We start from the raw sequence: 115,343 nt of genomic DNA, 5'->3' as shown, positions 1-115,343 counted from the left end.
CGACGTGGCGTACCAGGCGTCGCTCGTACGACTGGTGGCGCGCGACCAACTCGTGCGAGGCAACAGCGCGCTGGAAGGCAGCCGTAACGGTTCCCGCCCTCCTCGCGGTCGGGTTCATGTTCGGGCTCGGTGGCCAGTTGGTGAACGTCACGATCATGGCCGTACGGCAGGCCGTCACTCCGGACGGGCTGCAAGGACGCGCGGCGGCGACGATCACGTTCGCCGGCATGGGCCTGACCCCACTCGGCTCCCTGGCCGGTGGTTTCCTCGCGGAGGAGTGGGGACTGCGCACCGGCCTGCTGGTGACGGCCGCAGGCATGCTGCTGTCCCCCCGTGGTGATGGCCCTCTCCTCGCTCGCCCGCCTGGGGCGGGAGCTTCCGGCACCGCACGGCACGCCGCCGACGGCCGGTCGCACAGGGTCCCCGGACCTCAGCAGGGAGAACTGATTTTTCCGGGATGAATCGGGACGTATGGAAAGCTGGAAGGGTGAGGACCGACCCAGCACCCAGCGGGTACGGCGCGGGCCCCATGCCGGTGGCCCGGGGTCGTGAGGTTCGGCCGACGGCGCGACGTTCTCCCGGCGCGTCCCCTGGCCGAACGCGTGCCGCGTGCCGCATCGTGAACGGATTGCCGGCCTGCGAGGAGACCGCCGTATGCGGCTGCCGGGGCAGGCGGGTGCGCCGGTGAGGTCGACAGGCCTGAGGGGCGAATGTGATGAGCCGAGCGAATCAGCCTTCGGAGGGTGATCCGGTGGAGGCGGCATCCGGCCCTAGCGGGCTGATGGACCTCCTGGGCGTTGCCGCGGTGCTGGTGGAGGCCGACGGCCGGATCGACATGTGGAGCCCCCAGGCCGAGGAACTGTTCGGCTACACCTTCGACGAAGCGGTCGGGCAGCAAGCGGCCGCCCTGCTGCTCCATCCCGAGCACCGGGAGGCGGGGCTCGCGCTGTTCGCCGAGGTGATGGAGACCGGCCGAGGCTGGGCGGGGCCCTTCCCCGTGCGGCGCAAGGACGGCAGCACCCGGACGATCGAGTTCCGCAACATGCGGCTGACGGACAACCTCGGTGACCACTACGCGCTCGGGCTCGCCACCGACCGGGCCACCGTGCGGCAGGTGGAGCGCAAGGTGGCCCTGTCCAGCCAGCTGGTCACCCAGGCACCGATCGGCCTGTCCGTCCTGGACACCGAGTTGCGGTACGTGGCCGTCAACGGGGCCCTGGCCGCGATGCACGGCGTCCCGGAGGCCGACCACCTGGGCCGCCCCTTCCGGGAGATCCTGCCCGGCGCGCCCTTCACGACCGCGGAGAACCAGATGCGGGAGGTTCTGGAGACCGGCCTGCCCCTGGTCGACGAGCAGGTGGTGGGCCGTACCCGCGCCGACCCGGACCACGACCACGCCTGGGCCGTGTCGCTCTACCGGCTCGAAGACCAGACCGGGCAGGTGCTGGGCATCGCCAACGTCGTCGTGGACGTCACCGACCGGTACGAGGCGGCCAGGCAGGCCGACCGGGCCCAGCAGCGCCTGCGCCTCATGGCCGACGGCTCGGCCCGCATCGGCACCACCCTGGAAGTGGTGCGGACCGCCCAGGAGCTGGCGGACGTCCTGGTGCCCGACCTGGCCGACATGATCGCGGTGGACATCCTGGACTCCGTCCTGCGGACGGGCCGCCCGGACCGCGGCGAGGGACCGGCACTGTTCCGGGCCCTGGCGGTGAAGACCGCCTACCCCACCGGTGCCTCCGAGGCGATCATCGCGCCCGGCCACCTCACGGCCTATCACGCCGACCATCCGGCGGCCCACTGCCTCCGCACCCGCAAGCCCCTGCTGATCACCCACCTGGAGATCGGCGAGCTCAGCCGTATCGCGGCCGACGACGACGCCGCAGGCCTGCTCGCAGAAGCCGGGGTCCACACCGACATGGCCGTCCCCCTCATCGCCCGCGGAGAGATCATCGGCGTGCTGGGCCTGGCCCGCGCCCGCAACCCGCAGCCCTTCGACGAGGACGACCTCACCCTCGCCTGCGAGCTGGCCTCGTCCGCCGCGCTGAGCATCGACAACGCCGTCCTGCACCAGCACATCCGCAGCGCCGCGGAAACCCTTCAGCGCAGCCTGCTGCCCCGGCCCTCGCCCCGCCGCCCCGGCCTGGAGATCGCCACCCGGTACCGGCCCGCGCAGGCCTTCAACGAGGTCGGCGGCGACTGGTACGACATCATCCCCCTCAGCGGTGACCGCACCGCCCTTGCGGTCGGCGACGTGATGGGCAGCGGCATCCCCGCCGCCACCGCCATGGGCCGGCTGCGCACCGCCACCTCCACCCTCGCCGACCTCGACCTCGCACCGAGCCGGATCCTCACCCACCTCGACAGGATCACCCAGGGTCTGGATCCCTACATCGCCACGTGCGTGTACGCGGTCTACGACCCCCACGACCGCCGCTTGGACGTGGCCTGCGCCGGCCACCTGCCCCCGGTCCTGGTGCGGGCGGGCAAACCACCCGAACTGCTCGACCTGCCCACCGGCACCCCACTGGGCGTGGGCAGCGGACCCTTCGAAACCTCCGCCGTGGAGATGAACCCCGGCGATCAACTGATCCTCTACACCGACGGCCTGGTGGAGACCCGCGACGACCCCATCGACAAGCGCCTGGACCATCTCCTGCGCCTGCTGGACCCACCGCACCCGTCGGCGGAGAAGACCTGCGACCGGCTGCTCCAGCAACTCCGTCATCCCGCCGACCATGACGATGTCGCGCTGCTCATCGCGCACGCGCGGCCGCTGACCGCGCTCTGAGCGGTCCCGGCACCGGCATGTGCACCGTCCGCGTTCACCGAGCAATCGCTGGTGTGTGCGAAGCGGCCCCCGGTGTTATTCAATGAGGTGTGCGGTCAGGGACTCGGGGCCTCACCGCACGGGTCCGAAAACAACCCCGGCACCCGCGCCGGGGATTGCTGAGAGAGCCGCATGGACTCCACACCCTCGCCCTCGTCCTCCTCGGCGTTCGACCTGGTCAGCCGCGCTCTGGGGCGCTACATCCCGCGTGGCGGAGCAGCGGCGCCCGTCGGCACTGCCCAAGCGCAGGGCGACAGCACCCGCCTGCGGCCCCCGGAGAACCCGGCAGCCGGCCGTCAGGAGCAGATCCTCGGCGCGCTCAACCTGGACACGGACCTGATCATCACCCGGTGCAACCTGGATGCCCCTGTGTTCGCGGGCATGGACGCCGGAGCCGGGAAGCCGTTCGTCGATCTCCTTCCCCCCGGTGACGTGCCGACGGTCACACGACGCCTGCGGCAGGTCATCGAGAGCGGTGAGGCGCACGTGGCCCGGATCCAGCGGCTGCGGCGGGCCGACGGGTCGGAGCTGGTGGTCTCCATGAGCATCCTGCCCGCCGCGGCACCCGTGGACGGCCTGACCGTCTCGGTGATCGCCATGGCCAGGAGGCTGCACCTCTACGCCGCGGAGACCGCGATCGGCACCTCGCTGGACATCGGCGAGACGGCGCAGTCACTGGCGGAGTCCCTGCTGGCCTGGGGAGACGTGGCCGCCGTCGACCTCGACTTCGCCGTGTGGACGGGTGAGGGGGTCACCGGAAAGGCACAGGGGCGCATCCATCTGCGGCGGGCGGCCCTGGTGCCGGACCGGGTGTGGCCCGAGGGTTACATGACTCCGGGCGACGATCTTCCCGGTGACGCGAGTCGCCTGCTGGCACAGGCGGTGCTGCGCGACGATGCCCCGCAGACCATCGTCATACCCGACCGGGAGGCACTCGAGCGGGTCTTCGGCAGCCCACGCGTGGTGCGCGCCCTGGTGCCCGGCGACCGGTCGGCAGGACTGGCATGCATCCCCCTGGTCCTGGAGGGCGCACCGCCCGTCGTCCTGGGCGTGGCGGAGGTCTGGCGACGGGCGGACTGCCCCTTCCGCGACGGCGAGCTGTTCGACCTGCAGGAACTGGTCGCCAGGACCGCCCACCACGTCGACCTGGCCCGCCAGCACCAGCGTGAGCACACCCAGGTGCTGGCGTTGCAGCGCCGGCTCCTGCCCCGGGCCGGCGGCGACACCATCGAGATCGCCAGCGTCTACCAGCCGGCCACCCCCGACAGCGCGGGCGTCGGCGGCGACTGGGTGAACAGCTTCCCGCTGCCCGACGGCCGTACCGCACTGGTGGTCGGCGACGTGGTCGGGCACGGCCTGGGAGCCGCGGCCACCATGGGCCAGCTGAGTATGGAGGCCCGAGCGCTGCTGTCCGCGGGACTCGCGCCCGACCAGGTGCTGGAGCATCTGGACGAGACCGTGACACTGCTGGACGACGCGGATTCCGGGCTGGCGGCCGGGTACAGCGCCCTCGGATCGACGTGCTGCATCGCCCTCTACGACCCCGTCGGCCACCATGTGACGCTGTCCAGCGCCGGGCACCTTCCTCCGATCCTGGTCTCCGCGGAGGGTCGGGCGGCCCCGCTCTCGATCCGTCCTCACCCCGGCCTGGGAGCCGAGTTCGCGCTGCGGGAGCCGTTCGACGTGTACACCTTCGGCGTGCCCCCGGGATCCGTGCTGGCGCTCTACACCGACGGCCTGGTGGAGGACCGCGCCCTGTCGATCGACGAGGGCATCGACAGGCTGGCGGACGTCGTGTCCGCCGTGCACCCCTGGGACGCACTGCAGCAGTCCGCACGGCAGATCGTCTCCACGCTGGCGCCCGCGCCGCAGCGCGACGACGTGACGCTGCTGCTCGCGCGGATGATCGGCTACCGCAAGGAGGACACCGCGACCTGGCGGCTGCCCGCCCGCGGCGACGCCCCTGCCCGGGCCCGCGCGCAGGTCGCCGAGCTGCTGAGGCGGTGGGGCACCAGGGACGACACCCGGGACAACGCGCTGTTGCTGGTCAGCGAGCTGGTCACGAACGCGGTGCGGTTCGCCGAAGGGCCCATCACGGTGCGGCTGATCAGGGCCGGCCACGGCCTGCTGTGCGAGGTGGGCGACAGCGGCAACGGCAGACCGCGTCTGAGGCGGGGCGATCTGCTCGACAACGGCGGTCGTGGCCTGAGCATCGTGCACCGGCTCACCACCCGGTGGGGGGTGCGGTGGACGGACACCGGGAAGGTCGTCTGGGCGGAAGTCGCGAGATGACGCGGCCACGCGCCGGGGACGCGGCCGGTCCGGGGGAGCGCGGCGAGGATCTGGAGGGTCGGGGCGGCGTCGGCCGACGGTGCGGACAGCGCCCTCCGCCGTCCTACAGCCACTGCCCTTCCAGGGCGGTGGCGGTCAGTCCGGGTGCCGCCGCGTACAGCACGGCGCGGTTGCCGGGCTTCTGCTGCCCGGCGTCGTGCGCCCGCCGCAGGATGTCGAACACGGCGGCGCCTCCGCGGTTGCCGCTGGTGTAGCTGTCCCGGCTGTAGTCCAGCAGCCCCGAGGGCCATGCGTCGGGCATCGTCTGCTCCATGTACTCCAGCACGCGGGTCCCCCCTGGGTGCGCGAGCAGTACATCGGGGTGCCAGGAGTCGGGGTCGTCCTGGTACCGGGCGCGTAGCCACTCCCACATCGCGGTGACCGTCTCCTGTACGGCGCGCGGCCCACGCCGGTCCATCACGAAGTGGGTGCCGTCCGCCCGTGTTTCGAGGCGGTGCAGATCCTGGGTGCCGGGCAGGGTGTGATGCCAGGCCGCGTCCAGCCGCAGCACCGACTCGGGCCGCGGGCGGCCCGTGATCACCGCGGCGACGGCGGTGTCCGCGAACAGCAACCGGACGATCAGGGACTCGAGGGTGTCGTCCGCGGGCTGATAGGTCGTGCTCAGGGCCTCCGAGATGACCACCAGGACCACCCGGTCGGGGTCGGCGGCCACGAGATCCGCCGCCAGGGCCAGGGAGCGGGTCCCCGCTATGCAGGCCCACTGCGTGGCCGGCAGCAGCATCACGTCGTTGCGGAGCGAGAGCCGGTTGGCCAGGGACAGGTCGAGGCCCGGCAGTGCCGGGGTGGTGGAGTTGCTGGTGATCAGGCAGTCGATGTCCGCGGCGTCCAGACCGGCGATCTGGAGGGCCCCGCGCGCCGCGTGCTCGCCGTAGGACTGCACGGCCTCCCAGGCGGGCGCGGTGCGTTCCTGGACGGTCTGGGGCGCGGGCGCGGTCTCGAGGGCGGCGAGTACGCGGTCCACGTCCGGCTGGGTGAACCCGCCCCGGGTCAACGCCTCTTGGGCCCGTTCGACCCCGACCGCCGTCAGGCCGTTGCCCTTGCCGGGTGCGACGGCGGACTCAAGGGGCAGCATCCACCCGCGGGTGTCTATGCCGGTACTGGCCGCGATGGCGTCGATCCGTGGCGCCCACGGCGCATGCGGGTGCCGGTCGCTCACCTCCGCCACGATCTGGCTGGTCTTCACGGCATGCTCGCCGTGTATGACGGCGGGCGGGCAGAGGTATGCGGCCATGGTGGGGCACCTTCCGAGAGGGCGGGGGGAATGTCACGAGGGCTGTGTCATGGGTCACTTTGTACGTCGCGCCCAAGAGAATGCCGAGGGGCCCCACTTCGGGGCCGACGTCCGGTTCGAGCATGGACGCCAAATGGACATTTCCGCTGTGATGCAGACAACTTAGGCTGCTTTTCCTGGCTGTGACACGCCACACACCGCCACATCGGAAGGCATGCTGCCGCTTTCAGTCCGAGACCGGCTCCAGCTTGCAGCGAAAGTGGCGGAGAAGCGGCGGCTGTTCGACCAGGCGGTAACCGGGGATCCGCTCCTTGTTCTTCGCCGTGGCCGCGAGGACCTCGCCGGCGTGGTTCAGGTGGCCGAGGCCGTACGTTCTGCGGGGGAGCGCGAGCCGGACCAGTTCGTAGGGTGCTGCTGTGACAGGGGCGCCTGTAGGTGGGAAAGCCTTCCGTGGCGATGAGCAGCAGCTCGCACCGCTCGGCCAGGGGAACGGTCACGCAGGCCGAGGAAGCCGCCGATGTGGACGATGCCGTCCTTCTTCGCGCTCATCATGCAGCCGTCGGCCCTCCGGAACGCCTGCTCGGCGACCTGTCGAGGACTCATGTCCCGGTAGGCGGCCTCGTGCTGGGTGACCAGCCAGGTGTTCTCGGCGACCCTCGTACGCCAGGGCCGCACGGCTCTGGAGGAAGGCGCGGCGGCACGCGCGGCCCCGCTGCTGGGCGAGGCCCTGGGGCTGTGGCGCGGGGACCCGCTGTCGGACCTGCCCGCGCACCTCGTCCGGGGCGTGGTGGCCGCCCTGGACGAACAGAGCCTGGACGCACTGGAGTTGCGGATCGACGCGGACCTGGCCCTCGGCCGGGCCGCCGATGTCCTGCCGGAACTGCGGGGCCTCATCGCGGGGTACCCGCTGCGCGAACACTTCTGGGCGCAGCGGATGCCGGCGCTCTTCCACTGCAGACGGCAAGGCGAGGCGCTGGAAAGCCATCGCCAGGTCACCGCGCTGCTCGCCGACGAACGGGGCGTCGCGCCCGGGGCCGGGCTGAGGCAGGTCCGCCAACGGCTGCTGGCAGCAGCCCCGGACCTGATCGAGGTACGGGCGGCGAGGATGGTCCCACCGTCACGGGGCGGCGACCTGCCCGTGGAGATGACCACGTTCGTCGGCCGCGAGACACAGATGGCCGAGGTGCGGCGCCTGTTGGGGAGCGCCCGGCTCGTCACCCTCACCGGAGTGGGCGGTGTGGGCAGGACACGGCTCGCTCTGCGTGCCGCCGCCGAGGCCGCGCCCTCCTTCGCCGACGGGGTCCGGCTCGCCGACCTCGCCCCGCTGAGCGACGCGGACCTCCTCGACCGGGCCGTGTCGGAGGCGCTCGGCCTGCGCGACCAGTCCGCGCGCCCTGCCGCGGACGCGGTCGCCGACCATCTGCGCGACCGCCGCCTGCTGCTCGTCCTGGACAACTGCGAGCACTTGGTGGAGCACGTCGCCGGTCTCGTGCTGCGCCTGGCGCGTGCGGCACCGGGACTGCGCGTCCTGGCCACGAGCCGGCAGCGTCCGGGAACTCCCGGCGAGCACGTACTGACGGTGCCGTCGCTCACCCTGCCCGCCGTGGAGGGCACCACAGGCGGCGCCTCCGCCCGCCGGAATCCCGCGGTCGAGGCCTCAGATGACGTCGCGGCCACGACCGGAGTCTCGGCTGCCTCTGACGCCGACGACCCGTTGCTGTGCTCCGAAGCCGTGAGGCTCCTCCTGGACCGTGCCGCCGCCTCGGCCCCCCGCCTTCCGGCTCACCGCCCGCAACCGCCAGGCGGTGGCCCAACTGTGCGTGCGGCTGGACGGCATCCCCCTCGCCATCGAACTCGCCGCGGTACGCCTGAGCGCGATGACGGCCGAGGAGATCCTCGAGCGCCTCGACGACCGGTTCCGCCTGCTGTCCGTGCCGCGGCCGCGCACGTCCGCCCGCGGTCACCACACCCTTCGGGGCATCGTCGACTGGAGCTACGACCTGTGCACCGAAGGCGAACGGCTGCTCTGGAACCGGCTGTCCGTGTTCTCGGGCGGCTTCGACCTTCAAGCGGCGGAAGCGGTCTGCGCGGACGAGGGCGTGTCCCGGGAGGACGTGCTCGACCTGCTGGCGGGGCTGGTCGACAAGTCGATCGTGGCGGTCAACAGTTCCGGTGACCGTGCCAGGTACAGCCTGCTGGAGACCATTCGCCAGAAAGGCCGTGACTCCCCTGCAGCGGGCCCTGGCGCGGCAACAGGCGATCGGGGACAGCGGGGGACCGGTCTGGGGGCCTGGAGACACTGGCCTGGGCGGTGGCGGCCACCGGCGCATGCGGTGGGCGGCGTGGCTGCTGGGCGCCGCCCACCGCATGCGCCGGGACACCGGGGTGGCGCTGATCGGCCGGCGCCCGTTCCACGAGGCGCACCTCATCGCCGAGCGACGGGTGCGCGTGTCCCTGGGCACCGAGGAGTACGAGGCGGCCTGGCCCCGGGGTGCCTGCGCCGAGGACGCCCCGGGACCGGTACCGGAGGAAAGGACGTCACAGGTGCGGTCGACACGCACCCGGACGGGTGGTTCCCACACTCCGACAGCGTAGGAGAGCGCCTCCCGCGGGGTGGCCGGAGCGGGCTCGCCGGACACTCCATGGAGTCGCGTGTCGCCCGGCCCCGTCAGGAACCGGACTGCCTCCTTCAGGACCGCACCACCCCCACGGCCCGGAGCCGCTCATGTCCCGTACGACCCCTCCCCGTGTCAGCGTGATCATCCCCGCGTACAACGCGATGCCGGAACTGACGCGATGCGTCACCTCCGTCATGGAGCAGACGCTCGATCCGGACGAGATCGAGATCATCGCCGTCGACGACGGGTCGACCGACGGCACCGGACCCGAACTGGACCGCCTCGCGCAGAGCTGCTCCACCATGCGGGTCGTCCACCAGCCCAACAGCGGAGGGGCCGGAGGCCCGCGCAACACCGGCCTGGACAGGGCCGCAGGCGACTTTGTCTTCTTCCTCGACTCCGACGACTACCTCGGCCCGGACGCCCTGCGCCGCATGGTCGCCATGGCGGACGAGAACCGCACCGACGTGGTCCTCGGGAAGATGGTGTCGGTCGGCGGTCGTGCCGTACCGACCGCCGTCTTCTCCCACAACCAGCCCCGCACCGACGTCTTCTCCTCCGCCGCCTACCGCACCCTGGGCTGCTGGAAGCTGTTCCGACGCTCGCTGATCGAACGGCTGAACCTCAGGTTCCCGCCGTACCGCAATTGCGAGGACAAGCCGTTCACGGCTGCCGCCTTCCTCAACGCCGACGGCATCTCCGTGGTCGCCGACTACGACTGCTACTACTCGCGCAACCGCCGGAACGGCAACAACCTCACCCTCACCGCCGCCGACCTCGTCCACCGCATGGACGGCACCCGGCTGTGCTTCGAGACGGTCGCCCGCTACCTGGACCCCGGCCCGCGCCAGGACCGGATCATGCGCCGCCATGTGGAGTGGGAGCTGTGCGGGCCGCTGCGTGCCCTGCTGCCCCGGGAGAGCGAACAGCGGGCACGGGAGGTCTTCTACCCGCAGTTCCGGCACTGGGCGCAGACCTATGTGAGCGAGGGCGTCTTCCAGTCGATCGCCCCACAGGACCGGCTGATCGTCCACCTCCTGCGCGCCGACCGCTACGAGGACCTCATGACCGTGGCCCGGTGCGCGAAGGAGGACGCGGGGCGCGGCCACGTCGTGGACAAGGGCCGCGTCTACTGGTCCCACCCCTTCTTCCGTGACCCCGCGAAGGCGGTCCCGGACGCCTGCTTCGACGCCACGAGCCGCATCCCGGTCCACCACGAACTCACCGAAGCGGCCTGGACGGGCGACGGCGATGTGCTCCGACTCGTCGGCCACGCCCACATCGAGTCCCTCGGCCCCCTCCAGTCCGACACCCGGCTGGTCCTGCGTCCGAGCGGCTTCCGGCATCCGGACATCCCTGTGCCGACGACCGTCGGCACGGGCCCGCACGACGGCCAGGACGCCGCGACCGGCTTCACGGCCGACGTGGACCTGGACACCGTGGACTCGGGCGCCCCGCTCGGCAGCGGCCGGTGGGACCTCTACCTGGACGTCCGCGCCCAGGGAGTGAGCCGGACCGTGAGGCTCCGCCGAGTCCGGACGGACGCGAACGGCGAGCGGCACGCTCCACCGCAGCGGGAACTGGCCCCCGGCCACCGGCCCGGGCACGGCCCCACCACCGCACGCCCCTTCTTCACCCCCCACGGCGACTTCTCCCTGGACCTCCGGGAAGCCGAGGCCGATCCGATCTGCCGCGTGACCGGGATCGCCTGGGACACCTCCGCACCCGCCATCCTCGTCGTCAGCGGCCGCCCGACCGGCGATGCCGCTGTCCGCCCCGTCACCGCCCTGCGCGCCGAAGAGGACTCGGGTTCGGTGCGAGAGGTGCCCCTGCTGTACGCACGCGACGGCAGCTGCGCCTTCACCGCCGTCCTGCCCGTGGGGAAACTGCCGCCAGGACGCTGGACGCTGACCCTCCGCACGGACGACCCGGGGCGCCGCATCCCCGTTCCACCCGTGAGGGGACTGTCCGGCACCCGGTGGTTTCGCGCGTCCCGGCTCGGCCGCCCCTACTACGCCAAGCCGCTCCCGGGCGGTCCGAGAGGCGCCCTGGTGCTGCGCGTGGCGCCGGTCAGGCTGACGGCGGCGGCCCTCCGCCGCGTGAGGGGCATCAGCCGGTGGACGACCGGCTAGCGGATGTGCCGCCCGGCGCGGAGCCCGGTGTACTGGCGGACCGTCTGAAGGAGCGTATCTACGCGACGATCACGATGATCGCCGTGGTGGTCGGTCTCTCCTTCGGCGAGGTGGGCGCCCTCGGCGCCGTCGCCACGGTCCTGACGACCGCCCTGGGTCTCTGGCTCGCGGCGTTCGTCGCCGACCAGCAGGCGCACCGCACCGTCCACCGGAATCTCGCCACCGGCCGCGAGCTGCGCCGCATGCTGTACGTCAGCAGCCCACTGTTGTCCTGCGCCGCGGGCCCGTCCGTGCTGATCGCCCTGGCAGCGCTGGACGTCCTGACCCTGCACGCCGCGTTGCTGACGGCGGCGGGTGTGTGCGTGGTCTCCCTGTTCCTGTGGGGCTGTGTGGGCGGGCTGCGCATGGGAGGCGGCACCCTGGCCGCCCTGGTGGCGGGCCTCGCGGACGCCGCGATCGGTGTGGCGGTCGCTCTGGTGAAGGTGGCTGCCGGGCACTGACCGGCGGGATCAATCCCGTTGCGAGGCGAGCAGCTCCCCGAGTTTGCCCAGGCCCTGACTCCATCCTTCCTCGTGGAGGGCCCGTCGCCGCTCCGAGGCGAAGTCGCCCTGGTCGAGGATCAGTTCGGACCGGGCGGGGCCGATGTCGTGAAGGGACAGTGTCACCACCGTCTCCCGGTCCTCGGGGTCCGGATCCTCCCAGCGGAAGGTGTAGGCCAGGCGTTCCGGGGGCTCGACCCGGAGGAACTCGCCGACCAGGTGGAACGGATCGCCTTCCGGGGGCCGCATCGCGATGCGGTAGGCGCCGCCCGGGCGGAGGTCGCTCTCGGCACTCGGGATGGTGAACCCGTCCGGTCCCCACCAGCGGGCCAGTTCCCGGGGATCGGTCAGCGCCCGGAACACGGCCGGGCGCGATGCGTCCAGGACGCGCCGCATATGCACGCTCAGCTCGCTGCCGTGTGTCATCACGCCCGCCTCCCACTGAAGGCGCCGGGAAGGACCGTGATGCCCAGTCTATGGTCCCGAGCGGTGAAGAACCCCTGCTGGACGGGGCTACGACCAGTCGATGCCCAGCCGGTGCGCGACGGTGCCGAGGGCTGTGCCCAGCGGGAGGGAAACCCTGGTGAGAGCGTGCTGATCACCCCGGGTCCGATCCCGATTGACGATCAGGACCGGCTTGCCTTCCTTCGCGGCCTGACGGACGAAGCGAAGCCCGGACATCACCGTCAGCGAGGAGCCGAGGACCAGCACCGAGGTCGCCGCGCGCACCAGCTCACGGCAGTGCTCGACCCGCTGCGGCGGAACGGTCTCGCCGAAGAACACGACGTCCGGCTTGAGCGTGCCGCCGCAATCCGTACACGACACCACACGGAAGCCCTCGACCTGATCGTCCGTGAGGTCGGCGTCCCCGTCCGGATTGATTCCGGCGGCCACGGGTGCGAACGCCGGGTTGGCCTCCTCCAGCCGCAGGGCGAGTTCGCGGCGCGAGCTGAAAGCGCCGCAGGAGAGACAGAGGACCCGGGTCAGGGTTCCGTGGAGTTCCACGACGTCCTCGCTCCCGGCGGCCTGGTGCAGGCCGTCCACGTTCTGGGTGATGACACCCGAGAGCAGACCGTGCCGCCCGAAGGCGGCCACGGTCTGGTGGCCGGCGTTGGGGCGGGCCCGGCCGAAGGTGCGCCAGCCGAGGTGGCTGCGGGCCCAGTACCGTCGCCGGGCCTGGGCGTCGGCCGTGAAGTCCTGGTAGGTCATCGGCGTGTGCCGGCTCAGGCTCCCGCCCTCGCCCCGGTAGTCGGGAATGCCCGATTCCGTGGAGAGGCCCGCGCCGCTGAGCACCAGCACTCCACCGGTGCGCAGCGCATCGGCGACCGGCTCCAGATCCGTGGTACCCGGCATCAGGTCCCCGGCAGGGGTCCAGCTCAGGGTGGGACGCATGCGCATGCCGTCAGGGTACGGAACAGCGGTCCGTCGGCGGCTCCCGGTGCGGTCCGCAGAGCGTTCACCTGCATTTCATTGCAACGACATGGGGGGAGTTGTTGCGTTAGGCGGCAAGGTTATTGCAATGAAATATCGGCTCTGAGCTGTGACGACTGGCTTTGTGTGCAACGAAGTTGTTGCCAGCGTCGTGAATGCAACGTAGCTTTTCCATCGTTGGAAACAACGGAAGCGAAGCGGACCAAGGAGAGCAACGATGCAGAAGTTCGACAGCCCCGCCCCCGTCTCGGCCGTCCTGGACATCCCCGCCGGGCGCATCCGCCTCATCGCGGCCGACCGGACCGACATCACCGTCGAGGTGCTGCCCGCGGACCGCTCCAAGAGCCGTGACGTCAAGGCGGCGGAACAGATGGAGATCGCCCACGAGGGCGGTGTCCTGCGGATCGCGGCCCCCGCGGCGAAGAACCGCATCCTCGGCCACTCCGGATCGGTCGAGGTCACCGTCCAGCTGCCCGCAGGCTCCCGCGTCCAGGCCAAGGGCGCCGCCGCCGACCTGCGCGGTGTCGGACGGCTCGGCGACGTCGCCTTCGACGCGGTCCAGGGTGCGGTCAAGCTCGACGAGACCGGCAGCGCCCGCCTCACCCTGCTCGCCGGTGACATCTCCGTCGGCCGGCTGGGCGGCCCCGCCGAGATCAGCACCCAGAAGGGCGACCTGCACATCGCCGAGGCCGTGTCCGGCGCCGTCGCACTGCGCACCGAGCAGGGCGACATCACCGTCACCGCCACCCACGGTGTCTCCGCCGCCCTCGACGCCGGCACCGGCCACGGCCGGATCCACAACGCCCTCAAGAACACCGACGGCGCCGCCGTCGGCCTGACCATCCACGCCACCACCGCCCAGGGCGACATCACCGCCCGCAGCCTCTGACAGCCCACCGCCCGTCGAACGAGCCCGGCAACGCCTCGCACGAAAGGTTCAGGACATGACGAACAACAACACCTCCCCGCAGCATGAGCGTTGGACCGGCATGGTGCCGGTCGAGGACACGGCCCTGGCCGTCACCGACACGGGCGGCACCGGTACCCCCGTGGTCTACCTCAACGGTCAGTTCGCCACTCAGAGGTACTGGCGGCACACGCTCGCCGAACTGGGGCCGGGGTGGCGGCACATCACCTACGACGAGAGGGCCCGCGGCAAGTCGAAGCGCTCGGCGGACTATTCCTTCGAGGCGGCTGTCCGGGACGTCGACGCCGTTCTCGCGGCCCGAGGCGTGGACCGGGCGCTCCTGGTGGGCTGGTCCTACGGAGCGGTCGTCGCGGCGCACTGGGCCGGTCGGCATCCGGACCGCACCGTGGGCGCGATCCTCGTCGACGGCGCGTTCCCCTACGACTGGCTCGACGACGCCATGGAGCAGCGGATACGGAAGTTGTTCCGGCGGATGGGGTGGGTGCTGCCGCTGCTGCGCCCGACGGGCCTCGCCCCGCGGATGACCGCCGAGGAGCAGGCGAACAGCAACATCGAGCTCGGCAGGCTCTCCCGCGTGCACGAGCTGGGCCCCGTGCTGGACGGCATCACCGTCCCCGTGCGTTACGTCGTCGCTTCGGGAACGTCGTTCGGAAGCAGAGGTGATGAGCAGGAACGAATCCGCGCCGGCCTGGAGGCGGTGACCGCTCGCAACGCCAACATCGACAGCGTGAAGGTCGCCGCCAACCACGGTGCGATCTTGAGAAAGGACTCCCCGGCCATCGCGGCTGCCGTGCGCGAGGTCGCCGCCCTCGACGGTTCCCGGCGGACCACCCGTCAGCCGGCGTCGGAGGAGGGGCTGCAGAGCTGATATCGGACGGTGACGTTTGGCCGGGCCGGATCGGCGCACCCGATGACTTAACAGAATCCTTATACGACGAAGCGGAGACGCACCATGGGCATCATTGCTTGGATCATCATCGGGCTCCTCGCCGGCGCGATCGCCAAGGCACTGATGCCGGGCAAGGACCCGGGCGGCATCATCATCACGATGCTCATCGGCATCGTCGGGGGTCTGCTCGGCGGCTGGCTCGGCAAGGTCATCTTCGGTGTGGACTCCATCGACGGGTTCTTCGACCTGTCCACCTGGATCGCCGCGGTCGTCGGCTCTCTCATTCTGCTCGCCCTGTACCGCGTCGTCACCGGCAACCGCCGCTCGCACCGCCACGCCTGACCCGTCGCAGGCGGGCGCCCCCGAACACATCCGAACAGACCCTGAGGGCTCCCTTCCCGTACGTACGGGAAGGGAGCCCTCAGGGTCTGTTCAGTCGTTGGCCTCCCCGTACAACAGGCCTTCCTTCTGCGGGAGCAGGTATCCGATCCCGCGCTCCTGCGGCAACCTGCCCGCCAGAGTTGCCGCGTCGGTGCATCCGGAGACTTCCCAACCGATCACCCCGAGGCTGAAGGGTGCCCGCTCGAAGGTCGCGGTCCCCACGCCCGCGAGCCAGTCGTCCAGGACGGCGGATCTGTAGAACGGCCGGCCGTCCCAGTAGGGGATCCCTGCCTTGTCCAGTGCTCCGGCGGGGACATAGAAGTCCAGCCAGTCGCTGGTGTCGTCACCTCCGCGGATCGCCACGGCACCGCACACGGCCAGTTGGCCAGGCGGCAGGAGGACCTGACCGTGAAGATGCCCGTATGCGGTCAGAGAGGCGACCGTGCACGGCACGGGCTCCTGCTCCGCGGGTTCACGGTCCGTGAAGGCGAAAGATCCCCGCGCACCTGCCGCGGACCACACGGCGCTCAGGACCGCCTGGATCGCGGAGTCTTCCGTCGATCCGACCTCGATGGCCAGTTCGTAGAAGCCGCCCGACCAGTTGCTCTGATCGCGGAACGCGGCAGGATTCGACATGTCCCAGCCCTACTCGGCCCGGTACGCCCGCAGGAAGGTCCGCACTCCCTCGACGACGAGCGGCCGGACGCGGGTGTCCTCCGCGGCATTGGCGGAACCGAACCGGTTGAGCGCGACGCCGAAGGTCAGCGCGATGAACTGGTCGGCGGCGAGCCGGGCGTCGGGGACGTCGAGCAGCCCGGCCGCGGCGAAGGCGGCGAACCGCTCGGCGAGCGCCTCGTCGGGGGTGTCGGCCATGGAGTTCTCGCCCCCGTTCGGCAACTGGCCGAACTGCGTGCGGACCAGTCGCTGCAACGTCGCGTACTCCGCCGAGCCGAGCATGTCGGTCGCGATGCGCATCGAGAACGTGACCAGGACGTCCTCGAGGTCGATGGCTTCGGTGGGCTCGGTGAGGGTGTCGTCGAGGATGCGTCCGATCGTGGTGATCAGTGACTGGCCGACGCCGTCGACGACCGCTTGCAGGAGCGTCTGCTTGTCGCCGAAGTAGTCGTAGACCGTGCGCTTGGAGACCCCGGCCCGGGCGGCGACCGCGTCGACGCTGGTCCGGTCGAAGCCGTCGGAGAGGAACAGTTCCCGGGCCGCGGTGAGGATGGCGGCCCGCTTCTGCGTGGACCCCTCGCGCAGTGTCTTCGTGGTCGGCATGGCCGTATCCTAACCCGACTTTACTGCACCGTGTAGTGTAGTTTTGTGGGGTCGACGGAAAGGACGGTCATGACCACGACCCTTGCTCCCCCGGTCCGTGCCGGAAAGGCTGCTGTCGCGGCTCTCGGCCTGCTGGCGGCCGCCAGCGGGGCCCTGGAGTCGGTGGTGACACCGACACTCCCGCTGTTGCAACGCGAGTTATCGATAAGCCCTGCCCACGGGGCATTACTCAGCATCACGATGCTCATCACCGGTGCGCTCGTCACTCCTGTCGCGGGCAACCTCGGTGACCGCCACGGCGGCAAACGGGTCATGCTCCGGCTGATGGCGGTGGTCTCGGCCGGTGGTCTGATCTCCGCGCTGGCGCCGAACCTGCCGGTGCTGCTGCTCGGCCAGGTACTGGAGGGCGCGATGGTGGGAGCGATGCCACTGTCGTTCATCCTGGTGCGCAAGCACCTCCCCGCGGGCGAGTCCCAGGTGGCCATCGGAGTGGTCAGCGGCCTGTTCGTGGGCGGCGGGATGCTCGGCACCCTGATGGCCGGGCCCATCGCGGAACAGCTCTCCCGCCACTGGATGTTCGCGATACCGACGCTCGCGATCGTCGTGGCGACCCTGTTCGTCCACCGGGTGATGCCGGACGATCCGCCGGCCCGCTCGGACGCCAAGATCGACTGGCCCGGCCTTGCTCTCCTGAGCGGCATTCTGCTGACGCTCATGTCCGGGCTGGCGATGGCGCCCGAAGCCGGCAGTCGGCCACTCGCGATCGGCGCCCTGATCGTGCTCCTGGCCGTCCTCGTCGCCGGATGGATCTCCGTCGAGCGCCGGTCACCCTCTCCGATGGTCGATCTGCACCTGCTGGCGAAGCCCGGGATGTGGAGCTCCTACGTCATCACGTTCGCCGTCTGCATGGGTACCGCGGTATCGATGTATCTCGTTCCGCAGCTGTTCGCGGCGTCCGGCGACGGGTACGGCTTCGGGGCCGGCTCCACCGACATCGGGCGGTACCTGTTGCCCGGCACCGTGGCCGGGGCGATCAGCGGGCCGCTCGGCGGCCTCGCAGCGCGGCGTTTCGGCCCGACTGCCGTGGTCGGCGCCGGAATCGGTGTCATGGCGGCCACGCTGCTCGTCATGGCGTTCGTGCACACCGAGGTGTGGCACCTCGTCGTCGGCAAGGCGCTGGTCGCTCTGGCCAGCGGGGTCTGCATCACGGCGATGGTCGTCAGGACCGCCGCCTCCGTCGATCACACCGACACCGGCACCGCCACCGGCCTGGTCCTGGTCACACGCGTGATCGGCTTCGCCGCGGGCGTCCAGGTCAGCGGCGCCGTCCTCACCGCCGGGACCCGCCCGGGGACGGCCGACCCGGCCGGATCGGCCTTCGTCACCGGCTTCGTCATCGCAGGCGCCGTCACGGCACTGTCCATGCTCCTCGTCCCCGCCATGCGCAAAGGAGTCAAGAAGTGACCCCCACCCCTCGGTTGACGAGCAGCGGTACCAGAGCACCACGCAAGGTCTTGATATCGGGGGCGAGCATCGCGGGTCCCGCCCTCGCGTTCTGGCTGAACCGCCACGGATACGCGGTCACCGTGGTGGAGAAGGCAGCCACCGTGCGCAGCGGTGGCTACCCCGTCGACGTGCGCGGCACCGCACTGGAGGTCGTCCGGCGGATGGGGATCCTGCCTCGGCTGGAGGACGCACACGTCGACACGCGCCGGTTCACCTTCCTCGACGGGGACGGCGCCACGGTGGCCGCGATCGCCCCGCACACCATGGACGGCGGTGTCGCCGGACGGGACCTCGAGGTGCGTCGCGGGGATCTGACCGACGCTCTGTACACGGCGGTCCGGGACGACGTGGAGTTCATGTTCAACGACTCCATCGACGTCCTCGACCAGTCCGGCCACGGGGTCGACGTCACCTTCCGCGGGGGCGACAGGCGTACGTTCGACATGGTCTTCGGCGCGGACGGACTGCACTCGCGCACCCGGGAGTTCCTCTTCGGCCCTGAGAAGCGGTTCCACCGCTACCTCGGGTACTGCTTCGCAGGGTTCACCCTGCCCAACACCCTCGGTCTCTCCCACGAGATCATGATGTGGAACACCCCCGGCCGGGCCGTGGCTCTCTACGCCGTGGGGGACAGCGACGCCGTGCACGCCTTCTTCAACTTCGCCCGGCCGGAACCGCCGTCCGACGCCCTTCTGAACCCGGCGGCCCAACGGGACCTGTTCGCCTCGGTCTTCGCCGACGCCGGATGGGAGGTTCCGCGCCTGATCGCATCCCTGCGCGAGGCGGATGATCTGTTCGCCGACGTGGTCAGCCAGATCCGCATGCCCCGCTGGTCCCGGGGCAGGGTCGCCCTCGTCGGCGACGCCGCATACGCCCCCTCGTTCCTCACCGGGCAGGGCTCCAGCCTCGCACTCGTCGGTGCCTACATGCTCGCCGCCTCCCTGGCCGAGCGGGACGCCGCCGCCGGCTTCGCCGCGTACGAACACGGCACCCGCCAGTTCGTGACACTGAACCAGGACCAGATCGGGCGGAGTGGCGCCACACTCTTCCCCACCACCGCCCGGGCCCTGGAGCGGCGCAACGACATGCTGCGCACTCTCGACACCATTCCCGCCGCCGGACGACCGGCCCACTCGGCCCTCACCCTGCCCGACTCCACGCCCACCAGGTAGCGGGAGGCACCGGCCATGTCAGCAAGGGCTCCGCCACACCCCGAGTTCCGGCTCCTTGCGCATCGACGACAGCCTCAGCCGGCGGGACTCGGCACAGAAACGGCTCCGCGGCTCCTTGTACTCCACGTGGAACACCGCTTTGCCCGCCGCGATGAACGGGGAGAGCTCACCGCACTCGTCGTACTGGGCGCACTCCTCGTTGACCGCGAAGTCGAAGTGCCGTACGAGCTGGGGGATCTGGGGAAGGTCGTTCTTCAGCCCCACCGACAGCCCCCGCTCGTGGGCGATGGCCGCGATCATCCGGTTGTACCTGAGCTGGTCGCGTGCGGTGAGCGGAAAGCCGGTGTCATTGCCGTAGCCCTCCACCAGATCGGGCTCCACCGCGTCGAAGCCCTTGTCCCGGCACATGTCGAAGCGGCGTTCCATGATCGGCCGCAACACGGACAGCTGCCGGATGTCCAGCCACCGCTCGCCCGACCAGCCGTTGGGCTCGCCGAGAACCGAACGGGGGAAGGAGTCCCGGTCGGGCCGGAAGTCCTCCCACGCGCCCACGTTGACGTAACAGATGACCTTCCTCCCCGCGCGGTGCAGCCGGGCCACGTCCGCGGCGGAGTTCTCGAAGCCGTCGATGTCGTAGACCGGCACGTCGGCCGACGCGTCGACCCTGCCGTCGAGCTGCCACTGCCAGGCGAGCCCCGGACGGGGCTTCCACACGGCCCGCGAGGGCGACGCCGTACCCTGCGCGTCGGCGGGCGGCTCGGCGCTGCCGGAACAGCCCGTCAGCGCCGCGGCCGTCAGCGCGGTCAGCAGGGCCGCACGTGAAAGGACCCGCACGGTCATCGCCCGGCCCCGGTGAGGGCCGGCGTCAACTGAGCCCACGGGTTGGGTGGTTCACCCGTCACCGGGCCGCAGACCGCCGCTCCGCGCTCGTGCGCCGTGCGAACGGCCAGCGGAACGAGTGCCTCGGGCACGCCGTACACGAGATGGCACAGCCGCTCGGATGGGTGTCGCGCGGTCCACGTCGGCCGGCTGAAGGCGGAGACGTACGTCGACCAGTGCCCCTCGAAGGTGACGGTCAGGTCGGCGAGGCGGGCGTATCCCGGGGCCGGATGGACGCCGGGGTTGAGGACGACCGTCCCCACACCCAGCCGGCGCAGCGCCCGCACCAGCCGGCGGCAGGCCGGCAGCCCGTCCGCCGTCGCCGTCACCCGGTCCAGGAAGCAGCCGTCCGCCGCGTACCACTCGCGGTGGCGCCGCACGTCCTCGGTGATCTCCGCGGGGTCACGCACCCCGTAGTCGGTGTCGACATAGCCCAGCAGGCGCGCCCCCGCGGCCCGCAGCGCACCGGCCGCCGCGGTGAAAGCCGGGTCAGGGGCCTCGCCCGGACCGCTCGCCGGGTTGAGAACGACGCCGTAGGTGCGGGTCGCCGAGGTGATCAGCCGGTGCCAGGCACCCGGGTCCTCGGCCGGATGGACGTACAGCGGGATCAGCAGGCTCACGGTGTGCGGCCGCCTTCCCACAGGGCGGCCAACGCGTCGTCCAGGGAGTGCGCCGGACGCCAGCCCAGGGCCTCCTCGGCGGCGGAGATGTCCGAACACTGCCACGACACCTGCGCGGAGCGGGCCGAACCGGCCGGGCTCGCCGCGCCCTCCTCGATCCGGCCGCGGAAGCCGGCCAGGCCGGCCAGATTCCGCACCAGGTCGCGCACCGGGACGGCCCGGCCCCCGCCGAGGTTGAGGACGGGCGGCAGCGGGCCCGGAGCCGTGGCCGCGAGGACCACCGCCCGCGCCACGTCGCGTACGTCGACGAAGTCGCGGTGGGCGGACAGGTCGCCGAGCCGCAGCACCGCCTCCGGGTCGCGGCCGGCCTCGCGCAGCAGCGCGGCGATCCGGCCGGGCAGCCCGGTGGGCGGCGCTCCGGGCCCCACCGGATTGCCCACCCGCAGCACCACCGCGTCCAGGCCGGAGGAGGTCACCGCGACCGTGCCCGCGAGCTTGGTCGCACCGTAGGGGCCGACCGGGTGGGTGGCCGCCGATTCCGTCACCGGGGTGTCCGGCGTGCCCGGGCCGTACTCGGCGGCCGAGCCCAGGTGCACCAGACGGGCCGCGGGGGCCGCCTCGCGCAGCGCGGCGCACAGCACCGCGGGACCGCGGGCGTTGACCTCGGCGAGGGTGACGGCGTCACCGCCGGTCGCGCCCGCGCAGTTGACGACCGTATCGGGCGCGGCGGAGGCGAAGGCCTTCGCCAGTTGCTCCGGGCGGACGTGGGCGAGATCGGCGTCGACATCGGCGGCCGGCGACCGGCCGCCGACGAGGACCTGCGCGCCCGGCAGAGCGCGCAGCCGCTCCGCGACGTGAGCGCCCAGATAGCCGGTGGAGCCCAGGACGAGAATGCGCATGACGTGCTCAGGCTCCCTTGAGCAGAAGCGACTTGCGGGTGGTGAACTCGGCGTTGGCCCGGTCGTAGTCGTCCGGGCGGCCGATGTCCAGCCAGTACCCGTCGAAATCGTAGGCGTGCGGCTTGTTGTCGGTCTTGAGCAGGTCGAGCACCAACTCGTCGAAACCGAGCGGGAGTCCGGGCGTGTAGCCGTCGAGGGTGGTGCGGGACAGGCCGTAGACGCCCATGGAGACGCGGTAGTCCATGCTCGGCTTCTCGGTGAACGCGACGACCTTGCTGGAGTGGGTGGTCAGCACCCCGAAGTCGATGTGCACCTTGCGGGCGTACGTCGCGATGGTCAGCGGGGCCCCGGACGCGCGGTGCCGGCGCAGGACGTCGGCGTAGTCGAGGTCGGTGAGGACGTCGCCGTTCATCACCAGGAACGTCTCGGGCAGGCGGTCGCGCAGGTTGAGCAGCGGGCCCATGGTGCCCAGCGGGCTCTCCTCGGTGGCGTAGTCGACGGCCAGGCCCCACTGGGAGCCGTCGCCCACGTAGGCGCGGATGATCTCGCCGAGGTGGCCGATGGCGATGGTGCAGCTGGTGAAACCGGCCGTGGACAGCTGGCGCAGCACGATCTCCAGGATGGCGTGCTGGTCACCGATGGGCACGAGCGGCTTGGGCAGCGCGGTGGTGTACGGCCGCAGCCGGACGCCCTTGCCTCCCGCCAGGATCACTGCGTGCATGGGCTCCTCCTTCGTGAACGCTTCGTGGACGTGCGCGGACGAGACGGACGAGATCCGCTGGGCGGTGTCAGATGTTGTAGATGCCGGTCTTGTAGCGGGCGAGGTTGGCCGGGTCGCGGAAGAAGTCCACGGTGGCCGCCAGGCCTACCTCCAAGGTGTGCGCGGGCTGCCAGCCGGTGGCGGCGGTGAGCCGGCTCGCGTCCGCGACCAGCCGCATCACCTCCGAGTTGGCGGGACGGATGCGGGTGGTGTCCTCGCGGACGTCGAGCGCGGTGTCCATCACCTTGCCGATCAGCGCGACCAGGTCGCCGACCGAGATCTCCCCGCCGGTCCCGGCGTTGAAGGTACGGCCCACGACCTGCCCGGCGGGCGCGGTGCCGACGGCGAGGAAGGCCTGCGCGGTGTCCTTGACGAAGGTGAAGTCCCGGGTGGGACGCAGGTCGCCGAGGGTGATGGTGCGCTCTCCCGCCGCGACCTGCCCGATGACGGTGGGGATGACCGCGCGCATCGACTGGCGCGGCCCGAAGGTGTTGAAGGGCCGCAGGGTGACCACGGGCGTGTCGAAACTGGCGTGGTAGCTGTCGGCCAGCCGGTCCCCGCCCGCCTTCGAAGCGGCGTACGGGGACTGGGTGTTGATGGGGTGGTCCTCGGTGATGGGCACGGTCTGGGCGGTGCCGTATGTCTCGCTGGTGGAGGTGTGCACCAGCCGGGGCGTGCCGAGGGCGCGCACGGCCTCCAGCACGTTGAGGGTGCCGGTGACGTTGGTGTCCACGTAGCTGTGCGGGGCCTGGTAGGAGTACGGGATCGCGATCAGGGCGGCCAGGTGATAGGCGGTGTCGGCGCCTTCGAGGAGGCCGCGGACGGAGCCGGGGTCACGGACGTCGCCGAGAACGATCTCCACCTGGTCCAGGACGTCGGGGTGCAGGGTCTCCAGCCAGCCGTAGGAGGAGAAGGAGTTGTACTGGGCCATGGCCCTGACGCGGTGGCCCGAGGCGACCAGCGCCTCGGTGAGGTGCGAGCCGATGAAGCCCTCGGCTCCGGTGACGGCGGCGAGCGGTGCGGAGGTCAACTGCGGTGTCCCTTCGGTCGGGTGGGAAGCGAGCGGAGTGCGACATGCGGCTCAGGCGTGCGGGGCGGGCCGGCCGAGCAGCCACAGTGCGCACACCGACAGACACAGGGCGGCCGCGCCGCAGGCGAGTGGCAGGGCCAGGGCGTCGCCCGGTGGAAGCTGGAACAGGACGACCGCTCCGGCACCGCCGGCCGCCGCCAGGCAGATCCCGGCCGACGACCAGGCCGCCCCGAACGCCTGGAGCAGCAGCGCGGTCCACAGCACGGCGGCGAGCAGCAGCAGGGCGGCCGGGTCGGCGCCGGTGAGCAGGGCCGCGGGCAGCAGCGGCGCGAGGTAGGCGAGCAGACAGAGGCCGAGAATGCCGGCCGAGCGCAGCAGGAACCCGGCCGGTGTGGCGGTGGCCCGCAGCGCGGCGACCGACAGCCCCCGGTAGCGGTACAGCAGCCATTCCGCCGGTCCCATGCTCAGCGTCAGCACGATCACCGCGTACGGCTCCTCCCGCCCCTCCAACAGCACCAGCACCCCGGCGGCCAGCCCGAACAGGCCGTACGGCAGCGACCACAACAGCCGCGGCCGGGTCGCGCCGGTGACGGCCGGGACGGCGAGGGCGCCCCTCAGCACCCAGCCGGTGACGGCGAGCGTGGCGAGCAGCGCCAGCAGGGGCAGCCCGGCCCGGAGCGTGGGACCGGGCTCCCACCACGGCAGGACGGCGGCACCCGCGAGCAGCGGGCTGAGCGCCGCCAGCAGCAGCCGCTCCCGGCCCAGCACCAGCAGGACACCGGCGGCCGCCAGGTACGCGGACTGTGCGGCCGCCACCAGGGCCACCGGTCCGCCGTCGGCGGGCAGTGCGGCGACCGACGTGGCCACCACCGCCCCCACCGGGGCACCGGCCAGGAGGGTACGGGCCGCCTCCCGGCGTCCGGTCGCCATCCGCAGGTGCGCACGATGGCCGAGCGCCTGCCCCCACGCCCAGGAGACGAGCCCGGCCACGATGAGGGCGGGGGCGTACCCGCCGGCGTCCCACAGGGGAGCGGTCAGCAGGTAGGCGAGCCCGGGCAGGGCGAACAGCACGCCCCGCAGCAGGCAGCGCAGGGTGTCGGGATGCCAGGGGTCGGCCGCCGGGGCGGGCTCGGGAAAGGTGCGCGGCACCCGCTCGTAGAGGGCGGAGGCCAGGGAGAACAGGTTCGGGTGGCCGTACCGTTCGTTGATCAGGGAAGCGGACAGTCCCTCCGCCTCCAGCAGCGCCGCCACCTCGTAGGGGTGGACGGCGGGGCCTATGCGGTCGGCGAGTTCGGCGGCGAGCTCACTGACCGCCTCCTCGTCGGGGCCCTGCCGGGGCAGCCGGATGGCGAGCGTGGTGTCGTCCAGGGCCCAGCGCGGCCGGCGGCGCGGCGGACGGGTGCCGGCCAGCCGGAGGGCCAGCGTGTCCTGCTCCGCGCCCCCGGGTTCGAGGGATATCGGCCCGCTCACAGGGCGAGGCTTCCGGTGCCGTGGACGACCGGCGCGGACAACCCGAACGTCGGCGTGGCCGTCAACTCCTGCTTCGGATGGGCCAGGTCCAGATAGACGGACCGAAACGTGTCAATGGTCTGCCGCAGGGTGAACTGCTCGATGACCCGCAACCGGGCCGCCTCACCCATCGCCCTGCGCCGCCCCGGATCCCCCAGCAGCTCCAGCGCCGCCGCGGCCATCGCCGACGGATCGCGCGGAGGCACCACCAGCCCGGTGTCACCGACGGCCTCGCGGACACCGCCCACGTCCGTGGAGACGGTGGCCCGCCCGCAGGACATGGCCTCGATCAGGGTGAAGGGGAAACCCTCGCTGATGCTGGAGAGCATCACGACGTTCCCGGCGGCGTAGGCGTCCTTGATGTCGTCCACCCGCCCTTCGAAGGTGACGGCGTCGGCGTGCCCGAGCTCGGCGGCCAGGGCCTCGCAGCGCTCCCGGTAGGCCTCTCCGCCCCGCGGCGTGCCGCCGAACAGCCGCAGCCGCGCGTGCGGGAGCCGGTCGCGGACGAGCGCGAAGGCCCGGATGAGGGTCTCCAGGTCCTTGATGGGGTCGACGCGCCCGGCCCAGCTGAGGGTGGGGGAGTCCGGTTCGGGCCCGGCCGCCGGGAAGGCGGCGGGGTCCACGCCGTTGTAGACCGTGCGGATCGACTCCGGGTTCGCGCCGCCTTCCTCCTCCCACAGCCGGTTGTAGCGGTTGCCCGGTGTGATCAGGGCGGCCCGGCGGTAGCTCTCCTGCGCGAGCAGCCGGAAGAACCCGAGGATCACGGCCTTCACCGGCCAGCGGTAGGGCGCGGTGCGGTAGCCGAGGTAGCGCTCGCGCAGATAGACCCCGTGCTCGGTCAACAGCAGGGGAACGCCGTGCTGTTCGAGGGCGGCCAGGCCCGGCAGGACGGCGACGCCGCCGCTCACCGCGTGGGCGACCCCGCTCTCGGGGGCCGGGGCGGCCAGTGGACGCAGGGCGTGCTCCAGCAGGGCGGTCGCGGTGAGCGCGTCGTGCAGGGTCGGCCCCGCCTCGCGCACGGCGAGACCGGGGCGGTTCCACAGCGCGGTGAGGATCGCGATCGCCCGGTCCGCGCGCAGAAAGGGGCTCAGCGTCCCGTCCGACGCGGCCCGCGCCAGCGTGTACAGGGCGGGCGCGAAACCGTCCTCGGCACGCGGGTCGAGCAGCGCGGTCAGGAACCGCTCGTAGGCGGCGGCGAGTTGGTTGCGGGACCGGCCCCGGGGCGGGCGGCCCTCGGGCGGGGCACCCCACATGGGGACGGACAGCACGCCGGCGACGTGCGCGGGCAGGTCCCAGACGACCGGCTCACGTCCGGTGCCCGTGACGGCGATGACGTCGAAGGCCAGGTCGGGCATGCCCTGGACGAGTTGATCGCACCAGACGCTGACGCCTCCGTGGCTGTGCGGGTAGGTGCCTTCGGTGAGCAGGGTGACGCGCGTCGCTCCGGTACGTCGCGCGCCCTGGGGAACGGGCATCGATGTGCTCCACGGCCGAGGTGTGGGGTCGTTCGTTACGGTCCCGGCGGCCGTGGGGCGGCCAGGACCTTCGGGTCGTGCGCGCATGCGCCGTTCAGCCGTCTGTGGGACGGCCCACCGGGTCTGTGACGCCCGCGGGGACACGGGTGTCCGGCGCGGGCTCGGTGGCCGGGGCGTTCTCGGTGGCGGCGTCGGCGGGCGGTGCCGCGGCGGACGTCGGCAGGGTGAGGACGAGCGGGGCACCCGTGGAGGGTGTCCAGCCGGACACCGAGCCGGCGTAGGCCTCGCCGAACGCGGCACCGGCCAGCGTGCTGCCGGTGGGCAGGGTCGCGGTGACCGCCAGTCCGTCCGGGGCGTCCACGGTCACCGTCCCGCCGACGCGGTAGGCGGTGATCTGACCGGCCCCGAGTGCCGCACGCCACTCCGCCCGGCGCTCGAGTTCGGCGCCGATGTCACGCATCCGCAGGTTCACCACGGGGGTGCCCTCGGAGAACAGCGCCTTGTAACCGTCAAGAACGCCGTCGAGCACGGGGTAGGCGATGCGGTCCTCGGCCAGGTTGGACTGGTGGATGAAGTGCGGCTTGGGGTCGTTGGCCAGGACGTGGCCGAGGGCGATCTGTGTCTCCAGCGGCACGATGTGGCCGGCGTAGCCGGTCGCGGTGTCCAGGGGGGCCGGCAGACATGTGGTGGTGGCGGGGTTGTCCTCGCAGATGCCGCTGCCGCCCTGGGCGCGGCTGGTGTAGATCCAGTTGTACTCGTCGACCTGCTCGGCTGCCCGGCCGGCGTTGTAGAAGACGTTCATCGGGTAGCGGGGCACGGTCGTGGACGGACCCACCCGACGCTGGTCGGGCTCCCGGGAGTTGTCGGAGCCGAGCCAGGTGATGTGGTTGTCGCCGAGGGCGAGCGCCAGGTTCGGGTTGTCCTGGGGCTGCTGCGGAAGCACCTTCATGCCCGAGTGCTCACCGGTGACCAACTCGCTGTTCACGAGCGGCAGTCCGGCGCTCTCGCCCCAGACCCGGTTGGTGGCGATCTCGTCGGAGATGTCGTTGCGGCTCACCCACCGGGTGCTGCCGTCGGCGTTGGTCGCGCACTTCCAGGGCACCACGGTCGTGTCCTGCACACAGCCGAGGAAGGGGTGCGAGTAGGTGTGGTTGATCCACCGGAACTCACCCCGCCGTGCGATCAGCCGGTCGGCGAGCGGGTCGGCGCCGTTGTTGTCCTCCCGGTGGTCGGCGCTGCCGGCGCCGTTGTAGGCGAAGTCGAGGGTGAACTTCTTGTCGTCCTGCCAGTCGACGGCGTGATCGACGTCGGCGGGCGTCATCCGGATCGGGTCGGGCGTCGCGGTGGGGTCCGTGCAGTCGACGTCGCCGGGCGTGCAGTTGAGCCGGCTGTTCCAGCGGTCGTCCGCGGCGAACACGTCGTCGACGTGGACCGCGAAGTAGTTCCGCGAGGCGCCCAGGTGCACACCGCCGGTCATCCACTCCACGATGCCGCGGGCCAGGAGCCGGAACTGCTGCTGATACCGGTTGTAGACGAAGGTGACGACCAGCTCGCGCCGCCCGTCGTGCCGGTACTCGCCCACCAGCGTGCCCTTGGCCGACTGCCCGGGGATCGCCGCTTCGACGTACGGCGTGAAGTCGGCCCCCGCGACGGGCTTCGACAGATAGGCGTAACTCTCGCCGATCGCCGGGTCGTTGTCCTCGAAGGGCACCGCCCCGTCGAGATAGCCGAACGGGCCCGACTTGCCGGCGGCGGTCACCTCCGCCCGCTTGCCGTCGATGCTGCCGGAGTAGCCCCCGTGGACCGGGTACTGCAGTCCGGCTTCGGGACGCGCGTAGGTGTAGGCGTCGACCTGCGGCACGTCGTACTTCTGCTCGTACGCCGCCAGGGCCGCCATCTCGGACGAGCCGGCCGGGAACGGGTTGTCATCGGGCAGCACCACGGCCTGGAACCTGGCGCGCGGCCTGCCGTCCACGGTGTCCGCGAGGAAGCCGGCGTCGATCAGGGTCCGGCCGGACTGCGTGAGGTCGATCCGGGTGTACGGCGTGCCGGCCGCGGCCAGTTCGGCGGCTATCGCCTCGGTCGACGGGCCGCCGTCGCTCACCACCAGCACCCGCAGGTCGATACGGGGCGTGGTGTCGGCGTGCGCCGCGCCGGCCGGCAGGCCCAGTGCGGCGACGAGCGCGCCCACCGTGAGCACGGTGGTGCGTGTGGTCCGCTTCATGCGGTGAGGTCCCCTCCCCGGGCAGGGGTGAGTACTGCTCCGCAGAGCGGACGCACCCCCTTGCGTGCCGCCGGCGTCCCCCTCAGAAGCCAGTTCGTCACGCATCCGTTCGCGTCACATAGTGATGTCTGTGTGGAGATTTTGCGGTCATGTTGCGGAACATGACGGAAAAGCGCAGGTGTCGAACGGGGTGCTTCCGAAAGCGAAATGAGCCGTTCCCGGTCGCCGCCCGAAGTCGCCGCTGGTGGGCGCGGGGGCCCGGCATGCTGGTCCGGGGCCTGAGCAGCGCACCGGCGGGCCCGTGGGGCCCGCCGGTCGGAGTGCCAGTGGTCCAGACCGGGGCGGTGGCCCGGGCATGGAGGTTTTCAGGTCACCGCCGTCGGCTCCGGACGGAGCGTCAGGCGCAGAGCACTCGGGTCACGGGGGTGTAGACCGGGCCGCCGCTGACGTTCGTGGAGTCGCTGAACTCGGCGTAGAAGTAGGAGTAGAAGCCGATGTTGCCGTTGCAGCCGGAGTCGGCGGCGATGTCCAGCGTCAGGGTGACGGTGCGGCTCTGGCCGGGCGGGATGGTGGTGCCGTAGTTGCCGCCGAGGTTGGCCGGGCCGGTGCCGGAGCAGGGGGTGGGACCGTTGACGGTGGAGAGGCTGCATCCGGAGAAGCTGTACTTCAGGTCGGGGCGCTGTGTGGTCAGCCAGGTCGGCTCGATCGTCTGGTACACGAACCAGACGTCGTAGGTGTTGTTGTTCTTGATGGTCATCGACAGCTTGACCGAGCCACCGGGCGTGGTGGTGGCGCTCTCGGTGGCGAAGGTCAGCTCCGCCGGTGCCGGGTCCACCGCACTCGCGCTGGGGGCCAGGCCGAACACGGCGAGGGCGAGGGCGAGGACGGCGCCGAGGCCGAAACGTCTCATCAGGGGTGATCGCATGGCCTGGGAGGCTAGGCAGGGGCCGGGCGGAGCGTCTGCCCCGCGGTGCGGACGCTCCTCGCCATGCGGCTGGAAGTGTTCATGATGTGATCGAGGTGTGTTGAAAATGTGGATGCGCGACGGGTCCGGTATTCGCCCAGGCAGCCGGCGCCATCCGGGGCGACCGTGCCGGCGGAATTACTGCCGACCGCTTCCGTGGCGCCGGAAGATGACATTGGCGCGTATCGGTTCCGGCAGCCCTCTCCCTCGCCCGTGATCACCCTGGGATTCTCGGCCATCCGCCACAATCCGGCCTGCGTGTCACCGGAACCCGTCAGGGCGTCCCGAGGCCTCGCAGCAGTGTGTCGACCACGACGTCCGCCGCCTGCGCGGGGCTCAGCCCGGGCATCTGCCGGGACGCGAGGTGCATGAGCTGCGGCAGGAGCGCGCTCGCCCAACCCTGAGGCAGGTCGGAGCGCAGAAGCCCCTCGTCCGTGGCGCGTTCGAGGAAGGCGTCGACCTCGCGCACGGAGGCGTCCCGGCGGGCGCGGACGCCGTCGTCGGTGAGCATGCGGGCGAGGTCGACGGGCCAGGTGCGGTTGACGGCGATGATGTTCTCGACGTAGCGGTGCAGGGCGACGGCGACGGGGGCCTCGCGCAGCCGGGCGTCCTCGATGGCGTCCTCGATGGCCGCGAGGCGGGCGCCGTAGATCGCCGCGAGGAGATCCTCGCGGGAGGCGAAGCGGCGGTAGACGGTGCGCCGGTCCACGCCCGCCTCGGTGGCGATGTTCGCGATGCTCGCCCCGGGGTCGGCGGCGAGCATGCGCGCCCCCGTCGTCAGGACGGCTTCCAGATTGCGTGCCGCGTCAGCTCTCACGCCACCGATTCTAGCCAGCTCCTGTGGAATCTGAGGCGCCTGGTGCCTCAGCTGTGTTGCGAAACAAGCACTAAGCGCTACATCAGCGGTACTTTTCCCGGTAGCCGCCGATGGAGCATCAGTCACCTGTCGAGAGGGTGACGGCGTAAGGGGAGCGCATGTGCGAGGCTGGTCCCTCAGGGACGGATACGGGCAAGAAAGGTGATGCGCCATGAGTGATGTCGAGGAGAGGGCGCTGCTGGCGGGTGGGTGCTTCTGGGGCATGCAGGAGCTGATCCGTTCGCTCCCCGGCGTGATCCGCACCCGGGTCGGCTACAGCGGCGACAACGACAAGCCCCACCCCACCTACCGTGACCACGGGCGGCACGCGGAGTCGATCGAGATCGTGTTCGATCCGGCCGCGACCGACTATCGCGCGATCCTGGAGTACTTCTTCCAGATTCACGACCCGACCACGAGCAACCGGCAGGGCAACGACATCGGCCTGAGCTACCGCTCCGCCATCTTCTACCTCGACGACGAGCAGCGGCGCGTCGCGCAGGACACCATCGCCGACGTCGAGGCGTCAGGCCTGTGGCCGGGGCCGGTGGTGACCGAGGTGGTGCCGGCGGGTCCGTTCTGGGACGCCGAGCCGGAGCACCAGGACTACCTCCAGCGCTACCCGGAGGGCTACACCTGCCACTTCCCGCGCCCGAACTGGCGGTTGCCCAGGCGCGGCTAGTCCTGAACGCCGACGTGGCCGGGGAGGGTGACACCCTCCCCGGCCACGTGTCGTTTCCGCGATCTCCCAGGAGAACGGCTCGGCGGGATGGTTCACCCGGGCCGGTCAGCCGGGTCTGACCCGGCAGGCCGAGGCCTGTCTGAAGTCGGCGGAGGAGTTCGGCTGGGAGGAGACCCTGGCGCCCTCCGATCCGGCGTCCCCGGTGTGCAGTGTGGTGCGCCGTGAGGCGGTCGGCGTCGTGGCCGCGGTGATCCCCTGGAACTCGCCGTTCTCCTCGGCCACCGCGAAGATCATCCCGGCTCTCCTCGCGGGCAACTCCGTGGTGCTCAAGGTGTCCCCGGAGAACTCGCTGAGCATGGGTTTCCTCGCCGAGCTGCTGGAGCGATTGGGCCTGCCCGACGGCGTGCTCAGCATCCTGCCCGCGGACCGGGAGACCAGCGAGTATCTGGTGTCCCACCGGGAGGTCGACAAGATCGCCTTCACCGGTTCGACGCGGGCCGGCCGCCGTATCGCCTCGATCGCGGGTGAGCAGCTCAAGCGCGTCAGTCTGGAGCTGGGCGGCAAGTCCGCCGCCCTCCTCCTGCCGGACGCCGACATCGAGAAGGCGGTCGCGGCCCTGAAGTTCGGCTCCCTGCTCAACAACGGCGAGTCCTGTATCGCCCAGACCCGCATCCTCGCCCCGCGCAGCCGGTACGAGGAGGTCGTGACCGCGCTCAAGGAACTGGTCGAGTCACTGAAGGTGGGCGATCCGAGCGACCCCGACACCTTTCATCGGTCCGATGATTGGCCCCGACCAGCAGGAGCGGGTGCGCACCTGCATCCGGCTCGGCATCGAGGAGGGCGCCCGCCTGGTCACCGACGGCCCGCAGATCCCCGAGGGCCTGGAGAAGGGCAACCACGTCACGCCCACGGTCTTCGCCGACCCTCGGCAACTCCATGCGCATCGCGCGGGAGGAGATCTTCGGCCCGGTCCTGGTGGTCATCCCCTATGACGACGAGGACGATGCCGTCCGCCTCGCCAACGACTCCGAGTACGGCCTTTCCGGTGGTGTCTGGTCCGCCGACGAAGCCCACGCCCTGGCGGTCGCCCGCCGCGTCCGCACCGGCACCGTCACGGTCAACGGAGCCCCGGTGGCTTTCGACGGCCCGTTCGGCGGGTCCAAGGCCAGTGGCACCGGCCGGGAGTACGGCGCGGTGGGCCTCGGGTCCTACACCGAGATACAAGACGATCACCGTCTGACGTGCCCATGAAGTGACGTCACCGGCTTGACAGGTGACGAAAGGAGGGACACGCTGATGCTCGTCCAGGGCAACAGCTGATTCCGAAAGGGAGACCGGTCATGGGCATGGAATTGTCGACGGACACCGCCGCAGCGGCACGGCACGCGCGGTTCGGCAAGCTTCCCGAGCGCGTCCGCATCGAGGACACGGTCGAAGGGGCCAAGGCTACGCCGGGCGGCGGAAAGAACGCGTACGACCCCGAGGGCTCGTGGAAGTACTACTCGTGCCTCGCGCTGGACCTTGGCCTGTAGGACCATGTCCGGATCGCCGGGGCGCGCACAGGTTGCGGGACGCCGGGCACCGTCTGCCGTCTGCCGTCTGCCGTTCGCCGCCCGCGAGGGCGTGCGTACCGCCCCGCTGAGCGACGAGCGCAGCGCACGTGTCACTCCGGCTCGGCGCCGAACCTTCCCCGCCGCCCGCGATCCGGTTCCAGGCGCAGCTCGCGCCCCCGCCACCGTCGGCGCAGCCAGCGGTCATGGCCGGCGACCACGATCGCGCCCGGTCCCGCGGTGCCCAACGCCTCCTCCAGCTCATCGCACAGCCGCGGGGAGAGGTGGTTGGTGGGCTCGTCGAGCAACAGCAGGTGCGGCGGGCGGGCCACGAGCACCGCCAGGGCCAGACGCCGACGCTGCCCAACGGACAGGTGCCCGACAGGCTTGGCCAGGTCCGCCTCGTGCATCAGGCCGAGCGAGCCGATCGGCACCTTCTCGGCCCGTTCCGGGCCCACCGACAGCTCGTAGGTGTCCCGGACCGTGCGGTCGAGTCGCTCGAACCCGGTGTCCTGAGCGAGCAGCCCCACCGTCAGCCCGGGCCGCCTGTACACCTCGCCCTCGGCCGGAAGACGTCCGGCCAGCACGGCGAGCAGCGTGGACTTGCCCGCCCCGTTGTCGCCCGTGACGAGCAGCCGGTCGCCCGCCGCCACCTCCAGGCCGTCCAGGGCGAGCCGGCCGCCCACCCTCACATCAAGCAAGGACACCAAGGGGCGATCGCCCTCCTCCGCACGCGCGGCGAGCTCCCCGGCCGCGAAGCGCAGCGGCCGGGGCGGCTCGGCGACTCGGGTGCGCTCCAGTTCCTCCAGCCGACGGGCCGCGTTGCGCACGCGGCGGGAGATCTGGCTCTGGACCCGGCCCGCCCGGTGCCCGTAGCCCATCTTCTCGTTGTCGCGCGGACCCCGGTCCGGGGCGACGCGGCGCGCGGTCACCCCCGCCGAGTGCCGCAGCTCCGCCAACTCCTGTTCCTCCTCGGCGTACCGCCGCTCCCAGCGCTCCCGCTCGGCGCGCTTCTCACCCAGGTAGGCGCTGTAGTTGCCGCCGTAGCGGACCGGGCCGTCCACCGCCGGGTCGAGGTCGACCAGGTCGGTGCAGACGGCGTCGAGGAACGCACGGTCGTGACTGGCGAGGACGACGGCCCCGGAAAGGCCACGGAGTTGCTCCTCGAGGAACGCGGCCGCGCTGTCGTCGAGATGGTTGGTCGGCTCGTCCAGCAGCAGTGCCGGGGGCCGACGGACCAGCAGTGCGGCCAGGGCCAGCCGGCCCCGCTGCCCACCCGAGAGCGAACCGAGCGTGCGGTCATGCCCGAACGCGCCGAGACCCAGGCCGTCCAGCACCAGGGCGGCGCGGCGGTCGGCGTCCCAGGACTCACGGTCCTGGGCCAGCTCCAACCGCCTGCCGTAGGCGTCGAGAAGTTCCTGATGACCCGGGTCGTCCTCCGGGACCCGGGCGAGCTCTTCGCTGAGCCGTTCCAGCTCCGCGAGGTCCTCACGGGCCTCATGCAGCGCATCGTCCAGCACCGCGGCGATGGTCGCGTCGGCCTCGAACGGCATCTCCTGGTGGAGAAAGCCGAGGCCGGCGGGGCGGGAGACGCTTCCCGCGTCGGGCTCGTCCGCGCCGGCGAGCAACCGCAGCAGGGTGGACTTGCCGACGCCGTTCTCCCCGATGAGGCCGATCCGGTGGCCGGGGGAGGCGGTCAGGGAGACGCCGTCGAGGACACGTCGGCCGCCCAGGGAGCGGACGAGATCGTGGGCGAGCAGGGCATGCTGGGGCACAGGTGTCCGTCCAGGAAGTGATCGGTGGTCGGCCCGCCGGGCGCACGGCCGCGGACGCGGGCCACTGCATACGCCGACGGCTCACACCTCGGGAACTCCCGCCTCGGTGAGCGTGCCGTCCGCCAGGCGCAGCCGGCGGTTCACCCCGATCTCGGCGAGGAACCTCTCGTCATGGCTGATCACCACGAACGCGCCCTGGTAGGAGTTGAGCGCGCTCTCCAGCTGAGCGGCGCTGACCAGGTCGAGATTGTTGGTCGGCTCGTCGAACAGCAGCAGATGGGGAGCCGGTTCGGCGTACAGGACGCAGGCCAGGGTGGCGCGCAGCCGTTCGCCACCGGAGAGCACCCCGGCCGGCAGGTGTGCGCGGGCCCCCCGGAAGAGGAAGCGGGCCAGCAGGTTCATCCGCTCGGCCTCGCCCCGCTCCGGGGCGAACACGGCGAAGTTCTCCGCCACGGTGCGGTCCAGGTCCAGCAGATCCAGACGCTGTGACAGGTAGGCGACACGACCGTCGTTGCGCCTGATCTCCCCGCTGTGCGGGGCGAGTTCACCGGTGATCAGGCGCATCAGGGTGGTCTTCCCGGCGCCGTTCGGACCCGTCAGCGCGATGCGCTCCGGGCCCCGGACGGTGAGATCGACGCCGCCCTCCGCGAACACCTGCCGACCGCCGAGGTGCACCTGCATCGCCTCGCCGAGGAAGAGGTTGCGGCCCGCGGGCACCCGGGTGTCGGGCAGGTCAAGGGCGAGCCGCTGCTCCTCGCGCACCGTGCGCCCGGCCTCGTCCAGACGGGACTTGGCCTCGCTGACCCGGGACGAGTGCAGCTGGCCGGACCGGCCGGCGGATTCCTGCGCGCCGCGCTTCATGGTGCCGGCGAAGATCCGGGGCAGGCCGGCGCTCTTGAGATTGCGGGCGGCGTTGCTCGCGCGCCGCTCGGCCCGTTCGCGGGCCTGCCGCATCTCACGCTTCTCCCGCTTCAGCTCCTGCTCGGCGGTGCGGACGTTCTTCTCGGCCACCTCCTGCTCGGCGCGCACGGCTTCCTCGTACGCGGTGAAGTCACCGCCGTGGAAGCGGAGGTCGTCGCTGCCGACCTCGGCGATGCGTTCCATGCGGTCGAGCAGGGCGCGGTCGTGGCTGACCAGCAGCAGACAGCCGGTGAAGTCCGACAGCACGTCATGGAGCCTGTGCCGGGCCTCCAGGTCGAGGTTGTTGGTCGGCTCGTCGAGGAGCAGGACGTCGGGACGCTTGAGAAGCTGGGCCGCGAGACCGAGCTGGACGACCTGGCCGCCGCTGAGTGTGCTCAGGCTGCGGTCCAGGGCGAGGCCGGCCAGGCCGAGACGGTCGAGCTGGGCGCGCGTGCGCTCCTCGATGTCCCAGTCGTCGCCGATGGTGGTGAAGTGCTCCTCGCTGACGTCCCCGGACTCGACGGCGTCCAGGGCGCGGATCACGGCGTCGACGCCGAGCACCTCGGCCACGACCAGGTCGCCGGTCAACGGGAGGCTCTGCGGGAGGTAGCCCAGCGTCCCCTCGACCGACAACGAGCCGGTGCGGGGCCGGAGTTCACCGGCGATCAACTTGAGCAGCGTGCTCTTGCCCGCACCGTTCGGGGCGACCAGACCCGTATGGCCGGTCGTGACGGTGAAGGACAGGTCGCGGAAGACCGGGGTGTCGTCGGGCCAGGAGAAGGACAGGTTCGAGCACACGACGGAGGCGTCGGACATGGAGATGACCTCGGGGTACTACGGACAGAGAGAGCTCTGCCCTGGGCAGACGTGGGAAAGGAGGTACGACGAACCGGCCACTTCGGCGGCGCTTCCTCAGCGCGTCCGGTGGCCGTCGATCCGGGTCTCACCCCGAGATGTCGTCTTCACCCACCACGTCTGTGACTCCTCGAAACAAGGTCAACGTCACTGGCAGCGTAACAGCCGCTCCGCCGGAAACCACTCGGCTCCCGCGGCCCGGTCCGGTGACCGGTCCGGTGATCCGGTCGAGCGGGGCGGCGCGGCACTCCGGAAAACACAAAGGCAAGGAGTCCTCTCCTTGCCTCTCCTAACTTATAGCGCACAGGGGGGCTTGCGGCAAGGCCCGGGTCTCGGCGCAGAATCATCGGCCGAAGCCACAACCTGCGGAAACGGGGACACGAGGTGCGTGTGTCGGAGATTGAGACGTGCTCGACCAGCGGTTCGACGGATCCGGAGGTGTCGCGATGACCGGGCAGTACGTGCTGGATCTTCACGAGGTGGACGAGACGCAGCTCGCGCTCGTCGGTGGCAAGGGCGCGCACCTGGGCGCGCTGTCGCGGATCGAGGCCATCCGCGTCCCGGCTGGTTTCTGCGTGACGACCCACGCCTTCCGGCAGATCATGGCGCAAGCGCCCTCGGTCGAGGATCTGCTGGATCGGCTGGCTCACCTGAACCCCGACGACCGGGAGGCGATCCGCCTACTCAGCGCGCGGATTCGCCGGACCATCGAAGACATCGCCATCCCGGGCGATCTCGCGGCGGAGATCACCCGCGCGCTCTCCCGGCTCGGTGAGCAGACTCCCTGCGCCGTCCGGTCCAGCGCGACGGCGGAGGACCTGCCGACGGCCTCCTTCGCCGGCCAGCAGGACACCTACCTGAACGTGGTGGGGCCGACGGAGATCCTCCGGCATGTCAGCCGGTGCTGGGCCTCGCAGTTCACCGAGCGCGCCGTGACCTACCGTCAGCGCAACGGCATCGACCACCGTACGGTCGCCATGGCCGTGGTCGTGCAGCGGATGGTCTTCCCGCATGCGTCGGGCATTCTCTTCACGGCCGACCCCGTCACCGGCAACCGGAAGGTCGCCACCGTGGACGCCGGTTTCGGTCTCGGAGAGGCCCTGGTCTCCGGCCTGGTGAACCCCGACGTCTTCAAGGTGCGCCACGGCGAAGTCGTCGCGAGGACGATCGCCGCCAAACAGCGCGCCGTCCACGCCCTGGCGGCCGGCGGTACCCGGGAGGTGGAGATCGACCCGCAGCGGCAGGAGCAGCCGGCGCTGACGGACGCGCAGGCCGTACGGCTCGCCCATCTCGGGCGGCGGATCGAGGAACACTTCGGCCGCCCCCAGGACATCGAATGGTGCCTGGTCGACGATGACTTCCAGATCGTGCAGAGCCGGCCGATCACGACGCTGTTCCCCATCCCCGAGACTGCCGAGCAGGGAAATCGCGTCTACGTCTCCGTCGGCCATCAACAGATGATGACCGACCCCATGAAGCCCCTCGGGCTCTCCCTGTGGAAGCTGACGGCCATGGCGCCGATGACCGAGGCCGGGGGGAGGCTGTTCGTCGACGCCACGCGAGCCCTCTCCACACCCGAGGGACGCACCGGCCTCCTGGACCTCATGGGCAGGGGCGATCCACTGACCAGGGACGCGCTGGAGACCGTCCTCGACCGCGACGGCTTCCTCCCCCTGCTGCCGGAACCGGACCCCGGCAGGCCGCCGGCCGCCGGCAGGACCCCAGCCGGCGGCGCATCCGCCCCGATCGAGACCGATCCGGCCGTCGTCGACGGGCTGATCGAGCGCAGCCGGGCGTCCATCGACGCACTGCGGCGCGACATCGCCACGAAGGCCGGACCAGCGCTGTTCGACTTCCTGCCGGAGGCCTTCGAGGAGCACAAGCGCGTCCTCACCGATCCGCTCAGCCACCAGGCGATCATGGCGGGGATGGAGGCCACGTGGTGGCTCAACGACAAGCTGCACGAGTGGCTGGGGGAGAAGAACGCGGCTGACACGCTCACCCTGTCCGCCCCCGGCAACATCACGTCGGAGATGGGCCTGGCGCTGCTCGACGTCGCGGACGTGATCCGCCCCCATCCGCAGGTGGTGGCGTTCCTGCAGAACGTCGATGACGACGGCTTCCTGGACGAACTGCCGAAACACGCGGGCGGGACCCTGGCGCGCGACGCCATCGAGGGATATCTCGACCGCTACGGCATGCGGTGCGCCGGCGAGATCGACATCACCAGGCCCCGATGGCGCGAATCCCCCGGCACACTCGTGCCGGCGATCCTCGACAACGTCAGGAACTTCGAACCCGGCGCCGCCCAGCGGCGTTTCGAAGAGGGTCGGCAGGAGGCGTGGAAGAAGGAACAGGACGTGCTGACCCGCCTGCGCGCGCTGCCCGGCGGGGAGAGCAAAGCCGATGAGACCCAGGGGATGATCAAGCGGGTCCGCACTTTCATCGGATACCGGGAGTACCCGAAGTACGACATCATCAGCCGCTACTTCGTCTACAAGCAGGCCCTCATGAAGGAGGCCGAACGCCTCGTGCAGGCCAAGGTGCTTGCGGAGAAGGAGGACGTCTTCTACCTCACGTTCCAGGAACTCCACGACGCCGTACGCTCGCGCCGGGTGGACGACCGGCTCGTCCGGCAGCGCAAGGAAGAGTTCCGGACGTACCACGCGCTCACACCGCCCCGGGTGCTCACATCGGAGGGCGAGACCATCAACGGGGCGTACCGACGCGACGACGTGCCGGACGGTGCCCTGGCCGGTCTGCCGGTGTCCGGAGGGACCGTCGAGGGTCGGGCCCGCGTCGTCCTCGACATGAGGCAGGCCGATCTCGGGCCCGGCGACATCCTGGTCACGGCCTTCACGGACCCCAGTTGGTCACCCCTCTTCGTCGGAATCGCTGGCCTGGTGACAGAGGTGGGCGGCCTGATGACCCATGGCGCGGTGATCGCACGCGAGTACGGCTTGCCGGCCGTCGTGGGCGTCGACCGGGCCACCCGGCTGATCCGGGACGGCCAGCGGATCCGTGTGCACGGCAGCGACGGGTACGTCGAGATCCTGTCCTGACGGGGCTGTGCCGTGACCGGCCGTGGGCCGATCCGTAATTCGCTTGCCTCCGTCATGGGTTCGACGCTGCACTGTGCTACCGGCACCACCATCCGTGGTGCCGGTAGCCCGAGGAGGCAGCGGCAGCGATGGAGATACGGCCCACGACCGACGAGGATCGCGATGTCTTCGTCGACACCGTCCACGCCGCGTTCGGACGCTTCCCGGAAACCCCGACCGAGGGGGGCGGGCTCTGGTGGTCGGCGCTCGAAATGGACCGCTGCCTGCTCGCCCTGACGGCGGACGGGCGGCCCGTCGGTACCGCCGGTGCGCATTCCTTCGAGCTCACCCTGCCCGGTGAAACCATCGTCCCGGTCCCCGGGGTGACGGCCGTAGGCGTCGTGCCCTCGCACCGGCGCCGGGGCGTGCTCAGCGCGATGATGCGGCATCAGCTCGCCGGATCACGGGCCAATGGGGAGTTCCTGTCCGTGCTGCTGGCCTCCGAGGCCACGATCTACGGCAGGTTCGGCTACGGACCGGCGACCTACACGCAGGAGCTGACGGTGCCGCGCCACCGCGCTGCTCTCGCCGTCCCCCGTGCGCCCGGGGCGGCCGACACGGCGGCGACCCGCGCGGACGACGGCTCGGTCGAAGTCCTGCGCAGTGCCGGGTGCGGCGAGATCCTGGAAGAGGTCTACGACCGCTACCGGCGCGCCCAGCCCGGCGCGCTGTCCCGGCCGCACCGCTGGTGGGCCTTGCGTGCGGGGCAGCCCCCGATCTCTCCGGCGCCGCGCTACGTCGCCCTCCACCGTGACGCCGACGGCCGCCCGGACGGGTACGCCAGCTACTCGCTGGGCGAGCCCGATACCACTTTGACGGTCGACGAGATCATCGCCACCGACGACGCCGTCTTCACGGCCCTGGCCCGGTTCGTGCTCGACCACGACCTGGTCACCCAGGTCGTGTTCAAGCACGTCCCGCCCCAGCACCCGCTGCGCCGGCAGCTCGCGGACTTCCGAGCCGGCAAGGTGAGCGGCGACATGGACTGGTTGTGGGTGCGGCTGCTGGACGTCCCGCGTGCGCTGACCGCACGCGGCTGGTTCGCGGACGGCGAGCTCGTCCTCGACGTCGAGGACCCCTTCCTCGGAGAACAAGGCCGCCATCTGCTGACCGTCCGGGACGGCAAGGCCGACTGCGTCCCGACGGACCGGGAGCCGGACCTTTCCCTGGACGTGAGCGACCTGGGATCGGTCTACCTCGGCGGCACCGCCCCGAGCACGCTCGTACGCGCCGGACACGTCCGGGCCCACAGCCCGGACGCGGCCACCCTCGCCGACACCCTTTTCCGCACCGACCGCGCCCCGCACTGCCTGCACTGGTTCTGAACCGTGCGGTCGCCGGCCGCGGGCCGGACCTGAAGATGCGGGAGCGGGTCGCTGTCGCGACCGGTCCGGTCGAGGGGCCTCGGGAGGTACGGCCGACCGTACGCCTCACGCCTCAGGTGGTCAGGGCGTGTTCCGTGGTGGGGTGGCAGGGGATGAGGGTGTCGACGCCGACCAGTTGCAGAACGCGCAGGACGCTTTCCTGGGCTCCGGCGATGCGTACCCAGCCGTCTGCCCGGCTCACCTGCTGGTGGGCGGCGACGAAGACGTTGATGCCGCTGGAGTCCATGAACGTCACGCCGCTGAGATCCGCGACGATCCGCGGCGGGGCCGCCCCGTCCTCGACCAGCAGGGCGTCACTGAGCACGTCCCGGACGTCGTGGTCGATCTCGCCCCGCAGCGTCACGACACGGACGCCTCCGGTGATGTGGTGTTCGGCGTGGAGCCGGCCCGGCCGGTCCGCTTGCTCGAGCTGGGACACCGTCTCCTCGATTGTGCCTAGGCTTGCCCGGTCGGAATGTGCGCAGTCGATTGTGCCCCACCGCACCGGCCGGATGCACCCGCGCGGCTGTGCCGAACAGCACCCTTTGGGCATGCAGGGCAGCGAAACGGGTACCGGCGCGCATGAACGGGGAGTGAGGGCGAGGCCAGTGAAACCTGAGGCCGACGGTGACGGCTGTACCACGCCGGACGAGCATCTCATGCGCGTCGGGTACGCCTTGGACGAAGACGACAGCTGTATCGCGGACGCCCGCCGTCACGCCGCCGCCTTCCTCGACCGGGCGAGTGCAGAGCAACACCTGTCCGTCTCTGCCCGGGCCAAGGACCTCACCGCGCTGGTGGTCAGCGAGCTCGTCACCAACACCCGCAAATATGCTCCGGGTCCCGTCATGCTGGAACTGCGGATCACCGCCCGCGCCGTGGACGTCACGGTGTGGGACAGCGACCCCACCATGCCTGCCGCCCGCGCCGCCGACCCCAACCGGATCGGGCAGCACGGTTTGGAGATCGTGAAGGCCGTTGCCGAGGAATTCGCGGTGCAGCGGGCGACGGTGGGCAAACGCATCACCGCCCGCATCCCTCTGGCCGACGGACCCGGCCGCGACTTCTGATTGTGTGGGCCGCTTCGGCGTAGGGCTCGAGATATGGGAGACGGAACGAGGAGGGGCCGAGAACGGTGTCCTCCTCGATGCGCCGCCGGAGGGTGACCTGGTCGGCGTGGAGGACGAAGTGCCGTACCTCGATGGCATGTTCGGCGAGGCCCGCGCTGATCTCGCGCCAACTGCTCGACCAGGACGGTCATGGACACCACCAGAGTGCCGCCGGTGTGGTCGAGGACTGGCGGGCCGTCTCGACCACGAGTGGCCCGCCAGGGCGGCCAGTACTGGAAGTTGTTCGCCGAAGGCAGCCCCGGCTTGCTGTCCATGAGAGTCTCGCCGACCTTTTCGGCGTCGAACACCCTTGAATCCGAGATGAGTTGTTGCACGAGTGTGCTGGTCGTCGTCTTGCCTGCGCCATGGGTGCCGTTGAGCCATACGATCACGGACCCCACGTCAGCCGGGCGCGGCCCGCGATCGAAGCAGGTCGGTCATCTCCTGCCTCGCCGTGGGATAGCGCGGCGTCGGGCTCCTCGCCTTGGTGAACGGAGCGCGTACGCACCGACGAGCACACCAGCGTCGGGCTCGGCCTGGCCATCGTGCACAGCGTCGTCAGAGCCCATGACGGGACCTCGACCTCGTCGCCCGCCCCGCCGGCGGTCTCGTCGTCACGGTCCGGCTTCCCGGCACGCCGTAGCCGGCGGGGGTTCGGGCATGCCCCTGCGTCGTCAGCTGTCGGAGTCCTCGGTCTGTGCTGCGGCTTCCGGCGCGGCCGCCGACTGTGTGGCAGGGGCGGTGTAGAAGACGGACCTGCCCTGCTTCGAGCGCTCGGCCTGACTCTTGGCCACGAGCCCCTCGAGCGTGACGCGCACGACCTTGGCGGCGATGTCGCGGTGGGGGTGGGCCTGGTCGAGCGCCGTGGAGATCTCCGCGGCGGAGCGCGGCTCCTTCTGCGCGGCGAGGTGACGGCGGATGAGCTCGACGAGGGTGGGCTCTGTGGACTTGGAGCGGCCTGCCGTCTTGGAGCTGCTTGCTGTCTTGGGGCTGCCTGCTGCCTTGGTGGTGCCTGCCGTCTTGGTCGTGCCTGCTGACTCGACGCCGTCCGTCGTCTCGGTCGTGCCCGCTGACTTGGTGCTGCCTGCCGACTTTGTGGCGCCGGCCGACTTGGCGGCGCTTGCCGTCTTGGCGGTGCTTGCCGTCTTGGCCGCCGACTTCCTGGCTGTCCGCTTCGTCGGCGTGGCGGTGGCGGCCTTGCGGGCCTTCTGCTTCCCGCCGTCTGCGGCGCCGTCCTTCTTCCGCCGCGGAGAGGGCACCACCGCGTTCGCGGATTCGGAGGAGGACTCGGCTGGAGTGTTGGTGATGCCGAGTGCCTGGTGCATGCTCACCAGCACGCCGTGGTCGCGCTGCAGAGCGGCGAGCTGCTCCTGCAGCGACGCGATCTCCGCACTGACACGTTCCTGTTCCTTGACGTTGGCGTCGAGGTCGCCGGTCACCTGGGCGATGTACTGGGATGCCAGTTCGGTGGCGGGAGTTGTCGTCTCGGGCATGGTGCTTGCCTTTCCTCGGCGTTGGAGGCGTCCTGCGGGTGACACCCGTCTTGAGGGCCAGTTCCCGGCGGCCCGGTGGGACGCCGCATGTGCCGCAAGATGCCTCGGTGTAGAGATGGTACGGACCGACGAGCCGCTTGTTCCCCTCGAGCATCGCCTTTCCTCGTAGGAGAGGATGCTCTGGTGCTGTTGACGTGGATCGCCGAGGTGGCGGACGAGACATTGACGCTGGAGCCCGAAGACCGGCGGGTGGAATGTGAGACCAACACCTGGTGGCTCGGTGCGGCGGACGAGGACAGGAAGTCCTTGTCCACCGTCGCGGTGGTCGCCGCCTTCGAGAGGACGGCTGCCGCCATCCGGAAACGCATCCGCGAGCTGGGCTTTTGCGGCGCTGCGACGTTCTATGTGTGGCATGACGAGCAGGCCGGACAGCTGCGGTGCTCGACCGGCTCCGTGCCTCCTGACGCATTGCCGTTCACCAGCGCCTACGTGGCCTGCGACGACCTCGCTCCGGTCGTCGAGGCGTTCCTGGCCGACGGCGAGCCGGAGGTCACGCCCCTGCGGGTCTGGACCAGCAGTGTCGGAGGCTCGGACCAGGCCGAAGACGAGGAAGAGATGCGCTGATCCTTCGTAGCGGCAGGGGAGCCGGTGGCAGTCGGCGAGCCAGGAGTCAGTCCTTCCCGCCCCCTCGCGGGCGGCCAAGGAGGCGAGTGGGTGCAAGGCCTGTTCGGACGGTGAGCCGGGCGCGGCTGCGTGGACGGCCGGGGTCGGACGAGCCCGGTGGGCGGAGCCCGTCGCCGACCAGCGGTACAACGGCCCCCGCCCCCGCGCAGCCGGCAACCTCTCCCGTCGGCTGAAGGACTGTCTACGACTCGTTGCGGTTCGCCACCGGGCGTTGCCACCACGCGGCCGTCGCGTCGCGCAGGGTGTTGGTGCCGCAAGGCACTTCACCCATACCGAGGTGGTACGTGTACCAGTCGTCGATGTACGACACCTTCAGACCGACCCGCTGGTAGACGGCGGTGACGGCTTCCGTGAAGATGTCCTTGCCGTTGACGACGGGCCCCCACTGGCGTGGCGCGAGGTAGCGGTCGCGCCCCAGGAGCAGGCCGTTCACCGCACCGGGAACGTATGCGCCGGTCGTCACCGTCGCCGCGGCCGCCGCCCGCGGGGCGGGCTTCCCGGCGAGCCACTTCTGCTGGCCGTGGTCCCCGAGGCCGTTCACGAGGTCGGAGCCGGCGCCCATGCGCGTCAGACGGGGCACGGGAACCTCCTGCCCCTCGGCGCTCAGAGCCTCCGAGCCCCGGGTGTACAGCGCCGGCACCCGCACGACCTCCTCGTCGGTGATCCCGGTCTCCCGCTTGAGGATCTCCAGGTTGGCCGCGATACGCCGGGCGGCCATCTCGTTGTCGGCCACCAGGTGGCGGGAGGCGAGTGCCTTGTCGATGGTCTCCTTGGGCGCCGGAGTGTCACTGCGGCCCGGGACGGAGAACATCTTCGTGGAGCCGTGGCCGTCGCGCTTGGTGTCGCGCAGCAGCCGCAGCCCCGCCTGGGGGTCGGCGACCCCGATGCGCCAGCCGCGCGGGGTGTCGGCGGGCAGGAACTGCACGAACTCGTCGACGTGCCCCACGCTCAGCCAGGAGGTGTCGAGCAGCAGCGGGTCCTGCAAGCCCTGGGATGTGAGCAGGGTCCGCATCACCTTCGACGGACGCGCCCCGCTGTCCCTGCGCTCGCCCATGATGATCCGCCCGGCCGGGAAGGAACGACCGCCGTGCGCGTAGGGCGGGATGGTCTCCAGGTTTCCCATGGAGTTGAGCGACCAGTCGTCGGGCTCCGCCGGGTCGGTCACCTGCACGACGCCTACGTCCCGGCCGCGCACCCTCTCGAACAGCTCCCGGCCCGCGTCCCGGTCGGGCTGTGCGGAACGCAGCATCACGCGCATCACGTGCCGCTGACCGCCCGCCCCGGTCATGCTGACGTAGGCCGGCTCGACGAAGTCCTGGGCCCAGCGGTCGGCATACTTCTCGAAGGTGACCAGCGGTGTGGTGATCCCGGCCTTCTTGACCTCCTTCTCGAGGGCGGTGACGAACTCCCGCTGAAGGCGGCTGTCCGGGCCCTCACCCTGGACCTTGGACACCATCACCTGCTGCGTGTTCTGAAGGTGATGCTAAGTCAGCAACGGGGCCACGCGCAGGGTCACCGCGTCTGAGGTGGACTTCTGCCCGGCCGTCACCGTCAGCCGGACCACAGCACGACCATCCCATTTCGCGGCGTCGCGGACGACATCGGTGGCCTCGACGCCGAACTCCGCACCCGAGCGCAGCTCGGCGGCCGTCAGCCTGGTCGCGGGCGTCACGAGGATCCACTTCCCGGCCCGCTTGAGGAAGAGGTGTGCGTGCGTGCCACCCGTGGCGATCTTCAGGCTGCCCGTGGCGTCCGCGGGGAGGTCCGGCAGCGGAACGGAACGGATCCGGGCGAGATCGGCGGCGTCCTCGGTGCCGTTGACCTTCGTGTCCGAGCCGTCGTTGCAAGCGGCCAGCTTGGCGTCGGACAGCGGTGCGCCACCGGGTCCGGCCGCCGGACACCGCTTGGTGTCGTCATCGAGGTTGGGCAGATACACGGCCCCGCGCTCGACGGACCAGCCGTCCTCGCCGTCGCTGTCGCTGCCACCGGTGACATCGACCCGTCCGTCGCGGTTGACATCCGCCCGCAGATCCGCGCGCCCGCCGGCCTCGGCGGCGAAGGCGGAGCCGGCCGGCCCGGCCAGCACCGATCCTGCGGCGGCCATGGCCAGGACCACCGACCCGGCCGGGTACAGACGCGAGCGCATACGTCTACGTGAACGCACAGCACGTTCCTCTCAGTTGGGGGGCTCCGCCATGCAAGAGGAAGGACGGTGGCTGTGCGTTCACTGGGTGGCGAGAGTTGCTTCTACGACGGTGCCGACAGCGCCGAGGCCGGAAGGGCGCGCAGGGCCTGTCGGCCGGTCAGGCGATGGACGCCGAAATGATGGCGGACACCGCGAGGTTGCAGGAGGCCGTCACCCAGACCGCAGGATGAGGCTCCTCCTCGACCAGCGTCGCACCCAGACGCCCGGGCGTGACCAGGTCCACCACCAGGAACGCCACCGCCATCATCACCAGGCCCAGCAGCCCGAACGCCGCTGTCGAGACCAGCCCCTTGCCGAAGTCCTCGTACGTCGTCCATATGGACGTGAACACGATGCCGCCGATGCCGAGCAGCGCGGAGCTGAGGACCGTGGCGGCATTGCGATTGCGCTGTTCCCAGATCTGCCGACCGAGCTTTCCGGGCGTCAGCACATCGACCAGGACGATGCCGAGGACCAACAGAACCAGGCCCAGACCGCCGTATGCAGTGGCCCGCCCGAGTCCGTTGACGATGTCGCTCATGGATTGCCAACTCCGAAGCGTAGAGATCATGAGTGATCGCGGTCAAAGAGAGGCAAAATGTAGCGCACACGCGCCGCCCGCCGAACGGCGCCCGGCCCACCACGAAGGATCACCGGCGATGACGCAAAGGACCACCGACGACGGCCGAGGTGATGCGCATCACTGCCTGGGTGCGTCGTCCGGCGCATGCGCGATCATGGCTGGATGGACGCTCGCTTCCTCGGCATCACCGAGCTGACCGAGACCCCTTCCGTGGCGGTCGTGATCGACGTCATGCGTGCTTTCACGGTGGCTGCCTGGGCCTTCGGCCAGGGCGCGGAAAAGATCGTTCTCGCCGAGTCGCTGGACGAAGCCCTCGCCCTCAAGGCTCGCCACCCTGACTGGGTGGCACTCAAGGACGGTCCGCCCGCGTCCGGTTTCGACACGGTCAACTCGCCGGGCATGCTGCGGTCGCTCGACCTCACCGGACGGACCGTCGTGCAGAAGACCACGGCAGGGACGGTCGGCGCCCTGGCGGTCAAGGGGGCGTCGCTCGTGCTGTGCGCCGGCTTCGTGGTGGCGGAGGCGACGGCTCGGCTGCTGCGGGCACGCGCGGACGGCAGTGTCACGTTCGTGGTCACGGGCGAGGGCGGGCGGGCCGACGAGGATCTGGCGTGCGCCGAGTACATCGCACGGAGAACCACCGAGTCCCGGACGGACGCGGCCGAGTTCCTCCGCCGCGCGGGAGAGTCACGTGCCGCCGCCGAGCTGACGCAGGGGGTACGTCGAGGAGCCCACCCCGATGACGTCGCACTCTGTCTCGAGCTCGACCGGTTCCCCTTCGCCATGCCGGCGGCCTTGGAGGACGCGCTCATGGTCCTCCGCCCCACCCGTGAACCACTGCCGAGCCTGGGGGAGGAGCTCCGGTGAGCCGACCCGAAGACCGCGAACCCGTCCTCTTCCACACCCAGGGGCGCGCCGCCCGCATCACGCTCAACCGGCCGCGGGCCCTCAACGCGCTCACCCACACCATGGTCCGCCGCATCGACGAGGCGCTGGACGACTGGGAGCGGGACCCGGCCGTGGAGACCGTCGTCATCACCGGCGCGGGGGAGCGGGGCCTGTGTGCCGGTGGTGACATCCGCGCCATCCACGACGACGCCCGGGACGGTGACGGCATGGCCTCTGCCGCGTTCTGGCGCGACGAATACCGCCTCAACGCCCGCATCGCCCGCTGTCCCAAGCCGTACGTCGCCGTGATGGACGGCATCGTGATGGGCGGCGGCGTCGGTGTCTCGGCCCACGGCAGCGTCCGTGTCGTCACCGAGCGGTCCCGGGTCGCCATGCCGGAGACCGGTATCGGCTTCGTGCCGGACGTGGGCGGCACCCACCTGCTCGCCGCGGCCCCGGGGGAGCTGGGCACCCACCTGGCCCTGACGGGGGCTCAGGTCGGCGCCGCCGACGCGCTGCTGTGCGGGCTCGCCGACCACTACGTGCCGACGGCCTCACTGCCGGATCTCCTCGACGCCCTTGCCGAGTTGCCCGTAGGGGAGGCTCTGGCCGGCTACGTGCGGACACCTCCGGCCGGCGTCCTGGCCGGCCGGCGCGACTGGATCGACGCATGCTGTGCCGCCGACACCGTCGAAGAGATCGTGCGCCGGCTGCTCGCGCACGACGACCCCGCCGCGAAGGAGGCCGCGGAGACCCTCCTCGCCAAGTCACCCACCGCCCTGAAGGTCACCCTCGCCTCTGTGCGCCGCGCTCGGAAGCTCGGCACACTGGAACTGGTCCTGAACCAGGAGTACCGCGTGTCCTGCGCCGCACTGGGAACACCCGACCTCGTAGAGGGAATTCGCGCCCAGGTCGTCGACAAGGACCGTAGGCCGCGCTGGTCGCCGAGGACCCTGGGCGAGGTCACCGACGCCGACGTCGAGCGCTTCTTCATCCCGCTCGGCGAGCGTGAACTCGGCCTTTCGCCGGTCGTGCGGTAGGGGATGTGACTCGTCGGCGGTTCCGTGGAACCGATTCGTGACGGGACGACGGGACGACGGGACGACGGGACGACGGGGCGGCGAGGCCTTCGGCGCCCCGTCTGCGTCATGAATGGTCAGAGCATGAGCAGCAGTCGCGTGTTCGGTACGAGTTTCCGGTTCACGCTGGTGCTCTGCACGAAAATGGTGAAGTGGTCGTTGTGGTCCGGCTTGACGCGGACTTCCGTGTCAGGCAGACCGAGCAGGGATCGGGCTTCGGGTCCCGTATAGACGCGGTCCGTCTTCTTTTCCAGCACCGCGATCTGCTTTTGCGCCTGAACCTTCTCCGATTTGCTGAGCTCGTAGAACGCCCCACCGGTCCGATAGGTGTGCCCGCATTCGACGACCCACTCCTTGATTCCCGCATCGCGGGCCACGGGGATCAACTGGTACTTCGACGGATCGACCGGGGTGAGGCCTGCGGCCTTGATGGTGTCCTCGTTGACCGCTTCCGCCCCCGTGGAGAACACCGCCCGCGATCCCCGGATGCCCTGGGTGCGGCCCATCATGAAATTCTCGGTGGCCTGCCGGATGACCTGTCCGGCCTCCTCCAGTCCTTGCGTGCTGGTGGCATCCCATATGGCGATGTTGTCCTTGGGGAAGCCGCACTGCATGGCCTCCCGCTTGCCCATCTGGTCGGGCACCAGGACGGCCAGCGTCCAGTTGTCCTGCTGTCGCTGAATCATCTCGGCCACGGCCTGCACCAGTTGGCGGGGATCCCTGGCGGGGGCGTCCTGGCAGCGGTGGCTCGCGTTCTCCTGCCCGTCGGTGAGCACGAACGTCAGGAAGCTGTGGTCGCCGTACAGTTGGGCTGTCTGGGCAAGCTCCCGCTGCGACTTCAGCGCGGCTGCCAGAAGCGCCGTCATTCCACCGGTCCGGTAGAGCTGCTTCAGTGACGGCATACGCAGCACGTCCTTGTCGTAGATGACGCACTCCACCTTGTCGGCGAAGACGTACACCGTGACACGGGTTTCCTGGTCCAACTCCCTTGAACGCCGGGCAAGATAAGCGATCTGCTGGTCGGCGACCTCCACGACTTTCCCGCTCAGATGTGACATGGACGAGCTCGCATCCAGCACAAGAGCAACGTGATTGATGTAATTCTGGGTTCCGGACATCGCAGCTCCCCCTTGTTCCGACTTGATGCTCCTATCTTCTCACCCACCACTGACAATCGATCTTGGTTGCGGTGCCCGCGTCACGACATGAGCATGCGCGTCCAGGCGATGGCCAGGAGCACGCAGACGAGTGTGAACAGGCCCTGCACGACGGCTGTCACGGGCATCCTCAGGCGGGCATGCACGAAGGCGCCGACCGCCGCCACGGCCGGAACGCCCCAGATGACGAACCACGCCAGGACCGGGGTGTCCCGAGAGTGCTCGGGGCGCGGGTGGCGCGGGGACGGAGCGGTGCCCATGCCGACCGCGACGAGCAGCAACGCGGCGACGACGACGATGACCGCGTCCGCGGCCAGGAGCAGCAGGGCGACGACGACGTCGATCAGCCGGGAAGGGCGTGCACGCCGGGGCGGCGTCGGGGAGTCCTGGTCGTCCGCGGGCGGAGAAGCCATGGTCCGACTGCACCACGGAATGACGCGTTCGGCGCCGTCCGGGATGTGAAGGAGTCCATCGGACGGGCCCAGATGAGGTCGTCCGGGCCCTCGCCCGGTCCTGTATGTAGGCCCCGCCGCAGCCGTCCCCAGGCGCGGCCGGGCCTTTGGTCGCGGCGAGCAAGGAACACGCCCGGCGGGCCGTCCAGGACGAGGTCGCCGATGCGGCCGGTCACCGGAGTCCTCTACCTGGACGTGAGGTTCGACCACGAGCGCCTGGGCCACGACGTGGTCCCCATACTCTGGCTCAGTGTCGCCTCGGCTGCCCTCGCCGACGTCGGGCACGCCCTCGCCACGCACCCCGAGGTGCGTTTCGCCGCGGCCGTGACCGGCCAGGCCGACATCGTCGCCGCCACCCTCCATCCCAACACCGGCGACCTGTACACCTACCTCAGCGACAGGATCGCAGCCCTGGACGGAGTCCGCTCCGTCGAAACCGCCCTCACGACGAGAGAGGTCGAGCAGCTCACCTACGAACCCGGCCGCTGACGGGAAGCGGGCGCCTTCGGCCGTTGAGGGGAAGGCGCCCGCCCTGGATGCTGAGCAGTGGTCAGGCCGTGTGCAGTCGCAGCCCGTACCGGTTGAGGATCTCGTTGACCGGCTGGTGCCAGGTCTCCCCGCCGCTGCCACAGTTGCCCCAGCCGCCGGAGGTGACGCCCTGCGCCTGGTCGCCGCTGATGAAGGAACCGCCGGAGTCACCGGGCTCGGCGCAGACGCTCGTCTTCGTCATCTGGTGGACGGCGCCCTGGCTGTAGTTCACCGTCTCGTTCTTCGCCAGCACGGTGCCGCAGTGCCAGTGAGTGGTGGAACCGGAACGGCAGACGGAGGCACCCACCGGCGCCTCGGTGGAGCCGCGGACGAGCTGGTCGGAAACGGTTCCCCAGCCGAGCACGACCGGCACGGTCCACCAGCCGCTGCCCACGTTGACCCAGGCGTAGTCGTTGCCGGGGAACGACGATCCCTGGAAGTTGCCGACGTACGACCGGTCCCAGCCGTACACCGCCGCACTCGGTGAGCCGCAGTGCCCGGCGGTGACGAAGCCCCCGTGCACGGAGAAGCCTATGGAGCAGCGGACGTTGCCGGTGTAGTACGGGTCGCCGCCCACGGTGCCGGCGGCGAAGGTGCGCGGTGCGGCGGGAGTCTGCCGCACCGTTACGGGACCGGCCCGGCGGGCCCGGGTGAGGAAGGCCCGGACATCGTTGTCGTCCCGGTGCGCGGAGACGACGTCCACGACGACCCTGTTGGCCTTCGGATCCACATGCCAGCTCCCGACTCCGGCGGGCGCGGACAGCGCGTCGATGCTCTTCTTCGCCGAGTCGAGCTGCCGCGCGCTGTACCGCACGAGCTGTACGGACGCGCCGGTCGCTCGTACCGCGTCGGCGTGCGCGGCGCGGGCCACCGCGACGGTGAGTCTGCCACTGCCGGCGTCGTACCAGGAGCCGCCGTAGGCCGAGCCTGCGGCATCGCGCGCCTTGCGTTCGACTGCCGTCGCGGTCTTCTCCGCGGCCAGACGCGCTTCGGCCTCGTCCCGGGTCAGCCCCAAGTCGCGCTGCATCGCGGAGAGGAGAGCCGAGGAGGCCGGAGCTTCGGTGGAGCGCGCGGGAGTGTCGGCGGCGGAGGCGGGCAGGGCGCCAGCGGTCGCCCAGGCGCCGAGCAGGAGCAGTGCGGACAGTCCGGTGCGCAGGGTTGTGGTGCGTCTCAAGGGATGCCCCTTCGTTGTTCCAGCAGGGTGGGGGTGGAACAGCAGAGCTTGAGAGCGCTCTCGGATACGCGCGGCAGAGCCTAGCCCGTGATCATGAAAAGGTCTATGCCTGTGCCCAGGGGCTCGGCGGCCAACTGATGGCAGGACGAAGGGGTGCACGCGATAGCCGAAGAGCGGGCATCTGTCCCTGCTTTTCACGTTCTGCTCCCGGCGACCTGTTTCCGTCTGTACCTCTGACATCACGCGTCGAGACAAGGGGGGACGCATGCAGCGCGCAAGGCGTTGGGCCGTCACGGTGTTCGCGGGAGCGGCCTCGTTCGTGGTCTGTCTGTGGTCGGTCCGGGCGGCACCCTTGGGCTTCCTGCCCAGAGCGGAGGCAGACCGGTGGGTGGTGGCGACGGCGTTCGCGACGACGGTGACTGCGCTGGTCGGAGCGGCGGCCGGCCGGTGGGCGGCGGAGAGGGGACAACCCGCCACCGTCTCCCCGGACGGCCGCGCTCCGGACACGCCAGGCCCGCCCCGGCCCGGACCCCAGGTGCAGCAGGAGGCGACGGCGTCGGATGCCGCCAGGATCACGCAGGTCGCAGGGCACCGAGACCCCCGACGCGCCGACCCCGAGGAGCGCCCCCACAGGCTGACACAGCGCGCGACGGCATCGGGCCGGGCAGGCATCACCCAGGTCGGCGGGAGCGACGGTACGACAGGTCCCGACCATGGGGATCGGTAGGAGCAGGGCCGCGCGGTCCCAGGCCGCCACGGCTTCCGGGCACGGCCATGTGATCCAGGTCAGCGGCAGCGGCAACACCGTCTGCGCGGCGGGCCCCGCGGACCCGGCGCCGATGCTGCGCCTCCCCGCGGAACCGGCACACCTGGCAGGCCGCGAGAAGGAAGCCGAGGCCGTACTGGCGCTGCTCGCCCCCACCTCCCGTGCGCGTGCCGCCACCGTCGTCTCCGTGCTGTCCGGACTGCCCGGCATCGGCAAGACCGCCCTGGCACTCCACGTCGCACATCAGGCCGTGGCACGGGGGTGGTTCCCCGGCGGTGCCGTCTTCCTTCACCTGCGGGGCCACGACCCGGCCGGTCCGGTCGGCGCGGAGGAGGCCGTCGGCACGCTGGCGCGGGTCCTGTGTGTGGACGACGCGATGACACCGGACGAGCAGACCGGCCTCTGCCAGGCCGCGCTCAACCGGCTCGCCGACGAGGGCAGGGCGGTGCTGCTCATCGCCGACGACGCGTCCAGCGCCGCCCAGATCGAACGCCTGGTGCCCGCCCGCTCCGAGCACCGACTGCTGGTGACCTCCCGTCACCTGCTCACCGGCCCCTCTCTGCGGGCTCGGCTGTTCGGCTTGGACGAACTGGCACCACGCGGCGCCGCGGATCTGGTCGCCGAGACGCTGAGGCATGCCCGCCCCGACGATCCGCGGCTGCAGGAGGCCGACGCGATCGCAGAACTCGCCGGGCACTGCGGACACCATCCGCTCGCCTTGCAGATCGCCGCTTCCCTGCTCACCACCGACCCCGGCCGGGCCGTCGCCGCCCTCGTCGCCGAACTCGCCGACGCCCACACCCGCCTTGACGTGCTGAGCTACGAAGACGGCGGGCACACGACAGCGGTCCAGGCGGCCTTCCGCCTCTCCTACCAGCGGCTGCTCCCGCATCACCGCCAGTTGTTCCGGCAGTTCGCGCTGAATCCCGGTCCGAACACCAGCACGGACGCGGCGGCGGCACTCTGGGGGCAGCCCCGGGCCCGGACGCGCAACGGCCTTGCCGCGCTTGCCCGGGCCGGACTGCTGGCGGAGCAGCCGGTGGGCTCGGAACGCTGGCGCATGCACGATCTCCTGCGCGTCTACGCGGCCAGGCTGCTCGAAGGCGACAGCGCCACGTGGCGAAGTGCCGCCTTCAGCCGCCTGCTGAAGCACTGCCGAAAGCTCGTACAGGCGGCGAACGCACACCTGCACACCTATGACGACGGACCCCTGCCGGACGACTTCCGGGACCGCGCACACGCGGTGCGGTGGCTGGAGGAGGAACGGGCCAACCTGATGGCACTCATCGCCCGGGCCGCGGCTACCGGACATCCCCGTGCGGTACTGGACCTCCAGGAGAGGATGCGCCCGTTCCTGCTCAGCCGGCGCAGTTACGCCGCCGACGCCGTGACGGTCACCCGGCTCGCCGTCGACTGCGCCCGCGAGATCGGCCATCCTTGCTGTGAGGCCACCGCCCTGAACCACCTGAGCCAGATCCTCCCGGACTGCGGCAGGGTGGAGGAGGCGGTGGAGGCCGCTTCGAAGAGCCTGGACATCAGCCGGACACGCGGCGACCGGACGCGCCAGGCCGTGGCGTTGACCAGCCTCGGTGCCTCGCTGCAACGCGCCGAGAGGTACGAGGACGCCGTGAAGGCCCACACCGAGAGCCTGGTCCTCAGCCAGGAACTCGGCGACCAGGGCTGCATCGGCGAGGCGCTCATGGGCCTGGCCGACACGCTCCACGAGACACACCGGTACGACGAAGCCACCGGGGTGCTCACCGAATCCGTCCGGCATTTCGGCGCGATGGGCGACTGGCATGCCGAGGGCCTGCAACTCATGCGTCTCGGAGACACGTTGTTCGCGATGAAGCGGTCCACCGAAGCCGTCGAGACATTCCGCCGTGCCCTGGCTCTGTACCAGGAGCGCGGCGACGAGCACCACCAGGCCATCGCGCTGCAACACCTGTGGTCGGTGAGCGACATGAGCGCGGAGGAGGCGGTGGACAACTACCAGCGACTCGTGGCCGTCTGCCACAAGGTCTGCGACCGCGCGCTGGAGTCCGTGGCGCTGAACGCCCTGGGCGACAGGCTGGATCAGCTCGGCCGGTACGAGGAGGCCGTCGCGGCCTACCGGGAGGCAGCGGCGATCCACGAGGAGCGTGACGAGGAACGCCTGTTGGTCACGGTGCTGAAGAACCTCGGTATCGCACTGCGTACGGCCGGGCGCATCCCGGAGGCCGTCGAGGTGCACGAGCGTGAGATCGAGCTGGCCCGGGCCCGGGGTGACAGGCACAAGGAGGCCGAGGCCATGGAACGCCTCGCCGTGACCCTGAGATGTGGACGCCGCCGACTGGAGGCACTCGAGGCCCGCGTCCGGGCGGTCGGCATCTACCGCGAGCAGCAGGACACGTGGTGCGAGGAGAGAGCACTCGGAGTCCTGGGCCTACGAGTTCGGGACGCACCACGAGCCGACAGGACCAAGGCCGGGTACAACTGGGTCCTGACCCATCTGCCCCCGAGCGACGTGGTCGGCCAGGAGGACAGGATCCTGATCGCACTCACGGTCATGCACGCGCGAGCGGGCCATGTCGTCGCCGCCCTCTGGTCGTGGGCGGGCCTGACCAAGCTGATGGGGAGACGCCTGGACGAGGGCGGGAACCAGGTTCCGGAGCAGTACCTCCACACCTTGATGCACCTGATGAAGACCGCCTTCTTCGGCGTCCACCCCTTCCAGGCACTCGTCTCCCTGCGGAACAGGCTCCGCCGACCGACTACTTGAGCCCCGTCGAGCAGATCGTAGAAGGGGCAACGGCGGGGGAACGTTCCTGCTCTAGTGACTCAGCAGTGCTGCAAGACGGGCGGCCGTCTTCTCGCCCGCGCGTTGTTTGACCAGGCCTTCTTTGGCGGCAGCGCGGAGCTTGACCTCTGTGCCGGCCTCCGTGCCCCTTCTCACCAGCGCCGTGACCACCACGGGATTCAATCCGCCGACACCGCCACCGGCCACGACCCGGATCATCTCCTGGTCCCTTCCGGAATCGACATGCAGGGCCCTCCCCGGCCGCCCTGCCCCGGCCAGGACTGTGATGACGCGCTGCACGGCTTCGTCGAACGGCAAGGGGATGACAAGCTCGATCTCATGGGCGTTCTTCCTCAACAGCCGAGCCACGAGACCGGTCAAGCGACCACTGCCCCCACTCACGGCACCCAGCGCAGCAAGCTCTTCAACCAGGATCTGGTCCTCGCTCCGGTCCACGCGTCTCCCTCTTCCACTGTCCGACCTGTCTCCGCCGCCGGCGCCACCGGCAGCGAATCCGTGTGACGGCGCAGGTGGTGCGGGCCTAGCCTTCGGTCCATGACCTTCCAGGACGACGACCCCGACGGCAAGTCCGGCGTGACCGTCCGCTGCCGGGACGACGCGGCCGTAGGCATCAGGTCCTGTGACCGGTTCAGCTTCGACGCAGACGCCGTGCACCATGTCGGCGGCAGGATCTGCCGGAATCGCGGCGTGGCCGGGGACTGCGATGACATCCGGCATCCGCATCACCTGGACGCTGGGGGCACATGGATGGGCCGAGTGCACCCTCGAGGATCATCAGGCGAAAGCCGAGCTCACAGCGTCCTACATCACCAGTGCGCCCGAGGAGTTCCTGACCGGGGTGGCCCGGCTCGTCGCGGGTGAGACGGAGACCTGTGCCCAGTTCGAGGCCGAACCGACCGCCTACCGGTGGATTTTCCATCGTCGCGGCGAGGACGTCCGGGTCCGCGTGCTGGAACTGCGTGACGGCAGCGATCACGACACCAGGGGGACCGCACGGTGCCGGCGAGCACCACATGGCGGGCACGTTTCCTTCGGGTCAGGAGGGCAACCCTCGGGACGCTTGATCGGTCTGGTGTGCGGAACCGGAAATTCAGCAGTACTTTTCAGCCAGGAGTGACCTTGAGCCTCGCCGACCGCCACATCACGGCTCTCATGCGGCAGATCACGACCCAGGACGTGATCGAGCTCGTCCACCCGTTCGCCGAGTGGCAGACGTTCGGCGCGCTCGCGTACATCGCGGAGTGCTACGGGTTCCGCTACGCCGACGTCCGCCTGGTCGGCAAGCAAAAGATCGCGCACATCCATCTCGTCCGGGACACGAGCCCCCAGGCGCAACAGCGCGCGGCGGCCAACAGTGCGGCCTTCCCCGACCCCGGCCCCGGCCGCCCGGTCCCGGGCATGTACCTGGGCTCGCTCACACCGGTCCCCGAGGCGCAGGCGGACGTCGACCTGATCACCACGCTCATCCGGTACGACGCGGCCGGCGCCGCCGCCAACCGCAGGCAGCTGCTGGCCATGGCGTGGGCGGGACCGGCGCTGTTCCTGCTGCTGGCCGTGGTGACCGGGAAGTACGCCGTCCTCCTGCCGCTCGCCGTCCTGACCCCGGCGTTCCTGCTGGGCGCACTTCGGATCAACGTGACCCGGCGCGCGAAACTGGGCGAGCGACTGCTGGCCGCCGGGTGCACGCCGGTGCGCGACGATGCGGGACGGGAGCGCTTCGTTCGTCCGGTGTCCTACGGGGTGTAGGCCGACAAGGCCTTCAAGACGACCCAATCCTTGGGCGGTCCCGGGCGGATGACGGTCGAGCAGTCCAACTGCTGCCGATCCTGTGGCCATCCGCGCCGGTACCGGAAGCGCAGTCCTGCCGAGTACTCCTCACCGCCCTGGGCGTGTTCGTCCCCTACGCGTCCGAGGTGCGGGAGCGGCGGTCCCCACGACGTCGCAGATGCAGCGGCAGCGCGTACCAGCAGAGGCCGAACCACAGCATGACCCCGCCGACGAGCACTTCGGCGAGAACGCCGGGCACGACGAAACGGAGTATCAGCAGGAGCGTGCAGCCGATGGTCAGGGCGAGAAGGACCATGCCGCACATCATCAAGCGGCCGGCGGTCTCCACCACCTCGTCCTTCATGCGCTGACCGGACAGGAACCGGTGGATGGAGACGGGGGCTATGAGCGCTCCGGTGGCCGCTGCCCCGAGCACCACCGTGGCGACGTAGATGGCGCGGTCCAACGTCTCCAACTCCCGGAACAGGGGGGTGAAGGCCACGCTGAGCAGAAAGCCGAAGAGGATCTGCACGCCGGTCTGGGTGACCCGGGTCTCCTGCAGTATCTCGTTCCAGCGCCGGTTGACCCGTTCCCGCGCTGTCTCGGGCGCCTCGGCACCGGGTCTCGCACTCGGGCTGTGGTGCTGCGCGCAGCACGCGGTGCGCTTGTCGTCCGGCCCGACGGGCTGCTCCGTCACGGTCATGGCATCCTCCCCTGTTCCAGAGCATCCGCTTGCCCCGCCGTCGGGCGTTTCAAGCAGGTGTTGACGCAGCCACAGGGAGAGGAGCAGCGCCCCGCGTGTCAGCCACGGATTGGCGTGGATCTGTTGCAGGAGTTGGGCGAAGACGGTCCCGTCCTGAAGGATGCCGTTGGTTTCCGCGGGGGATCCGCTTGTCGTTGATCACTGCGGTGGGTGTGCCTGGCCCTTCGGGCTCCGCCGCCCCTCCGGCCCGCTCGTAGGCCTTCTGCGAAGCGGCCACGAAGTCCCGGTACCTCATGGATTTGACGGCCGCGTCGAACGCCGTGCTGCGCAGGCTCTCCACTTGGCCGGCCGGCTTCAGCAGGTAGGCGTCGGTGTAGCCGTCGACGCTCTCTTCGGGCTGGTTGAGATAGAGCACCTCGTGGTACTCCACGAACTTGCCCTCCTTCAACGCCGCGCGCAGTGCATTGACCGCCTTTTCGGATCCGCTGCCGCCGACCCGGTCGTCGAGGAAGGAAGCCAGGGTGTACTGCGCTGTCGCGTGCCGGTCGATGACCGCCTTGCGCAACTGCGGACCGCCGCCTGAGGTCTCGAACTGCCCGCATACGGGGCAGCGCAGGTCTTCGTAGAGGTGCACCTTCACCTTCGCGTCGGGATCGCCGACGGTGATGGTGGTGCCGTCCGCTCCCAGCTTCTCCGGCAGGTCCTCGGCACTCTCGAACGCGGGCCGCCGCTCGGGCGGCAGGCCACCGCGATCGTGTCCGTGGTCCACGGGGCGCCGATGTGCCGGCAGACGAGGGTCCATGCCGGGCAGGGCCTGAAAGAGCCTCGTAGTCGATGGGGGCAAGGAACCTGATCGAGTGAGCGTTCGGTGTGCCGAGACTGGCGGAGGTCGGATAATCGGCGGCCGAGGGGGTAGAACGGTCGGCGGGTGCCTTCCTGTGACGGACGGCCCCACCCACAGACCAGCCGGGACCTCTCGGCGATAGTGAAGGACGATCAGCATGGCCAGCGGCACCGTGAAGTGGTTCAACGCCGAAAAGGGCTTCGGATTCATCGCCCAGGACGGAGGCGGCCCGGACGTCTTCGCCCACTACTCCAACATCACCGGCAACGGCTACCGGGAGCTCGTCGAGGGCGAACCGGTCACCTTCGACGTGACCCAGGGCCAGAAGGGCCCCCAGGCCGAGAACATCGTGCGAGGCTGACGAAAGAGTATCCGTACCGCCCCGCGAGAGCCACGGTGCCGTGCGGCACCACTGGTGCGGGGTAGAGCGCTTCGGTGGCTCGCGAGGGCTCATGATCCAGTGAGTGCTGGTTCACACCCTGTCCTCGCAGCGAGCACGAAGGGGTCCGGCTGATGCCGGGCCCCTTTCCGCAGTCCGTAGATCGCTCATCCCGTCGCCGACCGGCGCGCTTTTCGCGCCTGCCCGGGTTCCTCCCCCTACGTGTCCGGTCGCGGCAGGTCACCACGTGTGAGCCCTCCGGGAGCCGGCCCCCGGAGGACCCGGCAGGGCTAGCTGCCCAACCCTGCCGGGACCCGGGTTGCCAGCTGGACTCCGGCCAATCCTGATCCCGACGAGGGTCGGGACGCAGCCGCAGCACGCAAGTGAGCATCCGGTTCCCTCTTCGCAGAGCCGGGCCTCACGGCCCGCGCAGGGGAAGCCGCCGAGTGGCCGACGACGCCCCACTCTCTGCGGCCCCGAGGCGGCCCCGAGGCGGCCCCGAGGCGGCCCCGAGGCGGTCCCGAGAGGGACCGCCCCATCCGGGAGCCCCGCAAGCCCACCCTGACGGCTACACCTGCCGCACCCGGTGCCCGGGGCGAGACACTGCAGGCCGTCCGCAGTGCCGTCCGTGCAGGGTCGGCGCGGCCCCCAGGACGATCGCCCGGCTGCTGTCGCCCCCCCCCGGGCCCGGGCAGAGGGCGGTCGACGTCTTGTCCCACGTAGCCTCTCTCCGTGCAGTCCTCCCGTCTTCATCGCGTCGCCGTCCTTGTGCTGGAGGGCGCGAAGCCGCTCGACGTCGGCATTCCCGCACAGGTCTTCACGACGCGCGCGAGCATGCCGTACGAGGTGCGGGTGTGCGGGGCGACGCCCGGCCTCGTGACCGGCGGCGACGGACTCGCGTACCACGTCGCCCATGGCCTGGACGCGCTGGCGTGGGCCGACATCGTCTTCGTCCCGGGCTACCGGCATCCGGACCGCGAGGACCCGCCGCGGCCCGTCGTCGACGCGCTGATCGCCGCCCATGCGCGCGGCGCACGGCTTGCCGCCATCTCCACCGGCGCCTTCGCGCTCGCCGCTACGGGCCTGCTCGACGGCAGGCGCGCCACGACGCACTGGCACTACACGCGCGCCCTCGCGGCCAGACATCCGCTGATCCAGGTCGACGAGAACGTCCTGTTCGTCGACGAGGGCAGCATGCTCACGTCGGCCGGCGCCGCCTCCGGCATCGACCTCTGCCTGCACATCCTGCGCGGCGACCTCGGAGTGGCCGCCTCCAACCACGCGGCCCGCCGTCTGGTCGCGGCCCCCTACCGCAGCGGCGGACAGGCCCAGTACGTGCCGCGCAGTGTGCCCGAGCCGCTCGGCGAGCGTTTCGGGACCACCCGCGAGTGGGCGCTGCGCAGGCTCGGAGAGCCACTCTCCCTCGACCTGCTGGCGCGGCAGGCAGGGGTCTCGGCGCGTACGTTCTCCCGACGTTTCGTCGAGGAGACCGGCTACACACCGATGCAGTGGGTGATGCGCGCCCGTATCGACCGGGCCCGTGAACTGCTGGAACGCTCCGAGCGCAGCGTCGAACAGATCGCCGCCGACGTCGGGCTCGGTACCGGCGCGAACCTGCGTCTGCACTTCCAGCACATCCTGGGCACCACACCGAGCGAATACCGGCGCACCTTCACCCGGGGCGAGTAGCCATGGCGGCTGTCGCAGCGCCTGCCATGGCGGGATCCTTTTGAACCATGGCGATCGCGCCACTGTCGGCGGCCCGAGCGGCGGGCGAGCCTGGTGGGGATAAGGAAGGGACATCACTCATGACTCGCATCGCCATCAACGGATTCGGCCGCATCGGGCGCAACGTGTTGCGCGCCCTGCTGGAACGCGACAGCGCCCTCGAGATCGTCGCCGTCAACGACCTCACCGAGCCCGCCACGCTCGCCCGGCTGCTCGCCTACGATTCGACGGCGGGCCGCCTCGGGCGTCCGGTGACCGTCGAGGGGGATGCCCTCGTCGTCGACGGCCGCCGGATCAAGGTGCTGGCCGAGCGCGAACCGGCGCAGCTGCCCTGGGCCGAACTCGGCGTCGACATCGTCCTGGAGGCCACCGGCCGCTTCACCTCGGCGAAGGCCGCCCGCGCCCACCTCGACGCGGGCGCGCGCAAGGTGCTGGTCAGCGCGCCGTCGGACGGCGCCGACGTCACCCTCGCCTTCGGCGTCAACACCGACGCCTACGACCCGGACCTGCACACGATCGTCTCCAACGCCTCCTGCACCACCAACGCGCTCGCCCCGCTGGCGAAGGTGCTCGACGACCTCGCCGGCATCGAGCACGGATTCATGACCACCGTGCACGCCTACACGCAGGAGCAGAACCTGCAGGACGGTCCGCACCGCGACGCCCGCCGCGCCCGGGCCGCCGGCGTGAACATCGTGCCGACCACGACCGGCGCCGCGAAGGCGATCGGCCTGGTCCTGCCCGGCCTGGACGGCAAGCTGTCGGGCGACTCGATCCGCGTACCGGTGCCGGTGGGCTCGATCGTCGAACTCAACACGACGGTCGCCCGCGACGTGACCCGCGACGACGTGCTCGCCGCCTACCGTGACGCGGCCGAGGGGCCGCTCGCCGGCGTCCTCGAATACTCCGACGACCCGCTGGTCTCCTCGGACATCGTGGGCAACCCCGCCTCGTCCGTCTTCGACGCCGCTCTCACCCGCGTCGACGGCCGCCACGTGAAGGTGGTCGCCTGGTACGACAACGAGTGGGGCTTCTCCAACCGCGTGATCGACACGCTGCAGCTCCTCGCCGCCGGCTGACGGGACGCCGTGGCGCGGGCAGGGGCGCACGTCGCGCATCGCGGGCCGGCGCCCCGCTGTTCGGCGTCCTACCGCGCCGGGGGAAGAACGGGCCTTGAGAGGGCGATCCCACCCTCACCCCACTCTCAAGGCCCGTTGGGGCGTGTATCCGCGGCAGCGACATGCCGTGAACGCTGTGCGCGCGTGTCCCCGGCGGGGCCTGCGCCTGCTGTGACACACGGCACGCATGTGGTTCGGAAGCGGTGGAATGCGGAAGAGCGGTCAGAAGGTTGGTATATACATCCGACTGCGAGTCTGCGAGGAACCCGTGAACCACTCCGCCCATGAGCAGCCTGCCGACGTCGTCGCCCGTCTGCGCGCCACCTTCCGCGGCGGCCGTACCAAGCCCCTCGAATGGCGAACGGCCCAACTGCGCCGACTGCGCGACATGCTCACGGAGAACGGCGCGGACGTGGCCGCCGCTCTCCACGCCGACCTCGGCAAGAGCGCCACCGAGGCCTACCGCACCGAGATCGACTTCACCGTCCGCGAGATCGACCACACCCTCGATCACCTCGCCGACTGGCTGCGTCCCGAGCCCGCCCCGACCCCGGCCCACCTCGGCGCGGACGTGACGGTTTGGACGCAGTACGACCCTCTCGGCGTCGTCCTCGTCATCGCGCCCTGGAACTACCCGGCCCAGCTCCTGCTCGCCCCGGTCGTCGGCGCCCTGGCCGCGGGCAACACGGTGGTCGCAAAGCCGAGTGAGCTGGCCCCGGCCACCTCCGCCGCCATGGCCCGGCTGCTGCCCGCGTACCTCGACACCGACGCGGTCGCCGTGGTGGAGGGCGGCGTTCCCGAGACCACGGCCCTCCTGGCGGAACGGTTCGACCACATCTTCTACACCGGCAACGGCACGGTCGGCCGTATCGTGCTGCGCGCCGCCGCCGAGCACCTCACCCCGGTCACCCTCGAACTCGGCGGAAAGTCACCGGCGTTCGTCGACCGCGACACCGACCTGACCGTCGTAGCGGAGCGGCTGGCCCGCGGCAAGTTCCTCAACGCCGGACAGACCTGCGTCGCCCCCGACTACGTCCTGACCGACCCGGAGACCTCGGCAGCGCTGGAACCGCTGCTCGCGGACGCCGTGAAGGCGCTGTACGGCAGCGACCCGGCCGCCTCCGGCGAGTACGGGCGGATCATCAACGAACGGCACTTCGACCGGCTCACCGGGCTGCTCGACTCCGGCCGCACCGTCCTGGGCGGCACGAGTGACCGGACGGCGAAGTACCTCGCGCCCACCGTCCTGGCCGACGTCGACCCCGACGCCCCCGTCATGCGGGAGGAGATCTTCGGCCCCATCCTGCCGATCGTGACGGTCCCCGGCCTCGACGAGGCGATCGACTTCATCAACGACCGGGACAAGCCGCTCGCCCTGTACGTCTTCACCGAGTCCGACGGGACGCGGCGCCGGTTCGCCGCCGAGACCTCCTCGGGCGGCCTGGGCCACGGCCTCCCGCTCGCCCATCTCACCGTCTCCGACCTGCCGTTCGGCGGGGTGGGGGAGAGCGGCATGGGCAACTATCACGGTCGCTACTCCATCGAGACGTTCAGCCACCGCAAGGCGGTCCTGGACAAGCCGCTGCGCTGACGCCCTCGGCAATCCAGCCTCCCGGTCCAGCCGGTCGGGTCAGCCTTCTGCCGGGGCGCGCAGCGGCTCGCCGACGCTCCTGAGGTGGCGCAGCGCCTCCCGGTGCGAGGCGATCAGCCCCGTCCGGTGGTACGGGACGCCCAGTTCCGCGCAGTACCGCTCGGTGATGACCTGCGCCCTGGCGAGTGCGGGGGTCGGCATGCTGGGGAAGAGGTGGTGCTCGATCTGGTAGTTCAGCCCGCCCATGAAGGCGTCCACCAGGGCGCCACCCCGGACATTGCGCGAAGTGAGGACCTGGCGGCGCAGAAAGTCCAGCCGGGTCCCCTCTTCGATCATCGGCATCCCCTTGTGGTTGGGTGCGAACACCGAACCGAGGTAGATGCCGAACAGGCCCTGATGGACGGCCAGGAAAAGCAGCGCCTTGGCGGGGGAGAGGACAGCGAACAGGCCGCCGAAATACAACACGAAGTGCGTCACGAGCAGGGTGCACTCCAGTGCGGGCCTTTTCACCGAGGAGCTTTTCAGAGCACGGAAGCTGCTGAAGCTGAGATTCAGACCCTCCAGGGTCAGTAGCGGGAAGAAGAGCGCGGCCTGGTGCTTTCCGACGAAACGCGGCAGCCCCCGGGCCTTGCGTGCCTGCCGGCGCGACCAGACGAGAATGTCCGGTGAGACGTCCGGGTCCTTGCCCTCGTGATTGGGGTTCGCGTGATGCCGGGTGTGCTTGTTCATCCACCACCCGTAGCTCATGCCCAGCAACAGGTCGGCGACCAGCAGCCCCCCTGCCTCGCTGGGCCGTCGACGGGAGAAGACCTGTTGGTGGGCCAGGTCATGGGCAGCCAGTCCGAGCTGCCCGAAGACCACGGCCAGCGCCACGGCGACGAACAGCTGGCCCCAGCTGTCCCCCAGTGTGAGAAAGGCGGCGACGCACCCCCCGAGAGCGAGGGCGACCAGCCCGAAACGAACGGTGTAGTAGAAGGGGCGGCGCCGGAGAAGTCCGGCCTCCGCTATACGCCGGGACAATTCGGAGAAGTCACTTCCCCTGGTCTTCTCCTGATGTTCTCTTTGCGTCGACGGAGCCACCGGAAGCGCCATGGATTTGGTCATGGCGATCAGTATCCAGATCATTCTCCGGCGGCAGAATGGCGTTCGCCCCCTGGCTGAGGTGGTGTTGGCGCCACCATCTTCCGGGGGGAACACCGCAGCCAGGGCGTCAGCCGGTCAGGTGAGCGACCACCGAGCGCATCGCCTCGCGCAGGGCAGGCAGCGTCTCCTCCGGCGGGTCGATGGTCTCGAACCCATGGTGGCCGTTGGGGACGTCGACCAGCTCGAGTCGCGCTGCACAGCCCTGGGCCGCGGTCACGAACGCGTCGACCGTCGCGGCGATCTCGGGCGCCTCTCGCCCGGCGCGGAGGAGGACGACGGGCAGGGACCCCGCTTGACCGACCGCCCGGGCGGGGTGGAAGCGGCTGCCGGACATCCCCCACGCGGGCAAGGGGGCCAGGACGGGGTAGGAGGCGGCCAGGCAGCGCAGCCAGGCGGGGGGCTTTGCCAGCCAGTCCGTGGTGAGGAGCCCGCCGCCGGAGAAGAACCACAGGGCGATCCGGTCGCCGTCCACCCGGGGGTCGGCCCGCACCAGTTCCACGGCGGCGGCGATGTCCGCGGCGGCGCGGTCGTAGTCCGCGATGTCGTGGAGACGATGGTCGACTGTCGCTCCGACGATGCCCTCGGCGGCGGCCAGACGGGCGTAGCCCACCAGAGTCGGCCACTCACGCGGGCTCGGGCATGCTCCGGCGGGCACCGGCCCGCCGTGCACGACGAGCACGGCCGGTCGCGGGCCCTCGCCGTCGGGGACGTACAGATCGACATGCCCCTGACGGTCGCGAGGCAGCTCGGGCACGTCCATCGGGAACGGGCGCAGGTGGGCAGGCGCCGGCGCATCGTCGCCGGCCGGCCGCAGGCGATGCCCCTCACCGGCCGCCGCCTCCAGCAGGACGTCCGCCAAGGCGTCCGGACAGGACAGCATCGGCCAGTGCCCGGTGGCAAGTTCGAAGAAGGTGACCTGAGGTTCGGTGAGGGCGGCCAGGGCGGGGTCGCCGAAGTCGACGAGCCTCTGCACCAGATCGATCCGCGCCCCGTTCCGGGCGCACAGCACACCGGTGACGGGAACCGCGGCCACCGCTCCGGTCAGCCGCAGCGGCTGGAACAGGGTGCCCAGCGGCTGTGGCGCCGCCAGGGCGGTCAGCCGCTCCAGCGCCGCCTCGCCGACACCGGCGGTACTGCCCCAGCGTGCCCACTCGCCATGGGCCGGTGGCGCCAGCACGCCCTCGCGCTCACCTGCCTCGGCCCGTTCGGCCAGCTGCGCCCGCAACGCCTGGTCCGGTACGGCCGCCAGCGCCGGAACACCGTTCTGCGGCATTCCGCAGTCCAGGTACACGACCCGTGTGATGCGCTCCGCCCGGCGGTCGGCGGCACCGAGCACCGGGTGGATCCCGTAGTCGTGACCGACGAGCACGATCTCCGGCCCGGACGTCATGTCCACCGCGTCGATCGCCGCGATCACGTCCTCGATGTGCGTCTCCAGCCCGACCTGCGCCGGCGGGGCGGGCCGGGCCGGGTCGATGCCCGTCAGTGGGACCGCGTGCACCGCGCTGCCCGACGCGACCAGCCGCGCGGCCGTCTCCTGCCAGACATGGGCCCCTGTGAACGCTCCCGCCACCATGATGAACACCTGCACAATGCCCTCCCCGGACTCGTCGGATGGCGCCGCGCCGGTCGCGTACGCCCTCGTCCGCGGGGCACGGCTCCTGCCTTGCCCCGCGCACCGGTACCGTAGGAACTCCCCTTGAGGGAGGTTCAACTGTCCACGTCGCACGAACCGCTGTGGAGCATCGGGGAACTCGCCGAGCGCGCCGGTGCCACCGTGAAGACCGTCCGCTTCTACTCCGACCAAGGCCTGCTCCCCGAAGCCGCCCGCAGCAGTGGCGGACACCGCCGCTACGGCCCTCGGGCACTGGAACGACTGCAGCTGATCCGTTCCCTGCGCACCCTCGACCTGCCCCTGCCCGAGATCCGCCGCGTCCTCGAGGACGAGGACACAGCCGGCCGCGCACTGGAGAAGGCCGTCGACAGCCGCCTGAGTGAGCTCGGCAGTGAACTGAAGGCCCTGCGCTGGCGGGAAGCGGCACTCCAACTGGTGCGGGACTGTCCGCCGGATCAGCGCGCCGACCGGCTGCGGCTGATCGGCGCGCTGAACACCCCGCCGAGCACCGCACCACTGGCCAGGTTCTGGCGCACCTGGCTGCCGCCACGGATGCCGCGCCCGGCAATCGCGGCATTCCTGGAGGCGGCCGTCCCCCAGCCGCCCGACGAGCCGCACCCGAACCAGGCCCTTGCCTTCGCCCGGCTGCACGCGATGACGACGGCTCCCTGCCCAGGAGGCCGGCAGCCCCAACCGGACGTACACCGAACAGCGGGCGCCGGTGGCGCCGCCCTGCTGTACGAGGGCCTCGTCGAGGCATTCGAACTCGCGGCCCCACATGTGCGCAGGGCACACGACCCGCATCCGGGCGAGGCCCTGGACGCCTACGTCGCGGCATACGCGAGCGCCTACCGCAGCCGCGACACCCACGCCTTCCGCCGCCTGCTCGCCGTCCGCCTGTCGGCCGATCCGCGCCTGAACCGCTACTGGGAACTCACCGCCATCGTCCTGACTCCGCCGGGCGGCAGTCCGCAGCCGACCCCCGGCTCAGCGGACGACTGGCTGCGCGCGGCACTGCGACGGGACAATGCCCAGGCGGCGTGACGGGCGTATCCGCCCGGTCGCGGCGCGGAAGTCGCCGAGGACGTCGCAGGCTACGTCCCGTGCGGCTTCGCTCCGGGAACCGCACACGCCGCCGTCCCTCCGGGCAGGCGCCCGCGGTTGTCCGCCACCAGACGGTAGACGGCACGGGCGGCCCAGCGAAGGGGCGGCAGGCTGAGCACCGCTCCCACGACCGACCACACGCCGCCCGCGCTCAGCAAGATCTTCGCCACGGCCTGCGCACCGCCGTACACCCGCCCGGTGGGCGTCACCCACAGGACCTCGTGGTGAGCCCGCTCCGCCGTGACGCCGAGCGACGCGAGATCCGCGCGCTGCCATGCCACGGCGTCGCACCGGGGCCGCACCAGGCGCTGGGCGACGCCCACGGACGTGGTGCAGAAGCCGCAGTCCCCGTCGAAGATCAGCACTGGTCGCGTTCTCACCCCTCCATCGTGGCGCACCCGCGGCCGAACCGGTCCTCGGAGCGCCGGCGGAGGCGATCGGGAGGGAAGTGGGAGGGCCGGTCATGGAACTGATCACGGGTGGGCAACACTTGATCAGGGGACGCCTTCATGGGGCGGGCCAGGGGAGAGGCGGTGAGGGCGAGTGAGCGAGCAAGGCGGCCGCGACTGGGTGTGCATGACCCCGGACGACTTCGACCGTGACGCGCCGCCCCGCCCTGAGGTGGACGGACGGATCCCCGCCGAACTGGACGAGTGCGGTACGGCTCCCCTCTTCGGCGACGAACCGACTCCGGCAAACACCGGCGCGCCCGCGTCGCGCCCTGTCCAACATGGCTATCAGGCACGGTTGTTCTGAGACGTCGCAGAGTCCGCGGGCTGTCCCGCGGCCGGCGCTGTGCACGACGTCGTCAAAGACCCAGCCCGTGGTCTCCGCTGGTGCTCCGCGAGGTCATCCAGGTGTGGGCCGGTGCGGGAGATGTCACAGTGATCGTCGTGACCTTGATGGATCTGCTCGTCGACTTCGCTCGGACCGGCCGGATCGGTCCCCTGCACTGCGGCATGCCGCTGTCCGAGGCCGAGGCGCTCCTCGGACCAGGGCGCCCGCACCCGGCGATTCGGATGAGGGGGCCGGATATCGACGGCTACCCCTATGCCTGGGACGGCCTGGAGTTGGCCACTGCTCAGCGCCTCGTGAGCGAAATCTCCATCAGGCTCTGGCCGGGGTCGACGACGAAGCTGCCGCCGCTGCTCCTGCCGGAACCGGAGTCCTGCTCATCCACCGTTCTCCGTGCGGATCTGATCGCCGGTCTTGACGCAGTGGGTTGCGGTCACGACGCCGACGATCGCCTGACGTTCGGACAGCAGTCCAGCATCCTCACCCGACCTGCCGGCGTCTGTGCGGTGTTCTTCCCGTCGGATCGAGACGACCACATGTCTCCTCGCGAGCACCACCGTCTTGGCGTCATCTACAAACATTCCGCGTGACATCGTCCTGTGTCGGCGGCCTACGGCTGGTGATCGCTCGCAGCGGGGGTCGGGTTGTCCTCGCACGCGCCCGTCGTCATGTCAACGCGTGTGCTTGCTGTGACGGGCCGCCGTACGACCAAGTGGCTCACCTCGTACGACATCTCGGTGGTCTCCGGCTGGGGCGGCGGGTGGTAACGCCCGGCGCATACAGAGAGGTTGACGATGAGATAGGCGTACCAGGAGCGGCCCACGCCTCGTCCGTCGGCGAAGACCCGCCTGCCGTTGAGCCACCAGTCCACCGATCGGGAGCCGAACACGGTGCGGAGGTCCACCCATGCGCCCGGTTCAACCGCCTCGGCATGGTGGTAACGGTTCGTGTGGCGCACGTGGTTGGTGAATTCGAGGAGGTCCGGGTTGTCCGGGTGGTACTCGAAGACATCGATTTCCTGGTCGCCGTCCCGCCAGGTCCAGATCGCCGGCCAGGCGCCGACGTCCTTCGGAAGCCGTACGCGGGCCTCCAGTACGTCCCCGGCGCGGACGGTGAATCCCTCCTGGCTTCCCTCCGTGGTGAGCAACCCGGTGTTCCACCGGCCGTCCGGTCGTCGCCTGGCGCGGAATACGCCTGATCGGCTGTATGCGCCGTCGGGCACCAAGTAGTCGAGCTTGTCATCGCGCGGATTGACCGGTCCACCTCCGGGATAAGCCCACGAACGGCCCGCGACCCATTGGGTGGTCGAGGTGAAGTCGGCCGTGAAGACGACCGAGGTGGACAGCGGTACGCCAAGCTCCGAGGCCGGACTGTCCGGTAAGGGTTCGGTCATACTGAATGTCTCACCGGCTGGTGGCCGAGTATTCATCCCCTTCCCATCTTTGCGGCATCCTTAGCTCTTTCAGGTGAAGAACCATCCCGGTGCGACTATGGGGTGAGGCGCGCAGCCCCGGAAGCACTGCGAAAACCCTTTGCCCGACGACGGCGACCGTTGCTAATCTCCCGCAGACCGTGCGAGAGGACGAGGAGGTGGTACCTGTGAACGCAATGCCGACATGGGTGCTCTCCTTCGGGGTCACGGTCGGGCGATAGATCGTCCGGGAGCGCCGCTCTGAGCCCTCCCGAAAGGCACGACCGTGCAATTCACTTCCGAACAGCGTTTCGACGACGGCGTCCTCCAGCGCGAATTCACTCTCGGTGAGATCCCCGGGACCCTGTGGACGTCCGGAATCGCACCGGCCCCGCTGGTCCTCATGGCCCACAACAACGGGCTGCCCAAGGCCGATCCCCGGCTGGTGGCCCGGGCCCGGTACACCGCGGCGCGCGGCTACGCGGTGGCCACCATCGACGCGGCCGGATGCGGTGACCGCCCCAGGTCCGCCGCCGAGGAGCGGGCCCGTGCCGACCTCCGGCGGGCGCTGCAGGCCGGTGAGCCGGTTGACGAGATCTTCGAATCCCTCGTCGGCCCGATGGTCGAAAAGGCGGTCCCGGAATGGCAGATGACCTTGGACGCCCTCCTTGAGCTGCCCGAGATCGCAGGCCCGGTCGGGTACTCCGGAGGGTGGACCGCCCTCGGTATCCGGCTGGCCGTGGTCGAGCCGCGTGTCGCGGCCGCTGGATTCTTCGCCGGCGGCTTCGTGCCCCGTGCCCAGCGGGAGGAGGCCCGCCAGGTCACCATCCCGCTGCTGCTTCTTCTGCAGTGGGACGACGAAGGAAACCCCCGCCGACGGGCCTTGGACCTGTTCGACGCCTTCGGCAGCAAGGAGAAGACGCTGCACGCCAACCTGGGAGGGCACACCGGCACCCCGTGGTTCGAACTGGAGGACGGGTGCCGGTTCTTGGACCGACACCTGAAGTGAGGCCGGGCCGTCCGGCGGGCAGCAGGCGGTAGCCGGTGCCGACCGGGATGCCGCCGTCGAGGACGGTCACGGCCCTCCTCGATGGCGGCGCGTTCGGCGACGCCAAGGCGCGACAACGGGGTGTCGGGTGACCGCGCGCGTTCGGACGGTGAAGGGAGGGATCAAGGTCACAAAAGCATATCGGGGCATTTGCGGCTTCGATCTTCACGGAAGACACACAAGTTCGTTAAGTTGGCCACTGTCTGCGCGAGTTCCGCCGTTTGACGGGCGGTCTCGCGCACTCTCGGATGAAAGGAGCGCCCTCTCCATGGCGTCGGAACGAACCTCGCGCCCCGGAAGGACAGGCTTCGCGGACAAGGCCGACTCCCTTGCCCCGCAGGCCCTCACTGCCGAGGCCCGGCTCTCACGGTCTGCTGGTGCTCCCGTTGGCGACTGAGAGCGAGGCGCCGAGCCCTGACGAGGTCCGTCGGTATGTCGACCGCCTCTACGACAGGGCCGAGAGCGACACGGGCAGGTTCAACGCGACCCGCGCCGCCGCGATCCCGCGCCAGCGGGGCACGGCACCCGGCGACCGTGCCCCGGAGGACGCGGAACCCGCGTTCGGATCCCTTGCCCGGCAGTGGTTCGACGCTGCCCGGGCCAAGCTGGGCCCGGTGGTGCCGGCGTCGCTGCCGGACAAGAGGTTGCCGGCCCGTCCCGACCGCGCGCCCCGGGCGGCGGGCCCCGGGCGCCCCGCCGAACGACCCGCGGAGCCCCTCGCCCTCGAAGCGCCCGAGGCGCCCACCCGTGCGGTGCGGGAGCTGACCGGCGGAGCGGCTCGGACACCGACGACTGCCGTCCTCCCGCAGTTGGCCGGCCGGCCCACCGCACCGGCGGCGGTGAGCGATTCCGGGCAGGGGGAGAACCGTTGGCGCGCCGACGCGCACCTGGCCCCGGGCGGCGACATGGCGGCATGGCCGCTGTACGAACCCGCCCCGGCACCGGAGCCCGCCCCCGCCCCCGGCCCGGCTCCCGCCCCGCAGCTCGCTGCGGCGTCGGCCACCGGTCCAGACCCCACCACGGCTTATGGCGCCGCTCTGCCGGACATCACCGCCCCTGCCGTGGCGGCCCCTGCTCAGGCGCTGCCCGTCGAGTGGGGCACCACGCTCGCCCCCGCCGCGCAGACCGCGGCTCCCGTCCCGGCGTCACCGGTGGTCTCCGCGGCACGCGAAACCGCGTACACCACCGTCCCATCAGCCGCCTACGGTGGATCCTGGCTGTCGTCCGATGCCGGCCACAGGTCCCAGGCGGAGCGGGTGATCGCCTTCGCCCGGGCGCAGATCGGTCGGCCCTGCGTATGGGGCGCGGTCGGGCCGGGATCGTACGACGCCCCCGGTCTCACGCAGGCCGCGTGGAAGGCCGCGGGCGTCACGCTTCCCCGGACCGCCGAGGCCCAGTGGAGAGCGGGAATGCCGGTCTCGCTCGCCGACGTCCAGGTCGGAGACCTGGTCTTCTTCCACGACGACCTCCGCCACGTCGGCATCTGCAGCGGCGACGGCACGATGATTCACGCACCGGGACCAGGAGCGCGCATCCAGGAAGAGTCGGTGTTCTTCGCCGGCCAGTCAGCGATCAAGGGCGTGATCCGCCCGGCCTGACGCCGGCCCGGCCTCCAGAATCAGCCGCTGTGCGGCTACGACCAGGGCAGGATCAGGGCGCCCCAGGCGACGATGGGCCCGAGGGCGACGATTCCGCCGGTGTAGCCGATGACCTGGCGGTAAAAGCGGCGGGGGTCCACGCCGCGGGCGTTGCTGAGAACGAGGGCGCCGTTGGTGGAGAAGGGCGAGGTGTCGACGATCGTCGTGGAGACGGCGAGCGCGGCGATCAGTCCGGCGGCGCTCAGATGGCTGGAGAGCAGCAGCGGTACGGCGATGGGGATGATCGCGGTGAGGATCGCGGTGGAGGAGGCGAAGGCGGAGGTGAGGGCCACCGTGAAGCACAACAGCAGGGCGACGGCGACCGGGGCGCCCAGCCCCGCCGCGTGCTCGGAGATGTTCTCGATGATGCCGGCCTTCTCCAGCATGGCGATGTAGGTCATCATGCCCGCGACCAGCAACAGGGTGGACCAGCTGACGCCGTCCACGGCCTTCTCCTGGCGCCTCATGTCCACCAGCGCCAGCAGGGCACCGGCCGCCAGAGCCAGGAAGCCGATCTCCAGATGGAAGCCGAGCGCGCCGACCACGAGCGCCACCAGGCAGGCGAGGGTGAGCCACTGGCGCCAGTCGGGCCCGTCGGACACGGCGAGATCCTCGTCCTCGGCCGCCTCCTCGGACCCCTCGGCCAGCGGCGCGGGGCGCTTGGCGAGCAGCGCGTAGGTGAGTGCCGAGAGCACCAGGTTGATCAGGAAGCTGGCGCTGAACAGCGTCACCGCCGAGACCTGCAGTTCGGTCTTGTCGACCAGGCCCAGCACCAGAGCACCGGACACGGCGAGCGGGGAGAACGCGCCCGCGTGCCCGCCGCTGATCACCATCATGCCCACGACCAGTGGGTTGAGCTTGTAGCGGTAGGCGAAGTTCATGCCGATCGGCGCGAGGATCGCGACCGCGGCGGGAGTGAACGTGCCGAACGCCGTCAGCAGGGCGGCCACCAGGAACAGCACCCAGGGGATGAGCGCGACCTTGCCGCGCACCAGCCGTACCCCGGCCGCGACGAGCCAGTCGATGGTGCCGTTGCGGCGGGCGACGGAGAACAGGTAGGTGACCCCGACGATGGTGACGAAGAGCTTCGCGGGGAACCCCTCGAAGATCTCGTCCTCGGTGAGGCCGAGCGAGGCGGTGCCGATGGCGAAGGTGGCGACGAACGCGAGGATGCCCAGGTTGATCGGCAGCACCGTGCCGACCACGAACATCACCAGCAGCGCGCCTATGGAGATCACTTCAGCAGACATCTTTGTCCTTGGTGCGAGGGGGAGGGGCGCGCCTCGAGGGCGCGAGGGTATCCCGGTGCGGGCGGCTGGGGGACCGGCCGACCGAGGTGATGTCCGTCCCGGTTCAGGCAGCCTGCGTGCGGCCTGAATCCGGGACGTAGATACGGGCGTCGGCGAGCAGCCGTGCCGCGCGCTGCACGGTGACCCGCCGCGGCAGGCCGTCCCGTACGTCCGTGCAGCGGACCGCGACGATGCCGGCGGGGGTGCCGAGACGCAGCCATTCCTCGGTCGGGCCGCCCGCGGTCCGGCAGACCACGGAGCCCTCGACGAGTCCCGCCGCCGCGACGGCGACGGCGGAGGTCAGACCGATCGCGGGGTGCGGGGCGTTCATGCTGAGCATGCGCACCGAGATGTCGTAGTCATCGGCCGCGATCTGCTCCCCGAGGGTGGTGGTGTACGGCACCGGCGGGCCCACCAGGCCCACCTTGGGCACCGCGTCGCCCGGTTCGTCGCCCGGCTCGAGCAGCCCCATCACAGGTCCGGCGGCATGACGCACGGTGCGCAACCAGGGCACGTCCGCGCCCATCTGCTCCAGTGCCTCGGCGCCGGTGCGTCCGGCGGCGAGGGCGTCGACGAGGACGACCGGTGCTCCCGCGTCCACCATGCTCACCCGTACCGGCTCGGCGGCAGCGACCGGCAGATCCTGCGCGGCCTGCCCGGTGGGGAGCAGTAAACCCGTGGTGCCGCCGGCCGGATCGCGGAAGGTGAGGCCGACGGCGACCCCGCCGGCGCGGGTGCCGGGTACGGTCTGGCGGCCGAAGTGGTGCACGACGCCACCGGTGGTGTCCACGAGCCCTTCGAGGACCGCGCCGGTGTTGGAATTGCGCATCACCACACGAGTCCGGTCACCGGTGATCGCCACCATGCCCTTGGCGACCGCGTACAGCGCGACCCCCGTGGCGCAGTTGCCGCAGTTGCTCGTCCACTCGACCGAGCCCGTGCCGATGCCTACCTGGGCGAAGAGATAGTCCACGTCCACGCCGGGTTCGGGGGAGGCGCTGACAACCGCCGCTTTCGAGGTGGTGGGGGTCGCCCCGCCCACGCCGTCCAGTTCCACGGGATCGGTGGCGCCGTACGCGGAGACCAGCAGTTTCTCCAGCTCGCCACGGCCGGCGGGGACGTCGACCTGGTTGAACAGCCAGCACTTGCTGGTGCCGCCACGCACCAGGGTCGCGGGAGTGTGCACGTCTGAGCTCTTCCTTGATCAACGAGGGGAAGGGGAGGGCCGAGGCGGTGGTTGCCGTCGCATGCGCCCGGCGAACCGCTCGGCGATTGCGGAGACCTTCGCAGAGGCGTGCCTTCGGAACAATCGCAGTTTGCTTCACCAGGGTTTAGCTCAGCTAAAGTCACAGGCATGCTGAACGTCCGCCGTCTTCTGCTGCTCACCGAGGCCACCGAACGCGGGTCGCTCACCGCCGCGGCCGAGGCGCTGGGCATGACCACCTCCGCCGCCTCACAACAGATGTCGCTGCTGGAGCAGGAGGCCGGGCAGCCCCTGATCGAGCGTCTGCCGCGCGGTATCCGTCCCACCCCGGCGGGCGCCGCGCTGGCCGGACGCGGACAGGCGATCCGTCGCGAACTGCGGGCCGCGCAGGCCGACCTGGATTCCTTCACGGCCCTCGATCAGGGCACGTTGCGGCTGGGTTCGTTCCCCACGGCGAGCGCGTCCCTGCTGCCGCTCGCGCTCACCCGTTTCCGGCGCCGCCACACAGGCATCCGCATCGAGGTGCGTGCCGGGGTCCTCGCGGAACTCCGGGAGATGCTGCACACCGGGGAGGTGGAGCAGGGGCTTCTCTGGGACTACGAGTGGAACCGTCTCGACGATCCGGCGCTCTCCCTCACACACCTCCTGGACGACCCCACGGTGCTGGTGGTCCCCGCCGACTCACCCCTGCGCACCCATCCCTCCGTGCGACTCGGTGACCTCGCCGACCAGGAGTGGATCATTCGCGCGGACAACCACCCCGTCGCCGACGTCCTTCGTCGCAGCTGCCGCCAGGCGGGATTCGAGCCGCGGATCGCCTACTCCTCGCACGACTACCAGGAGGCGCAGGCCATGGTCGCCGCTGGTCTCGGTATCGCCCTCGCCCCCCGTCTGGCCCTCACCAGCCGGCGCAGCGACGTACGCCTCCTGCCCTTCGCGTCCGACGTCCCGGCCCCCACCCGCCGCATCCTCCTCGCCCGTGCCACAGCCCGCCCCGCCACCCCACCCGCCCAGGCGATGGATCGCGTTCTGCGCTCGGTGGCACAGCGGTTCACCGCACCCGGCCTGCACCGGGCCCAGCTCGGGGCGGTTCGCCGCGGCTGAGGCTGCGTACCGCTGAACCCCGGCTGTGAGCCGGAGCGACGGGGCCATACCGGTCGGCGGTGCCGCACGCGGCGCTCGGCATGACAAGCTGTGCTCTCCAACGCCGAGCCCAGGAGGTCACCATGGCCGAAGAGTCTCCGTCACCAGAAGGTTCGGAGCCGGCTGACGCCGAGAGCCGTGCCCTCACGCCCGACGCTGACGGCCAATACGATTTGAAGCGCAAGTTCCGCGAGGCCCTGGCCCGCAAGCGCGGTATGCAGGCGGACGCCGCCGACCTCGCCGCGAACCCTCACGCGTCGAAGATCCGCGGCGCGCACGGTCCGGCCGCCAACCAGCGGTCGTTCCGGCGCAAGAGCGGCGGCTGAGCCGAAAACGGCGGCTGAGCGCAGGCACGGCTGCTCGACGAGACTCGGCAGGACACGGCCCGCCAACCACCTCGACGAGGTGGGCCGTGCCCTGCCGGGTGACGGGGGAGGGCCTGCCGGGGCGGTACGTCCGCCGCCGGACACACCTGGACCCCTTGGGACGTTGCGACCCGCTCGGAGTGTGACGCCTCGGGAGAACCACGCCGGGTCCGGCCCGCGTCCCTGACGGAACGGACCGGACGTAGAGAAGGCGCGCCCTCCATGCCCACACAGATCGACCGCGCGGTGCCACCCACGGGCGGGAGCCCCGAACGCGGGGTCGCCGCCACCACCTTCGCCGTCCTGCGACGACACCGTGGCACCGTGGCGGGTGCGACAGCGCGCGTCGTCAGCCTGTGCGGACTGGTCGCGCTGCTGATGACGGCCACGATGTTCGCGCTCGCCTGGCCGGTCTTCACCCACATGCGGAACCAACGCATCTGGTACCGCCACGCCGAGGACCCCTACCTTCACGACCACACCGACCTGGCGCTGGTCGCCCTCGGCACGCTCCCGCTCTTCCTGCTCCTGCTGGGCACAGGCAGCGCGGCCCTGCAAAGCGTGTGCTCCCGGGCGGTCGCAGCAGGAACTCACGGGCACTCGCGGGGGGACGAGTCACACGTCGCGGATGCCGTGCGACTCCGACGGGTGCTCGCCGTGTACGCGCTGCGCGGCCTGATCGTATGGCCCCTGCCGGTGCTCGCCACGGTCGTGGCGGACCGCCTCACCGGCTACCAGCTCGACACCCCCGAGCCCTTGGACCGCGGATCGTGGCCCCACGCACTCGTCGAGGCTTCTCCTGCGGCTGCCGTGTCGATCGCCGTGCTGCTGCGCCTGGCCCTCTCCCTGGCCCCCGCGGCGGCAGCGGCCGGACTCGGACCGCGCGCGGCCCTGCGCCGCTCGTGGTCACTGACCTGGACGGGCTCGGGATTCGCCCGCCTCCTCGCCCTCGCGCTGCCGCTGGCCGCGCTCACCGCCGGGACGGTACGGCTGGCGACGGAGCTCTGTCTGCCGCTGCGCCCCGTGGTTCGAGCCCTTCTCGAACACGCAACGGGCAACTTCTTCGCCGCGTACTACGCCGGCATCCTCGCACCCGTCCTCGTCGGCCTCCTGGTCGCCGCGGCAGTGACCCTCCCTCTCACGTTCACCGCCTTCGCGGCCCTCCACGAGCACCTGCGGTCGGCCCGTACACGTCCCAGGTGCGCTGAGAACGCGCCAGGAGTCCGTGGCGGTCCGTGAGTTGCGGAGGACCGCACCCTGCTTGGCCGGAGTGCGGTCCTCGAAGGGCGGGGGCAGGTGGCCCGTCAGCTTCCGGACGGGGCGCCGGAGGTGCGGGAACCGGAGCCGCCGGGCTTCGGCGGGACCCAGGTGGGTTCGGCCGCCGCCTCGGACGGGTCGGGTTCGGCGAGGGTGAGCCCCCAGGAGCCGTCCTCGCCGATGCGGGCCTCGATGTCCTTGATCTGACCGCTCCCGGCGAAGTACAGGACCACGACCTGACGGACGGAACCCTCGTCGTAGAAGTCGGCAGTCACGTTCTCCTTGGCGGCGGCGCCGAAAGCCTTGACCCAGTTGCGGGCCGTGACATCGGCCTGCGTGTCGTCGACGGCGAGCGCCGCCAGCCCGTCGGTGTCACCGTCGGCGAGCCGCCACACGGCCTTCTGCACCGTCTCGAGACTTCCGGCGGAGGGGAAGCCGACGACCCGCAGGGGCCGGTGATCGCTGTAGTCGGTCTGATACGTCAGGGACCTGTCGTCCGACGCGCAGCCCGTCAGAAGTCCGCCCGCGACGACGACGCCGGACAGTGCGAAGCGGGTGAGCCGTGTCGTGTGTGCCATCGTCAGTACCTTGCCTCAGGGCGGAGGATGGTGAGCCGCTCGGTGTAGTCGGGTTGCCGCGGAACACGTCGCGTCCCCGCCCTGCTCTCGGGCGGGGACGCCCTCTCAGCCGCGCGGCAGGGTCAGTTGGCGTTCACCAGGTCGTGCGCCGGCACGGTGACCGTCCGCTTGCCCGGCTCGCCGCCGAGCACGATCTTCCGCAGGGCGCTGTTGTTGCCGAGGTTGGTTTCCTTCAGCCGCTTCTCGGGGTTGGCCAGCACCTGGATGTAGTAGGTGCCGTTGGGCACACCGGTGATGTCGAACGACTGGCCCGGCAGGTCCTGGGTGTACGTGTCACCGGATCCGACGTCCAGCACCTCGCGGACGGAGATCGAGTTCTCCTCGCCGCAGGCGGTGGCCAGGTCCGTGTTGTACGGGTGCCAGTTGGCGTTCTTCACCGTGTAGTCGATCGCGTCGGTGTTGGCCAGGCAGAACGCTTCCTTGCCGCTGCGCACTGCCTCCTTCTTGTCGGCCTTCAGCAGCCGGTAGCTGGCGAAGTCGGTGAAGTGCCAGTGCACATGCCCCGGGCGCGGGTCCCACTCCATGGTGCCGGTGGGGGTGTAGCCGACCTGCTTGCCCTTGGCGTCGTAGAAGTACTGGAAGGCGTCCATCTTGGCCTTGCCGGGCTTGCGGAACCCGTCCACCACGAGCTGCGCCGGGCCGGCGTTCCAGACGTTGGCGCTGAACGCCAGGTAGTCCTTGCCCGGGACGTCCTCGTCGCCGTCGCTGATCGTGATGCCGTAGGCCGGCAGCGAGCGCAGGTCCGGCTTGGGGACGTCCGGGACGGAGGGCTTGCCGGCGGGCCGCTTCGACAGCGGCTTGAGAGCGGGCGCCTGACGCGAACCGTCGGTCTGGCCGCCGATGTCCCCGGCCTGCGGAGACTGTGCGGACATCTGCTTCTTCTTCAGCGCCCACGGCAGGGCCGGCGGCGCGGCCTTCAGCGGACCGTGGCCGACGTTGTACGAGGGACCCGCACCGCTCGTCACCGGCGCGGCGGCCTCGGCGGGACTCGGGGCATGCCCCGGCCCGTGACCGGCGTGCGCGGTCGGCGCCTGGTGACCGGCACCGTGCCCGGCGTGCTCTCCGGACTTGGCGGAGCGGGGCGCCGCCCCGGTGGAGCTCTCCTCGTCCTCCTCGCTTCGTTCCACCACGGTCACCTTGACCGTGGCCGTTTTGCCGGTGATGCCGAACAGGTCGCGGTACTTCTTGGTGACACCGACCTTGGCCGTGTACGTACCGGCCGGCAGCTGGACCGGCTCGCCGTAGGAGCCCGCGTAGGTGTTGGACGCCCAGCCCTTCTCGACGCCCCACACGGAGCCGAGGGTGAAGGGGTTGGTGGGACAGCTCTCCGGATACTTGGAGGTGGAGGGCGCGTCGGGTCGCACTCGGCCGCTGGCGTTGTTCGGGCAGAAGCTCTCGCTGCGGGTGAGGACCTTCTTGCCGGCCTTGTCTGTCAGGGTGATCTCTGCGAAGCCGGGCAGCCCGGAGAAGTCCTTCACGGTGCCCTTGGGCAGCTTCTTCGCCTTGGCCTTGCCGCCTTCGTACACGGTCTGGGTGACAGTCACCGGGTCCTTGTAGGACTTCCGGGTCACCTTCAGCTCGAGGGGCGCTTTCTCGGCGACGAGGTAGGTGCCGAGGTCCAAGTACACACCCGGATCCTCCTTCCAGGAGGTGAGCGTCACCGAAGTGGTCGCCGCGACGAGGCTCAGCTCGGGACCCTTTGCGGCCTTCGCAGGCTCCTGAGCTGCGGCCACGATGCCGGCCGTGACGGCCGTCACGGCGATGGCCGTGGTGCCGGCGAGCAGCGTACGCCGTAGCCGAGCAGTGCGTCTTCTGGTCATGGTTCCCTCGTCCTCCGGTGCTGTGAGAAGGAAGCAGGCGGCACGGTACGTCCACGAGGTCCGGGCCGGGGCCGTCATGTGAGAGGCGTTGTGTTCCGCCCGCGCTGTGAGAGGACCGGGACGGTTGCGCGGTTGTCCGGAAGACGGAAAGGGGGTGGAGTGTTGGCCGAATGCCGTCATAGTGACGAGATCCGGCCGTCGGCGCGGGCATGCCCTTCACCTTGCAATTCGAGTCGAAGAGGCCCTGGCGGATGCTCAGTTCGGCAACGACGCGGTCTCGGCCCGATGAATCTGCAGTGCACGGTGTCACGTACGAGCGTGTGTCCATGCGCTTCGAGCGGAGTACGCGTGTCACGCGATCGCCGGAGAACCATCCTCGTGGTAGCCGTGATCTTCCTGTGCTCGGCGCATCCGCTCGCAGGTGCGGCCCAACTGCTCCTGGCAGCCGTTGCGCTGCTCTTCACGATCGTCGCTTGGCACGACCAGTACGAGCGTGCCCACCCGTCTCCGTCAGCGAGTGGGGTCGGGATGCCGCATGCTCCTTCGCACCCAAGGACGGGCGGATCGCGGCCGGTTCACGCCTGCGCCGGCTGTTGCGCCTGTGTGGCCTCGTGCTCCGACGGCCGATGCGTCGGGGCTGCCCAGGGCGTGTCGCATCCGTCCCCGGGGCCGGGCCCTTGAGGTGGGACAGGAACACTGGGCGGATCCCGTCGCAGCCGTTGCCGTCGCGGGCCCGGTCGGGATCGTGCCGTAGGTCAGGCGGGTGTGGGACGTGTCCGGGCGGGGGTGGGTTCGAGGCGGATGATGATGCCCTTCGACGTGGGCTGGTTGCTGATGTCGGCGACGCTGTCCAGCGGTACCAGGACGTTCGTCTCGGGGTAGTAGGCGGCGGCCGAGCCCTTGGCGGCCGGATAGGGCACGACCTGGAAGTTCTCGGCCCGGCGCTCGGTGCCGTCCGCCCAGACGCTCACCAGGTCGACGTGATCGCCCTGGGCGAGGCCGAGCTCGGTCAGGTCGGCCGGATTGACGAGCACGACGTGCCGGCTGCCGTGGATGCCCCGGTAGCGGTCGTTGTCGCTGTAGGGAACGGTGTTCCACTGGTCGTGCGAGCGCAGCGTCTGCAGGAGCAGGTGACCCTCGGGTGCCCGGGGGACCACGCGCTCGTTGCAGGTGAACAGGGCCTTGCCGACCTTGGTGTTGAAGACGCCCTCGTTGACCGGGTTGGGCAGTTGGAAGCCACCGGGGCGGGTGACCCGTGCGTTGAAGTCGTGGAAGCCCGGCACGATGCGGGAGATGCGGTCGCGGATGGTGTCGTAGTCACCCTCGAACTCGTCCCAGGGGATGTCCGTCTTGCCGTCCAGGGTGTGGCGGGCGAGCCGGCACAGGATGGCGACTTCGCTGAGCAGCAGCGTGGAGGCCGGCTCCAGGCGGCCCTGGGAGGTGTGCACCTCGCTCATGGAGTTCTCGACGGTGACGAACTGCTCGCCACCGGCCTGCACGTCACGCTCGGTGCGTCCCAGGGTCGGCAGGATCAGCGCGGTGTCGCCGCAGACGGTGTGCGAGCGGTTGAGCTTGGTGGAGATGTGGGCGGTCAGCCTGCACGAGCGCATCGCCTTCTCGGTGACCTCGCTGTCGGGAGCGGCCCGGACGAAGTTGCCGGCCAGGGCGAGGAAGACCTTGACGCGGCCCTCCCGCATCGCCTTGATCGAGTCCACCGAGTCCAGACCGTGCGGGCGCGGCGGGTCGAAGCCGAACTCTTTCTGCAGGGCGTCGAGGAAGGTGTCCGGCATCTGCTCCCAGATGCCCATGGTGCGGTCGCCCTGGACGTTGCTGTGGCCGCGCACCGGACAGGCGCCGGTGCCGGCTCGCCCCAGATTGCCGCGCAGCATCAGGAAGTTGACGATCTCCCGGACGGTGGGCACGCCGTGCTTGTGCTGGGTGATGCCCATCGCCCAGCAGACGATGACACGTTCGCTCTTCAGTACCTCGTCGCGGACCTTCTCGATCTCCTGGCGGGTCAGTCCGGTCGCGGCGCGCACGTCGTCCCAGTCGACGGTGCGGGCGTGCTCGGCGAACTCCTCGAAGCCGGAGGTGTGGGCGTTGATGAAGTCATGGTCCAGGACGGTGCCGGGCCGGACGTCCTCGGCCTCCAGCAGCAGACGGTTGAGGGCCTGGAACAGGGCGAGATCACCGCCGGGCTTGATGTGCAGGAAGCGGTCGGCGATCTGGGTGCCGCGCCCGACGATCCCGCTCGGCTTCTGCGGGTTCTTGAAGCGCCGCAGCCCGGCCTCCGGCAGCGGGTTGACCGCCACGATCCGTCCGCCGTTGCGCTTGGCCTCCTCCAGGGCGGAGAGCTGGCGAGGGTGGTTGCTGCCCGGATTCTGCCCCACCAGGAAGATCAGGTCGGCGTGGTGGAGGTCGTCGAGGGTGACGGTGCCCTTGCCGGTGCCCAGGGTCTCGCTCAGGGCGAAGCCGCTGGACTCGTGGCACATATTGCTGCAGTCGGGCAGATTGTTGGTGCCGAAGGCCCGTGCGAAGAGCTGCAGGACGAAGGCGGCTTCGTTGCCGGCACGGCCCGAGGTGTAGAAGACGGCCTCGTCGGGGGAGTCCAGCGTCTTCAGTTCCCGCGCGAGGACGCCCAGGGCGTCGTTCCAGCCGATGGGCTCGTAGTGCTCGGAGCCGGGCCGCTTGATCATCGGCTCGGTGAGCCGGCCCTGCTGGTTGAGCCACCTGTCGGAGCGGGCGGCGAGGTCACGGACGCTGTGCTCTTGGAAGAAGTCGGCGGTGATCCGGCGCGTGGTGGCCTCGTCGTTGATGTGCTTGGCGCCGTTCTCGCAGTACTCGTTGCGATGGCGCCGGCCGGGGGCCGGGTCCGCCCACGCGCAGCCGGGGCAGTCGATCCCGCCCACCTGGTTCATGGTCAGCAGGTCCACCCCGGTCCTGCGCGGGGAGGTCTGCTCCAGGGAGTACTCCAGCGCGTGCACGACCGCGGGGACTCCGGCCGCCCACTTCTTCGGCGGCGTCACGGAGAGGGTGGTCTCCGGCTCCTCGCCGGGCGGGTTCTGCATCGGTTCGCCTTTCTCTTGCCGTGAACGGCGCGCCGGTCAGCCGACAGGCCACTGGGCCACGCGGCTCCTGGGCGGTTCCGGGTGATCGTGCTGCACGCGACCGTTGCGGATGATGCCGCGCCAGGCCCCGCCCTCCCGCCCGAGCCCTTCGATGAACTCCTTGAAGTTCACGAGTTCGCCGCGCACCAGGCGGGCGGTCAGCCGGGCGGCCCTGGACGAGCGGGTGAGGATCCTCGCGGCTCCCTGCGGTTCCAGGAGCATCCGGACAGTGATCGCGGTGCCGCCGGACTCCGTCGGCCTGAACTCGACCTCGCCCTGATGGGAGGGGTTCTGCGCCAGAGCGCGCCAGGCCAGGTAGGCGTCGGGGTCCTGCTCCACGATCTCGACCGCGAAACGGTGACGCAGGGGTCCGTAGCCGATGGTCCAGGCCGTCACGGTGGGCCTGATCTGTTCGACGCCGCGCACCACGGCAGAGAAGCGCGGGAAGGTCTTGAACTGCGTCCACTGGTTGTACGCCGTCCGAACCGGCACCGCGACCTCGACCGTCTCCTCGACATGCCGCTCCCGCAGTGGACGGCGGCGCGTGACGCCGTCGCCGAGGGCCCCCGGCGTGTTCGGCACGGCCTGCTGGGCGTCGTCCTCGTGCGCCATCGTGGTCTCTCCTCGGTGAGAGAGCAGGGCGACCGGGCACCCGGCCTCCCCTCGTGCGTCAGGGCTTCTGTTCCGGTTCCCAGATCGTGCACTTCGATTCACCCCGGTGTGTCCGAGTCTCGCGTGCTTCGGGCCGAACGGCGCATCGTCGGCGCTGAACGAGTGGCGTGGGCCGTAGGGCCGGACGCAGCAGTCCACGCGCCGGCCGGAGACTCTCGGGGCCCTCGTGAGGAACACCGGCACGCCGCGTCGCAGGAACCTGCTGGTGCTGGTGCTGGTGGTGCTGCTGCTGGTGGTGGTCATGCCGGTGCCGGGCGGAAAGCGGAACGGCGCCGGTCTGCCGGCCACCCGACGGCCAAGCACGGCCGCCCCGAAGGGCAGGGATGCGCCGTGACTCGCCAAGTGCCGTGCGATCAAGCCAAGTTACGCCGGCAGCCTTCCGGGATCGTTGCCTCGCCCATATCCTCGTGCGGCCGATGTTACCGACGGTAAGGGATGGCGATGAGTGGCACCACGCGCAGAGGGTTCCTGGGCACTGCCGCTGTCGCCGGCGGCGGAGCAGTCCTCGGAATCCCGGAACGGGCTTCGGCCGAGAACGGCTCCACATCACAGACCGTGGCGGTCCTGGGTGGCGGAGTCGCCGGGCTCACGGCCGCCCATGAGCTGGCCGAGCGCGGCTTCCGGGTCACGGTCTACGAACGCAAGGCACTGGGCGGCAAGGCCCGCAGCATGGACGTACCGGACAGCGGCACAGGCGGCCGACGCCCCCTGCCGGGTGAGCACGGCTTCCGCTTCATCCCCGGCATCTACCACAACCTGCCCGACACGATGCGGCGCATCCCGTTCCCCGGCAACCCGGGCGGCGTACACGACAACCTCGTCGCCCCGAAGGAGATGCTGTTCGCCAGGTCGGGTGGCCGCGAGGACATCCGGATCCCGCTGCCCTGGCCCGACAACCCCCCGGCCGAACTCACCCCCGACGAGATCCGTCGCGCCTTCACCGCGGTTCTGGACACGGCCTTCCACCTCCCCCTCCACGAGGCCCTCTACTTCGCCAACCGCATCCTGGTCTTCCTCACCAGCTGCGACCAGCGCCGCGACACCGTATGGGAGCGGACACCCTGGTGGGACTTCGTGCGGGCCGGACGGATGTCCTACGACTACCAGCGGGTCCTCGCCGTCGGCATCACCCGCAACATCGTCGCCACCAAAGCGGAGGAGGCCAGCACCCGCACGGTCGGCACCCTGCTGGAGGCCTTCGCCTTCAACCTCCTCGGGCGGGGCGCGGACGGACCACTGGACCGGATCCTCAACGCGCCCACCAACGAGGCATGGATCGACCCCTGGGTGACCTACCTGAAGTCACTCGGGGTCGAGTTCCGCGTCGGCTGGACCGTACGGGACCTGACTCTGGGCGCGGGTGCCATCGCCGGAGCCGTCGTGGAGGACCCCTCAGGCGCGCGCCGGACCGTCACCGCCGACCACTACATCTCCGCGATGCCCGTCGAGCACGCCCGCCGCACATGGAACTCCGCCGTCCGCGCAGCCGACCCCCAGCTGGCCGAGTGCGACCGGCTGGAGACGGACTGGATGACGGGCATTCAGTTCTACCTGACCGAACGCACGCCGATCCTGCACGGCCACCTCGACCTCATCGACTCCCCGTGGTCACTCACAGCGATCGCCCAGGCCCAGCACTGGCCCGGCCGCGACTTTCCGGCCGACTACGGCGACGGCACGGTCGTGGACTGCCTGTCCGTGGACGTCTCCGAGTGGGATCGCCCGGGCATCCTGTACGGCAAGACGGCCAAGCAATGCACCCGTACCGAAGTCGCACGCGAAGTGTGGGCACAGCTGAAGGCATCGCTCAACGACAGCGGCCGCACGGTTCTGAAGGACTCCGTGCTGCACTCGTGGTTTCTCGACCCCGCCGTCGACGGCCTTGGCACGCCGCATCCCGTCAACGACGAACAACTGCTCATTCACCCGGTGGGCACCTTCCACCACCGCCCGCGCTCGGCCACGAAGATCCCCAACCTCTTCCTGGCCGGCGACTACGTGGCCGTGCCCATCGACCTCGCCACCATGGAGGGCGCCAACTCCTCGGCCCGGCAGGCCGTCAACGCCCTGCTGGACCGATCCGGATCCACCGCACGACGCTGCGCCGTGACCCCCCTGTACAGAGCCCCCGAACTGGAGCCCCTCAGACGCCACGACCGCACCCGCTACCTCCTCGGACTGCCGAATGCCTTCGACATCGGCTGAGAGCCGCTGCTCGAAGGTGTCATGGCCGTACCGCGCCGGCCGGACGCCGTGGCCGCGGGGGCCGCGGTGAACGTGCAGGACACGCCGTCCGCGCCGGGCGTCGAGGAGTACGTGGCCGCACACGGAAGGGCCCGCGCGTCGCGTCCTCGCGGCTTCGTATGATCGTTCCTCGTTGCTTGGTGCGAAGAAGCGGGGTGGGCAGTGGCGCGGAGGGACAAGCACGGCCGGAGGAAGAACGAGGACGGCGAGTCGGACGAAGGCTGCTGCGCGGCCACGCTCGACACGCTGGCGCACCCGTGCTGCTGCGGCGGCGTGTGGTCACAGGCAGCGACCCTCTGGCTCACACTGCTGCGCCCCTCGCTCACCACCGGTCACGGCGCGGACCCGGCCGCGCCCCCACCGCGCGGCCGAGTGGCCGCCGCGATGTACCGGTCCGTGCGGCACTACCGCGTCGCGGTCAGCCCGACCCGGCCGCCGTGCTGCCCGTACAGCCCGAGCTGCTCCACATACGCCGTACGGGCACTCCACCGGCACGGTGCCCTCCGCGGCGGACGGCTGATCCTGGCGCGCCTGCTGCGCTGCCGTCCCGGCGCGGCCCGCCGCCGCGGCTACCGGGACCCGGTACCGCCGCCCCGCCACTGACGGACCCCCGTCCGGGTCCGGCGACCACCACAACCTCTCCCGGCCCGTCGCCGTCGCCCTCACAACCCCGCGATCTGATTCCACCGCCTGCCGAACTCCACCCGCTCGTCCGAGTCGATGTCCCGTGCGATGGCGAGCCGGCCGCGCATCTCCCCGTCAGGGAAGATCAACGGGTTCTCGGCGAGGGCGGCGCTCTCCTCGTCCCTGGCGGAGGCCAGGACGTCCCGGGCAGCCGGGACCGGGCAGACGTAGTTGACCCAGGCGGCCAGCTCGGCGGCGACCTCGGGATCGTAGTAGTAGTCGATGAGCCGCTCCGCATTCGCCTTGTGGCGGGCGAGATCGGGAATCATCAGCGACTCGGCCCACAGCTCGGCGCCTTCCTCGGGGACGACGAACTCGATGTCCGGGTCGTCCGCCTGGAGCTGGATCACATCTCCCGAGTACGCCTGACAGGCCAGGACGTCACCGCTGGACAGGTCCTTGATGTAGTCATTGCCGGTGAAGCGCCGGATCTGTCCCCCCTTCACCTGCTTCTCCACCTGGTCACAGACGGTGTGGAAGTCGTCGGCCGTCCACCGGGTGATGTCGACGCCGTTGCCCTGCATCAGCAGTGCGAACGCCTCGTCCAGACCGGACAGCAGTGTGACCCTGCCCTTCAGGTCGCTCGCCCACAGATCCGAGACCTGCCGTATCTCCCGGCCGGTCCTGCGCCGGTTGTACGCGATTCCGGTGATGCCGGACTGCCACGGCACGGTGCACTTGCGGCCGGGATCGAACGAGGGCGACCGTAACTGCGGGTCGAGGTACCGGGTCACGTTCGGCTGCCGGGCCCGGTCCATCTCCTGTACCCAGCCGAGCCGCACGAACCGCGCGCTCATCCAGTCGCTGACGACGATCAGATCGCGGCCCGTGGACTGACGGTTCATCAACGCCGGGCTGATCTTGCCGAAGAACTCGTCGTTGTCGTTGATCTCCTCGACGTACTCGACCGAGATCCCCGTGCGCTTCTCGAACGCCTCCAGGGTGGGCCGCCGTGAGGGGTGCTCGTCATCGGTGTCGATGTACAGCGGCCAGTTCGCCCAGTTCAGCCGCTGCTCGGCGGAGGACAGATCGGCGGCGGCGCGGTCGCCGGGCCGTACATACGCGGCCGGGACACCACACCCAACGAGTCCGCCGAGCACCGCGCCGGCGCCCAGCGCGCGCAACAGGGTACGGCGGGGGAGCGGAGGGATCGTCTTCAGGGGCATGGGGGCAGGATGCCGCGTCCGTTCACGACCGGACAATTGACATGGCGTCGAGAAGCAGGGCGCGGGTACCGGACAGCTTGTCGGTCACGGGGCCCAACTGCCGCGTCGTATCGCCGACATCACCTGGACCTCATGACCGCGCTCGCCGGAGCCTTCCCGACCCGGCTCGTCCTCTACGGCAACCTCCGGCACAGGCGCCCGCACGCTGCCCTCACCCCCCTGGCATGCGCCGCGTGCGAAGGGTGAGGCCCCGTGGAACGGTGGCGGTAACCGTGCCCTACAAGCCCGACCGGTGATTAGTACGGAACAGCCGGGTACCCGGCGCCGCATCTCACGGCACCCCCATGGCACATGGCCGCGTCGGCCATGACCGGTCACACGCGGAGGAACGATAGCGATGAGCCACCCCAATCCCCTCAAGCGGGCGGCGGACAAGGTCACCGAAGCCGTCCAGGGCGCCGGCGCGGGACCGGAGGAGGGTGTTCCGGGCAAGCCGGCTCCGGAATCCCCTGGGGTCGCGGAGCCGACGGAATCGCGCGAGCCTCTGCCGCCGAAGCCCGACCAGAGCGGCCCGGACACCATGTCACCCACGGGTCAGGCGACCGGCGCGGCGCAGGCTCGCATGGCTCCGTCGGGCGCCTGTCTCACCGATGCGCAGGGCACCCGGCTGTACGACACCGACCACTCGCTCAAGGCCGGCCCGCGCGGACCGGTGCTGCTGCAGGACCACCACCTGCGCGAGAAGGTCATGCACTTCGACCACGAGCGCATCCCGGAGCGGGTCGTGCACGCCCGCGGCGCGGCGGCGCACGGCGTCTTCAAGAGCTACGGCACCGCGGCCGCCGTGTCGAAGGCGGCGTTCCTGGCGGCCGGCGCGGAGACCCCGGTGTTCGTGCGCTTCTCCACGGTGCTGGGCTCCCGGGGTTCCTCCGACACGGTGCGGGACACCCGCGGGTTCGCGACCAAGTTCTACACCGAAGAGGGCGTCTTCGACCTGGTCGGCAACAACATGCCGGTCTTCTTCATCCAGGACGCCATCAAGTTCCCGGACATCATCCACGCCGGCAAGCCGCACCCGGACCGGGAGATCCCGCAGGCCCAGAGCGCCCACGACACCTTCTGGGACTTCGTCACACTGCACACCGAGGCCGCCCACCACACCTTGTGGAACATGTCCGACCGGGGCATCCCGCGCTCGTACCGGATGATGGAGGGCTTCGGCGTCCACACCTTCCGCCTGGTGGCCGCCGACGGCTCCACCACGCTGGTGAAGTTCCACTGGAAGCCGAAGCTCGGTGTGCACTCCCTGGTGTGGGAGGAGGCGCAGATCGCGGGAGGCGTCGACCCGGACTTCCACCGCCGCGACCTCGCCGACGCCATCGAAGCGGGCGCCTACCCGGAGTGGGAGCTGGGCATCCAGACCTTCCCCGACACCCCCGAGCAGACCTTCGAGGGCATCGACCTGCTCGACGCGACCAACCTCGTCCCGGAGGAACTCGCCCCCGTCCAGCCGATCGGGCTGCTGACGCTCAACCGCAACCCGTCGAACTACTTCGCCGAGACCGAGCAGGTGGCCTTCCACGTCGGTCACCTCGTGCCCGGCATCGACATCACCGACGACCCGCTGCTGGCAGGACGGCTGTTCTCCTACCTGGACACCCAGATCACCCGGCTGGCCGGCCCGAACTTCTCGCAGATCCCCATCAACCGGCCGCACTCGCCGGTCAACGACATGCTGCGGGACGGCTTCCACCAGGACGCCGTACACCGGGGCGTCGCACCGTACCGGCCCAACTCCCTCGACGGCGGCTGCCCGTTCCTGGCCGGGGCGGACACCGGGGCGTACATCGAGACGCCGGTTCGGGTGCCGGAGGCGACGAAGGTCCGTGAGGCTCCCGAGTCGTTCTCCGACCATTTCAGCCAGCCGCGCCGGTTCTGGCTGAGCATGAGCGCGGTGGAGCGGGAACACATCATCGCCGCCTACACCTTCGAGCTCGGCAAGTGCTACGAACAGGCCATCAAGGAGCGGGCCCTGCAGGTGCTGGCCAACATCGACGCCGAGCTGTGCGCGCGCGTCGCCGAGGGCCTTGGGCTGCCGGCACCCGACCCGACCGTGCCGCTCGCCGAGGTCGCACCGAGCCCGGCGCTGTCACAGGTCGGGGGGTCCTGGCCCACCGACGGCCGCCTCGTCGGCATCGTCACCGGTCCGGACGGAGACCTGGACGGCGTGCGCGCGGTGCGCGAGGCAGTGCTCGGTGCGGGCATGGTGCCGCTGGTCATCGCCCCCACGGGCGGCAAACTCGGCGACGGCGACGACGCGGTCACCGTCCAGCGGACGTTCGTGACCGCCCGGTCCATCGAGTTCGACGCACTGCTGGTGGCCGGGGCACCCGCCGCCGGCGGCGACGCCTATGGTTCCCGCGACGCCAAGGCACGGCCCGCCGGTGCGCCCGGGACGGTCGATCCGAGGGTGAGCCTCCTGCTGACGGAGGCGTTCCGCCACGGCAAGTCGATCGGTGCCTGGGCGGGCGGCGACGCGGCGCTGGGATCGGTCGGGATCCCTGTCGACGCGCCGGGCGTCGTGGTCGGACAGAACGGCACCTCCGTGCTGGAGCAGTTGCAGGAGCTGATGTCCAAGCACCGCGCGTGGGAGCGGTTCATCACGACCGCCTGAGTCGGCAACGAGCCGTCCGCACCGGCGGCCCGGGCTGCTGCACCACGACGGGCGGGCAGCAGCCCGTCCACAGCCCCCACCGGGAACGAACAGCAAGGAGAACTCGTCCGAGATCACCGCGCGGCGCACGTTCCTCTCCCCGGCGACGGCACGACGCGGTCGGCGTGACCCGCCCACGTGGTTCGCACCGAACGGCCTGCTTGTCGCCTCGCGGGATGCCCGGCGCTCCCGTAGGGTCTCGATGCCGTTGCAGCAGGACGCACTGACGGCCTTCACGACCGCGCGGGCGAGGCCCCGAACGCCGTGGGAGCGGTCTTCCGTAACCTGGAACCGCTGGCCGGCGGCAGGACGCGGGTCCGTCTCCACAACGTCTTGGAAGGCCATGGGCTCGGCAAGCTGCTGTTCGGCCTGGCGCTCACCGCTGCCCGCAGGGACGCACTCGCCTTCGGTGCCCGGATCAAGGCAGCGGCCGAGGCGGCGATCCCGTCCGGCTGATCGCAGAACCGGCCTCCTGTTCCCCTCGAGTCGTGTGGCGCACCGCGTCACTGCGCGTGCTGCCGGCGTTCCCAGAACGTATGGGCCGGCCAACGCCGTTCCTGGCCGTAGGTCTCGGCGTGATGCCGCTCGTAGGCGCCCGTGATCCGCTCCAGGAACAGGGAGTAGTCCGCGAGGGCGGCCTGCCGGCCGGACAGGCACCGGTCGACGGTCAGGCCGGCGCGGGCTCCGGTGTGGAGGGCGTTGAGAATGCCCTGGGAGGAGAGCGGGTCGAAGGCGAGGGCGGCGTCTCCGGCGGCGATCCATCCGGGGCCCGCCGCCGGGCACAGGCGCAGCCCGTGCGCCGAGGTCCAGCGTGGCGCCGGGGCGTCGGCGGGGTCGTAGCCGGCGAGGCGGGTGCGGACGTGGCGGGTGTTCCCGATCGCGTCGAGGAATCCCTCGGCGGTGCGCAGTGCGGAGTCGGTCAGGTCGCTGTCCGTGAGGTGCGCGACCACTCGTCCGGCCGGAACCCTGGCCGAGTACCACCAGCCTCGGGGGACCGCCTCGACGAGCGTACGGAGCTCGGTGTCCTCGGTGCGATGACCGGGGAGCCGACGTGTGAACAGGGCGTACACGGCGACGAGCCGGTCCTGTCTGTGGCGCCGGCCCTGCCGGCGGCCGATCACGGCGCGGCGGCCGGTGGCGTCCACGAGCCAGTCGCAGCGCTCCTCTCCGCGCCGGCCGTCCGCGCGGATCAGTACGCGCCGGTCGCCCGCGTGCGTGGAATGCGGTACGGCTTCGGCCCGGCGCACCTCGGCACCTGCCGCTTCGGCGGCCCTGCGCAGCAACGCGTCGAACCGGGTGCGGTCGAGGTGCCAGCCGTGTCCCTGCGGGTCGTGGAGGTGGCTGCGGCCGTGGAGCGCCTCCGATCCCCAGGAGGCGTAGGTGCCCACGCACCTCAGATGAGGGGCCGCGACGAATTCGGGCCACAGGCCCAGATCGTGCAGCAGCGGCCTGGCCGCGGGCGGCAGGGTCTCCCCGATCCGGAAGGGGGCGGGCCCGCAGCCGCCTGCGTTCTTGTCGACGAGCAGGACCCGCCGGCCGGCCCGCGCCAGTACCAGGGCCGCTACGGCGCCTGCCGGGCCGCCTCCGGCCACGATCACCTCGTAGGTCACCGTTCGTCCGGGAAGCGCGCGACCTTCTCGAAGTAGCCCGCCATCACCTGCTCGTGAGGCACGTCCGTCCGCGCGAGGGCCGCGGCCAGGGCGCTGCCGTTCAGGGCCGGGTCCGCAGCCTCCGGCACGTGCAGGCACCGCAGGTTCCGCAGCGCGGGCGGAGGCTCCTCGGGACGGAAGCCCACCGCGGATTCGACGAACATCGTCGCGGGCAGCTCGGGGTCGTCGGAGGCCCCGGTGCGCCGTTCCACGAGGCCCAGCTTGCCGAAGTCCTTGACCATGGCGTTCATCTGCTGGATACGGTCCGAGGGCAGCCACCTGTCCCACACGGCCCGGCGCTCGAAGGCGGCCCGGCGCTCCTCGGCGGGGCTGCCGGGGTCGACCGCCGTCTCGTAGTCCTGCTCCGTCAGGACGTGGTTGGGCACGCGCGCGGGCCAGAAGGTGGGCAGGTAGGGGTCGTAGCGCGGCCCGTACCCGAGGTAGTAGCCGGAGCGGCAGCGGGCGGTGTCGGTCTGCCAGGGCACCGCCATCCACCGCGTCAGGTGGCCCGGGCCCTGCGCGTACAGCGGGCCGTCGACGCCGAGGGCGGTCTGCGGGGTCAGCACTTGGCCGTAGTCGGTTTCGGGGGTGCCGGGATCGCGGTGCCGCACCCGGAAGGGGGCCGAGTACAGGGTGCTGTGGCGCATCGGCCAGGACATCTCGCACCCCGGGTGGAACGCGTCGGCCAGACAGAACGACAGGGCCGCGCGGTCGAGCATGCCCGGCCGGTCCGCCGGCGGCACCTCGTCGAGGCCGGCGGGCGGCACCGCCGAAGGGTCGTAGTCGGCGTCGAAGTCTCCTGCCGCCCATCGGGCCAGGGACCGGTACTGCACCGACGTCAGGGTCAGATGCTGCCGCGCGGAGACGGGCCGCACGCTCATCGAGTCGCCGTAGAGCGGTGGCCACGGCACGGGCGAGAGCCCGTCACGGTCGAGGTCCCGCATCGTGGCCCAGATCTGCTGGCGCAGCTCCGCGTTGCGCGGCCCGGCCTCGGCCAGCCGGGCGAGCCGCTCCGGCGCCAGGAAGTGTTCCCGGCCGCCGTGCCCGAACAGGGCGGCGATACCGCGGTTGACCCACTGGAGATCGCACAAGCGCCGCAGGATCGGCAGGACGTCACGGGTGAACGAGACGTTCTCCGGGGGCGGCAGAGCTCCGGAGGAGACGAATACGTCCCGCATCAGGTCGTACATGGTGCGCACGGACTTCAGCTCCGGCGCGAAGTTGGGCGGCGCCACCACGACCCAGGCCGGTTCGACCGGAACGGAGCGGCCGTCGACGCGCACGCGCGCGGTCACCGGGCCGTCGCAGACGTCGTCGTGCCAGCCGTCGTTGTTGGCGAAGTGCGTGGCCTGTGCGTGGTCCACCGAGGCCGAGACACCGTGCCCGCCGAGGAACACCAGCCGTCCGGCGTCGTCCGTGCGCACCTCACCCAGAGGAACGGGCTTCCCGAGGAAACAGCCCGTGTCGAACCGGTACTCGGGCCGGCCCGCGCGGTCCCGGCCGCGGATCGAGCGCGGACCCGGATCGATGACCAGACGGCCACGCTCCCCGGCGGGCACCTTGGCGTTACGGGGAGTGCTGTCGGGCGCGGCAGCCGCTTCGGGGATGTCCAGCGCCAGCTGGAACTGGTACCAGGCGGCCTTCTTGTTGGCCACGTGCACGGTCCACCGGATGTCCGCGTTGTCCGCGGTCAGCTCGGCGACCGGCTCCCCGGCGGCGTTGTAGCCGTACACGCGGAAGCGCGCCGCCTGCCGCTTCAGGGCGCCGGTCGCGTCCTTGTACGACCCGGCGGGCAGTGGGGGAGGATCGTCCACCTCCGGGGCGAGGAAGAACTCGTCCACGCTGTCACCGACCCGCGCCACACCGATGGCGGGATGGATCGCGGCCCGCACGATCCGGGTGTCACGCCCGTGGGGTTCGCCGGACGGCGGCCGCGCAGGGCCGGGTTCCGCCACCGGAACGCCGTTCGCGTCGCGGCGCCGTACGGCCGATGCCCTGTACACGACCTTGCGGGCCTCGGCGATGCTGCCGACAGGTCGGTGCTCGGCCAAACAGTGCCAGGGGTTGTAGGCCAGGTTCTCGCCGTAGGCGTCCTGGCCGCGCGCCCGGACGTCCTGCTGATGCAGGGTCAGTCTCGCGACCCGCACCGGGGGGCTCAGCGACTCCTCCCAGCGCACGGTGGCACGGTCGAGGGGCATCCGCTCGGGGTCCGTGCGGAACTGCACCATCAGGTCGAAGGCCGCCTCACCCGCGGCCAGCCGGTGCCGCAGGTCTCCCCGGAAGAACGAGGGGTCCTCGTCCGGGGGCGCCGCCCGCGTATCCCCGGGCGGGCAGGAGACCGGCACGAGCACGTACTTCACATGGCGGTCGGGCCCGAAGGCGTACGGCAGCACGCCCCAGTACCGGGCTGTCAGCGCGCTCTCCTCGGGCTTGCGCATGGCTTGCAGAATGCCGCGGGTCACCGGGTGGGCGTTCTGGTACGCGATCGGGTCCTGCTGGAACTCGCACATGTCGCGGGCGGTGTCGACGAAGAAGACGTCGTGGTTCTGGAACACGAGATCCTGGGTCTCCGCCCGGTCCTCGTCCTCCAGCAGCTTCGGGCCGGGAACGCCGAACAGCTTGATGCCCATACCGAGGGTCCGACGGAAGTCCGGGCGGTCCGGCAGGGTGTCGGTGGAGAACCGTACCCAGGCGGTCAGACCACCCGGCTGGTCCTGTGCGGCCCCGAGGAATCCGATGCACAGCTCCGGCGGCAGGTCAGGGGCGACCGTGAGCACCCCGCGAGCGGTGCCGTGGTACTTGACGAAGACCGGGCGCAGCACCGGGTCCTGCCCCTGGGCGATCCGCTGCCCCATGCGCTTGTCCACGAACTCGGCCAGAATGCCGGCGACCGGCTCGGCTGCGCAGTCGGGCATGTCCTGCGACGAGTCCCGCTGAGGGTCGGCTGTCCCGGTCATGGGCGCGCTCTCCTGCTGGTCGAGCTGATTCGGCGTTCCCCCTGCTCATAGGTGGAGCAAGATCGGGGAAAATATGCCTAAGTCGCCCGTTCGGCGCAGCCTACGCCCCGGGCTCGCCCGAGTCCGTCCTCCGGCCCCGTTCGACCTCCGAGGGGGCGAGACGGCGTGGCAGTGTCGCAGCACCGGCAGCACGTCGGTTCCGTCCGCCACGCGTGGCCCCACGGCGATGACCCCCACGCCGGCCTCAGTGCTCGCAGAGGGAGAACTCTCGTTCGTAGAGCTGCTCGTTGTGCTCGTCGACGAAGAACTTCCGTTCCTCCATGAGCTGTTCGCGGTAGCCCTTGGCCTGCTCAAGCGTCATGGTCGAGGTGCCGGACCATGGCTGTTGCGGTGGCACATCGGATGTCGAGACGACGCTTTCCGACGGGTCGACCAGGAAGAACACGAGAATTTTGCGGTGGCCGGGGCGGGTGGGGTCGACGAGTCGGAATGGGTCGACGCGATGCTGCAGGATGTTCGGGAAGGCCAGACAGCGGCCCGCCGGGGTCGATGCCGATCCCAGTATCTGGTTCAGTGCGTCTTCGTCCTCCAGGCCGTAGACATCACGGAGACCGTTGTCGTCGTTCTGTTCGTAGTGCGGGTCGTCGAGTGCGGCTCGGAAACTCAGCCGGCTTTCGGTGATGTTCTCGCTGTCCCAGTAGTAGATGCCGGTGGAGACGATCCGCTCGTTCAGCATGCCCTCGACATGCCAGGTACCACCGGAGTACTCGGGCTTGTCGGGCGTGAGGTGAAGGGTGGCGAGCTTGACGATGACCTGGAGGCGCCGCCCGCGCAGATCGACTCGGGCGGATTCATCGGGCAACTCGGGCATGGTGAAGGCCGGGGCGTCCGGAATGGTCGGACGGCGGTTCTCCCACCAGTCGTCGTGGGCGGCTTCCCAGGCACGGAGGGCCTCTGCGTGGGCGGCCCTGTCGTCGCCGTAGGACGATGTGTTCGGATACTCCGGCTCCGAGTCGTACCACCCGAAGGGATCGGCCTCGATCCGCAGGGGCCGCGGACAACGCAGATCGGTGAGTACGTTCTCCAGCAGCGGGCGCATACGCGCGAACAAGTCCGGCAGGACGGAGGCCAGTTCGCGATGAGTTTCGGGGTGGACGTTGTTGACGTACGAGCGGAAGGCGACCTCGCCGTCGTCACTGACGTCGACGTCCGTGGGCAGCCATTGGAACCTCTCCGAGAATTCGTACTTCGAGTACCGGTCCGTCGGGTTCTGCCAAGCTCGCTCGGGCGCCTCACTCACTCCTCTCACCAGACAGAACAGTGAGGGATGAACCAGGTCCAGCACCTGGCGGTCTGATCCGGGATGCCAGTCCTGTTCCGCCTCGGGGACCTGTTCCAGAACCTGAACCGCCTCGGACAGTCGGGATCTGAGCTCGTCGTCGACCAGGGTGTCCGACTGCCACACCCCGTCGACGGCCGACACCTCGGCGCCGGTCCGCGCGTCCCGCAGCGCGGCGTAGTACGCGAGTTCGGCCAGCACGTAACGGACTTGCGCTTCGGTCAGGTCCTGGCCGACCGCCTCTCGCGTCCACCTGGCGACGATGTCGGGGTCGTTCATCTTGTCGACCCACCCCGGCTTGGCCCGGATGTGTGCGCTGCACTGCATCATCTGGAGTTCCCGCAGCGTTCGGGGCGGCGCGAACGATATGGAACGGGACGTCTGAAAGGGCAAGGGGAAAGCGGGCAGGCCGGTCAATTCTCTTGATCCTCGGAGTCGGTGTGCGGTGCCGGGAAGGATACGTCAGCAGACTGACACCGCAGCCGCGGTTCCTGGAGCGCGAGCGCGCCTCCGCATGGACCGGGCGTCCGGCGGCCGGTTGTGATTCGTACTGCTGTGCGCTACTCCGTAAGATCTCGGGGCGAGGCGGTGCCGCAGTGGCCGAGCGCTCGCCCTGGAACCTCGGAGAACCCCATGCACCGTCCTCTCGTCCTCGCCGCTGCCGCTGCGCTGCTGTGCGCCGGTTGCTCCACGGCCGACCCCGGAAACCGTGACAAGCCCGCGGCCACGTCACAGTCTGAATCGTCCTCCGACTCCCGCTCCGCCGTGCGAGCGGCCGTAGCGGCTCTCCGCGAGGACAGCGCCGGGCTTCGCCAGAAGGTCGAACTGGAGGGTGAGGGTCAGGTGTACGGCCTCACCGTCACCGGCGGCTTCGACTTCGCCGCGGACAAGGGTCACTTGGCGGTCGACCTCCCCGGCGGTGCCATCGACCACAGCGACCAGGTCTTCGCCGACGGCAAGATCTACATCAGCGGCGCCCAGGGAATCGACGAGGATGCGTGGGGGGCCATGCCCCGGGACAGAGCGGAGGCCCACTACCTGCTGCGGGCCCCTCTCAACGACCCCGAGCACGTGTTGCAGCAAATCGCCGCGATGCGCAAGATCTCCCGGGAGGGCGAGGAGAACATCCAGGGGGTGCGCGCCGTGCGCTACCGCGGCATCCTCGACCACCGGACCGTCACGCTGCGCATGGCCTCGGATGTGCGCACGAAGATGAACCAGGCTCGCGACACCCTGGGCAGCGACCTCCCGGTCTTCGCCGACGCGTGGGTCGACGGCCGGGGACGGCTGGTGCAGACCCGCTTGAGCGTGAACATGTCCGGTATGCGGTCGACGGTGACCATGGTTCTGTCGGACATCGGCGAGCCGGTCCGCGTGACGGTGCCGCGGGCCGCGGACACAGTCCCTGTCACCGAGGTCGGCGGCATCCTGAACGGCTGAGCCGGACAACCGCCGGACGGGCCCGCGGCTCCTGTCCGCCAGGATGCCCAGCTGGAAGATCCCCAGATCGGTATCGGTGCGGACGAGCTTCCGCCGCCGGTCCTTCGGGGGCGAGTAGCGGAAGGCGTCCGACGCCGTCGGCTGGTACCGCGGTACCAAAGGCGCCCCGTGGTTGGCGTCTTGGTACCACGGTTTCCCGTCCACGGGTTCCTGGCGTTTCCGGTGGGCCCGGGTGCTCCTCCGGACAGCGGTGAGGTGCCGTCGGGCACCGGCCACGCAGAGTCGCCGTCGCCTCCGGCATCTCCGTCTTCCTCGCCGGACCCGTCATCGCCGGCGTGGCGCAGCACATGACCACGCTGATCATCGGCCTGGTGGAGGGGCTGGGCGGTGGTGGCCTGATGATCACCTCTCAGGCGATCACCGCCGGCCTCGTGCCGGCTCGGCAGCGCGCGACATACATGGCCCCGATCCGCGCTGTCTTCGGCCTCTCCTCCGTGGCCGGACCACTGCTCGGGGCCTGGTTCACCGACGGCATCGGGTGGCGCTGGGCGTTCTGGGTCAATCTGCCGGTCGGTGCCCTGGCTCCAGCGGTCAGTGCCTCGCGCTGTGCCGTCCTCGCAGGGCCGCCGCGGTCGCCTTCGACCACCTCGGCTTCGCCCTGATGGCGGCCGCGGTGACCTGCACCGTGCTGGTGGCCGAATGAGGCGGCACCGACTACGCCTGGTCGGGCCCGGTCATCCCCGGCATGGCCGCCGCCGGCCTCCTCACCTGGGCGCTCTTCTTCCTCTGCCAGAGCCGCGCCGCGGAGCCGATCATCCCGCTCCGGTTGTTCCGCAGCCGGATCTTCACCATCACCACGCTGGTCGGCCTCCTCGTCATCGGCATCGGCATGTTCGCGTTCGCCGGCTACCCGCCGACGCACCTGCGGATGGTCTACGGCGTCAGCGCCACCGAGTCCGGGCTGCTGCTCGTTCCCATGGTCGTGGGCCTCATGGCCACCGCCTTCCCTTCCGGGCAGCTGATGAGCAGGACCGGCCGGTACAAGGCCTACCCGATCCTCGGCGCGGCCTTCGTCGGGCTCCGTCGTTGCTGATGTCCACCGTGGACATCGAGACCTCACTCGTCGTGGTCTGTGCCTGCGTGTTCCTGCTGGGCGCCGTTGTGGGCCTGGCGATGCAGCCCTTGGTCCTGGCCGTGCAGAACGACTTTCCAGCTCCGACGTGGGCACCGCGACCTCCGCCGCTTCCGTTCCTGTTCGCGCTTGCACCCCGCATAGAATTATGGTCATACTTCAATCATCGGCGTGCAGCGCCGAGGGGCTCGATCTCGCGGCGTGCCCCCAGAGATCCAGCCCAGAGAAGGAGACGGCCATGGCCGACATGCAGGAAGCACGGAACGACGCGGTGACGCCGTACAAGGACGCACCGACGCGCACCATCACCGCAGGTGGAGTGACCTTCGCCTACCGCGACCTCGGCCCCCGCACCGGCACCCCGGTGATCTTCCTCAACCACCTCTCCGCGGTACTCGACAACTGGGACCCCCGGGTCGTCGACGGCATCGCCGCCCACCGCCGGGTCATCACGTTCGACAACAGAGGTGTCGGCGCCTCCACCGGTTCCACGCCGCGGACCATCCAGGAGATGGCGAGGGACGCCGTCACCTTCATCCGGGCCCTCGGCCTCGAACAGGTCGACCTTCACGGCTTCTCGATGGGCGGCATGATCGCCCAGGTGATCGCACAGACCGATCCGCGTCTCGTCCGCAAGCTCATTCTCACGGGCACCGGTCCCGCCGGTGGTGAGGGCATCAAGAACGTGACGGCGCTGGCCCACCTCGACACCGTCCGAGCCGTCTTCACGCTCCAGGACCCCAAGCAGTTCCTCTTCTTCACCCGTACCGCGGACGGGCGCCGCGCCGGCAAGGAGTTCCTGGCCCGCCTGAAGGAACGCACCGCCGACCGGGACAGGGCGATCTCCCTCATCGCCTACAACAACCAGCTCAAGGCCATCCACCGCTGGGGCCTGGAACAGCCCCACGATGTCTCCCTCATCCACCACCCCGTACTCGTCGCCAACGGCGAGAGCGACAGGATGGTGCCCTCGAAGAACTCGGCCGACCTGGCCCGGCGACTGCCGAACGCCGAGCTGGTGATCTACCCCGACGCCGGCCACGGCGGCATCTTCCAGTACCACGATCAATTCGTGACCACGGCCAACGAGTTCCTCGACCGGCAGGAAGCGCGTGCCGCGGTCGGCGCATGACCGGGCAGCACCCGGCCCCGGCCGCACACCCGGCGACGTGCGGCCGTCCCTCGATGTGTACGAAATCAATGAACGGTGGTCTCGTCCTTCGGGGGCGGGCAGGAAAGGGAGACGGCCATGAGGGCCTTCACTGTCGAGCGCTACGGCACCAAGGACGGCCTGAGGGCCGGTGAGGTGCCGGACCCCGAGGTGGGCGCGGACGACGTCCTGGTCCGGGTCCACGCGGCAGGCGTCAACCCCCTCGACTACCGGATCAGGGACGGGGAGTTCAAGGCGATCCTGCCGTACAAGGTGCCGTTCGTCCTGGGCCACGACATGGCCGGGGTGGTGGTCCAGGTGGGCGACGCCGTGCAGCGGTTCTCCGTGGGCGACGAGGTCTACGCGCGCCCCGACAAGGACCGTATCGGCACGTTCGCCGAGTTCATCGCGGTGCACCAGGACGACGTGGCGCTCAAACCGTCCACGCTGACGATGGAGCAGGCCGCGTCCCTTCCGCTGGTCGCCCTGACGTCGTGGCAGGTACTGGTCGAGCGGGCGCGTGTCCGGCCGGGCCAGAAGGTCCTCGTCCACGCCGGCTCCGGCGGCCTGGGCACCATCGCCATCCAGCTCGCGAAGCACCTGGGCGCGAGCGTGGCCACGACCACCAGCACAGCCAACGTCGAGCTGGTGAAGAGCCTGGGCGCGGACGTCGTCATCGACTACAAGAAGCAGGCGTTCGAGACGGTGCTGCACGACTATGACGTGGTCCTGGACTCGCTCGGCGGCCAGACGCTCGAGAAGTCCCTGCGCGTACTCAAGCCCGGTGGCAAGGTCATCAGCGTCGCCGGCCCTCCGGACGCCGCGTTCGCCAGGGAAGTGGGTGCGAATCCGGTCGTCCGCCTGGTGATCGGCGCGTTGAGTTTCCGAACCCGACGGCGCGCCCGACGACGGAACGTGGAGTACTCGTTCCTCTTCATGAAGGCCGACGGGAACCAACTGCGCGAGCTCGCCACGCTCGTCGACGCGGGCGTCGTGCGTCCCGTCATCGACCGCGTCTTCCCGTTCGAGGCGACCCGGGAAGCCCTGGATTACGCCGAGCAAGGAAGGGTCAAGGCCGGCAAGGTCGTCATCAGGATGACGTGATCGGGTTTTCCGTTCACCACCGCCGTACGGGGGTCAGGCCCACCCGCTCGGAATCGCCCCGCGGGCATCGAGCTCGAGTGGGTGTCGTCGACCCACCATTGGAGTACGTTCGCAATATCATACGATGGCGGAGGTCGGCGGAGGGGCGAGTGACCTTTCCGGCGCACGAAGGAGTGCGGCGTGGTGCGGTACAGCAAAGAACACAAGCAGATGACGAGGCAGCGGATCATCGAAACCGCCGGTCGCCGGTTCAAGCGGGACGGCATCGACGGCTCGGGCATCTCGACCCTCATGGCGGACGCCGGGCTCACCAACGGCGCCTTCTACGCCCACTTCGAGTCCAAGGACGACCTCGTCGCCACAGCTGTCGCCGAGCAGTTGCGCGCCCAGTACGCGAACCTCGTCCAGCAGGCGGCACCCGGCATCGCCGGAGTCGAGCAGATCGTGCGCTGGTATCTGTCGCCCCAGCACCGCGACAGCCCCGACGACGGCTGCCCTTCCGCCGCGCTCCTCGACGAGATCGGCCGCTGCCCGGACGCGACCAGGCAGGCGTACACCGACGGCGTGCTGGCTGTCGTCGACGGCATCAGCGAGCGTCTCGCTCCCGCCGACCCGCGCTCGGTGCGCACGAAGACCCTCAGCGTCTACGCCATGATGGTCGGAACCCTGCAGCTCGCCCGCGCCCTGGCGGACAAGCGGCTCGCCGGCGAACTCCTCGAAGAGGGCATCCGCAACGCGCTCGGCCTGCTCGCCATCGCCGAGCAGGCCGGTTGACGCCCGCGTCCAGTCGTGCGCATCATCCGCTCCGCACTCCTGGAGGCATCCGGCGGGGGTCGGTCAACCGCTGCCGCTGTGCGCGGCGTTGGTGTCGCTCCGAGCGCTTCGTCCGGCAGCCGGTCGTGGCGGTCAGCGATCCGCCGCGAAGATGCCGCCGCCGAACGGCGGGGGTCCGAGCCGGCCGCGGGCGGTGGAGCGGGCGGCGGTGTCTCCGGCGGGGCCGGAGCCGATGATGACGACGTCGCGGATCTCGCTCACGCCGTCGCCTCCGGGTTCGTCGGGGCGATCTCGGCGATCAGGCCCTCGACGAGGCTTTTGATCTCGTCGCGGATCGGGCGGACGGCTTCGACGCCCTGGCCGGCCGGGTCGTCGAGCTTCCAGTCGAGGTAGCGCTTGCCGGGGAAGACGGGGCAGGTGTCGCCGCAGCCCATGGTGACGCAGACGTCCGACTCGCGGACCGCGTCGATGGTGAGGATCTTCGGCGCCTCGGCGGAGATGTCGATGCCGACCTCGGCCATGGCCTGGACGGCGGCCGGGTTGACCTGGTCGCCCGGGTCGGAGCCGGCGGAGCGGACCTCGACGCGGTCTCCGGCCAGGTGGGCCAGCCACGCGGCGGCCATCTGGGAGCGGCCTGCGTTGTGGACGCAGACGAACAGGACGGACGGCTTGTCGGCCATGGTGATCGTTCTCTCCGGTCTCGTGGCGGACCCGGCCGCCAATGGCTTCAGCCCCCGCTGGTATCAGCGAGCAATGATGTGACAGTATCAGCGCATGCTGACTTCAGTCGACGCTGATGTGATCCGGGTGCTGGGCGATCCGCTCCGCCTGAGGATCGTGACCCTGCTGGCGCGCGAGACGCTCTGCACGACGCACCTGGTGGAGGAGACCGGAGCCAAGCAGACCAACCTGTCCAACCACATGAAGGTGCTGCGCGAGGCCGGGATCGTGGACACCGAGCCGTGCGGCCGCTTCACCTACTACAAGCTCAAGCCCGAGGTCCTGGCCGGCCTGTCCGAGCAGTTCGCCGAACTCGCCGCCTTGGCCCGCACCGCCGCCGAGAACAAGAGGGCCTGTCCGTGACCTCCACCGAGCCCACCACCGCCCGCCCCCGGAGCGCCGGCCCGGACGGGGACGACTCGATCGTCAAGAAGCTCTCCACCCTCGACCGCTACCTCGCGGTGTGGATCCTGCTCGCCATGGCCGTCGGCCTGGGTCTGGGCAGGATCATCCCGGGCATGAACGACGCGCTCGCGAAGATCGAGATCGGCGGAGTCTCGCTGCCGATCGCGCTCGGCCTGCTGGTCATGATGTACCCGGTCCTCGCCAAGGTCCGCTACGACCGGCTCGACCGCGTGACCGGCGACAAGAAGCTGATGGCCTCCTCGCTGGTCATCAACTGGATCGTGGGACCGGCGGTGATGTTCGCCCTGGCGTGGATCTTCCTGCCGGACCTGCCCGAGTACCGCACCGGCCTGATCATCGTGGGCCTGGCCCGGTGTATCGCCATGGTCATCATCTGGAACGACCTCGCCTGCGGCGACCGCGAGGCCGCGGCCGTCCTGGTCGCGCTGAACTCGGTTTTCCAGGTACTCGCGTTCGGGCTGCTGGGCTGGTTCTACCTCGACCTGCTGCCCCGCTGGATGGACCTCGGCGACGGTCAGGGCCTTGACGTGTCCGTCTGGCACATCGCGCTGAATGTCGTCCTCTTCCTCGGTATCCCGCTGCTGGCCGGCTTCCTCACTCGCCGCATCGGCGAGCGGAAGCTGGGTCGTGCCGACTTCGAGACGAAGTTCCTGCCGAAGATCGGCCCGTGGGCGCTGTACGGGCTGCTGTTCACGATCGTCATCCTCTTCGCCCTGCAGGGCAGGACCATCACCTCCCAGCCGCTGGACGTCGCCCGGATCGCGCTGCCGCTGCTGGTCTACTTCGCGGTCATGTTCTTCGGCACCTTCCTCCTCGGCAAGAGCCTGGGCCTCGCCTACGACCGCACCGCGACCCTGGCGTTCACCGCGGCCGGCAACAACTTCGAGCTGGCGATCGCGGTCGCCATCGCCACCTTCGGCGTCACCTCCGGCCAGGCCCTGTCCGGCGTCGTCGGCCCTCTCATCGAAGTGCCGGTGCTGATCGGCCTGGTCTACGTCGCACTCGCCTGGCGAAGGAAGTTCACCGCCGATCAGCAGCTGACGGCAGCTTCGCGGGAAGGCTGACGCACTGCCCGGACTGTCACAAGGCGGGAGACGAACGCGGCCGGGTATCTGCCGTCAGTGCGGAGCCGCTGTCCGTGCTGTGCCCCTCACGACGCGGAAGGTGGCGGCAAGGATCCGCTCGGCCAAGAGCAGGGGCGGTACTACGAGTCCGCCACCGCAGACCCCGCCGAACCGCCGCCCGGCATCAACACCGAACTGGTGGCGCCGGGTGGCGGTGGCACTCCGTTCTCCGCGCCGCAGCTGCCACGAGCCCCAGCCGGTACCGGGAACGGCTGCGCGTCGGCCGTATCAGGCAGCGGTCGGGAGGGCCAGCAGCTTGCCCATCGCCGCCGGCACGGACGGCTCGACCGGTAGTAGACCCAGGTGCCGCGTCGCTCGGAGGTGAGCAGCCCGGCCTCCTTGAGCTTCTTCAGGTGGGGGGAGACGGTGGGCTGGGACACGCCGACGTCGGAGATGTCGCATACACACGTCTCCACTTAGGGCCTCGCCCTCGGTTGCACCATCATCTGCCGGCGGTGCCTCGAGAAGGAGGGCTGATCTGAGCCCTCAGCCCGAAGCGGCGACCAGCGCCTCGCCGAGCGGGGTGCGCCGGTACAGCACCGACCGTCCGGACCGGGCGCGGACGAGCAGCCCCGCGCCTCGCAGGATGGCGAGGTGGTCTCCCACCGCTCCGGGTGTCATGGCGAGGCTTCGGGCGAGGTGGCTGGTACTGGCCGGGGCGTCCAGCGTCAACAGCAGCCGGGCTCGGGCCCGGCCGACCAGAGCGCTCAGCGCGTCCGGTCGGGGGACGGTCGCCTGTTCGCCCCACAGGGCGGCGGTGCCGCGGGCGGGGTAGACCAAGGTCCTGGGCCAGGGGTCCTCCAGGTGGGCGGCGATATTGCCGACGAAGACCGAAGGGATCAGCAGGAGTCCGTCGCCGGCGAGGCGGACGTTTCCGACCGGAGGGAAGAAGCCGATCTCGATTCCGCCGGCGCGCCACGCGATGCTCGGGTGCAGGCTCTCGATGGTCATGGCCCATCCGTGTTCCCCGATCAGACCCACCCGGTGCACGACATCGCGCTCACAGATCGCGCGCAGTTGCGGCCAGTCCGCGGCGAGCAGCTCGTGCCACGCCTGGTCCATCGCCTCGGCGATCCTGGTGACGGCGTCCGTGGAGTCCAGCACCGCGCGTACGCGGGGATCATGGGCGGACGGGCCGGTGGCGGTGGTGGTGAATTCGTGGCGGGCCGCTTCCAGCGGTGTGGCCCGGATCGTGGCCAGGTCCTCTGCCCAGGTCTGGTTGAGGCCGCGCGGAGGCGGGGCGACGAAGTTCGGTCCGGACTGCGGGGTGTGCAGGGCGAGCGCGGCGTCCAGCTCGGTCTCGCGGCGAAGCCGTTCAAAGGTCGGCAGGAGCCGGGCGGCCCAGGCGCGCGGCAGCGGCCGGTTCTGGCCGGCGAGCGAGCGCAGCAGCAGGCAGAGGTCCATCGCGGGCGACAGTGCGAAGCGGCTGCGCAGCAGGTCCTCGACGGAGACTTCGAAGCGGAGCACCCCGCGATGCTACCGCCGGACGTCTGTTCCGATTCGTCCAGCGACGAATCATTGGTGAGTGGCGTGGGCCCACCGCGAGGCTGCGCGTCATGACCCCAACCGCCGAACCCGCGCAGGGCCACCACCGTGCCACCTACCGGGAGGTGCTGGCCGAGCCGCGATTCCGGCTGCTCTTCTCGACCCGCGCCGTCGCGATCACTGCGGGCTCCCTGCGGATCACCACGTTCTCGGTGCTGGTCTTCGCGGCCACCGGCTCCGCGCTGTTGAGCGCACTGGCCTTCGGTATCGGCTTTCTCCCGCAGCTGTTCGGCTCGCTGCTGCTGGGCTCACTGGCCGACCGACTGCCGCCCCGCGCGCTCATCGCCGGCGGCTACGCCTTGGAGTGCGCCGCCGCCCTGCTGCTCGCCCTGCTGCCGATGCCGATCGCGGCGAGCCTCGGTGTCATGGCGCTGGTCGCCCTCGCCACACCGGTGTTCGGCGGCGCGTCGAGTCGGCTGGTCGCGCAGTGGCTCAAGGGCGACGCCTATGTACTGGGCCGTTCACTGAACAACATCGCCTCCTCTGGTGCGCAATTGTTCGGCTTGGCGCTGGGGGGCGCGGTCGTCGCGGTACTCGGTCCGCACCGGGCGCTCGCGGTAAGCGCTGCCCTCTACCTCGGCTGCGCGCTCGCCGTCCGCATCCGGCTACCCCGGCTGGAACGGGGAGAGTTCGGCGGCACACCCGGCGGCGCCCGGGGCGGTGGCGGGGCGGCCGGGGCAAGCCTGCACGGTGCCGGCCTGCTGCTCAGCGGACGCACGGTACGACGACTGATGCTGGCCCAGTGGCTGCCGCCCGCATTCGTAACGGGCGCGGAAGGCCTGATCGTCGCCTACGCGGGAGGACACCGCTTCGCGCCCGGCTGGTACGCGGTGCTGATGGGCTGTCTGCCCGTCGGCATGCTGGTCGGTGACCTGCTGGTGGGGCGACTGCTACGACCACCCACCCGTGAGCGACTGGTGGTCCCGTTGATGGGGCTGACGGGACTTCCGCTGGTCGGCTTCGCCGCCGAGCCCGGAGTGGGCGTCTCGTCCTGTCTGCTGCTGATCAGCGGCTTCGGATCGGCCTACGGTCTCGGCCTGCAACGGCCGTTCCTTGACGCACTGCCGCAGGATGGCCAGGGCCACGCCTTCGGTCTGCTCGGCTCTGGCAGCATGACGCTGCAGGGCGTCGGGCCGGCCTGCTTCGGCTCGGTGGCCGCAGGCATCGGAACAGGCGGTGCGATCGCCCTGGCAGGCGGTGCGGCGGTGCTCACCGCCGGCTGGATTCGCACCTGGCACCCGCCCCCCTCCCCGGCCCCCGTCCGGCACCACCCGACGGGATCGGAGAAGGGCACCGAACAGCACGCGGGCAGTACTCCAGCGGGATCTTGAGACCACGAACAGCTCATGGAAGGTTCATGCCGCATGATCGACGAATTCGCGAAGGACAACCTGCACCGCAGACTGCGGCGGGACCGCGAGGCGCTGCTCTGGAAACTCGACGGATTGTCCGAGTACGACGCCCGCAGGCCTTTGACGGCGACCGGAACCAACCTCCTCGGCCTGGTCAAACACGTGGCCACCGTCGAGGCCAGGTACTTCGGCGAGGTCTTCGACCGGCCTTCCCCGGAATCGCTGTCCCGGTGGCAGGACTCCGACGGCAGCGATCAGTGGGCGACCGAGGACGAGACCCGTGATCAGATCATCGGGTTCTACCGGCGCACGTGGGAACACTCGGACGCGACGATCGACGAGCTTCCCCTCGACGCCCCCGGCCACGTGCCGTGGTGGCCGGAGCCTCACTTCAACACGAACCTGTTCGCCGTCATGGTCCACGTACTCGGCGAGTCCATCCGGCATGCGGGGCACGCCGATATCCTGCGCGAGGGCCTCGACGGCCGGACCGGGGTGCGCGCCGAGAACGAGCAGCAGATCGACGAGGAAGCCCGTGCAGCGTACTGCGCGAAGATCGAGCAGGCCGCCAGGGCATCCTCGTCCAGCTGGAGCGCGACCGCTCGCTCAGCGGGCGCGAGGCGCCGGTGGCCGTGGCGGTGAAGCTGTAGCGGACGTGCGGGTTCAGGCTGCGGTGCTTGATGAGGAGAGCCGGGTGATGTCCGCGACGGCGCGGCTCACCGATCGGCACCGAAGTGCTCGAGGAGCTCATCGCTGCAGTCTTCCGCGCCGGCCCTGCTTCGTGAGAAGGCCAGCACGCCGTCGTCCGTGCCTTCTCGCCTGGCCTTGGCCAACTGCGTCTCGACGTCGGCGATGTACTCGGCGCACTCGGCGCTGACGGGTTCCTCGGGGTGCGGGTCCGGTGCCGAGGCGGCATTCAGACCGGCGGTCGCGGCGACACCCACCGCGCATAACACCATCCACACACCGACCCACGTGCGGCGGCTCGTCCCTGTCTGCTTGCGCATCCAGGCATCCTACGAGTGCCCGAAGGTCTCTCCTTATCGGACGAGCTCCCAGTCCTGTGATCTGTCGGCTGCCCACCGGCCGTCGCACCGGTCAGATACAGGCTCGTGTTCTTGAGTGACTGCAGCCTGTAGAACCCGTCGCTGGTCTTGACGAGGTTCCAGCTGCCCGTCTTGCTGTCGTCGACCCACTGGCCGATAGGCGACTACAAGACCACCTGCACCTCCCAAGGCCCGTCCCGGTACGCCATCGGGGACCCCGAAGGCCTTGTGTCGCTCGGCGGCCGGTTGATGCTGGCCACCCTCCTCCCGATGCTCGGACTCGGCATCGGCGCCGCCATCGTCCTGTCGAACCCCGGTGGCTTTGCCCACGGCGCCCCTCGCACCGCCGGACGGCTCTCTGGGTGCCATCCGCTGCGTCGCCACCGGGTGATGTTCACGAAGTCGCCCGGTCGGCGTCCACAGCGCGGGTCGCCGCAGGGCTGCGAGTGGCCAGCAGCGCGGCGCCGAGGTCCGCCACCGTATGCGGGTCTGAGAGCGAACGGCCCGTCAGCTCCTCGACACGGCGCAACCGGTAGCGCACGGTGTTGGGGTGGACGTAGAGGCTCTGCGCAGCGGTCGTCGCGGAGCCGCCGGCGGCGAACCAGTTCTCCAGGGTCTCCAGCAGACGTGTGCGTTCCAGGCCCGGGAGGTCGAGCACGGGTCTCAGGACGACGGTCATCAGGTGAGCGGCCTCCGTGGGGGCCGCCGCGACGAGCATGGCCAGGGGATTGTCGTCGAAGCGGGCCAGGCCCGGCGCATCCCCGGGCAAGCCTGCCAGTGCGAGGCGGGCGAAGCGCAGGGCCTGCGGTGTGTCACGTAGCGAGGCGAAGCAGGGGCTGACCCCCACGCGCGCGCCGGCGCGACGCAGGATGCGCAGGCCGGCGGCCTCCGCCTCCGGTGTGGGGAGGGCGATGAGCCCGACCTGCTGGTCCGGCAGCAGCCGCCAGGCGGATGGCAGGAGCGACTGGCGCAGCGAGGCCTCCACACCCGCGAGGGGTTCCTCGCCGGGGGAGTCGGTCTCCGCCGCGACGACGGCATACGGCCCGCGCTCCGGCAGACCCAGTTCACGGGCTGCCTCCCACAGCGTGGTGCGGTCGGCGATCACGCCGGTGAACAACGCTTCGACCAGTGCCGAGCGGCGGGCTCCGCGCTGCACGGTCAGCTCGGCGGTGGTCTCCCGGTGCGCGGCCGCCACGGCCTCCGCGTAAAGGCCGAACAGTTGCCAGATCTCCGCCGAGCGGTCCACCAGCTGTGCGTCGGGAACCACGGGGCGGTTGCGCGCCTCGCTGAGGATCTCCGACCACACGAACTCGAAACCGATCCGGTACGCGTGCAGGATGTCCGCCAGCGGCATGCCCTGCTCGGCGCGGATCCGGCCGGTCTCCCTGGCGGGCCCGGCATCCGGCGCGCCGGCCCGGCGCAGGTGCCGCAGGACCAGGTCCGCATTGGCGGTGCACGACCGGCGCAGCGAGTCGAAGGGGATGAGTGACTCGTCCGCATAGGCGGGGACGTCCGACCGGATGCGGTCAGCGATGCGCTCACCCAGCTCCGGAAGCCGTCCGTGGATCGCCGCGACCACGTCTGTGATGTCCATTACCGCAGCTTAGAGCCCCTGTTTTGTTCTCAGGAACAGTTGAGGACAGGGGACGGTGTGGCGTCGTCCATAGGAGGTGGTGGCGGAGCGAAGCACGATGTCGCCTACGTGAACGACGCATTACAACGGTGAGTTCGTGGAGGCGGCGATGGCCAATCTGGCGCAGTTCCTGGTGGAGACGGCGGCCCGGCAGCCGGAACGCCCCGCACTCCGGCTGGGGACCGACACCACCACCTACGCGGAGCTGGACGAACGCAGCGCCCGCGCCGCCGCACTGCTGCGAGCCGCAGGCGTACATCAGGGCGACCGCGTCGCCCTGATGCTGCCCAACGTCCCCGAGTTCGTCGTCCTCTACTACGGTGCCCTTCGCGCAGGCGCGATCGTGGTGCCGATGAACCCGCTGCTCAAGGAGCGGGAAACCGCCTACCACCTCACCGATTCCGGCGCTGTGCTGCTCCTCGAATGGCACCGGGCGCCGGGGGAGGGCGCCCAGGGTGCGGCCGCCGCCGGAGTACGGACCATGGTGGTGGATCCTTCGCCCTTCGCCGAGTCGCTGGCGGGACACGAGCCACTGACCGACGTGGCGCGGACCGCGGACGACGACGTGGCCGTCCTGCTGTACACCTCCGGCACCACCGGCAAGCCCAAGGGCGCCGCTCTCACCCACGGCGGGCTGCGCCACAACACCGAGGTCAACGCCGTCCACGTCCAGCGGATGACGCCCGACGACGTGGTGGTGGGGTGTCTGCCGCTGTTCCACATCTTCGGCCAGATCTGCACGATGAGCGTTGCCGTCCGCAGCGGCGCCTCGCTCACGCTCGTCCCGCGCTTCGATCCGCAGGCGGTGCTGGACACCGTCGCCCGCGACCGGGCCACGGTGTTCGAGGGTGTTCCGACCATGTACGCGGCCCTGTTGCAACACCCGACGGAGGCGGACGTGTCGACGCTGCGGATGTGCATCTCCGGCGGAGCGTCATTGCCGGTGGAGGTCCTGCACGGCTTCGAGGAGCGCTTCGGCTGCGCGATACTGGAAGGCTTCGGCATGTCGGAGACGAGCCCGGTGGTGACCTTCAACCACCCCGACCGGCCCCGCAAGGCGGGCTCCATCGGTACCCCCATCAAGGACGTGGAGGTCCGCCTGCTGGACGAGAAGGGCCAGGACGTGGGCTCCGGCGCGATCGGCGAGCTGGTCGTGCGCGGCCCCAACGTGATGAAGGGCTACTGGAATCGCCCCGAGGAGACGGCGGCCGCCGTCCCGGACGGCTGGCTGCGCACCGGGGACATGGCCCGGCAGGACGAGGACGGCTATTTCTACATCGTCGACCGGAAGAAGGACATGATCATCCGCGGCGGCTACAACGTGTATCCGCGCGAGATCGAGGAGGTCCTGCACGAGCACCCTGCCGTCGCCCTGGCCGCGGTGGTGGGCGTTCCGCACGAGAAGCTCGGCGAGGAGATCGCGGCCGCGGTGGTGCTGCGCCCGGGCGCGCAGGCCACACCGGAGGAACTACGCAAACACGTCAAGGGCCGGGTCGCGGCGTACAAGTACCCCCGGCTCGTATGGCTCGCGGACACGTTGCCGATGGGGCCGAGCGGCAAGATCCTCAAGCGGGAGATCACCGCACCGGCAGGGTGAGCCGCACGCCGCGGCGGCTCTTGCCGCTCGGGCCGCCTCCCGGGGGGACCGCCTAGGACGACCGCTTCTCGACCGCGGTCGTCTGCCCCGCCCTCCAGAGTTCGATGCGGTTGCTCGCCGAGTCCGCCCGGGCCCGCCTGCTCGCCGAGCTCGACCGAATCCATAGCCACTGGCATCGCGCACAACCCGCGCGACCTCTGCAGTACGAGACGGTTGCAACGCCGGTGGCGGACCGGCCGGGCCGACGCATGCGGCCACATGACGAGCAGACGGACCCGCGACCGACTGCCCGCGCCACACCCCTGCCCGCCGCCGAACTGTGCGACCCGGTAGCAGAGTTGGCCGAACGCGGCGGTCAGGTCGCGTCCCCCTGCTCCACCTCGTCGCGGACCGGCCGTACGGCTACGAACGGGTGAGGCGGAGTGCCCGCGGCGGTTGCACTCGCTGTCGGCCCGAGTGCCGTGCCGCCGTGGTCGCCTAGTCACCGCGTAGGGAGCGAGGGGCTTGAGGCGCGATCCAGCGGGGGTCGCGACCGAGGTAACGCAGGAGGACCGCCACGTCGTCGTCACCCTGCTCGGGGGCCAGGGCGGCGACGTACGCGCCGCGCGGGCGCAGCGGCTCGACGATCTCCCTGGCAATCCTGAGCAGGAGGCGGGCCAACTCGGGCGTGAGCGGCGACGGCCGGCCCGTCGCCACGGCGATGTCCCAGGCGTGGACCGCTGCGTCCAGCCCGCACGCCGCCGAGCCGGACCACGGGGACATCTTGTGCGGCGGCACCGGCGTGGGCACCTCGGCGGCGTCCCGGTCGACCCCCGCCCATGCATGCGCCGCGCGTGCCAGGCCGTCCCCGAGGAATGCCTCCGGGTCCACCCCCTCCATCTCGCCCGACGGGTCGAACGGATCGAAGTCGGGGCCGGGTTCGCCGGTCAGTGCGGCGGCGTAGCCGATCTGGTCGCCGACGGCGTGCTGGAAGACCTGGGCCACGGTCCAGCCGGTGCAAGGCGTCGGCAGCTGCCAGCCGTCGGCGGGGACGGCGCGGACGGCCGTGCGCAGTGCTTCGTGGGAGGCGTCCAGGATGTCCCAACCGCTGGGGATCATGCCATCGCTCATCGGAGAGCCCCCTCTCATGGTGCCCTCACAGTGATGAATGCTGTCGTCATGCGTCCACTCTCGGCCCGTGTCGACGGGAGAACCAGCGCCCTCTGCGACGATACGGCTGCCGGCGCCAGGGTCCACGGCTGTCCGGCCTGCGCAACAAGATCGTGCGGTCTCAGCGCCCGAGATCGGGGTCGCCAGCGGGTCGGTGTCGCCCGGACCGGACTGATCCGCGATGGTGTGATCGCAGTCGCGCCTGCATCTCGTCCGCGCTGAACCCCGGCGCATGGAAACCAAGCGGCCGCGCCGGGAACAGCCGGTCCGGCCGACACCGTTGCATGGACCGAGGGGCCGGCGTCGGGCGGGCGGGGAAGCACGGAGACCACCAGGTCGTCCGTCCCGCCATCCGGGCCCCCGGTTCGCGGTAGGCCCACCGCGCGCTGGGATCAAGACGTATTCCTGCAGGAGGACTGTTTCATGACTGACCGACCTTTGACGCTCATGGCCGTACACGCGCACCCTGACGACGAGGCCACGGGAACCGGGGGTGTCCTCGCGCGGTACGCGGCGGAGGGCATCCGTACCGTTCTCGTGACGTGTACCGACGGCGGCTGCGGTGACGGACCGGGGGGTGTCAAGCCGGGCGATCCCGCGCACGATCCGGCGGCGGTGGCCCTGATGCGCCGTCAAGAACTCGAGGCGAGCTGTGAGGTCCTGAAGATCGGCGATCTGGAGATGCTCGACTATGCCGACTCCGGAATGATGGGCTGGCCGAGCAACGACGCCCCCGGCTCCTTCTGGCAGACCCCCGTGCAGGAGGGCGCGGCCCGGCTCGCGGAACTCATGCGGCACTACCGACCTGATGTGGTCGTCACCTACGACGAGAACGGCTTCTACGGCCATCCCGACCACATTCAGGCCCACCGCATCACGATGGCGGCGCTGGAGATGACCACGCTGTCACCGAAGGTGTATTGGACTACGATGCCCCGCTCGATGATGCAGCGATTCGGTGAGATCATGCGCGAGTTTCATCCGGACATGCCGGAGCCGGATCCTGCCGAAGCCGCCGCGATGGCCGAGATCGGCCTTCCCGACGATGAGATCACCACGTGGGTGGACACCACCGCGTTCAGCGGTCAGAAGTTCGACGCGTTGGCCGCGCACGCCAGTCAGGGCGAGAACATCTTCTTCCTCAAGATGGGCAAGGAGAGGTTCGGCGAGTTGATGGGCATGGAGACCTTCGTACGGGTCCAGGACGCCACCGGCGCGGTCGTACCCGAGAACGATCTCTTCGCCGGACTCCGCTGATCCTCCTGTCCGACCGGCCGGTAAAGCGCATGAATTCGCGTCGCCTGACCCTCAGAGATTGCGGGGGAGCGCGGCGCCCTTCGCGGTCGATGCCTTGCTGGTGTCTCTCACGGGACATCAGCAAGGCCGGCGGCTCATACCTTCTCATCGGTTGTGTGGGTTGTGTTTTGGGTCAGTGTGGCTGGTGGTGGGGGAGGACGGTCATGCGGAGGGGGTGTGGTCGTATGGTGAGTCGGGCGATTTGGCGGACGGTGTGGTTGTGGGGGAGTTGGAGTCGTATTGAGCGGAGTATTGTTGCGATAGCGGTGATCATTTCGGTGCGGGCGAAGCGGTCTCCCATGCATTTGTGTTTGCCGTCTCCGAAGGGCAGGAAGGCGCCTGGTGGGGGTTGTTGTGCGGGGTCGTTCCATCGGTCGGGGTCGAAGGTGAGTGGGTTGGGGAAGCGTTGGGGGTCGCGGTGCAGGGCGTGCTGGCAGTAGGCGAGTTCGGTGCCGGGGGGTAGTGTCCACCGGCCGAGGCGGGTGTGTTCCGTGGTGCGGCGTGTGACCAGCCAGCCGGGGTGGTGCAGCCGTAGGGTTTCGGTGATCACCTGGTTGAGGTAGGGCAGCCGGGTCATGTCGTCGAGGGTGACGGGCCGTTTGCCGAGGACTTCGTCGAGTTCGCTGTGGACCCGGGCTTCGATGTCGGGGTGGCGGGCGAGTTCGTACAGCGTCCAGGACAGGACGGATGCGGTGGTCTCGGTGCCTGCCACGGCCAGGGTGAGGATCTCGGAGCAGATCTGATCTCCGGTCAACGGTTTGCCGGTTTCCTCGTCGATGGCGCGCAGCAGCATGGAGAGCATGTCTGCGGTGTCGTGTCCGGAGGCCTGCAGTGTTTCGACGGCGGTGTTGACGGTGGCGCGTACGCCGGCGCGGGCCCGGTCGAAGCGGCGGTTGAAGGGCAACGGCAGGCGTTCGGCCCAGTCGGGCAGCATCAGGCGTATGCCGACGCCGTTCATCACCACCGACAGATCGCTGCGCAGTCGGCGGAAGACGGCGTCGTCGAGGCTGCCGGCGAACACGGTTTTGGCCAGCATGTCGAGGCTGAGTGCGACCATCGCTTCGCGTACGTCGAGGGATTGCCCGGGTTTCCAGGTG

At 70.5% G+C, this 115,343-nt stretch carries 98 protein-coding genes and 7 pseudogenes (2 of these 105 cut by a window edge); 54 read left to right on the top strand and 51 right to left on the bottom strand.

Annotated elements, in window-relative coordinates; genetic code table 11:
- The 3 genes and pseudogenes from BJ965_RS01045 to BJ965_RS01035 all read left to right on the top strand — a co-directional run.
- A pseudogene (locus tag BJ965_RS01045) lies at positions 1-447 on the top strand (hypothetical protein) (it extends 407 nt beyond the left edge of the window).
- A 268-nt stretch (positions 448-715) separates the two neighbouring features.
- On the top strand, positions 716-2,791 hold the full coding sequence (locus BJ965_RS01040) for a SpoIIE family protein phosphatase (protein WP_184906896.1): 2,076 nt from the start codon (positions 716-718) through the stop codon (positions 2,789-2,791).
- Between the two features lie 171 nt (positions 2,792-2,962).
- Positions 2,963-5,122, top strand: coding sequence for an ATP-binding SpoIIE family protein phosphatase (locus tag BJ965_RS01035; RefSeq protein ID WP_184906895.1), 2,160 nt, complete (start codon positions 2,963-2,965; stop codon positions 5,120-5,122).
- 103 nt (positions 5,123-5,225) lie between these two features.
- Here the strand turns inward: BJ965_RS01035 and BJ965_RS01030 are convergent, their stop codons facing one another.
- Positions 5,226-6,413: a type III polyketide synthase gene (locus BJ965_RS01030; protein WP_184906894.1), complete on the bottom strand. Its 1,188-nt coding sequence runs from the start codon at positions 6,411-6,413 to the stop codon at positions 5,226-5,228.
- A 628-nt stretch (positions 6,414-7,041) separates the two neighbouring features.
- Between BJ965_RS01030 and BJ965_RS38940 the strand changes: the two genes are divergently transcribed.
- From BJ965_RS38940 to BJ965_RS01005, 4 genes are all read left to right on the top strand, one after another.
- Positions 7,042-8,589: a BTAD domain-containing putative transcriptional regulator gene (locus BJ965_RS38940; RefSeq protein WP_313666676.1), complete on the top strand. Its 1,548-nt coding sequence runs from the start codon at positions 7,042-7,044 to the stop codon at positions 8,587-8,589.
- Positions 8,590-8,633: 44 nt separating this feature from the next.
- Entirely contained in the window at positions 8,634-9,008 is a 375-nt protein-coding gene (locus BJ965_RS01015; RefSeq protein WP_184906892.1) for a hypothetical protein, read from the top strand.
- Between the two features lie 130 nt (positions 9,009-9,138).
- Entirely contained in the window at positions 9,139-11,163 is a 2,025-nt protein-coding gene (locus BJ965_RS01010; protein WP_184906891.1) for a glycosyltransferase family 2 protein, read from the top strand.
- Entirely contained in the window at positions 11,148-11,663 is a 516-nt protein-coding gene (locus BJ965_RS01005; RefSeq protein WP_184906890.1) for a hypothetical protein, read from the top strand. The genes BJ965_RS01010 and BJ965_RS01005 overlap by 16 nt, the downstream gene beginning before the upstream one ends.
- 9 nt (positions 11,664-11,672) lie before the next feature.
- Here the strand turns inward: BJ965_RS01005 and BJ965_RS01000 are convergent, their stop codons facing one another.
- Both BJ965_RS01000 and BJ965_RS00995 read right to left on the bottom strand, forming a co-directional pair.
- Positions 11,673-12,128 carry an SRPBCC family protein gene (locus BJ965_RS01000; RefSeq protein ID WP_184906889.1) on the bottom strand — a complete coding sequence of 152 codons (456 nt, stop codon included), beginning with the start codon at positions 12,126-12,128 and terminating at the stop codon, positions 11,673-11,675.
- An 87-nt stretch (positions 12,129-12,215) separates the two neighbouring features.
- Positions 12,216-13,100 carry an NAD-dependent protein deacetylase gene (locus BJ965_RS00995; protein WP_184906888.1) on the bottom strand — a complete coding sequence of 295 codons (885 nt, stop codon included), beginning with the start codon at positions 13,098-13,100 and terminating at the stop codon, positions 12,216-12,218.
- Between the two features lie 250 nt (positions 13,101-13,350).
- Here BJ965_RS00995 and BJ965_RS00990 point away from each other — a divergent pair, with 250 nt between their 5' ends.
- The 3 genes from BJ965_RS00990 (at position 13,351) to BJ965_RS00980 (ending at position 15,292) form a co-directional block, all read left to right on the top strand.
- On the top strand, positions 13,351-14,022 hold the full coding sequence (locus BJ965_RS00990) for a DUF4097 family beta strand repeat-containing protein (RefSeq protein WP_184906887.1): 672 nt from the start codon (positions 13,351-13,353) through the stop codon (positions 14,020-14,022).
- Between the two features lie 55 nt (positions 14,023-14,077).
- Positions 14,078-14,929, top strand: a complete 852-nt coding sequence (locus tag BJ965_RS00985) for an alpha/beta fold hydrolase (RefSeq protein WP_184906886.1) — start codon at positions 14,078-14,080, stop codon at positions 14,927-14,929.
- An 84-nt stretch (positions 14,930-15,013) separates the two neighbouring features.
- The gene (locus tag BJ965_RS00980; RefSeq protein WP_142166232.1) at positions 15,014-15,292 is read left to right on the top strand and encodes a GlsB/YeaQ/YmgE family stress response membrane protein; all 279 of its coding nucleotides are present in this window, start codon (positions 15,014-15,016) and stop codon (positions 15,290-15,292) included.
- Between the two features lie 90 nt (positions 15,293-15,382).
- Here BJ965_RS00980 and BJ965_RS00975 read toward each other — a convergent pair whose 3' ends face one another.
- A complete protein-coding gene (locus tag BJ965_RS00975) occupies positions 15,383-15,967 on the bottom strand; it encodes a hypothetical protein (protein WP_246545807.1) in 585 nt (194 codons plus the stop codon).
- 9 nt (positions 15,968-15,976) lie between these two features.
- Positions 15,977-16,609: a TetR/AcrR family transcriptional regulator gene (locus BJ965_RS00970; protein WP_184906885.1), complete on the bottom strand. Its 633-nt coding sequence runs from the start codon at positions 16,607-16,609 to the stop codon at positions 15,977-15,979.
- A 69-nt stretch (positions 16,610-16,678) separates the two neighbouring features.
- On the opposite strand from BJ965_RS00970, the gene BJ965_RS00965 reads away from it, so the two are divergent.
- Both BJ965_RS00965 and BJ965_RS00960 read left to right on the top strand, forming a co-directional pair.
- Entirely contained in the window at positions 16,679-18,073 is a 1,395-nt protein-coding gene (locus BJ965_RS00965; RefSeq protein ID WP_184906884.1) for an MFS transporter, read from the top strand.
- Positions 18,070-19,287 carry an FAD-dependent monooxygenase gene (locus BJ965_RS00960; RefSeq protein WP_184906883.1) on the top strand — a complete coding sequence of 406 codons (1,218 nt, stop codon included), beginning with the start codon at positions 18,070-18,072 and terminating at the stop codon, positions 19,285-19,287. The genes BJ965_RS00965 and BJ965_RS00960 overlap by 4 nt, the downstream gene beginning before the upstream one ends.
- Positions 19,288-19,305: 18 nt before the next feature.
- Here BJ965_RS00960 and BJ965_RS00955 read toward each other — a convergent pair whose 3' ends face one another.
- The 10 genes from BJ965_RS00955 to BJ965_RS00910 form a co-directional block, all read right to left on the bottom strand.
- Positions 19,306-20,127 carry an endo alpha-1,4 polygalactosaminidase gene (locus BJ965_RS00955; RefSeq protein ID WP_184906882.1) on the bottom strand — a complete coding sequence of 274 codons (822 nt, stop codon included), beginning with the start codon at positions 20,125-20,127 and terminating at the stop codon, positions 19,306-19,308.
- Positions 20,124-20,786, bottom strand: coding sequence for a spherulation-specific family 4 protein (locus BJ965_RS00950; protein ID WP_184906881.1), 663 nt, complete (start codon positions 20,784-20,786; stop codon positions 20,124-20,126). Before BJ965_RS00950 ends, BJ965_RS00955 begins: the two co-directional genes overlap by 4 nt.
- Positions 20,783-21,685: an NAD-dependent epimerase/dehydratase family protein gene (locus BJ965_RS00945; RefSeq protein WP_184906880.1), complete on the bottom strand. Its 903-nt coding sequence runs from the start codon at positions 21,683-21,685 to the stop codon at positions 20,783-20,785. Before BJ965_RS00945 ends, BJ965_RS00950 begins: the two co-directional genes overlap by 4 nt.
- A 7-nt stretch (positions 21,686-21,692) precedes the next feature.
- A complete protein-coding gene (locus BJ965_RS00940; RefSeq protein WP_184906879.1) occupies positions 21,693-22,406 on the bottom strand; it encodes a nucleotidyltransferase family protein in 714 nt (237 codons plus the stop codon).
- Between the two features lie 67 nt (positions 22,407-22,473).
- The gene (locus BJ965_RS00935) at positions 22,474-23,475 is read right to left on the bottom strand and encodes a GDP-mannose 4,6-dehydratase (protein ID WP_184906878.1); all 1,002 of its coding nucleotides are present in this window, start codon (positions 23,473-23,475) and stop codon (positions 22,474-22,476) included.
- A 51-nt stretch (positions 23,476-23,526) separates the two neighbouring features.
- A complete protein-coding gene (locus BJ965_RS00930) occupies positions 23,527-24,945 on the bottom strand; it encodes a hypothetical protein (RefSeq protein WP_184906877.1) in 1,419 nt (472 codons plus the stop codon).
- Positions 24,942-26,459: a GT4 family glycosyltransferase PelF gene (gene pelF, locus BJ965_RS00925; protein WP_184906876.1), complete on the bottom strand. Its 1,518-nt coding sequence runs from the start codon at positions 26,457-26,459 to the stop codon at positions 24,942-24,944. The genes BJ965_RS00930 and pelF overlap by 4 nt, the downstream gene beginning before the upstream one ends.
- Before the next feature lie 94 nt (positions 26,460-26,553).
- Entirely contained in the window at positions 26,554-28,683 is a 2,130-nt protein-coding gene (locus tag BJ965_RS00920) for a hypothetical protein (RefSeq protein ID WP_184906875.1), read from the bottom strand.
- 397 nt (positions 28,684-29,080) lie between these two features.
- Positions 29,081-29,593 (bottom strand): hypothetical protein, encoded by a 513-nt coding sequence (locus tag BJ965_RS00915; protein ID WP_246545806.1) that lies wholly within the window; start codon positions 29,591-29,593, stop codon positions 29,081-29,083.
- Positions 29,594-29,921: 328 nt separating this feature from the next.
- Entirely contained in the window at positions 29,922-30,410 is a 489-nt protein-coding gene (locus BJ965_RS00910) for a TetR/AcrR family transcriptional regulator (protein ID WP_184916626.1), read from the bottom strand.
- A 265-nt stretch (positions 30,411-30,675) separates the two neighbouring features.
- Here BJ965_RS00910 and msrA point away from each other — a divergent pair, with 265 nt between their 5' ends.
- From msrA to BJ965_RS00895, 3 genes and pseudogenes are all read left to right on the top strand, one after another.
- Positions 30,676-31,185 carry a peptide-methionine (S)-S-oxide reductase MsrA gene (gene msrA / locus BJ965_RS00905; protein WP_184906873.1) on the top strand — a complete coding sequence of 170 codons (510 nt, stop codon included), beginning with the start codon at positions 30,676-30,678 and terminating at the stop codon, positions 31,183-31,185.
- Positions 31,186-31,246: 61 nt separating this feature from the next.
- Positions 31,247-32,425: pseudogene (locus tag BJ965_RS00900) on the top strand (aldehyde dehydrogenase family protein); the annotation flags it as partial.
- Positions 32,426-32,525: 100 nt separating this feature from the next.
- Positions 32,526-32,717: a hypothetical protein gene (locus BJ965_RS00895; RefSeq protein WP_184906872.1), complete on the top strand. Its 192-nt coding sequence runs from the start codon at positions 32,526-32,528 to the stop codon at positions 32,715-32,717.
- A 131-nt stretch (positions 32,718-32,848) separates the two neighbouring features.
- Here BJ965_RS00895 and BJ965_RS00890 read toward each other — a convergent pair whose 3' ends face one another.
- Positions 32,849-34,510 (bottom strand): ABC-F family ATP-binding cassette domain-containing protein, encoded by a 1,662-nt coding sequence (locus tag BJ965_RS00890; protein ID WP_184906871.1) that lies wholly within the window; start codon positions 34,508-34,510, stop codon positions 32,849-32,851.
- An 81-nt stretch (positions 34,511-34,591) separates the two neighbouring features.
- Positions 34,592-36,226, bottom strand: a complete 1,635-nt coding sequence (locus BJ965_RS00885) for an ABC-F family ATP-binding cassette domain-containing protein (RefSeq protein WP_184906870.1) — start codon at positions 36,224-36,226, stop codon at positions 34,592-34,594.
- 485 nt (positions 36,227-36,711) lie between these two features.
- Between BJ965_RS00885 and rph the strand changes: the two genes are divergently transcribed.
- Positions 36,712-39,327, top strand: a complete 2,616-nt coding sequence (gene rph / locus BJ965_RS00880; RefSeq protein WP_184906869.1) for a rifamycin-inactivating phosphotransferase — start codon at positions 36,712-36,714, stop codon at positions 39,325-39,327.
- A 128-nt stretch (positions 39,328-39,455) separates the two neighbouring features.
- Positions 39,456-40,691 carry a GNAT family N-acetyltransferase gene (locus BJ965_RS00875; RefSeq protein ID WP_184906868.1) on the top strand — a complete coding sequence of 412 codons (1,236 nt, stop codon included), beginning with the start codon at positions 39,456-39,458 and terminating at the stop codon, positions 40,689-40,691.
- A gap of 112 nt (positions 40,692-40,803) precedes the next feature.
- Here BJ965_RS00875 and BJ965_RS38935 read toward each other — a convergent pair whose 3' ends face one another.
- Positions 40,804-41,169 (bottom strand): STAS domain-containing protein, encoded by a 366-nt coding sequence (locus tag BJ965_RS38935; RefSeq protein ID WP_313666675.1) that lies wholly within the window; start codon positions 41,167-41,169, stop codon positions 40,804-40,806.
- Between the two features lie 220 nt (positions 41,170-41,389).
- On the opposite strand from BJ965_RS38935, the gene BJ965_RS00865 reads away from it, so the two are divergent.
- Entirely contained in the window at positions 41,390-41,800 is a 411-nt protein-coding gene (locus BJ965_RS00865) for an ATP-binding protein (protein ID WP_221513338.1), read from the top strand.
- A gap of 1 nt (position 41,801) precedes the next feature.
- On the opposite strand, the pseudogene BJ965_RS38930 reads toward BJ965_RS00865, so the two are convergent.
- Positions 41,802-42,231, bottom strand: a pseudogene (locus BJ965_RS38930) (AAA family ATPase); the annotation flags it as partial.
- A 282-nt stretch (positions 42,232-42,513) separates the two neighbouring features.
- On the bottom strand, positions 42,514-43,332 hold the full coding sequence (locus BJ965_RS00860; RefSeq protein WP_184906866.1) for a hypothetical protein: 819 nt from the start codon (positions 43,330-43,332) through the stop codon (positions 42,514-42,516).
- 183 nt (positions 43,333-43,515) lie between these two features.
- Here BJ965_RS00860 and BJ965_RS00855 point away from each other — a divergent pair, with 183 nt between their 5' ends.
- Positions 43,516-43,956 carry a hypothetical protein gene (locus tag BJ965_RS00855; RefSeq protein ID WP_184906865.1) on the top strand — a complete coding sequence of 147 codons (441 nt, stop codon included), beginning with the start codon at positions 43,516-43,518 and terminating at the stop codon, positions 43,954-43,956.
- Positions 43,957-44,197: 241 nt separating this feature from the next.
- Here the strand turns inward: BJ965_RS00855 and BJ965_RS00850 are convergent.
- A pseudogene (locus BJ965_RS00850) lies at positions 44,198-46,162 on the bottom strand (protein-arginine deiminase domain-containing protein).
- A 157-nt stretch (positions 46,163-46,319) separates the two neighbouring features.
- The gene (locus tag BJ965_RS00845; protein WP_030850679.1) at positions 46,320-46,742 is read right to left on the bottom strand and encodes a DUF350 domain-containing protein; all 423 of its coding nucleotides are present in this window, start codon (positions 46,740-46,742) and stop codon (positions 46,320-46,322) included.
- A gap of 204 nt (positions 46,743-46,946) precedes the next feature.
- Between BJ965_RS00845 and BJ965_RS00840 the strand changes: the two genes are divergently transcribed.
- Both BJ965_RS00840 and BJ965_RS00835 read left to right on the top strand, forming a co-directional pair.
- Complete coding sequence (locus BJ965_RS00840; RefSeq protein WP_184906864.1) at positions 46,947-47,651, top strand: 2-phosphosulfolactate phosphatase; 705 nt, start codon at positions 46,947-46,949, stop codon at positions 47,649-47,651.
- Positions 47,648-48,712, top strand: a complete 1,065-nt coding sequence (locus BJ965_RS00835; protein WP_184906863.1) for an enoyl-CoA hydratase/isomerase family protein — start codon at positions 47,648-47,650, stop codon at positions 48,710-48,712. The genes BJ965_RS00840 and BJ965_RS00835 overlap by 4 nt, the downstream gene beginning before the upstream one ends.
- Positions 48,713-48,828: 116 nt before the next feature.
- Here BJ965_RS00835 and BJ965_RS00830 read toward each other — a convergent pair whose 3' ends face one another.
- Positions 48,829-49,869 (bottom strand): vWA domain-containing protein, encoded by a 1,041-nt coding sequence (locus BJ965_RS00830; protein WP_184906862.1) that lies wholly within the window; start codon positions 49,867-49,869, stop codon positions 48,829-48,831.
- 80 nt (positions 49,870-49,949) lie between these two features.
- Positions 49,950-50,321, bottom strand: coding sequence for a DUF6234 family protein (locus tag BJ965_RS38920; RefSeq protein ID WP_246545804.1), 372 nt, complete (start codon positions 50,319-50,321; stop codon positions 49,950-49,952).
- A gap of 201 nt (positions 50,322-50,522) precedes the next feature.
- Here BJ965_RS38920 and BJ965_RS38915 point away from each other — a divergent pair, with 201 nt between their 5' ends.
- Complete coding sequence (locus BJ965_RS38915) at positions 50,523-50,849, top strand: Lrp/AsnC family transcriptional regulator (protein WP_246545803.1); 327 nt, start codon at positions 50,523-50,525, stop codon at positions 50,847-50,849.
- 61 nt (positions 50,850-50,910) lie between these two features.
- Here the strand turns inward: BJ965_RS38915 and BJ965_RS00820 are convergent, their stop codons facing one another.
- Positions 50,911-52,062, bottom strand: a complete 1,152-nt coding sequence (locus BJ965_RS00820; RefSeq protein ID WP_184906860.1) for a S1 family peptidase — start codon at positions 52,060-52,062, stop codon at positions 50,911-50,913.
- A 713-nt stretch (positions 52,063-52,775) separates the two neighbouring features.
- Between BJ965_RS00820 and BJ965_RS00815 the strand changes: the two genes are divergently transcribed.
- Complete coding sequence (locus tag BJ965_RS00815; RefSeq protein WP_184906859.1) at positions 52,776-55,589, top strand: tetratricopeptide repeat protein; 2,814 nt, start codon at positions 52,776-52,778, stop codon at positions 55,587-55,589.
- Positions 55,590-55,640: 51 nt separating this feature from the next.
- Here BJ965_RS00815 and BJ965_RS38910 read toward each other — a convergent pair whose 3' ends face one another.
- A complete protein-coding gene (locus BJ965_RS38910) occupies positions 55,641-56,345 on the bottom strand; it encodes a hypothetical protein (protein WP_246545802.1) in 705 nt (234 codons plus the stop codon).
- Between BJ965_RS38910 and BJ965_RS00805 the strand changes: the two genes are divergently transcribed.
- Positions 56,332-56,745: a hypothetical protein gene (locus tag BJ965_RS00805; RefSeq protein WP_184906858.1), complete on the top strand. Its 414-nt coding sequence runs from the start codon at positions 56,332-56,334 to the stop codon at positions 56,743-56,745. The two genes, BJ965_RS38910 and BJ965_RS00805, sit on opposite strands and share 14 nt — an antisense overlap.
- Positions 56,742-57,374, top strand: coding sequence for a hypothetical protein (locus tag BJ965_RS00800; RefSeq protein WP_313666674.1), 633 nt, complete (start codon positions 56,742-56,744; stop codon positions 57,372-57,374). Before BJ965_RS00805 ends, BJ965_RS00800 begins: the two co-directional genes overlap by 4 nt.
- Before the next feature lie 154 nt (positions 57,375-57,528).
- Here BJ965_RS00800 and BJ965_RS00795 read toward each other — a convergent pair whose 3' ends face one another.
- Together BJ965_RS00795 and BJ965_RS00790 are read right to left on the bottom strand one after the other, a co-directional pair.
- Positions 57,529-58,098, bottom strand: a complete 570-nt coding sequence (locus BJ965_RS00795; RefSeq protein ID WP_184916617.1) for a DUF6328 family protein — start codon at positions 58,096-58,098, stop codon at positions 57,529-57,531.
- A gap of 49 nt (positions 58,099-58,147) precedes the next feature.
- Complete coding sequence (locus BJ965_RS00790) at positions 58,148-58,867, bottom strand: DsbA family protein (protein WP_313666673.1); 720 nt, start codon at positions 58,865-58,867, stop codon at positions 58,148-58,150.
- A gap of 232 nt (positions 58,868-59,099) precedes the next feature.
- Here BJ965_RS00790 and BJ965_RS00785 point away from each other — a divergent pair, with 232 nt between their 5' ends.
- From BJ965_RS00785 to BJ965_RS00770, 4 genes are all read left to right on the top strand, one after another.
- Positions 59,100-59,303, top strand: coding sequence for a cold-shock protein (locus tag BJ965_RS00785; protein ID WP_030850640.1), 204 nt, complete (start codon positions 59,100-59,102; stop codon positions 59,301-59,303).
- A 750-nt stretch (positions 59,304-60,053) separates the two neighbouring features.
- Entirely contained in the window at positions 60,054-61,010 is a 957-nt protein-coding gene (locus BJ965_RS00780) for a GlxA family transcriptional regulator (RefSeq protein ID WP_142156253.1), read from the top strand.
- Positions 61,011-61,129: 119 nt separating this feature from the next.
- The gene (gap, locus tag BJ965_RS00775; RefSeq protein WP_184906856.1) at positions 61,130-62,128 is read left to right on the top strand and encodes a type I glyceraldehyde-3-phosphate dehydrogenase; all 999 of its coding nucleotides are present in this window, start codon (positions 61,130-61,132) and stop codon (positions 62,126-62,128) included.
- A 307-nt stretch (positions 62,129-62,435) separates the two neighbouring features.
- Entirely contained in the window at positions 62,436-63,758 is a 1,323-nt protein-coding gene (locus BJ965_RS00770) for an aldehyde dehydrogenase family protein (RefSeq protein WP_184906855.1), read from the top strand.
- A 39-nt stretch (positions 63,759-63,797) separates the two neighbouring features.
- Here the strand turns inward: BJ965_RS00770 and BJ965_RS00765 are convergent, their stop codons facing one another.
- Positions 63,798-64,862: a fatty acid desaturase family protein gene (locus tag BJ965_RS00765; protein ID WP_184906854.1), complete on the bottom strand. Its 1,065-nt coding sequence runs from the start codon at positions 64,860-64,862 to the stop codon at positions 63,798-63,800.
- A gap of 106 nt (positions 64,863-64,968) precedes the next feature.
- Positions 64,969-66,492: an alpha/beta hydrolase gene (locus tag BJ965_RS00760; protein ID WP_184906853.1), complete on the bottom strand. Its 1,524-nt coding sequence runs from the start codon at positions 66,490-66,492 to the stop codon at positions 64,969-64,971.
- Between the two features lie 123 nt (positions 66,493-66,615).
- On the opposite strand from BJ965_RS00760, the gene BJ965_RS00755 reads away from it, so the two are divergent.
- Positions 66,616-67,560 carry a helix-turn-helix domain-containing protein gene (locus tag BJ965_RS00755; protein ID WP_184916614.1) on the top strand — a complete coding sequence of 315 codons (945 nt, stop codon included), beginning with the start codon at positions 66,616-66,618 and terminating at the stop codon, positions 67,558-67,560.
- A gap of 50 nt (positions 67,561-67,610) precedes the next feature.
- On the opposite strand, the gene BJ965_RS00750 is transcribed toward BJ965_RS00755, so the two are convergent.
- Positions 67,611-68,000: a thiol-disulfide oxidoreductase DCC family protein gene (locus BJ965_RS00750; protein WP_184906852.1), complete on the bottom strand. Its 390-nt coding sequence runs from the start codon at positions 67,998-68,000 to the stop codon at positions 67,611-67,613.
- Positions 68,001-68,504: 504 nt separating this feature from the next.
- On the opposite strand from BJ965_RS00750, the gene BJ965_RS00745 reads away from it, so the two are divergent.
- Positions 68,505-69,005: a hypothetical protein gene (locus tag BJ965_RS00745; protein ID WP_313666672.1), complete on the top strand. Its 501-nt coding sequence runs from the start codon at positions 68,505-68,507 to the stop codon at positions 69,003-69,005.
- A gap of 20 nt (positions 69,006-69,025) precedes the next feature.
- Here the strand turns inward: BJ965_RS00745 and BJ965_RS00740 are convergent, their stop codons facing one another.
- Positions 69,026-69,808 (bottom strand): family 16 glycosylhydrolase, encoded by a 783-nt coding sequence (locus tag BJ965_RS00740; RefSeq protein ID WP_184906851.1) that lies wholly within the window; start codon positions 69,806-69,808, stop codon positions 69,026-69,028.
- A 304-nt stretch (positions 69,809-70,112) separates the two neighbouring features.
- Here BJ965_RS00740 and BJ965_RS00735 point away from each other — a divergent pair, with 304 nt between their 5' ends.
- A complete protein-coding gene (locus tag BJ965_RS00735; protein ID WP_184906850.1) occupies positions 70,113-70,835 on the top strand; it encodes an alpha/beta hydrolase in 723 nt (240 codons plus the stop codon).
- 425 nt (positions 70,836-71,260) lie between these two features.
- Positions 71,261-72,472, top strand: coding sequence for a C40 family peptidase (locus tag BJ965_RS38900; RefSeq protein ID WP_246545801.1), 1,212 nt, complete (start codon positions 71,261-71,263; stop codon positions 72,470-72,472).
- 35 nt (positions 72,473-72,507) lie between these two features.
- Here BJ965_RS38900 and BJ965_RS00725 read toward each other — a convergent pair whose 3' ends face one another.
- Positions 72,508-73,761 (bottom strand): SLC13 family permease, encoded by a 1,254-nt coding sequence (locus tag BJ965_RS00725; protein ID WP_221513027.1) that lies wholly within the window; start codon positions 73,759-73,761, stop codon positions 72,508-72,510.
- A 103-nt stretch (positions 73,762-73,864) separates the two neighbouring features.
- Positions 73,865-74,986: a PrpF domain-containing protein gene (locus tag BJ965_RS00720; protein ID WP_184906849.1), complete on the bottom strand. Its 1,122-nt coding sequence runs from the start codon at positions 74,984-74,986 to the stop codon at positions 73,865-73,867.
- A 168-nt stretch (positions 74,987-75,154) separates the two neighbouring features.
- Here BJ965_RS00720 and BJ965_RS00715 point away from each other — a divergent pair, with 168 nt between their 5' ends.
- From BJ965_RS00715 to BJ965_RS00705, 3 genes are all read left to right on the top strand, one after another.
- The gene (locus BJ965_RS00715) at positions 75,155-76,108 is read left to right on the top strand and encodes a LysR family transcriptional regulator (protein ID WP_184906848.1); all 954 of its coding nucleotides are present in this window, start codon (positions 75,155-75,157) and stop codon (positions 76,106-76,108) included.
- A gap of 122 nt (positions 76,109-76,230) precedes the next feature.
- The gene (locus tag BJ965_RS00710) at positions 76,231-76,473 is read left to right on the top strand and encodes a DUF5302 domain-containing protein (RefSeq protein WP_184906847.1); all 243 of its coding nucleotides are present in this window, start codon (positions 76,231-76,233) and stop codon (positions 76,471-76,473) included.
- Between the two features lie 261 nt (positions 76,474-76,734).
- Positions 76,735-77,751 carry a hypothetical protein gene (locus BJ965_RS00705; RefSeq protein WP_221513026.1) on the top strand — a complete coding sequence of 339 codons (1,017 nt, stop codon included), beginning with the start codon at positions 76,735-76,737 and terminating at the stop codon, positions 77,749-77,751.
- A 65-nt stretch (positions 77,752-77,816) separates the two neighbouring features.
- Here the strand turns inward: BJ965_RS00705 and BJ965_RS00700 are convergent, their stop codons facing one another.
- From BJ965_RS00700 to BJ965_RS00680, 5 genes are all read right to left on the bottom strand, one after another.
- A complete protein-coding gene (locus BJ965_RS00700; RefSeq protein ID WP_184906846.1) occupies positions 77,817-78,347 on the bottom strand; it encodes a hypothetical protein in 531 nt (176 codons plus the stop codon).
- Positions 78,348-78,469: 122 nt separating this feature from the next.
- A complete protein-coding gene (locus BJ965_RS00695) occupies positions 78,470-80,227 on the bottom strand; it encodes a lysyl oxidase family protein (RefSeq protein WP_184906845.1) in 1,758 nt (585 codons plus the stop codon).
- 351 nt (positions 80,228-80,578) lie between these two features.
- Positions 80,579-80,728 (bottom strand): hypothetical protein, encoded by a 150-nt coding sequence (locus tag BJ965_RS00690; protein ID WP_184906844.1) that lies wholly within the window; start codon positions 80,726-80,728, stop codon positions 80,579-80,581.
- Between the two features lie 254 nt (positions 80,729-80,982).
- Positions 80,983-83,295, bottom strand: a complete 2,313-nt coding sequence (locus tag BJ965_RS00685; RefSeq protein ID WP_184906843.1) for an FdhF/YdeP family oxidoreductase — start codon at positions 83,293-83,295, stop codon at positions 80,983-80,985.
- 36 nt (positions 83,296-83,331) lie between these two features.
- Positions 83,332-83,946 (bottom strand): SRPBCC family protein, encoded by a 615-nt coding sequence (locus BJ965_RS00680; RefSeq protein WP_184906842.1) that lies wholly within the window; start codon positions 83,944-83,946, stop codon positions 83,332-83,334.
- Positions 83,947-84,172: 226 nt separating this feature from the next.
- Here BJ965_RS00680 and BJ965_RS00675 point away from each other — a divergent pair, with 226 nt between their 5' ends.
- The 4 genes from BJ965_RS00675 to yidD all read left to right on the top strand — a co-directional run bounded on the left by BJ965_RS00675 (position 84,173) and on the right by yidD (position 86,853).
- On the top strand, positions 84,173-84,340 hold the full coding sequence (locus BJ965_RS00675; RefSeq protein WP_184906841.1) for a hypothetical protein: 168 nt from the start codon (positions 84,173-84,175) through the stop codon (positions 84,338-84,340).
- A gap of 107 nt (positions 84,341-84,447) precedes the next feature.
- Entirely contained in the window at positions 84,448-86,211 is a 1,764-nt protein-coding gene (locus BJ965_RS00670; RefSeq protein WP_184906840.1) for a hydroxysqualene dehydroxylase, read from the top strand.
- Between the two features lie 21 nt (positions 86,212-86,232).
- Positions 86,233-86,373 (top strand): hypothetical protein, encoded by a 141-nt coding sequence (locus tag BJ965_RS00665; RefSeq protein ID WP_184906839.1) that lies wholly within the window; start codon positions 86,233-86,235, stop codon positions 86,371-86,373.
- Between the two features lie 39 nt (positions 86,374-86,412).
- The gene (gene yidD / locus BJ965_RS40045) at positions 86,413-86,853 is read left to right on the top strand and encodes a membrane protein insertion efficiency factor YidD (protein ID WP_313666671.1); all 441 of its coding nucleotides are present in this window, start codon (positions 86,413-86,415) and stop codon (positions 86,851-86,853) included.
- A 59-nt stretch (positions 86,854-86,912) separates the two neighbouring features.
- Here the strand turns inward: yidD and BJ965_RS00655 are convergent, their stop codons facing one another.
- Positions 86,913-88,100 (bottom strand): ABC transporter substrate-binding protein, encoded by a 1,188-nt coding sequence (locus BJ965_RS00655; RefSeq protein WP_184906838.1) that lies wholly within the window; start codon positions 88,098-88,100, stop codon positions 86,913-86,915.
- 397 nt (positions 88,101-88,497) lie between these two features.
- Here BJ965_RS00655 and BJ965_RS00650 point away from each other — a divergent pair, with 397 nt between their 5' ends.
- Positions 88,498-90,774, top strand: a complete 2,277-nt coding sequence (locus BJ965_RS00650; RefSeq protein ID WP_184906837.1) for a catalase — start codon at positions 88,498-88,500, stop codon at positions 90,772-90,774.
- 321 nt (positions 90,775-91,095) lie between these two features.
- Positions 91,096-91,269, top strand: a pseudogene (locus BJ965_RS00645) (SRPBCC family protein); the annotation flags it as partial.
- A gap of 47 nt (positions 91,270-91,316) precedes the next feature.
- Here BJ965_RS00645 and BJ965_RS00640 read toward each other — a convergent pair.
- The 3 genes from BJ965_RS00640 to BJ965_RS00630 form a co-directional block, all read right to left on the bottom strand.
- Positions 91,317-92,423 carry an NAD(P)/FAD-dependent oxidoreductase gene (locus BJ965_RS00640; RefSeq protein ID WP_184906836.1) on the bottom strand — a complete coding sequence of 369 codons (1,107 nt, stop codon included), beginning with the start codon at positions 92,421-92,423 and terminating at the stop codon, positions 91,317-91,319.
- Complete coding sequence (locus BJ965_RS38895; protein WP_246545800.1) at positions 92,420-95,419, bottom strand: LodA/GoxA family CTQ-dependent oxidase; 3,000 nt, start codon at positions 95,417-95,419, stop codon at positions 92,420-92,422. Before BJ965_RS38895 ends, BJ965_RS00640 begins: the two co-directional genes overlap by 4 nt.
- A 244-nt stretch (positions 95,420-95,663) precedes the next feature.
- The gene (locus tag BJ965_RS00630; protein WP_184906835.1) at positions 95,664-97,175 is read right to left on the bottom strand and encodes a DUF4246 domain-containing protein; all 1,512 of its coding nucleotides are present in this window, start codon (positions 97,173-97,175) and stop codon (positions 95,664-95,666) included.
- Between the two features lie 216 nt (positions 97,176-97,391).
- Here BJ965_RS00630 and BJ965_RS00625 point away from each other — a divergent pair, with 216 nt between their 5' ends.
- From BJ965_RS00625 to BJ965_RS00605, 6 genes and pseudogenes are all read left to right on the top strand, one after another.
- On the top strand, positions 97,392-98,198 hold the full coding sequence (locus tag BJ965_RS00625) for a hypothetical protein (RefSeq protein ID WP_184906834.1): 807 nt from the start codon (positions 97,392-97,394) through the stop codon (positions 98,196-98,198).
- 284 nt (positions 98,199-98,482) lie between these two features.
- Positions 98,483-98,860: pseudogene (locus BJ965_RS38890) on the top strand (MFS transporter); the annotation flags it as partial.
- A gap of 83 nt (positions 98,861-98,943) precedes the next feature.
- The gene (locus BJ965_RS38885) at positions 98,944-99,291 is read left to right on the top strand and encodes a hypothetical protein (RefSeq protein ID WP_246545799.1); all 348 of its coding nucleotides are present in this window, start codon (positions 98,944-98,946) and stop codon (positions 99,289-99,291) included.
- 277 nt (positions 99,292-99,568) lie between these two features.
- Entirely contained in the window at positions 99,569-100,462 is an 894-nt protein-coding gene (locus tag BJ965_RS00615; protein ID WP_184916592.1) for an alpha/beta fold hydrolase, read from the top strand.
- Between the two features lie 117 nt (positions 100,463-100,579).
- On the top strand, positions 100,580-101,584 hold the full coding sequence (locus BJ965_RS00610; protein ID WP_184906833.1) for an NADP-dependent oxidoreductase: 1,005 nt from the start codon (positions 100,580-100,582) through the stop codon (positions 101,582-101,584).
- Positions 101,585-101,764: 180 nt separating this feature from the next.
- On the top strand, positions 101,765-102,358 hold the full coding sequence (locus BJ965_RS00605; RefSeq protein ID WP_184906832.1) for a TetR/AcrR family transcriptional regulator: 594 nt from the start codon (positions 101,765-101,767) through the stop codon (positions 102,356-102,358).
- 132 nt (positions 102,359-102,490) lie between these two features.
- Here the strand turns inward: BJ965_RS00605 and BJ965_RS39800 are convergent, their stop codons facing one another.
- Together BJ965_RS39800 and BJ965_RS00600 are read right to left on the bottom strand one after the other, a co-directional pair.
- Positions 102,491-102,619 carry a hypothetical protein gene (locus BJ965_RS39800; protein WP_281402437.1) on the bottom strand — a complete coding sequence of 43 codons (129 nt, stop codon included), beginning with the start codon at positions 102,617-102,619 and terminating at the stop codon, positions 102,491-102,493.
- Complete coding sequence (locus BJ965_RS00600) at positions 102,616-103,038, bottom strand: arsenate reductase ArsC (protein WP_184906831.1); 423 nt, start codon at positions 103,036-103,038, stop codon at positions 102,616-102,618. The genes BJ965_RS39800 and BJ965_RS00600 overlap by 4 nt, the downstream gene beginning before the upstream one ends.
- Positions 103,039-103,132: 94 nt before the next feature.
- Between BJ965_RS00600 and BJ965_RS00595 the strand changes: the two genes are divergently transcribed.
- The gene (locus BJ965_RS00595) at positions 103,133-103,441 is read left to right on the top strand and encodes an ArsR/SmtB family transcription factor (RefSeq protein ID WP_184906830.1); all 309 of its coding nucleotides are present in this window, start codon (positions 103,133-103,135) and stop codon (positions 103,439-103,441) included.
- Entirely contained in the window at positions 103,438-104,568 is a 1,131-nt protein-coding gene (arsB, locus tag BJ965_RS00590; protein WP_184906829.1) for an ACR3 family arsenite efflux transporter, read from the top strand. The genes BJ965_RS00595 and arsB overlap by 4 nt, the downstream gene beginning before the upstream one ends.
- A 288-nt stretch (positions 104,569-104,856) precedes the next feature.
- Here arsB and BJ965_RS00585 read toward each other — a convergent pair.
- Both BJ965_RS00585 and BJ965_RS00580 read right to left on the bottom strand, forming a co-directional pair.
- Positions 104,857-105,041 (bottom strand): annotated as a pseudogene (locus tag BJ965_RS00585) (ArsR/SmtB family transcription factor); the annotation flags it as partial.
- A 73-nt stretch (positions 105,042-105,114) separates the two neighbouring features.
- Complete coding sequence (locus BJ965_RS00580; protein WP_184906828.1) at positions 105,115-106,095, bottom strand: ArsR/SmtB family transcription factor; 981 nt, start codon at positions 106,093-106,095, stop codon at positions 105,115-105,117.
- A gap of 89 nt (positions 106,096-106,184) precedes the next feature.
- On the opposite strand from BJ965_RS00580, the gene BJ965_RS00575 reads away from it, so the two are divergent.
- Together BJ965_RS00575 and BJ965_RS00570 are read left to right on the top strand one after the other, a co-directional pair.
- On the top strand, positions 106,185-107,504 hold the full coding sequence (locus tag BJ965_RS00575) for an MFS transporter (RefSeq protein ID WP_184906827.1): 1,320 nt from the start codon (positions 106,185-106,187) through the stop codon (positions 107,502-107,504).
- A gap of 33 nt (positions 107,505-107,537) precedes the next feature.
- Complete coding sequence (locus BJ965_RS00570) at positions 107,538-108,167, top strand: DinB family protein (RefSeq protein ID WP_184906826.1); 630 nt, start codon at positions 107,538-107,540, stop codon at positions 108,165-108,167.
- A gap of 74 nt (positions 108,168-108,241) precedes the next feature.
- On the opposite strand, the gene BJ965_RS00565 is transcribed toward BJ965_RS00570, so the two are convergent.
- Positions 108,242-108,532, bottom strand: a complete 291-nt coding sequence (locus BJ965_RS00565) for a hypothetical protein (protein WP_184906825.1) — start codon at positions 108,530-108,532, stop codon at positions 108,242-108,244.
- A 433-nt stretch (positions 108,533-108,965) separates the two neighbouring features.
- On the bottom strand, positions 108,966-110,165 hold the full coding sequence (locus BJ965_RS00560; protein WP_184906824.1) for a PucR family transcriptional regulator: 1,200 nt from the start codon (positions 110,163-110,165) through the stop codon (positions 108,966-108,968).
- A 148-nt stretch (positions 110,166-110,313) separates the two neighbouring features.
- Between BJ965_RS00560 and BJ965_RS00555 the strand changes: the two genes are divergently transcribed.
- Positions 110,314-111,801 carry a long-chain-fatty-acid--CoA ligase gene (locus BJ965_RS00555; RefSeq protein ID WP_184906823.1) on the top strand — a complete coding sequence of 496 codons (1,488 nt, stop codon included), beginning with the start codon at positions 110,314-110,316 and terminating at the stop codon, positions 111,799-111,801.
- A gap of 477 nt (positions 111,802-112,278) precedes the next feature.
- On the opposite strand, the gene BJ965_RS00550 is transcribed toward BJ965_RS00555, so the two are convergent.
- Positions 112,279-112,911 (bottom strand): TIGR03086 family metal-binding protein, encoded by a 633-nt coding sequence (locus BJ965_RS00550; protein ID WP_184906822.1) that lies wholly within the window; start codon positions 112,909-112,911, stop codon positions 112,279-112,281.
- A gap of 462 nt (positions 112,912-113,373) precedes the next feature.
- Between BJ965_RS00550 and BJ965_RS00545 the strand changes: the two genes are divergently transcribed.
- Positions 113,374-114,207 carry a PIG-L family deacetylase gene (locus BJ965_RS00545; RefSeq protein WP_184906821.1) on the top strand — a complete coding sequence of 278 codons (834 nt, stop codon included), beginning with the start codon at positions 113,374-113,376 and terminating at the stop codon, positions 114,205-114,207.
- 172 nt (positions 114,208-114,379) lie between these two features.
- Here BJ965_RS00545 and BJ965_RS00540 read toward each other — a convergent pair whose 3' ends face one another.
- Positions 114,380-115,343, bottom strand: partial view of a cytochrome P450 gene (locus BJ965_RS00540; protein ID WP_184906820.1) — the 3' portion only. It continues 389 nt past the right edge of the window; the window shows 964 of its 1,353 coding nt (coding positions 390-1,353); its start codon lies beyond the right edge, outside the window; the stop codon is at positions 114,380-114,382.

This window comes from Streptomyces luteogriseus (genome assembly GCF_014205055.1).
GTDB lineage: Bacteria > Actinomycetota > Actinomycetes > Streptomycetales > Streptomycetaceae > Streptomyces > Streptomyces luteogriseus.
Note: the sequence above shows the minus strand (reverse complement) of the source record. Positions and strands in the feature narration are given on the sequence as shown.

Coding starts and splice junctions, on each gene's coding strand:
- BJ965_RS01040 (WP_184906896.1), top strand. CDS start 716: ATGAGCCGAGCGAATCAGCCTTCGGAGGGTGATCCGGTGGAGGCGGCA.
- BJ965_RS01035 (WP_184906895.1), top strand. CDS start 2,963: ATGGACTCCACACCCTCGCCCTCGTCCTCCTCGGCGTTCGACCTGGTC.
- BJ965_RS01030 (WP_184906894.1), bottom strand. CDS start 6,413: ATGGCCGCATACCTCTGCCCGCCCGCCGTCATACACGGCGAGCATGCC.
- BJ965_RS01010 (WP_184906891.1), top strand. CDS start 9,139: ATGTCCCGTACGACCCCTCCCCGTGTCAGCGTGATCATCCCCGCGTAC.
- BJ965_RS01000 (WP_184906889.1), bottom strand. CDS start 12,128: ATGACACACGGCAGCGAGCTGAGCGTGCATATGCGGCGCGTCCTGGAC.
- BJ965_RS00995 (WP_184906888.1), bottom strand. CDS start 13,100: ATGCGCATGCGTCCCACCCTGAGCTGGACCCCTGCCGGGGACCTGATG.
- BJ965_RS00990 (WP_184906887.1), top strand. CDS start 13,351: ATGCAGAAGTTCGACAGCCCCGCCCCCGTCTCGGCCGTCCTGGACATC.
- BJ965_RS00985 (WP_184906886.1), top strand. CDS start 14,078: ATGACGAACAACAACACCTCCCCGCAGCATGAGCGTTGGACCGGCATG.
- BJ965_RS00980 (WP_142166232.1), top strand. CDS start 15,014: ATGGGCATCATTGCTTGGATCATCATCGGGCTCCTCGCCGGCGCGATC.
- BJ965_RS00975 (WP_246545807.1), bottom strand. CDS start 15,967: ATGTCGAATCCTGCCGCGTTCCGCGATCAGAGCAACTGGTCGGGCGGC.
- BJ965_RS00970 (WP_184906885.1), bottom strand. CDS start 16,609: ATGCCGACCACGAAGACACTGCGCGAGGGGTCCACGCAGAAGCGGGCC.
- BJ965_RS00965 (WP_184906884.1), top strand. CDS start 16,679: ATGACCACGACCCTTGCTCCCCCGGTCCGTGCCGGAAAGGCTGCTGTC.
- BJ965_RS00955 (WP_184906882.1), bottom strand. CDS start 20,127: ATGACCGTGCGGGTCCTTTCACGTGCGGCCCTGCTGACCGCGCTGACG.
- BJ965_RS00945 (WP_184906880.1), bottom strand. CDS start 21,685: ATGCGCATTCTCGTCCTGGGCTCCACCGGCTATCTGGGCGCTCACGTC.
- BJ965_RS00940 (WP_184906879.1), bottom strand. CDS start 22,406: ATGCACGCAGTGATCCTGGCGGGAGGCAAGGGCGTCCGGCTGCGGCCG.
- pelF (WP_184906876.1), bottom strand. CDS start 26,459: ATGCCCGTTCCCCAGGGCGCGCGACGTACCGGAGCGACGCGCGTCACC.
- BJ965_RS00920 (WP_184906875.1), bottom strand. CDS start 28,683: ATGAAGCGGACCACACGCACCACCGTGCTCACGGTGGGCGCGCTCGTC.
- BJ965_RS00915 (WP_246545806.1), bottom strand. CDS start 29,593: ATGAGACGTTTCGGCCTCGGCGCCGTCCTCGCCCTCGCCCTCGCCGTG.
- BJ965_RS00910 (WP_184916626.1), bottom strand. CDS start 30,410: ATGCTCGCCGCCGACCCCGGGGCGAGCATCGCGAACATCGCCACCGAG.
- msrA (WP_184906873.1), top strand. CDS start 30,676: ATGAGTGATGTCGAGGAGAGGGCGCTGCTGGCGGGTGGGTGCTTCTGG.
- BJ965_RS00895 (WP_184906872.1), top strand. CDS start 32,526: ATGGGCATGGAATTGTCGACGGACACCGCCGCAGCGGCACGGCACGCG.
- BJ965_RS00885 (WP_184906870.1), bottom strand. CDS start 36,226: ATGTCCGACGCCTCCGTCGTGTGCTCGAACCTGTCCTTCTCCTGGCCC.
- rph (WP_184906869.1), top strand. CDS start 36,712: ATGACCGGGCAGTACGTGCTGGATCTTCACGAGGTGGACGAGACGCAG.
- BJ965_RS00875 (WP_184906868.1), top strand. CDS start 39,456: ATGGAGATACGGCCCACGACCGACGAGGATCGCGATGTCTTCGTCGAC.
- BJ965_RS00865 (WP_221513338.1), top strand. CDS start 41,390: ATGCGCGTCGGGTACGCCTTGGACGAAGACGACAGCTGTATCGCGGAC.
- BJ965_RS00860 (WP_184906866.1), bottom strand. CDS start 43,332: ATGCCCGAGACGACAACTCCCGCCACCGAACTGGCATCCCAGTACATC.
- BJ965_RS00845 (WP_030850679.1), bottom strand. CDS start 46,742: ATGAGCGACATCGTCAACGGACTCGGGCGGGCCACTGCATACGGCGGT.
- BJ965_RS00840 (WP_184906864.1), top strand. CDS start 46,947: ATGGACGCTCGCTTCCTCGGCATCACCGAGCTGACCGAGACCCCTTCC.
- BJ965_RS00830 (WP_184906862.1), bottom strand. CDS start 49,869: ATGTCCGGAACCCAGAATTACATCAATCACGTTGCTCTTGTGCTGGAT.
- BJ965_RS38920 (WP_246545804.1), bottom strand. CDS start 50,321: ATGGCTTCTCCGCCCGCGGACGACCAGGACTCCCCGACGCCGCCCCGG.
- BJ965_RS38915 (WP_246545803.1), top strand. CDS start 50,523: ATGCGGCCGGTCACCGGAGTCCTCTACCTGGACGTGAGGTTCGACCAC.
- BJ965_RS00815 (WP_184906859.1), top strand. CDS start 52,776: ATGGGGATCGGTAGGAGCAGGGCCGCGCGGTCCCAGGCCGCCACGGCT.
- BJ965_RS00805 (WP_184906858.1), top strand. CDS start 56,332: ATGACATCCGGCATCCGCATCACCTGGACGCTGGGGGCACATGGATGG.
- BJ965_RS38910 (WP_246545802.1), bottom strand. CDS start 56,345: ATGCCGGATGTCATCGCAGTCCCCGGCCACGCCGCGATTCCGGCAGAT.
- BJ965_RS00795 (WP_184916617.1), bottom strand. CDS start 58,098: ATGACCGTGACGGAGCAGCCCGTCGGGCCGGACGACAAGCGCACCGCG.
- BJ965_RS00785 (WP_030850640.1), top strand. CDS start 59,100: ATGGCCAGCGGCACCGTGAAGTGGTTCAACGCCGAAAAGGGCTTCGGA.
- gap (WP_184906856.1), top strand. CDS start 61,130: ATGACTCGCATCGCCATCAACGGATTCGGCCGCATCGGGCGCAACGTG.
- BJ965_RS00765 (WP_184906854.1), bottom strand. CDS start 64,862: ATGACCAAATCCATGGCGCTTCCGGTGGCTCCGTCGACGCAAAGAGAA.
- BJ965_RS00740 (WP_184906851.1), bottom strand. CDS start 69,808: ATGACCGAACCCTTACCGGACAGTCCGGCCTCGGAGCTTGGCGTACCG.
- BJ965_RS00725 (WP_221513027.1), bottom strand. CDS start 73,761: ATGTCTGCTGAAGTGATCTCCATAGGCGCGCTGCTGGTGATGTTCGTG.
- BJ965_RS00715 (WP_184906848.1), top strand. CDS start 75,155: ATGCTGAACGTCCGCCGTCTTCTGCTGCTCACCGAGGCCACCGAACGC.
- BJ965_RS00710 (WP_184906847.1), top strand. CDS start 76,231: ATGGCCGAAGAGTCTCCGTCACCAGAAGGTTCGGAGCCGGCTGACGCC.
- BJ965_RS00705 (WP_221513026.1), top strand. CDS start 76,735: ATGCCCACACAGATCGACCGCGCGGTGCCACCCACGGGCGGGAGCCCC.
- BJ965_RS00700 (WP_184906846.1), bottom strand. CDS start 78,347: ATGGCACACACGACACGGCTCACCCGCTTCGCACTGTCCGGCGTCGTC.
- BJ965_RS00695 (WP_184906845.1), bottom strand. CDS start 80,227: ATGACCAGAAGACGCACTGCTCGGCTACGGCGTACGCTGCTCGCCGGC.
- BJ965_RS00685 (WP_184906843.1), bottom strand. CDS start 83,295: ATGCAGAACCCGCCCGGCGAGGAGCCGGAGACCACCCTCTCCGTGACG.
- BJ965_RS00680 (WP_184906842.1), bottom strand. CDS start 83,946: ATGGCGCACGAGGACGACGCCCAGCAGGCCGTGCCGAACACGCCGGGG.
- BJ965_RS00670 (WP_184906840.1), top strand. CDS start 84,448: ATGAGTGGCACCACGCGCAGAGGGTTCCTGGGCACTGCCGCTGTCGCC.
- BJ965_RS00665 (WP_184906839.1), top strand. CDS start 86,233: ATGGCCGTACCGCGCCGGCCGGACGCCGTGGCCGCGGGGGCCGCGGTG.
- BJ965_RS00655 (WP_184906838.1), bottom strand. CDS start 88,100: ATGCCCCTGAAGACGATCCCTCCGCTCCCCCGCCGTACCCTGTTGCGC.
- BJ965_RS00650 (WP_184906837.1), top strand. CDS start 88,498: ATGAGCCACCCCAATCCCCTCAAGCGGGCGGCGGACAAGGTCACCGAA.
- BJ965_RS38895 (WP_246545800.1), bottom strand. CDS start 95,419: ATGACCGGGACAGCCGACCCTCAGCGGGACTCGTCGCAGGACATGCCC.
- BJ965_RS00625 (WP_184906834.1), top strand. CDS start 97,392: ATGCACCGTCCTCTCGTCCTCGCCGCTGCCGCTGCGCTGCTGTGCGCC.
- BJ965_RS38885 (WP_246545799.1), top strand. CDS start 98,944: ATGGCCGCCGCCGGCCTCCTCACCTGGGCGCTCTTCTTCCTCTGCCAG.
- BJ965_RS00615 (WP_184916592.1), top strand. CDS start 99,569: ATGGCCGACATGCAGGAAGCACGGAACGACGCGGTGACGCCGTACAAG.
- BJ965_RS00610 (WP_184906833.1), top strand. CDS start 100,580: ATGAGGGCCTTCACTGTCGAGCGCTACGGCACCAAGGACGGCCTGAGG.
- BJ965_RS00600 (WP_184906831.1), bottom strand. CDS start 103,038: ATGGCCGACAAGCCGTCCGTCCTGTTCGTCTGCGTCCACAACGCAGGC.
- BJ965_RS00595 (WP_184906830.1), top strand. CDS start 103,133: ATGCTGACTTCAGTCGACGCTGATGTGATCCGGGTGCTGGGCGATCCG.
- BJ965_RS00575 (WP_184906827.1), top strand. CDS start 106,185: ATGACCCCAACCGCCGAACCCGCGCAGGGCCACCACCGTGCCACCTAC.
- BJ965_RS00570 (WP_184906826.1), top strand. CDS start 107,538: ATGATCGACGAATTCGCGAAGGACAACCTGCACCGCAGACTGCGGCGG.
- BJ965_RS00565 (WP_184906825.1), bottom strand. CDS start 108,532: ATGCGCAAGCAGACAGGGACGAGCCGCCGCACGTGGGTCGGTGTGTGG.
- BJ965_RS00560 (WP_184906824.1), bottom strand. CDS start 110,165: ATGGACATCACAGACGTGGTCGCGGCGATCCACGGACGGCTTCCGGAG.
- BJ965_RS00555 (WP_184906823.1), top strand. CDS start 110,314: ATGGCCAATCTGGCGCAGTTCCTGGTGGAGACGGCGGCCCGGCAGCCG.
- BJ965_RS00550 (WP_184906822.1), bottom strand. CDS start 112,911: ATGAGCGATGGCATGATCCCCAGCGGTTGGGACATCCTGGACGCCTCC.
- BJ965_RS00545 (WP_184906821.1), top strand. CDS start 113,374: ATGACTGACCGACCTTTGACGCTCATGGCCGTACACGCGCACCCTGAC.